Genomic DNA, 90,746 nt, shown 5'->3' on the forward strand with positions numbered 1-90,746 from the left:
GCACCGCCATTTCGTGCAGCAGCGCCACGACCCGGTCTGCGAAATGCGCGCTCGCAAAAGACGATGCGGAGATATTCACCGCCAGATGAAAATCCGCCTCAAGGCCCTGCAGGTCTCGAAGGTCACGCACGACGGCTTCTATCGTCGACCATTCGAATTCCACCAGCAGCCGATGGCGTTCGGCGATCTCCAACACATAATAAGGCGATAGCGCCTGCCCCCGCGCATCGACCGCGCGCAGGAGCGCTTCAGCGCCGATCATGCGGCGATTGCGCAGTTCGAATTTCGGCTGATAACAAATGGGCGGCGTGCCGGATTTGATCCAGTTGACCAGCATCTGCCGCACCGCCTCGTCCCGTGTCGCTTTCTCGGCAAAGGAGAAGGGGAAAATCTGCACCGGATGATCGCTTCCCTTCAGCGCGAGGCTGAGGTGCCTGAGGAACGAGGCCGTGTTCTGCCGGGAAAGCCTGTCCAGATTCGCCGCACCGATTTTGAGATGCGGCACCGGCCCCGCCTCCGCCAAGCGGCAAAACGTGCTCAACCCGTCATGCAGATGCATCATGAGTTTTGTGCTTTCGGACTTCTCCAGCGAAATCCCCCGCATGACGACCGCAAGCGTCGTATCGCCGAACATGAAGCTGCACGGCGTATCGGAGCTGCATAGCAGGCCGTCCTCCCTGTCGCAGATTTCACGCGCCAGCCTCGGCCAGAAAAGATCGCTCCAGTCCTCGCCCGCGCAGGCGGCGACATCGGCAATATTGACGATCTCGATCAGAATGAGGGCATGCGAAACCGCCGGCTCCTGCCGCATCATCGCTTCTATATGGTCCCTTAGGGCGCGCCTGTTGGGCAGGCCGGTCAACGAATCCGTGCGTGCCGCCGATTCGCGTTGCCTTGTCTCTTCCCGCGCTCGCGCCTCGTTGCGCAGAAGGATGAACAGGCAGAAGATCATCGGCAGGCCGACGGCGACGGCGCCCAAGGTTCGGCGGCCTATTGCACTTAAAAACAGCGACTGGTCGACCAGCCCAAGGACGAACGAGACCGAGACGGCAAGCAGCACGGCAATGAACCTGACCGCGAAGACGGTGAGGATATCCCGAATTCCCAGATCGGCGAGGCGGCGCTTGCGCATCCAGCCATACATGATGATGCCGCTGGCCGAAATGACAACCATGTCCTGCAGGGCCGCAAAAAACAGCACGGGACCGCCGAACACGAAACGCCCGGCCGCCACGAGGGACAGGCTGATCAGCCCGCCCTGCCAGGAACCAAGCACCCCCGCCAGAAACAGCAGGTCGGAGCGGATATAGGGTTTGGAGGGCAGCTTGATGAATTCGGACACCAGCAGCGTCAGCAGAAAGCCCGCCATTCCAAAGATGATGCCGTAATAGATTTTATAGCGCGGGTCCTCGAGTGCTATATTTCGCCGCACAAGAATGAGCACAGACACCATGCCAATCACGGCGGCAGCCTGAAGCAGCAGGAATGGAAGCTCGGCAGCCGATGCTGCCGCTTGTGCGGCGATCAATTCCATCATCTGCGTTCCCCGGTTATATTTTGTTCTGGCGCCGGCATTCCGGCACCTGGCCTTCACAAATCCTGCTTCTGGCAGGGCAGACTTTACAACACATCGCCAGACCTTCGCCGCCCTATGCCGAGATCGCGGATTCGACGTCGTAAATCTCCGCTGGCTCGACAATCGTTCCAATATTGCCGGAGGCGAGTACCAGCCGATCGCGGCCTTGACGCTTCGCCTCGTAAAGCGCCACATCGGCCCGGTTCACCATCTCGTATATGATTTCCCTGCCGTCACCGGAAACGGCAATGCCGAGGCTGACCGTTACGATCTCTCGTCCGTCGGGGCGGTTAAGATGGGGTATGGCCTCGTCGATCACGGCCAATCTGAGCCTTTCGCCAATGGCGAGCGCGGCGGAAACAACGCAATTATCGAGCAGAACCACAAATTCCTCGCCACCGTAACGCGCGACAAAACTTCTGTCGCCATCGTCCCTACAAAGGGCGTTGCGCAGTCTGCCGGCGACCCTGCGCAGGCAGTCGTCGCCGGCCACATGCCCCTCTGAGTCATTATACTTCTTGAAATAATCGACATCGAGAAGGATGAGCGCCCGGGGCCGGCCGCTGCCGCCCGAGGCGTGGCTCGCCGCTTCGTCAAAGCTGCGGCGGTTGCGAATGCCGGTGAGCTGGTCGGTATTGGAAAGCTGCTGAAGCTCGTGATTTGCCCTCTGGATCCTCTGCAGCAAAGTCTTTTCACGCAGCGAGGCCAGATAATCCCGCCTTTCCACCTGTTCGATACGATAGGCCGCAAACAGCGAGACGGCGCTGATGCCGACGGAACACATGATCGCCGGCAGCTTGGCCACCTCACTCGTCACGGTGACATATTCCATGCCGACGATGAAAACCGCCATGCAGCCGACCGTTCCCATGACCGCAACCGGAAACGGTTTTCGGTGTATCGTGTTCATATAGAGGACAACGGTGACGATACCCATGTAATATTCGCTCGCCGACGAGGTCCGAGCATTGGCGTAGATGAACATGATCGATGCGACGACCAACATGCAGCCCAGCCCGTGAAGGACCTCATGCGCCACCGCATCCGCCCGCTCCCTGAGCGCATAGTATCGTGCCGGAAAATAAAGAAAAAGAAGCGGCGTGATGATAAGCAGACGGACCGTCAGATCCAGCCAGATGATATCCGGCACCAGACTTAGGTCCACAAACACGTAGAGATTGTAAAGGATGACACCGAAAATCAATCCATATGTATTGAATTTCCGACTGCTTTCGTTGACTTTCCGAAGAAAGCCAGACAAACGATCATCTTCAAACAAAAACACAAAACACCTGCTTCGTAAAATATATTCAAGTGAAATCTAAAATTATTACGGATAACTGCACAATACACCGGAGAAAATTAACACTATAACTATCAAAATTCAAAAACAACACTCAATAATCCAGAAAAATATTTGAAACAATCGAATATTAATTGATCTGCGGATACACACACCGAAACTTGTTGCGATATTACGGCTTGAAAAAAGACGCGCCGCATGGAAACGATCACCTTGCTCCTTGGAGCGTTTCTGCTAGAAACTTGTAAAAATCACACTTTATCCCACGTAGCACTCAGACGGGTTCCACTTCATGTCAGCCACCAAGCTTGCCATCGTCGGCGTCGGCAAAATCGTTCGCGACCAGCATCTTCCCGCCATTGCAGGCAATCCGGATTTTGAGTTGATCTGCACCGCAAGCCGTCACGGCACCGTGGACGGCGTCGCTTCCTATGGCACCATCGAGGCCATGCTGGAGGCTGTGCCTGATATCGATGCGGTGTCGCTGTGCATGCCGCCGCAATATCGCTATGAGGCGGCTTACGCAGCGCTGAATGCCGGCAAGCATGTCTTCCTTGAAAAGCCGCCGGGCGCCACCCTTTCGGAAGTGCAGGATCTCGCTCGGCTGGCGGATTCGAAGGGCCTTTCACTGTTTGCGAGCTGGCATTCGCGTTATGCGCCCGCGGTCGAGGCTGCGAAGGCGTTTTTGGCCTCGACGACAATCGACAGCGTGCATGTCATCTGGAAAGAGGATGTGCGTCACTGGCACCCGAACCAGGCCTGGATCTGGCAGGCGGGCGGTCTCGGCGTGTTTGACCCCGGCATCAATGCGCTTTCGATCATCACCCATATCCTGCCGCGCGCGCTGTTCCTGACCAAGGCGACACTCGAATTCCCGGAAAACCGCGACGCCCCGATCGCCGCCGACCTGCATTTTTCCGATGTGACGAAAATGCCCGTCCATGCCGAATTCGACTGGCGTCAGACCGGCAAGCAAAGCTGGGATATCGTTGCCGAGACGGCCGCGGGACAGATGGTGCTTTCGGAAGGCGGTGCGAAGCTCTCGATCAACGGCGAAGAAAAGCTCTCCCAGCCGGAGCGGGAATATCCGGCTCTTTACGAGCGTTTCTCGGAAATCATCAAGGCAGGCCGTTCCGATGTCGACCTCGCGCCGTTGACCCATGTGGCTGACGCTTTCCTGCTCGGCCGTCACAAATTCGTGGATTCCTTCTACGACTGAGAAGCCGAAACGCTTGCCAAGAACGCTGATTCAAAGGGCGCGACTGACGAAACGGTCGCGCCCTGAATTTTTGGCCTCATACAGCGCTCTTCGATGCTGTGCAGCGGCCCCATGCGGTCTGCGTCCACATGAAGGGGCAAGTGCACCACCAATGCTGAGACGAGCATCAACCGCCTGTCGGCGAGGCACGGTCTCGGGTGGATCAGGCTTTTTTCTGCCAGCGGCCTTCTGGCGATTGCTGCCAATAGGTCAGGGAGTGCCCCTCCGTCTTCAGCCTCTTCCAATGGTTACGTGCCATTTCCAGCTGGTAGGCATCGTATCCGTCGAACATGAAGACGACGCGTTCATAAGCCTCCACCGCCGGCGGCTCGGCGCCATCAACGAGAAAGCGGACACTTGCCGCGTTGGCGTTCTCGCCCGACGCCGTCAGGAGAATCGGCTGATTTTGCGGTGCGGGCGAAATATCGGTGGCGTGCGGCAGGAAGCTGTCGTCACGAAAGGTCCAAAGATGCGTGTCGAGAAAATCACGGCGCTCCTCGCCCACCGTCTGGATCGCGACCTTCCAGCCGCGTTCCAGCGATTTCTCAAGCAAGGGCGGCAGCGCGTCCTCCAGCTTCGATTCCGTCAGGTGGTAGAACAGAATTTCAGTCATTCGCAGACGCGCGGCTCCGCTCGCTTCAATCTTCGTAATGGGCGCGAACGAGTTCGTTCAGAAGACGCACACCATAGCCCGAGCCCCAGGACTGGTTGATCTCGGTCAGCGGCGAGCCCATGGCGGTGCCGGCGATATCGAGGTGCGCCCAGGATGTTTCGCCCACGAAACGCTTGAGGAACTGCGCAGCGGTGACGGAACCCGCAAGGCGGCCCGAGCTGTTCTTCATGTCGGCGAATTTGGAATCGATGATCTTGTCGTAATCCTTGCCGAGCGGCATGCGCCACAGTTTTTCCGCCGTCACATCGCCCGCCTGCGTGAGGCGCGCTGCAAGTTCGTCGTCATTGGAGAAAAGACCGGCCTGAAGATTGCCGAGCGCAACCGTGATCGCGCCCGTCAGCGTGGCGAGGTTCACCATGAATTTCGGGTTGAAGCGATCCTTCGTGTACCAGAGCGCATCGGCCAGAACCAGCCGGCCTTCGGCATCGGTATTGATGATCTCGATGGTCTGGCCGGACATGGAGGTGACGATATCGCCGGGGCGCTGGGCATTGCCATCGGGCATGTTCTCGACCAGGCCAATGACGCCGATCACATTCGCCCTGGCCTTGCGGGCCGCCAGCGTGTGCATCAGGCCGGTAACGGCCGCAGCACCACCCATGTCGCCCTTCATATCTTCCATATTGAGGCCCGGCTTCAGCGAAATACCACCGGTATCGAATACGACGCCCTTGCCGACAAAGGCGATGGGCTCATCCTTCTTTGAACCGCCGTTCCATTGCATGACCGCCAGCCGCGGCGGACGGGCCGACCCCTGCGCCACGCCCAGAAGCGCGTTCATGCCGAGCTTTTTCAGTTCCTTCTCACCGAGGACTTCCACCTCGACGCCAAGCTTGCGCAGCTCTTCGGCCTTCTCGGCAAATTCGACAGGTCCGAGAATATTCGGCGGGAGGTTGACGAGATCACGCGCGAGAATCACACCGTCCGCGACCGCTTGCGACACGGCAAAGGCCTTCTCGGCCTCCTTGTGAGCGGCGGTGACAATGACAACCTCGACCTTCTTCGGCGCCTTCTCGTCGTCCGACTTCTTCTTGGTCTTGTAGGCATCGAAACTATAGGCGCGCAGCAGCAGGCCAAGCGCGAAATCACCTGCCGCCCGTGCGCCAACCTCGACACTCGGTGCGTCGAGATAGATAACGACCTTTTCCGCCTTCTTGAAATGGGCGGCCGCAGTACCGCCAGCACGCAACCAGTCGTGCGCAACCAGTTTGGATGGTTTGCCAAGACCGATGACAAGCAATCGATCGGCGGCGGAACCCTGCGGTGCGATCACATCGAGCGTCGCCATGGATTTTGCGGAAAAACCTGCGATCTTCGCCGCCCTTTCGATCACACCGCCCGGATCGGCCTCGGAGGCGCCGGCGACGGCCTGAGCCTCACCCGAGGCCTGCAGCACAACGGCGAGCGCATTTTCCAGCACGGCGGAATTGGCGAAAGAAATATCGAATTTGGCGGACATGTTTTCCTGCTCTTCTTCTACGACTTGCACGATGCGCATGATCATGGCCTTTTCGGCCCCGGGCGCAACCCTTGCATTCTTTAAAGCCCCACAGTCGTTAAAGGAAAGGCATTTTTGTGGAATGCGAAATCACGTCATGAAACCGACAGCTTGTTTCACAAAAAGACACAGGCAGCGGAAAAATCGTCGCGCAAAACATATTTGTGAGCGCGCCGGAATAGCCAATTGCAAACGATGCGATTAGATAGACGAAAATTCGGCGAGCGATCGCACGTAAAAACAATGTCGAACAGGGCCGTATGAAGCTTCTCGAGAACTATATCCTGCGGCGGACAACGCAGATGTTTCTGGTCGCGCTGCTGCCGGTGCTGGCCATCATCTGGACGATCCAGGTTCTCCAGAGAATCAATCTCGTCACCGATACGGGCCAGTCGATGGGTTCCTTCATGGCGCTCGCGACCATGATCCTGCCGACGCTGATCCCAGTCGTCCTGCCTTTTGCGCTTGTCATCGGCATTACCCAGATTTTCACGACGATGAACAACGATTCCGAGCTTGCCATCATTGATGCGGCCGGATCGCCGCGGTCGGTGATGTATCGCCCGGTTCTCATTCTGGCCGCCGTTCTGAGCGCCTTTTCCTTCACCATCACCAATTTCATCGAGCCGCCCGCACGCAGCTCCGCCCGGCAGATGGTGGCCGCCGCCTATGCCGACCTCCTTTCCTCGGTGATCGAGGAAAAGACTTTCCGCACCATTCAGGATGGTCTTTACGTGCAGATCGCCCAGCGGCAGGGCCGTATTCTCAAAGGCCTGTTCGTCGCCGACCGCCGCGATCCGAATTTCGACCTCATTTATTACGCCAAGGAAGGCATGATCGATGAAAGCGGCACGTCGCTCACCATGCGCGACGGTGAAGTGCAGCAGAAGACGCCGGACGGCAAGGTCTCGATCGTCAAGTTCCTGTCCTATGCCTTCGATCTTTCGACCATGTCGGAGAAGCAGGATTCCGAGCCGTCGCTCTCTCCGGGCGACGCCAGCCTCGGCTTCCTTCTCGCGCCCGACGAGAACAATGCGAGCTACAAGCGCTCACCGGAAAACTTCCGCAGCGAGTTGCACAAGCGTCTCTCGGACTGGATGTTCGCCTTCTCCTTCGCGCTTATTTCGCTGGTCATCGCCGCCGACGCCCGTTCGCACCGCGAGGCGCGCCTGCATCCGATGGTGGCCGCACTGGTGACGGCCTTCATGCTGCGCTGGCTTGGTTTTTACGTCACCAATCAGGTCAAGCAGAGCGCGGCCTTCATTCCCCTGGTTTATGCCGTGCCGGGCCTTAGCGGCGGCGCTGCCGCCTTCATTCTGCTGACCGGCCGAAAGCCGAAAATGCCGACAATCCTCGCCGATGCGATGGGTCGTCTGCGCCGTCTGTTTTCCAGCCGGATGGCCAAAAACTCTGGGAGCGGCAACGCATGATTTTCAACACGCTCTCCCGGTATTTCCTGAAGCGATATCTGATCACCGCCGTCTGGTTCGTGCTCGGCGTATCTTCGATCATTTACCTTGCCGATTTCAGCGAAACGGCACGGCGCATGTCCGGCCTGCCCGGCTATTCCGTTCCGGCCGCCCTTGGCCTGACGGCGCTTCGCCTGCCGCTGATCCTGCAGCAGACCGTGCCCTTCATCGCGCTTTTCGTCGGCATGACGACGCTGATCTCGCTCAACCGGCGTTATGAGCTGGTGGTGACGCGCGCCGCCGGCATTTCCGCCTGGCAGTTCATCCTTCCGTTCGTGCTCGGCGCGGTTTTCATCGGCATCCTGTCGGTCACGATCCTGAACCCCATCGCGGCATGGGGCCAAAACAAGTCGCTGGCAATGGAAGCCGGCCTGCGCAACGAAGCGGGCGGCGGCCGCCAGCAGGAGATCGTTCCGTGGATGCGCCAGTCGAGCGGCGGCAAGGATACGATCATCGGCGCCAAGAGCTTCGAGGACAACGGAACGCTGCTTCTCGACGTGGTTCTGATCGACATCGACAAGGACGGAAACATCGTCTCGCGTAAGGATGCGAAGTCGGCTAAATTGGAAGATGGTTACTGGCTTCTTAACGGCGTTTCGGAAACGCGCGCCGGGCATGTGTCAGTTCGGCAAGAGAGCATGCGGATCAGTACCAATTTGAGACGGGAATTCGTCCAGGAACGCATGACGCAGACGGAAACCGTTGCTTTCTTTGACCTTTCTCACAAGATCGAAGTTGCAAAGTCCTTTGGACTATCTTCAAAGGCGCTTGAGACGCAGTATCATTTTCTGCTATCGACGCCCCTGCTTCTGGTCGCGATGACCTTGATCGCCGCGACCGTTTCATTAAAGTTCAGCCGCTTCGCCCAATCGCGCTCCGTGATTCTGGGTGGAATCGTTTCCGGCTTCGTGCTTTATGTAGTAACCGTGCTCGTAAGGGCATTCGGGAGTGGTGGTGTTGTCCCTCCCACCGTCGCGGTCTGGGTTCCAGTCATCGTGGCGTTGGCTTTGGGGGCAACCATTCTGCTTCATCAGGAGGACGGCTAGTGGCGGTAATTGACCGCGGGAATATCAGGCGGCTTTGGACGGCCCTTCTGACAGGTGCCGCTGTGTGCGCGTATTTGGCATCCAGCCCGGTCGCTTTCGGCCAGGATGGTTTGCTTGCGTCGGCAAGCCAAGACGATTCGAAACTCCTGCTTACAGCAAATGAACTGACCTATAATCGCGATTCCCAGCGCGTGATTGCGAAGGGCGTCGTTCGCATGAAATATTCGGGCTACCGCATGGTGGCCCAACAGGTGGAATACAACCAGCAGACCGGCCGCGTGATCGCCCATGGCAACATCGAGCTGATCGAGCCGGGCGGCAACAAGATTTATGCTGACGAGATGGACGTGACCGATGACTTCGGTCAGGGCTTCGTCAATGCCCTGCGCGTTGAGACAACGGATAACACTCGTATTGCGGGTGAAAGCGCCGAGCGTCTCGAAGGCGACCGGATGGTTCTCTACAACGGCGTCTACACCGCCTGTCTGCCCTGCGCCGAACGGCCCGAAAAGGCGCCGCTGTGGCAGGTCAAGGCCGAGCGCGTCATTCAGGACGGCAAGACCCATACGGTGCGGCTGGAAAAGGCTCGCCTTCAGCTTTTCGGCCACTCGATCGCCTATCTGCCGTTCCTCACGGTTCCGGACAACACAGTGAAGCGTAAATCGGGCTTCCTGTTCCCGCAGATGAGCTTGACCAACAAGCTTGGTTTTGGCCTTGGCGTTCCCTATTTCCAGGTTCTTTCCGACACGTCGGATTTGACCATCACGCCGACCTACTACACCAAGCAGGGTCTGTTGCTGCAGGGCGAATTGCGGAACCGTTTCGAAAGCGGCATGCATACGTTGACGATTGCCGGCATCAGCCAGCAGTCGTCTGACACCTTCAACGCCGGAACGAGTGACGCGTTGAACGATCAGCGCGGCATGGTGGCAACCAAGGGTGATTTCAGCATCAACCCGCGTTGGGCTTTCGGCTGGGACGCCATGGTGCAGTCCGACAACAACTTCTCGCGCACCTATAACCTCAAGGGCTACAAGAACGACGTCCAGACCAACCAGATTTATCTGACGGGCACTGGCGAGCGTAACAGCTTTGAGGCCCGTGGTTATTATTTCAACGTTCAGGACACGGATAATTCGGAGCTCAAGGAACGCAAGCAGGCGATCGTTCATCCGGTCGTAGACTATCGTTACTTCCTGCCGGATCCGATCTATGGCGGTGAACTGTCGCTGACCACGAACTTCACGAGCATCAGCCGTTCGACGCAGGATTCCTACGCGATGGGCGGCTTCCCCCGCTTCAACGGTCTGGAAGGCTCTTATACGCGCTGGACCACGGAAGCGGAATGGAAGCGCACCATCACGATGGATAGCGGTCTTCAGATCACGCCGATCCTTGCTGCGCGCGGCGACGCGCTGTGGACCGACATGAATGCGGCAAGCTTCACCTCCGGCGGTACATCCTATGCCTATGAAGGCATGATCCATGACGATGCTGCCCTGCGTGGCATGGTCACCGGTGGCCTTGAGGTGCGTTATCCCTGGTTGTTCACGGCCCTCAACAGCAGCCACGTGATCGAGCCTATCGCGCAGATTTTCGTTCGGCCCAACGAGCAATATTCCGGTCGTTTCCCGAACGAGGACTCGCAAGCCTTTGTGTTCGACGCTACCAACCTCTTCGAGCGCGACAAGTTCTCCGGCTTCGACCGTATCGAAGGCGGTACGCGTGCCAATCTCGGCTTCCGCTATAACGGCACGTTCGACAATGGTTACGGCATTCGTGCCATTGCCGGCCAATCCTTCCATCTGGCGGGCGACAATTCCTTCGCGTCTTACGATCTAGTCAATGCAGGCGCTAATTCCGGCCTCGAATCCGACCGTTCGGATTATGTCGCCATGGCCGCTTTCGATGCGCCGATCGGACTCTCGCTCTCGTCGAGCCTGCGTCTCGACAAGGACGATTTCGACATCAACCGCTCGGAAACCGGTATCAGCTATTCGGACCGTCGCCTTACCGGCAAGCTCAGCTATACGCAGGTCAAGGCACAACCGAAATATGGCTATAACGAAGACCGCGACATCATTCAGGCGTCCGGCACGCTGCGCATGGACGACAACTGGTCGCTTTTCGGATCGATCAATTACGATCTGAACGGGAAGTTTGCCGCTGAACGCCGTATCGGTATTGCCTATCAGGATGAGTGCACAATCCTGACGGTCAGCTATTCGGACGAAGGCAATATCAATTCCAGCCGTCAGGCCGCCAATGACTGGTCGATCAATGCGCGTCTGGCCTTCCGCACGCTCGGCGATATCAGCATCGGCTCAGCCAATGAGGACTGGAACGACATGGATATCGGCTGGAAGCCAAACAACTACTGAGTTTAGAGGCAGGTTACGCAGCATCGTGACCTGCCTTTTTACCATTTGGCCAGTAAAGCCACGGTTTCGCCGCAACAACACGCCAATGTCGGCCGCACATGGAACCTATCGGGTTTTCTTTCAACAAACCGACACATTGCCGTCTTGCGGATCGCGATGATATATACGTGGCAAATTCGCGGTGCGGACGCACAGGTGCAGGTCTGAAAGCGGGAAAGTTCAATATTCCCCCATCAGGCAGAACAGATTGGCGGGACAGGGCAACAGGACCCTGCCCGACGAAAGGGAGAAGGATATGATGAATTTCGGAAAGACGGCTTTGCGTGGCGCTGCTTTCGCCTTTGCGATATTCGCCGTTCCCATGGCCGTTGTGCCCTATACCGGCCAGGCCTTCGCCGATAGCACCGTCAAGATCGTCGTCAACAAGACACCCATCACCAACGACGATATTGCCAAGCGCGTCGCCTTCCTCAAGCTGCAGCGCCAGTCCGGTAATCTCAATGAAAAGGCGCGTGAGCAGCTTGTCGATGAAGCGCTGAAGCGCGAGGAAATCGCCCGCGTCAAGATGTCGGTCAGCACCGACGATGTCGATGCGGCCTTCGCGCGCTTTGCCGGCAACAACAAGATGAGCCCGCAGCAATTGACGAAGGTGCTTGCGCAGGCGGGCGTCGGCGCCGACCATTTCAAGGCCTTCATCGCCGTTCAGATGAGTTGGCCGCGTCTTGTCAACGCTCGTTACGGCGCACGCGGCAAGATGTCGACGCAGGATCTCGTTACCCGCCTGAAGGAACGTGGCGACAAGCCCGTCACCACGGAATATTTTCTGCAGCAGGTTATCTTCGTGATACCGGAATCAAAGCGCAAGGCCATTACCGGCAAGCGCAAGGCTGAGGCTGAAGCCTCGCGCAAGCGTTATCCCGGCTGCGACCAGGCTATGAGCTTCGCCGCGACCATGCGTGATGTTGCGATCAAGGACCTTGGCCGCATTCTGGCGCCGGAGCTGCCGGAAGACTGGAAGGCGCTGGTGGAGAAGACCAAGGAAGGCGGCACCACCGGCACGCGCGTCACCGAAAAGGGCGTCGAATATCTGGCCATCTGCAAGCAGCGCCAAGTTTCCGACGACTATGCGGCGGAAATGGTGTTCAAGTCCGAAGATCTGATGAAGGCCAAGGACGGTGAAAATCCGAACGAAAAGAAATACATGGATGAGCTGCGCAAGAAGGCGCAGATCGTCAACACCTGATATTGATACGAGAGCCGGGCCTTTCCGTGACACATGCATCCCTGCCGCTTGCCCTGACCCAGGGAGATCCAGCCGGTATCGGCCCCGATATCGCCATCAACGCCTGGGCAAAGCGCCGGGAGAACGGCGTGCTGCCATTTATCTTCATCGGTGACCCCGACGTGGTGGCTAGCCGTGCGGCGCTGATCGGCGTGACGGTCAATATCGAGACCTGCGATCCGGAAGGCGCCGTTAGCCTGTTCGAGCGGGCTTTCCCCATCCTTCCCCTTCCTGTCGGGTTTGACGTGCAAGCGGGTCAGCCGCATGTCGGCGCTGCCCACGCGACGATCAAGGCCATCGAGATGGCCGTTTCCCTGACGGTTGAAGGCAGGGCTGCGGCCGTCGTCACCAATCCGATTGCGAAATCCGTGCTTTACGAAGCCGGTTTCGGCTTTCCCGGTCATACGGAATTTCTGGCCGATCTCGCCCTGCGCCTAACCGGCAAGCAGGTGATGCCGGTAATGATGATTGCCGGTCCCAAGGTTCGGGTCGTGCCGGTAACCATCCATATTCCGATAAAGGACGTGCCGGCTGCCCTCAGTGAAGAATTGATCGTCACGACCTGCCGGATCATTGATACCGATCTGCGGGAAAAATTCGGCATTGAGGCGCCGCGTCTGGCGGTTGCCGGCCTCAACCCGCATGCGGGGGAAGATGGCGCACTCGGCAGCGAGGATCGCGATATCGTTCACCCGGCGACCATGCGGTTGCGGAAGGACGGGATCGATGCCTTTGGCCCCCTGCCCGCCGACACCATGTTCCACGATGCCGCCCGCAAGCGTTATGACGTGGCGGTGTGCATGTATCACGATCAGGCGCTCATTCCGGCCAAGGCGCTCGGCTTTGACGATTCCGTCAATGTCACGCTTGGCCTGCCCTTCATCCGCACCTCGCCCGACCATGGCACCGCCTTCGGCATTGCCGGCCAGGGCATCGCTAATGAGGCGAGCCTTGTGGCGGCGCTGAAGATGGCGGCGGACATTTCGCTCCGCAGCCGGGCCAACACATAATGGCGGCCATCGACGGACTGCCGCCGCTGCGCGATGTCATCCAGCGCCACGGGCTCGACGCGAAGAAATCGCTCGGACAGAACTTCCTGTTCGACCTCAACCTCACCCAGAAGATCGCCCGTACGGCCGGGCCGCTCGAGGGGGTGACGGTGATCGAGGTCGGCCCCGGCCCCGGCGGCCTTACCCGCGCCATTCTGTCACTTGGTGCGAAAAAGGTCATCGCTGTCGAGCGCGACAGCCGCTGTCTGCCCGTTCTTGCGGAAATCGAAGCGCATTATCCCGGACGGCTCGAGGTTATCGAGGGCGACGCGCTGAAGACGGATTTCGAGGCGCTGGTTCCCGCCGGCGAGCCTGTGCGCATCATCGCCAACCTGCCTTACAATGTCGGCACGCAATTGCTGGTCAACTGGCTGCTGCCGAAGGCGTGGCCGCCCTTCTGGCTCTCCATGACGTTGATGTTCCAGAAGGAAGTGGGCCAGCGCATCGTGGCCGAAGAAGGCGATAATCACTACGGCCGCCTCGGCGTTCTCGCTGGCTGGCGCACCGTTTCCGAAATGGCCTTCGACGTTCCGCCCCAGGCCTTCAGCCCGCCGCCGAAGGTGACTTCGACGGTCGTGCACCTGTTGCCGAAGGACAAGCCGCTGCCCTGCGATGTCGCCAAGCTTGAAAAGGTGACAGAAGCCGCCTTCGGCCAGCGCCGCAAGATGCTCCGCCAGAGCGTGAAAAGCCTTGGCGGCGAAACGCTGCTGGAAAAAGCCAGGATCGATCCCACACGGCGAGCGGAAACGCTGTCGGTGGAAGAATTCGTGACGCTGGCGAACTGCCTGTAAATCCGTCGTGTAATGTGCCATTCCGAGCAGCGGGACACGGGTTCGCGGAGACTGCGAATAAAGGAACAAGCGCGTGGAGAGTGCCGGTTTTCATTACAAGCTCGACATTCCCGCTGAAACGCCCGACTGCGCGGTTGTCTTGCTGCATGGATCGGGGCGAACGGAAGACGATCTCATTTCTTTTGGCCGCGCCGTCTTTCCCAAGGGTGTCTTATATGCGCCGAGGGGCGCTGTTCCCTGGGAGAATGGTTTCGCGTTTTTCCGCCGAAAGCCCGACAGACAGCTTGATATTGACGCCCTCAAACATCAAGCAGCCAGACTATGCCGGTTTGTCACCATGGTCTTTCAGCAGACGGGGCAAAGACCCTTTCTCGTCGGATACTCCAACGGCGCGATCATCGCCGCTGAAACGATATGTCAGGACCGTCATCTATCGAAAGGCACCATTCTGCTTCGCCCGCTATCGCCGAGAAAGGACCAGTCTTTTCCGAGCCTGGCAGGATATCCCATACTCCTGCTGGCGGGCGTGCGTGACGACCGGCGGCAGCCTTCCGATGCTCCAGATTTGGCCGAGCAGCTGGCGTCGGCCGGAGCGGAGGTCGTTCTTGAAACGATCGAAACGGGTCATAGCTGGGCGGAAGACGCGGCGGACGAACGATTGTCACGGCAATGGCTGGCGCGCGGACTCATCGCGTAAGTCAGAGCTTTGGCTCTTCCTCCAGCAACGCCCGCACGAAATCGAACATGCCGTGGCGGCGGTCGCGGCGGACGCGTTCGGCCTTCACGATTGCTTCGACAGCCTCGAAGGCGGCCTGCAGGTCGTCATTGAGAATGACATAGTCATAGTCGCGCCAGTGCTCGATCTCGGCACGGGAATTGAGAAGCCGGGTCTTGATCACCTCTTCGGTGTCTTCGGCGCGGCGATGCAGGCGCGATTGAAGTTCGGTCATGGTCGGTGGCAGGATGAAGATCGAAACGACGTCGGCCTTCATCTTGTCCTGAAGCTGCTCGGCGCCCTGCCAGTCGATATCGAACAGCATGTCGCGGCCTGCGGCCATGGCTTCTTCCACCGGCTCGCGCGGGGTGCCGTAGAAATTGCCGTGAACCTCGGCCCATTCCAGCAGCGCGTCGCTGTCGCGCAGGCGCTCGAAATCGCGCTTGGAAATGAAATGGTAGTGGATACCGTCAATCTCGCTCTGGCGGCGCGGACGTGTCGTGACGCTGACGGACAGGCCGATATTCTTGTCCTTGTCGAGCAGGTTGCGCGCAATCGTGGATTTTCCCGCGCCCGATGGCGAAGAAATCACCAGCATCAACCCTCTGCGGGCAATCGTGACGGGAGAATTATTCACCGGGGCCATGGGTCTACTCCAGATTTTGGACCTGCTCGCGGAACTGGTCGATCACCACTTTCAGCTCTATGCCCGCTGCGGTTACCGCACTGGCGTTCGATTTGGAACAGATTGTATTCGACTCGCGGTTAAATTCCTGTGCAAGAAAATCGAGCTTGCGGCCAACCGGCCCACCATTGGCCAAAAGCTCCCGCGACGCCTGAACATGGGCGTGCAGCCGGTCGATCTCTTCACGCAGATCCGCCTTGGTGGCGATCAGCGCCGCCTCTGCATGAAGCCGGTCACGATCGAGCCCGTGCAAGCCGTCGCCGATGAGGGCGATCTGCTGGGCGAGCCGTGCCGCAATTTGCTCGGGCTGGCGGGAAGGATCGTTTTCAATGATGTCTGCGAGCTGCTCGATCCGGTTGATGTGACCGGACAGGATGGCAAACAGCGAAGCCCCTTCGCGCTCGCGCATATCCTTCAGCTTCTCGACCGCGGCGGCGAAGCCGGCAAGCACATCATCGTTGCGCGCGGCCTGAACCTCCGCATCGTCTTCCGCCTCGCGAAAATCGACGAGCCCGCGCAGCGTCAGCAGCGTGTCGAAGCTCAGCGGCTTGTCTTCCACGACATCGCCAAGCTCCTTCTTCAGCGCCAGAACAGCCGCCAGAGCATCGCGGTTGACCACCGCCTCCAGCCGGTTTTCCGCAATCGCCAGCGTCAGACCCGCCTGGATATTACCGCGGGAAAGATGCTCGCCTGCGATTTCGCGCAGGGCCGTTTCCAGCGCTTCGAGACCGGTCGGCAGACGCAGGCGCACATCGAGCCCCTTGCCGTTCACGGACCGCAATTCCCACGCCCAGCGGTAACGGCCGGAGGTTCCTTCGCTGCGCGCAAAGCCGGTCATCGATTGCAATGTCATATCTGAAAGCCCCCCGTCATGCCTTACAAAACCGGGCCCTGTGGATCACAGAGCCCGGTCGAGATTATCAGTTGTTGGCGGGTTTCTCCGCCTCGGTTCCACCTGGCTGGCCATCCACGACAACATCGGGATTGGCGCCGGAAGCAGCCTTCTCAGCCTCGATCTTGCGCCAGCGGCGAACATTGGCGTTGTGCTCTTCAAGCGTCTTGGCAAAGACGTGGCCGCCGGTGCCGTCGGCAACGAAATAAAGGTCATCCGTGCGCCATGGATTGGCGACCGCCTCAAGTGCCGCGCGGCCCGGATTGGCGATGGGAGACGGCGGAAGGCCCTTGATGACATAAGTGTTGAACGGCGTCTGCTTCTGCAGGTCCGACTGGTAGATCGGGCGGTCCGACGGTTTGCCGTCGCCACCGAACAGGCCGTAGATGATCGTCGGGTCGGATTGCAGGCGCATGCCCTTCTTCAGGCGGTTGTAGAACACGGAGGCGACATGGGCGCGTTCGTCGTCCTTGCCGGTTTCTTTCTCGACAATCGAGGCAAGCGTCACGAATTCCTCGACGGTCTTGATCGGCAGATCGGGATCGCGCCGTTCCCAGATCATGTCGATCAGCTTGTCCTGCGCCGCACTCATCTGGTTGATGATCTCTTCGCGCTTGGTGCCGCGGGTGAAGCGATAGGTATCCGGGCGCAGGCTGCCTTCCGGCGGCAGCGTGGCGGGAAGCTCGCCGTCCAGCACTTCATCCGCAGCAAGACGTGCGAACATCTGCTTCACGGTCAGGCCTTCCGGCAGCGACACGGAATAAAGGATCGACTTGCCGGACTCCAGCAGCACCATGATGTCCTTCATCGATGCGCCAGCCTTGATCTCGTATTCACCCGTCTTCAGCGTCTGGTCCTTCTGCAGATAGCTGCCGGTCATCAGGCGGAAAACGCGGGCGTTGGAGATGATGTCATTGCGTTCGAGATTATTGGCGATCTCGATGATGCCTGCGCCGTTGCGCACTGTGAAATGGGTGTTCGTCTGGAGCGGACCGGGCTCCTGGAACGCATTGATCATGTAATAGAAAGCGGCAATGGCCAGCACACAGACGGCGACGGCCAGCGTCATCAGAAAGTTCAGGAAGATCACAAGCTGGCCGTGGGCCTTGCGGGAGCGCTTGGGCGGAGCCGGCACTTTTTCCGGCCGCAGCGCCTCCGTCGGGGATTTCGGAATGATCGGGCCGCGATTGCCTTCGCCCGCGCCGGTTTGTCCGTATGGTCCCTGGCTGTTCTGGTTCGTGTCGCTCACCGTCGGTCCTTTTCAGTTCGGCGTTGTCAGCGCTTTTTGCGCAGGTAATGCGGCAAAAACAGGTTCGGAATGCCGTCCCGCACCACATAGAGGTATCGTGAAGCCTGCTGTTCCGCTTCACGAACATCGTTTCGGACAAAGCCGATTGAGGGAGCAGCCGGCACCCGGCAAACGCTTCCCATAAAACGACTACAATAGCGGCGCGAAAACCGGAATAGCTTTCACAGGCCGCAATGCGTTCTTCAAATGAAAGAACGTCCTTTGTCAGCACCCGGTGGGAGGGCGCCAGCGGCGGCAGAGCCGCCGCGATTATGCTTCGTAACGACGCAGCACGAGGGATGCGTTGGTGCCGCCGAATCCGAAGGAGTTCGAGAGCGCCACGTCGACCTTACGCTTGCGCGCCTTGTGCGGCACGAGATCGATCTTCGTCTCCACATCGGGATTATCGAGGTTCAGCGTCGGCGGAACGATGTTGTCGCGGATCGCAAGCGTCGCGAAGATCGCCTCGATAGCGCCCGCCGCACCGAGAAGATGGCCGGTCGCCGACTTGGTGGAGGACATGGAAATCTTCGAGGCCGATTCGCCGACAAGCCGCTCGACCGCGCCAAGCTCGATCGTATCGGCCATGGTGGAGGTGCCGTGAGCGTTGATGTAGTCGATATCGTCAGGCGTGAGACCTGCGCGCTTCAGCGCCATCGACATGCAGCGATAGGCACCTTCACCGTCCTCGGACGGTGCGGTGATGTGATAGGCATCGCCAGAGAGGCCGTAACCGACGACTTCCGCATAGATCTTCGCGCCGCGCGCCTTGGCGTGTTCCAGCTCTTCCAGAACGACGATGCCCGCACCTTCACCCATGACGAAACCATCGCGGTCACGGTCATAAGGGCGCGAGGCCTTCTGCGGATCGTCATTGTGTTGTGTGGAAAGCGCCTTGCAGGCGGCGAAGCCGGCGAGCGCGATGCGGCAGACCGGCGATTCGGCGCCGCCGGCGACCATGACGTCGGCATCGCCGAGCGCGATCAGACGGGCGGCGTCGCCAATGGCGTGCGCGCCGGTCGAGCAGGCCGTCACCACGGCATGGTTCGGTCCGCGCAGCTTGTGGCGGATGGAAACCTGGCCGGATACGAGGTTGATCAGGCGGCCGGGAATGAAGAATGGGGAAATGCGCCGCGGGCCCTTGTCGCGCAGCGTATAGCCCGCCTCGACAATGCCCTCCAGGCCGCCAATGCCGGAGCCGATCAGAACGCCTGTCGCGATCTGGTCCTCGTCCGTTTCCGGATGCCAGTTTGCGTCGGCAAGCGCCATGTCGGCGGCAGCCATGCCGTACAGGATGAAAGGATCGATCTTGCGCTGTTCCTTGGGTTCCATCCAGTCATCGGCATTGAAAGTGCCGTTGGAACCATCGCCGACGGGAATACGGCAGGCGATCTTTGCCGGCAAGTCTTCGACTTCGAATTCAGTCACGAGACGGGCGCCGTTCTGGCCGACCAAAAGCCGTTCCCAGGTCACTTCCGTTCCGCATCCAAGAGGAGATACCATGCCGGTACCGGTGATAACGACACGCCTCATCGCCAACGCTCCGCCCTTATCCAAATCATCGGTCTTCCTGCAACACCGGGCACCATGAGATGGCACTCTCGGCAGGCTGCAGTACGTCTCAATCTTTGCTTGAAGGTTACAGGCAGCGTTATCGCAGCCCGTGACCTTTAGGACAACGGGAAAGGGTGCCTTTGCGGCACCCACCGTCTGCCTATAAAACATTGGCCCGGACAAGCCGGGCCAAGACGGGAAGATATGTCACCCTCCCGATGAAGGTCGATCAGGCCTGGGCCTTCTCGATGAACTTGACGGCGTCGCCGACCGTCAGGATCGAGTCAGCTGCGTCGTCGGGGATTTCAACGCCGAATTCTTCTTCGAAAGCCATGACCAGTTCAACGGTGTCGAGCGAATCAGCGCCCAGATCGTCAATGAAGCTGGCGCCTTCGACAACCTTGTCGGCGTCAACGCCAAGATGATCAATTACAATTTTCTTTACGCGTTCTGCGATATCGCTCATGTCGGTTTCCTCGACCTTTATTTTGAAGGGAATGCCTTGCGGCACCCTGCCCTGTTAGAAGCCCTCATGCGCCGTTCAAATCCGGCGCTGCTGGCAAACCCGTTCAACCCGTTCCAAGCTAGACATCGTCACGCAAAATCGCAACGGCTTCCTGTCTCTCCGGGACGACTGTTCACAGTCTTGGCCCGCTTAACATGGTTTCAATCGGTCGAAAAGCCTGAAAACGCGCTAAGCACAGCGTATGACAGGCAATTTCGCCGAAAACCAGTCGGCGGAGCCTTGCGGCGCCAGCTACCCAAGAAGGTGCTTAAACAGCGCCGCAATCCTTTTCATGACAGCCTTAGGCGCCGTCAGATCATAGCCATGCCGCCATTGACGTGCAGGGTCTGGCCGGTCATGTAGCCCGCCTCGTTGGAGGCGAGGTAAAGAACGGCCGAGGCGACCTCAGCGCCGGTTCCCATGCGCTTCATGGGAATGGCGCCCATGATGGCGTCTTTCTGCTTGTCGTTCAGCTTGCCGGTCATGGCGCTTTCGATGAAGCCCGGCGCCACGCAGTTGACGGTGACGTTGCGGGTGGCGATTTCCTGGGCCAGCGACTTCGAAAAACCGATCATGCCGGCCTTGGAGGCGCAATAGTTGGCCTGGCCGGGATTGCCGGTGACGCCGACGATGGAGGTGATGTTGATGATGCGGCCGAAACGGCGGCGCATCATCGGATGCGTCAGCTCACGCGTCAGGCGGAACATCGCCGTCAGGTTCACTTCGATGACGTTGTCCCAGTCCTCGTCGCTCATGCGCACGAAGAGGCCGTCCTTGGTGATGCCGGCATTGTTGACGAGGATATCGACACCTTCCAGTTCGGCTTCGGCTTTTTCGCCGAGTGCCTTTACTTCTGAGCGATCGGCGAGGTTTGCCGGGAAAATCTTGACGCGCTCGCCAAGTTCTGCCGCCAGCGCCTCGAGCTTTTCAACGCGGGTGCCGTGCAGGCCGACGGTTGCGCCCTGGCTGTGCAGAAGGCGGGCGATTTCTTCGCCGATGCCACCGGTTGCGCCGGTTACGAGAGCCTTGCGGCCTGTCAGATCAAACATGTCCTATTCCTTCTTTAGAGCTTCGGACTGAAAATGTTCAGCGCTGTTGCGCCCGATGAATGCGGCAGCCGGAGTATCCGTCTCAGCCGATAAGCGTGGCAAGAAGCTGGTCGATATCGGCAGCGCCGTTGACGGCAACGCCGTTCACCGTCTTGTCGATGCGGCGGGCAAGGCCCGTCAGCACCTTGCCGGAGCCGATCTCGTAAAGCTGCGTGACATTGTTGGCGGCGAACCATTCCACCGTCTCGCGCCAGCGCACCTGCCCCGTCACCTGCTCGACCAGCAGGGCGGCGATCTCATTGGCGTCGGAAACGGGAGCGGCGCGCACGTTGGCGATAACAGGCACGACCGGATTGTGCTTCTCGACTTTCGCCAGAGCCTCACGCATCGCTTCCGCCGCCGGCGCCATCAGCGCGGAGTGGAAGGGGGCGGAAACCGGCAGCATAATGGCGCGCTTGGCGCCCTTGTCGGACGCGATCGCCGCAGCCTTCTCGACGGCGGCCTTGCCGCCGGAGATGACGAGCTGGCCACCGCCATTGTCGTTGGCGATCTGGCAGACGCCGAGAATGGCCGCTTCTTCGCAGATTGCCGAAACGGCGTCATGCTCAAGCCCGATAATCGCCGCCATGGCGCCCTCACCCACCGGCACGGCGGCCTGCATGGCGTTGCCGCGGATGCGCAGAAGACGGGCGGTATCGGCAACCGAGAAGGTGCCTGCGGCACAGAGCGCCGAATATTCGCCGAGCGAGTGGCCGGCGACATAAGAAACCGTATCGGACAGTTTGAAACCGCGCGCTTCGAGAACCCGCATGACCGCCATGGACACCGCCATGAGGGCCGGCTGGGCGTTGGCGGTCAGCGTCAGCGTCTCTTCAGGACCGTTCCACATGATATCGGAGAGCTTCTGGTCGAGCGCCTCGTCGACTTCCTGAAACACGGCGCGCGCTTCCGGATAGGTATCCGCCAGCTCCTTGCCCATGCCGACGGCCTGACTTCCCTGTCCGGGAAAAGTGAATGCAATACCCATGGGATGTCGTCCTTCTTGTCTGGCGTTGCCTTTATTCTTGTCGACTTCCATTCACATTCCCGCCAGCGAAGTCAAGGCTTGAAGCCCCATGGCGGGCGCTCGCCAGGGGTTTTGCCGACCTGTTTTCCCCTTTTCTTTTCATCATATTTTTTCTTGCACTGCGGCAAATCCCCATTACTTTCACCCCACCTTCCAAACTATCTGGCCAAGCACCGGGACATTTCCATGAAACAAAGACTATTGGGCCGCACGGGTATTTCCGTGTCTGAAATCTGCCTCGGCACCATGACGTGGGGCACGCAGAACACCGAAGCCGACGCGCACGCGCAGATGGATTACGCCGTCGAAAACGGCGTCAATTTCTTCGATACGGCAGAACTTTATCCTACCACCCCCGTTTCCGCCGAAACGCAGGGGCGGACGGAAGACTATATCGGCACCTGGTTTGAAAAGACCGGAAAGCGCGATCAGGTCGTGCTCGCCACCAAGGTCGCAGGCTCTGGACGTGACTACATTCGTGGCGGTCGCGATATCGACGCCGCAGCCATCCGCGAGGCGGTGGACACCAGCCTCAAGCGCCTGAAGACCGACTATATCGACCTCTACCAAATCCACTGGCCGAATCGCGGCACCTATCATTTCCGTGGCGCATGGAGCTTTGACGCTTCCGGCCAGGACACCAAGCGCACGCTCGCCGAAATCACCGAAAAGCTCGAAACGCTCGGCGAATTGGTGAAGGCCGGCAAGATCCGCGCCATTGGTCTCTCCAACGAAAGCGCCTGGGGCACGCAGAAATATATCGATATCGCGGAGGCTAACGGCCTGCCGCGCGTCGCCACCATTCAGAATGAATACAACCTGCTGTACCGCAGCTTCGATCTCGATATGGCGGAAGTCGCCCACCACGAGGACGTCGGCCTGCTCGCATATTCGCCGCTGGCGGCAGGGCTGCTGACCGGCAAATACCAGAACGGCGCCCGCCCGGCGGGTTCACGCGGCAGCATCAACAAAGACCTCGGCGGTCGCCTGCAACCGCTTCAGGAAGCGCCGGTCAAGGCTTATCTGGAGCTTGCTGCCGCTCATGGCATCGATCCAGCAAAGCTCGCGATTGCCTTCTGCCTGACGCGCCCCTTCATGGCCTCCGTCATCATCGGCGCGACGACGATGGAACAGTTGAAGGTTGATATTGCGGTTGCGGATGTGACGCTGTCGGACGAGGTACTGAAGGGTGTAGCGGCGATCCACCGGCAATATCCAATGCCGATCTGACGATGCAACAGCGCGCTTTTTCGCACTCGCCCTTGCATTCCGGGCAAAAATCCGTATAAGCGCGCTGTTCACAACACCCGGTCCAATTGGCTGGTGGCTGAACGGAGGGCTGGTTCCGGTAACGGAACAGCAGGAACCATAAGGTTTTTCCGGCCTCCCGTGTCTCCGCTCTCGACCGTCTCGAACAACGCTTTTCTTGCTTTAAGGCTCACGCCTTTTCAGGAGCAGTCGTTGAGGCTTAGCGCCGTTGCCGGGTGAAGGACGAAACGCAAGAAAGGCAAAGCTTAAATGGCTCTTTACGAACACATCTTCCTTGCCCGGCAGGATATTTCTGCCCAGCAGGTTGACGCACTTGTCGAGCAGTACAAGGGCGTTATCGAATCGTTCGGCGGTAAAGTCGGACGCGTCGAGAACTGGGGTCTGAAGTCCCTCACCTACCGCATCAAGAAGAACCGCAAGGCTCACTACGCTCTCATGGACATCGACGCTCCGGCGGCCGCCATCCATGAAGTCGAGCGCCAGATGCGCATCAACGAAGACGTTCTTCGCTACATGACCATCGCCGTCGAAGCCCACGAAGAAGGCCCGTCCGCGATGATGCAGAAGCGCGATCGCGACGACCGTCCGCGCCGTGACGGCGACCGTCCGGACCGTGGCCCGCGTGAAGATCGTGGTCCCCGCGCACCGCGCGAAGGTGGCTTCGGCGACCGCGAAGACCGTCCGCGCCGTCCGCGCGAAGACCGTGCATAAGGAGAATTGACCTATGGCTGACGCATCCTCTTCCCAGGCACGCCGCCCGTTCCACCGCCGTCGCAAGACGTGCCCCTTCTCCGGCGCCAACGCTCCGAAGATCGACTACAAGGACGTTCGTCTCCTGCAGCGCTACATTTCCGAGCGCGGCAAGATCGTTCCTTCCCGCATCACGGCCGTTTCCCAGAAGAAGCAGCGCGAACTCGCCCAGGCGATCAAGCGCGCCCGTTTCCTCGGCCTGCTGCCTTACGTCGTAGCATAATGAATTGAAGCGAGGCTGCGTTTTGGCGCGGCCTCGCTTTATCTCAATCCTTCCGCGTTGGGCGCGGATCGATACCAAAAAACCCATGTTGGGGATGAGGCTCCAAGGAGCGATCCTCTAACTGCTTAAGTTTCAGCAGGACAGCGACGTGCAGAAGTTGAATCAGACAGTGCTGATCTCCGGCGTTCTCGCCGGCATATGCGCCGCGTTTTTAACGCTTGGCGCAACGGCACAGTCGTCGCTTTCTTTCCTGCTTTATGCCGGTTCCGCCATGCCGATTTTCATCGCCGGCATGGGCTGGGGCAACCGCGCCGCCATTATCGCAATCATCACCACGGCCATCATCGGTGGTTTGGTCATGTCGCCGCTTTTCGCACTGACGATTGCCATCTTCACGCTGATTCCGGCGGGCTGGCTTTCGCATCTCGCCAATCTGGCGCGCCCGGCCTCCGAACTCGGCGGCCCGGATGATCTGCTTGCCTGGTATCCGCTGTCCGGCATCGTGCTGCATCTGTGCATTCTGGTTTCCGTCGCCGTCGTCATTCTCGGCTGGATGATCGGTTACGGTCCCGATCTCGTCGCGCGCATGGTCGATGTGATGATGACCTCGGTTCAGAGCCGCGAACCCCTGTTCGAGCCCAATGTCGAGGCGCTGGCGCAAACAAAGACCCTGTTGGTGCTGATGCTGCCGATCGTTCAGGGCGGCCTCTGGGTCATCCTTTTGTTTGCCGCCTATTATTTCGCGACGCGAGTGGTCGGCACCTTCGGCAAGGGTCTTCGCCCGCGCGAGGACATCGCTTCGGCACTGCGCATGCACCGCAACGCCATCTTCATTTTCCTCGCTGGCATCGTCGCCATGTTCCTTGGCGGCGTCGCGGCCATGGTCGGAGCGGTCATCTGCGGCACCTTCGGCGCGGGCTTCCTGATGGCGGGTTACGCCTCGCTGCACAAGCGCGCGCGTGGAAAGGACTGGCGTCTGCCGGTTCTCATTCTCGCATATCTCTCGGCGGTCTTTGTCTTTCCGCTGTTCATCATTCTCGTGTTCGGCCTGAGCGACGTGCGCAGCACGATCTCTCTTACTCCGACGCGGAAAACCGACAATACGAACGAAACCAACAACTAGAAAGGATCAAGAAGATGGACGTTATTCTTCTCGAACGCATCAACAAGCTCGGCCAGATGGGCGAAACCGTCAAGGTTCGCGACGGCTATGCCCGTAACTTCCTGCTGCCGCAGGGCAAGGCGCTGCGCGCCAATGCTGCCAACAAGACCCGTTTCGAAACCGAGCGCGCAACGCTCGAAGCCCGTAACCTCGAGCGCAAGTCGGAAGCCCAGAAGGTTGCCGAAGCCCTCGAAGGCAAGTCCTTCATCGTCGTCCGTTCGGCTGGCGAAACCGGCCAGCTCTACGGTTCTGTCGCTGCTCGCGACGTCGTCGAAATCCTCGGCGCCGAAGGCTTCAACATCGGCCGCAACCAGGTTGAGCTGAACACGCCGATCAAGACCATCGGTCTGCACAACGTTACCCTGCACCTGCACGCCGAAGTCGAGCTGCAGGTCGAGCTGAACGTTGCCCGTTCGGCTGAAGAAGCAGAGCGTCAGGCCAAGGGCGAAAGCCTCACCTCCGCTGACGCCATTTACGGCGTTGACGAAGACGCGCTGCGTCCGGAAGATTTCTTCGACCCGGAAGCTGACCGCGACGGCGACGACGAATAAGATCTGGCCTAACGGTCAAAGGAAAACCCCGGATGGCGACATCCGGGGTTTTTTGTTTGTTGTGTTTGTAGAGGGGGGTATCCCTCCGCAAACTCAACGCCCACTACCTCGCCGCCGTCTCCGTGCGCTCAGGCGCCTTGCTCTTGTCCACATGCACCACCACCGACATGCCCGGAGAAAGCTCCGCCGTCAGGGGCTGATCGGCATCGATCGCGATCCGTACGCCGAGGCGCTGGGCGATCTTTACGAAATTACCCGTCGCATTGTCAGGCTTGATAACGGCGAATTCCGAACCCGTCGCGGGCGAGAACCGTTCCACATGGCCGGTAAGCTTGCGGCGATGCAGCGCGTCCACCGAGATCGTCACCGGCTGGCCAACCTGCATGCCGGCGAGCTGGGTTTCCTTGAAATTGGCGATAACCCAGACATCATGCGGCACAACGGCCATCAGCTGCGTGCCGGCGGTGACATATTGGCCAGTGCGCACGCCGATTTCGCCGAGCCTGCCATCCACCGGCGCGTGGATTTCGGTATTGGCAAGATCGATCCGGGCGAGTTCGACGGCGGCTTCGGCATTGGCGACGGCTGCCTGCAGCGAGCTGCGGTTGACGATGATCGTCTGCAAATCCTGTCGCGACACTTCCAGCGCCGCCTTTGCCTGCGACAGCGATGCCCTCGCCTTTTCCAGCGCGGCATGAGCTTCTTCCTGGAGGCTTGAGGTTCCTACCCCGCTTTTGATGAGATTGTCCTGCCGGTCGGAGGCGAGCTGCGCCTGTTTCAGCGAGGCCTGCGCGCTGTCAACCGCCGCCTCGCTGGAGCGAATATTGGCATTGGCCGCATTTTCCTGCTGGCGGGAATTGTCGAGTGCCGCCTTATGGGTATCGAGCGTTGCTTCCGCCTGGGCCTGTTTCTGGCGATAGATGCGGTCGTCGATCTTCGCCAGCAGGGTGCCCTGCTTGACTTCCTGATAGTCCTTCACCGGAACATTCACCACATAGCCACTCACCTGCGGGCTCATCGTCGTGACATAACCCCGCACGAAGGCATTGTCGGTCATTTCGACGGTGGAAAGGAACGGCGGCAGCCGCCAGGCGTAAAGCACCAGCGCCACACCGGCGATGCCGCCGAGCAGCACGAGAATGGAAACGGGGGTAAAAAACTTCTTCAGCATGATGTCACTCTTGGATGTTCAAGACTGTGTCGCTGGCGCAGCACCGGCATTTCCCGAAAGGAGTGGCCAGATGCGTCGCCAGGCAAGATGGATTAAAAGGAAGGCAAGCGCCAGCGCCGAGACAACGGCGATCAGCAGGAACGTATCGTTATAAGCAAGCACATAGGCTTCCCTGCTGACCTGCTGACCGAGCAGCGACAGCCCCTCGGCCTTCAGCAATGCCGGATCGGTGATGACATGACTGTAAGCGCCGGAAAGTTGCGAGACGCGCTGGGCGACTGCGGGATTGGTGAGCAGGATATTTTCCACCAGAATATTGGAGTGGAATTTTTCCCGCAGCGTCACGAAACTGCCGAGCAGGCCCGTCATCAACATCGATCCGGTAATCTGCGTAAACAGGAAGATGGTGATGAAATTCACCAGATAGGGTGTGCCCCTTGCAATCGCTGCGCCAAAACCCTTCGCCATGACAGGCGGCAGGAACATGGCGGCGCCGAACGCAATCATCATCTGGCTGAGATACATTTGCTCCGGGCGGGTCAGATTGGTGGACTGACTGTCCATAAAGGACCCGGCGGCAATCAGCGTCAGCGCAATGACATGGGCCGTATCGACATATTTCGTCAACATCAACCAGGCGCAGGCCGCCCCGCCCAGGAGGGTCGCCAGCAGCACCAGCGCATAAAGCGGAATTGTCTGATCATTGAGCAGGCCGAGCTGCTGGTAAAAGCTGACGGCCGTCGAGGATTGTTCAGACGATACCGCTCTATAGACCAGCAGGACCGCGATGGCGTGCAGGTTGGTTTTGGAGAAAATCCAGCGCAGGTCGAGAAGCGGGTTCTGGCGCGGCAATTCGATGAAAGCCATCAGTGTCAGAAGAGCAATGGATGTCGCCAGCAGCGCACCGAGCCACCAGGTCTCGAACCACCAATAGAACCGGCCCAGCGTCAGCATCACCGCGAGGCAACCGAGACCGCCAGCAAACAGGAGATAGCTTAGAATATCCATGCGCTCGATGACTTTCGCGCGCGGCGGCGGCGTGACCTTGAGGACGTAGATCATGGCAAGCGAGATCAGCGCAAAGCCGACTTCCATTGAATAGAGGGCGTTCCAGCCGTCAATCGCCAGCAGCGAGGGTGAGACCATGCGCGCAATCGGCGCGGACAGCAGGGTTCCCGTCAGCGCAATGCTGAAGCCGAGCGAGAATTTTCGCGCGGGCGGAAAAGCTTCTAGTATATAGAGGAAGCCGAGCGAGGAAATCGGTGCGGCGGCCATGCCGCTGATGAAGCGGATGACGATCGCCGAATGCAAATCGGTGACGAAAAGATTGAGGCAGTTGGCGATGACAAAGGCGACGATCGAAAGCTCGGCGAAGGGTCGCAGGCCATATTGCGCCCTGACCTTGAACAAAGCGATGGAGAAGGTGGCATAGGGCGCCATATAGGCCGCCGAAAGCCAGGCCACCTCAGCCACGGTTGCGGAAAACTCGCCCTGCAGCTGATAGAGATTGGCCATGACGAGGTTCATGCCGAGACCCTGCGTGATGAAAAAACACAGCCCAGCGAAAATGAAGCAGAGCCGCAGCCACAGCGGCCGATCCGGCTGAACGGGCGCGGCAAGCGTTGGTTCCGGTTCCGCAGCTGTCGCAGAAACGACCGCAGGCGTCACATTCGCCTGCTTCTCCGCCGTATCCGGCTCCTGGTTAAGCCTCACATCGTGATCATTCTGCGATACCACGGTGCTCATGCCTGCCCCCTTCCCGAAGCGAGATTTTGCAGGTTGGCCGACAGGCGGCGCATGACATCCAATGCCATCGCCAGATCCTGCGAGGAAATATCGGCGGCAATCTCGGAACGCAGCGACTTTGCCATCGCCTGCACCGTCTCCGACGTTTTCTCGCCTTCCGCCGTCATGTGGATGCGTTTGGCGCGGCGGTCGTTCTCATCGGAACGGCGTTCGATGAGGTTTTGCTTCTCCATGCCGTCGAGCACGCGCACCAGGGTCGGCGTCTCGATTTCCATTTCCTCGGCAAGTTCCGTCTGCGTCAGCGGACCTCGGCGAGAAAGGGCGAAAAGCGCCCGCGCGCGGGCCAGCGTCAGGCCGCTTTCCCCCACCCGCGCATCGAAAAACGCGCGCAGTTTGCGGGTAAAAGCGGAGACTTCATCCAGAAGCTGTTCCTTGTCGGTCTCGCGGGACATGTCAGTAAGCCTTATAATTAGCACACTACTTATTTTCTACCTATTTATTCGTAAGGCTGACGAATTTCAAGGTTCTTTCACGCCGGGTCTGCCATGCGGTAAACTCATGGCAGCGAATCACGTTGCCGCGAATTCCGGGCCGGTAATTTTTCCCGCCCCTTGTCTGCGCCCCCTGTGGATTGCTGGGGACAACTGAAGATGTGATCGAGCGCAACGGGGCAGACGTCACCCTGCCATGGAGTGTTGCAACAATATCATTGACTGCCATGCCCCAGGAAGCCAAAGCCTGAGGTGTAAGAAAAGGCAAAGGGAGATCGCGCAAACCATGAACGACGCTGTGAGAAAGATCACCCCCGCGCAACCGGCGGAACCGCATTACCGCGAAGCGCCGAACAACATCGAAGCGGAACAAGCGCTGCTGGGCGCCATCCTCGTCAATAACGACGCCTATTATCGCGTGTCGGACTTCCTGAAGCCCGTGCATCTTTACGAACCGCTGCACCGTAAGATTTTCGAGGTGGCGGGCGATATCATCCGCATGGGCAAGACCGCCAATCCGGTGACGATCAAGACCTTCCTGCCCGCCGACGACAAGATCGGCGATCTGACGGTGGCGCAGTATCTCGCGCGTCTGGCGGCGGAAGCCGTCTCGATCATCAACGCGGAAGATTACGGCCGGGCGATCTACGATCTGGCGCTGCGCCGCGCACTGATCCAGATCGGCGAGGATGTCGTCAACATCGCCTATGACGCGCCGCTCGACATGCCGCCGCAGGCGCAGATCGAAGACACCGAACGCCGCCTGTTCGAACTGGCGGAAACCGGCCGTTACGACGGCGGTTTCCAGTCGTTTAACGACGCCGTGGCGCTGGCGATCGACATGGCCGGCGCCGCCTTCGAACGCGACGGCAATCTCTCCGGTATTTCCACCGGTATTCATTCGCTCGACGCCCGCATGGGCGGGTTGCAGCGTTCCGACCTTATCGTGCTTGCCGGCCGCCCGGGTATGGGCAAGACCTCGCTTGCGACCAACATCGCCTACAACATCGCCGCATCCTATGAGCAGGAAGTGCAGCCGGACGGGTCGTACAAGGCGAAAAACGGCGGCGTCGTCGGCTTCTACTCGCTCGAAATGTCGTCCGAACAGCTCGCTACCCGTATCATTTCCGAGCAGACGGAAGTGTCTTCCTCGAAAATCCGCCGCGGCGACATCACCGAGGCCGATTTTGAAAAGCTCGTCGCCTGCTCCCAGATGATGCAGAAGGTGCCGCTTTACATCGACCAGACCGGTGGCATCTCGATTGCCCAGCTTTCCGCCCGCGCCCGCCGCCTGAAGCGCCAGCGCGGCCTCGATGTTCTGGTGGTCGACTACGTTCAGCTGATGACCGGCTCCGGCAAGAGCGGCGAAAACCGCGTGCAGGAAATCACCCAGATCACCACGGGTCTGAAAGCGCTCGGCAAGGAACTCAACGTTCCGATCATCGCGCTGTCACAGCTCTCCCGTGCGGTGGAAAGCCGCGAAGACAAGCGTCCGCAGCTTTCCGACCTGCGTGAATCCGGCTCCATCGAGCAGGACGCGGACGTGGTGCTGTTCGTGTTCCGCGAGGAATATTACGTCAAGAACATGGAGCCGCGCGATATATCCGATCCCAAATATGCCGAATGGGAAGCCCTGTTCGACAAGGTGAAAGGCACGGCTGACGTCATCATCGCCAAGCAGCGTCACGGACCGACCGGCACGGTGAAGCTTGCCTTCCAGTCCGAGTTCACCCGCTTTACGGATCTGGCCGATCCGAGTTTCAGCCAGTACGAAGAGCATTGATCCGGCAACAATGGCAAAGAGGGTATGTTTACCGTCTCAGCCATGTCTCACATTGCGTAAACAAGGCTGGAATCTTTTCAGGGTCTTGGCGGAATTTTCTCACAATCCGATTCCGCGCAGCAGCGCCACGGCCGCAACACCGAGCGTTGCGGCCGGCAGAAGGCTGAGGCGCAGCGCCGCAACCGCGGTGATTGCACAGGCGATGGTTTCCGCCAAGCCACTGGCGAGCGCCGTCGGCGTCACCACGGCCATCAAGACGGCGGGCGGCACCACGCCGAGCGCCTTTTTCAGGCGCGGTGTCAGCGAAAAATGAGTGACCAGCAACAGGCCGCCAAGGCGGGTGGCGACGGTTGCCGCCATCATGGCAAGGATTGTCAGCAGCGTATTCGGGTCGAGCGTCATGCCGGCTGCTCCACCTGTTCTTCATGCCCGAAGGCGGCGACGGCAAGCCCCGCCAGCGCGCCGGCGGCGATATACCACGCGCCTGGAACCAGCGTGTGGGTGAGACAGGCGGCGGATGCGCTTGCCAGAAGCACGAAGCCGGTTTCCCTGCCCTTCCAGAACCCCACGAGCAGCACGATGAAGACGGCGGGAAAGGCGAAATCCAGACCGATGACCGACATGTCTCCCACCACCGAACCGAGCAGCGCGCCGGCAAGGGTTGCAAGGTTCCAGACGAGATAGATCGAGAACGCAGCACCGGTGAAGAAGGCCGCCGTCAGCCTGTCGGCGATGACGCGGAATTCGGACAATGCCCAGGATTCGTCGGTCAGCACCAGCATGGCGGCATATTTCCGCCAACCCCTGAAATCCTCCAGCTTGCCCGCGATGGAGGCGCTCATCAACACATGGCGCAGATTGACGAGAAGCGCCGCAAAACCGAGCGCTGTCCAGCTTGCGGGATGCGTCCATAGATCCATGGCAACGAATTGTGAGCCGCCGGCAAAGACCAGCAGCGACATCAGCGAGGCCTCGAGCGGCGACAGGCCTTTGCCGATGGCGACAGCACCGAACACCGCGCCGATCGGCACCATGGCGACAAGCAATGGGGCGGCGGCCCGCAACCCCGCGATAAATTCCGCGCGTTTCTCCGATATGAACATCGCATTCTCCCTTTCGAAGGAAAGGGATTACGCCTGAGAAATACAGTCGTCTTGAACAAAAGTGACGCCGCGTGACGGTAAGGTCTGCGGCAAGTCAACCCGTCCGAAATTGTCCTGGTGTTACGCCAGTACGCGCTTTGAAATGCCGGGTGAAATGCGCCTGATCGGCGAAACCACACAGAACCGCCACCTCGGCCGGCATCTCCCCTGCACGCAGAAGCCGACGCGCCCTGCGGATGCGCACATCCGTCAGATAGGCATGCGGGGTGATGTGAAACTCCTTGCGAAAAGCGCGGATGAGATGCGCCCGGCTGAGACCGGCGATAGAGGCGAGTTCTTCAAGGCCAATATCGCTCTCGTAATTATCGGTGAGATAATCGCGGGCGGTATGAACCGCCCTTTTCTCGCTGGTTTCAACCGGCAGGATGATGGCGCTGCCATGCCTGCCGAACAGCGCCGCCAGAACCGAGAACATGCCCTCATCCGCCTCCAGCGCGCCGGATTTCGTCTCCAGCCGCCGGTGGGCCATCTGAAAGGCGGCCGCCATCTGCGGATCGTGCGGCAGGAATTTGGGAAAGCACGGCGTGCCGTGAAATGCCCTGCCCGTTACGTCCTCGATGATGTCGCGCAGCAGTTCCGTGTCGGGATAGATCATCCGGTAACGATAACCGCCGCCGCCCGGCGCGCCGTCGTGAATCTCGTCTGGATTGATGAGATAAAGATGCCCCGGCCCCGTCTGTTCGGTGGTGCCCTGAATGGTGGAAATCTGCGAGCCGCTTTCGATGGCACCGATGGAAAACGTGTCATGTGCATGCGGTGAGTATTCATGGGTGAGAAACGTCGCGCTGAGGCATTCCATGCCGCCAAAACGTCCGTCCCGCCAGAAACGCGTGGTTTCCGTCGTGGCAACGGGCATAAAATCAAGGGCCTGTTCCTGCGAAACATTGTGCATGAGCGAAGTTTAGAGCATTCCGTCCTTACCGTCTTGAACAAAAGTGCTAGGGTCTGGCCGGTTCCAAAATCAACCGGACGCATGGCATGACAGACGACTTCGAAGACAGCTTTCCCGAAAACGAAAATGATGCTTTCGAGCACGCGCCGCTGCGGCTGACCGTCGATCTCGGCGCGCTCGCCGACAATTGGCGGGACATGAAGAAGCGGTCCGGAAGCGCCCGCACGGCGGCTGTCGTCAAGGCCGATGCCTATGGTCTCGGTATCGAGGATTGCGGCGCGGCGCTTTACCATGCCGGCGCGCGGGACTTCTTCGTGGCGACGGTGGCTGAGGGCGCAACGTTGCGATCCTATGCCCCGGAAGCGCGCATCTTCGTGCTGTCAGGCATCTGGCAGGGGCAGGAACGGCAGGTCTTCGACAACGATCTTGTGCCGGTGCTGGCGTCAGAAGAGCAGCTGTCGTTCTGGATGGCGACGGTTGCCGAGCGCGGAGACCACCCCTGCGCGCTGCATGTGGATACCGGCTTCAATCGCCTCGGCCTTCCGCTCGACGACGCCCTGTTCCTCGCCGACGACGTGACACGACCGGCGAGTTTCGACCCGGTTCTGGTGCTGTCGCATCTCGCCTGCGCCGACACACCGTCCTCCCCCATGAACAGGGCTCAGCTCGAATCATTCCGCAGGGTTAGCGCCGCTTTCGAAGGTATCGAATCAAGCCTTTCGGCATCCGCCGGGATTTTCCTCGGCTCCGACTATCATTTCGACCTCACCCGCCCCGGCATTGCGCTTTATGGCGGCGAGGCGGTCAACGACATGGCCAACCCGATGCGGCCCGTGGCGAAGGCCGAGGCGCGGATCATCCAGATACGCGAGGCAGGCGAAGGCCAGACCGTCAGTTATGGTGGCAGCTTCCTGCTGAAGCGCGCCAGCCGGCTCGCCATCGCCTCCGTGGGTTATGCGGATGGATATCAGCGTTCGCTTTCCGGCTCCGGCATTCCGCTGCGCGAAATGGGCCATGGCGGCGCCTACGGTGCCGTTAACGGCCATAAAGTGCCCGTCGCCGGCCGCGTGACCATGGACCTCACCATTTTCGACGTGACGGATGTACCTGTTAATGCCATCCGCAGCGGCGACTATATCGAGCTTTTCGGCCCCAACGTACCGGTCGATGAGACTGCACGGGCGGCCGGCACCATCGGCTATGAGATGTTCACGGGGCTCGGCCTGCGTTACGAACGGCAATATCTGATGGCCGACGACTGAGGGCTGCCTTTAGCTCTTGGAAAGCCGATGTGACCTGTGCTAAAAGAGAACAAAAGGAGATCGAAATGCCCGAAATCCATTTGAGCGAGCAGGACGAGAAGTTCATTGAGGAGCAGGTGGCGGCTGGTATTTATAGCGACGCGGACGCCGTCATTCATGCGAGCCTGCAATTGCTGAGCAGTGACGAAGGTAAACGAGCCGCGCTTCAGTTGCTGATCCAGGAGGGCATCGACGACGCCGAGGCGGGCCGGGTCCACCGTTATACCTCACAGGACGAGTTTCTGAGCGATATCAAACGAGTTTCCGCGCAGCAAAAAACGGGGTCCGGCCATTAAAATCCGGACTCCAACCTTCACCACGCGCGCAAGGCGCGACCTTGCCGAAGACCACGCCTATATCGAGGCCGAAAATCCCCTTGCTGCTGATCGCTTCGCCCTCGATATCTTCAATAAAATCGAATCGATAGCGGCACTGGGCTTATCCGGTGTCTCAAGAAGCGGATATGGAGCCGGGCTTCGCAGCATCGCTTATCGTGAGCGCGTTATTTTCTTTCGTGTCGACGAGAATGAGCTTACCGTTTTGCGCGTACTGCACGGCCATCAAGACATTTCCGCCAACGATTTCAAACAAGAAGAAAACTGACAAAACATGGCCAAAGCCAAGACCCAATTTGTGTGCCAGAACTGCGGCACGGTTCATACCCGCTGGGCAGGAAAATGCGAAGGCTGCGGCGAGTGGAATACCATCGTCGAAGAAGACCCGATGGGCGGTATCGGCTCCGGGCCGGGCAAGGTGCCGAAGAAGGGCAGACCTGTCACGCTCACCTCGCTTTCCGGCGAGATCGAGGAAGCGCCGCGTATTCCGACCGGCATCAGCGAACTAGACCGGGCGACTGGCGGCGGCTTCGTGCGCGGTTCGGCCGTTCTGATCGGCGGCGACCCGGGTATCGGCAAATCGACGCTGCTGATGCAGGCGGCGGCTGCCCTGTCGCGGCGCGGCCATCGCATCGTCTATGTCTCGGGCGAAGAGGCGGTGGCGCAGGTGCGTCTGCGGGCGCAACGTCTCGGCGCTGCGGATACGGACGTGCTCTTGGCGGCGGAAACCAATGTCGAGGATATTCTGGCAACGATTTCCGAGGGCAAGCGGCCCGATCTCGTCATCATCGATTCCATTCAGACGCTGTGGAGCGACACGGCCGATTCCGCCCCCGGCACGGTGACGCAGGTGCGCACCGGCGTGCAGGCGATGATCCGTTTCGCCAAGCAGACAGGCGCGACCATGGTGCTTGTCGGCCATGTGACAAAGGAAGGCCAGATCGCCGGTCCGCGCGTGGTGGAACACATGGTCGATGCCGTGCTTTATTTTGAAGGGGATCGTGGTCACCATTACCGCATTCTGCGCACGGTCAAGAACCGCTTCGGGCCGACCGATGAAATCGGCGTTTTCGAAATGTCGGATCGTGGCCTCAGGGAAGTGTCCAATCCGTCGGAGCTGTTTCTGGGCGAGCGCAACGAAAAATCGCCGGGTGCAGCGGTTTTCGCCGGCATCGAAGGCACACGTCCCATACTTGTCGAGGTGCAGGCGCTGGTCGCTGCCACGTCGCTCGGCACGCCGCGCCGCGCGGTCGTTGGCTGGGACAGCTCGCGACTCGCCATGATTCTCGCCGTATTGGAGGCCCATTGCGGGGTGAAGCTTGGCCAGCATGATGTTTATCTGAATGTCGCAGGCGGCTACCGCATTTCAGAACCGGCGGCCGATATGGCGATTGCCTCGGCGCTTGTTTCCTCGCTTGCCGGTCTTGCCCTGCCCGCCGATTGCGTCTATTTCGGCGAAATCAGCCTGTCGGGTGCGGTGCGCCCGGTTTCGCATACGGGCCAACGGTTGAAAGAAGCTGAAAAACTCGGCTTTTCCGCCGCACTTCTGCCGTCTGGTTCGGCTGAATTGCCCAAAGCGGGCAAGGGTCGGTGGGCGGAAATTGAAAGCCTTCCGGACCTCGTGGCCCGCATCGCCGGCTCCGGCAACCGGTTCAAACAGGTTGAGGACGACGAATATTGATCCTTTCGCCAAGGGAAACAGTGGTGTAAGAGGATCGCAAAATTGGCAAGGCAGCGTCTGACAAGGCGTCGCACCTCCGGAGTTGGTATATGCCCATTACAATTTTCGACGGCATCGTCATCGCCGTTGTTCTTTTCTCTGCCCTTCTTGCAATGGTGCGCGGTTTCTCACGCGAGATTTTGTCGATTGCGAGCTGGGGCGGCTCTGTCGCCGCCGCCTATTATCTTTATCCGGTCCTCTTGCCCTATGCGCGCAACTATACCGATGACGACAAGATCGCCATCGCCGGTTCCGCCGGTGTGGTCTTCCTCGTCTCGCTGATCGTGATTTCCTTCATCACCTCGCGTATTGCCGATTTCATCATCGACAGCCGCATCGGCGCACTGGACCGTACGCTCGGCTTCCTGTTCGGCGCGGCGCGCGGCATCCTGCTGCTCGTCGTCGCGGTCGCCTTCTGGAACTGGCTGGTGGATGTGAAGACGCAGCCGGAATGGATGACCCAGGCCAAGTCCAAACCTTTCCTCGACGGGCTGGTCGGCAAGCTGGAGGCGGTTCTTCCTGACGATATCGAGCCGCAGATCCGCGCCCGTATCCTTGGAAAACCGCAGGAACCGACAGCAGCGCAGGCACCTGCGGAAGATGTGCCGGCGACAAATCAACCGGCAACGAATAATTGACACAGTGTCGCGCCTTGCAATGCATGCAAGGCGCGCTATTTGTGCTAAATATCAAGCACGACACAGACGGACCGACCGGGAGAGATACTCACCGGAGAGGTCTTTCTTTTTTCTCGGTAGAGAGCAAGGGCAAGCCGGATGATTGAGCCGCTTTCGCATTCCACATTCCATGGGACCACTTTCAAGGAAGAGATCGACGGCGATACGCTGCATGAAGAATGCGGCGTGTTCGGCATTCTCGGCCATGCCGATGCCTCGGCGCTGACCGCGCTCGGTCTGCATGCGCTCCAGCATCGCGGCCAGGAAGCAGCCGGCATCGTCTCCTTCGATGGCAAGCGCTTCCATCAGGAACGCCATATGGGCCTCGTTGGCGATCATTATACAGATCCCGCAACGCTCGCCCGCCTGCCAGGCTCCATCGCCATTGGCCACACCCGTTATTCCACCACTGGCGAAGTGGCGATGCGCAACGTGCAGCCGCTGTTTGCCGAGCTGGAAGAAGGCGGCATTTCCATTGCCCATAACGGCAATTTCACCAACGGCCTGACGCTGCGCCGCCAGATCATCGCGACAGGCGCCATCTGTCAGTCGACGTCGGATACCGAAGTCGTCCTTCACCTCATCGCCCGCTCACGCCACTCTTCCACCGCCGATCGTTTCATTGACGCGATCCGCCAGATGGAAGGCGGTTATTCGATGCTGGCGATGACCCGCACCAAGCTGATTGCCGCCCGCGACCCTATCGGCATCCGCCCGCTCGTCATGGGCGAACTGGACGGCAAGCCGATCTTCTGCTCGGAAACCTGCGCTCTCGACATCATCGGTGCGAAATTCGTGCGCGACGTCGAAAACGGCGAAGTCATCATCTGCGAAATCCAGCCTGACGGTTCGATCACCATCGACGCGCGCAAGCCCTCGAAGCCGCAGCCGGAGCGTCTCTGCCTGTTCGAATATGTCTATTTCGCCCGCCCCGATTCCGTCGTCGGCGGCCGCAACGTCTACACGACGCGCAAGAACATGGGCATGAACCTTGCCAAGGAAGCACCGCTGGAAGCTGACGTCGTGGTACCGGTTCCCGATGGCGGCACGCCGGCAGCGCTCGGTTTTGCGCAGGAAAGCGGCATTCCCTTCGAATATGGCATCATCCGCAACCATTATGTCGGCCGCACCTTCATCGAGCCGACGCAGCAGATCCGTGCTTTCGGCGTCAAGCTCAAGCATTCTGCCAACCGGGCGATGATCGAAGGCAAGCGCGTGGTGCTGGTGGACGATTCCATCGTGCGCGGCACGACCTCGGTCAAGATCGTGCAGATGATCCGAGAAGCCGGCGCCAAGGAAGTGCATATCCGCGTTGCCAGCCCGATGATTTTCCATCCGGATTTCTACGGCATCGATACGCCTGACGCTGATAAGCTGCTCGCCAACCAATATGCCGATGTGGACGCCATGGCGAAATATATCGGCGCCGACTCGCTGGCATTCCTGTCCATCGACGGACTGTACCGCGCCGTTGGCGGCGAAAACCGCAACCATGCGCGCCCGCAGTTTACCGACCATTATTTCACCGGCGATTATCCGACCCGCCTTCTCGACCAGAACGGTGAGGCTATGGGCAGCAAGATTTCCATGTTGGCCAGCAACGGCTGATAGCCTGATACAGCAAGCGGCCACCGGTTTCCGGTGGCCGCTTTTTATTGCCTGCGATTGAAAAGGTGCCCGCTGCGGCATTTGATCGCTTGCGGTGGGCGCCGGTCGTTTCATAAAAGAAACGGAATCAATTTCGGGGGGCTAAATGACCATCAATCTTAAGGGCCGCATCGCTCTCGTTACCGGCGCATCGCGCGGCATCGGCTATTTCACCGCGCTGGAGCTGGCCAAAGCGGGCGCGCATGTCATCGCCTGCGCCCGCACGGTCGGCGGCCTTGAGGAACTGGACGACGCCATCAAGGCCTTCGGCGGCACCGCGACACTGGTCCCCTTCGATCTCGCCGACATGAAAGCCATCGATGCGCTGGGCGCCAATATATACGAGCGCTGGGGCAAGCTCGATATTCTGGTCGCCAATGCCGGTGTTCTCGGCGTGATTTCCCCGGTCGGCCATATCGAGGCGAAGGTCTTCGAAAGGGTCATGAACATCAACGTCACCGCCACCTGGCGGCTGATCCGCTCGGTCGAGCCGCTGCTGTTGAAATCGGATGCCGGCCGCGCGCTCATCCTGTCTTCGGGTGCGGCCCATAGCTGTCGTCCCTTCTGGGGCGTCTACGCCACCTCCAAGGCGGCTGTTGAAGCGCTCGCCCGCACCTGGGCCGCGGAAACGCAGAAGTCCCCGCTACGCATCAACAGCATCAATCCCGGCGCCACGCGCACGGCGATGCGCGCCCAGGCTATGCCCGGCGAGGATCCGGCCACCGTGCCGCATCCGTCCGAAGTTGCCGCCGCCATCCTTCCACTCGCCTCGCCCGATCTTACCGAAACCGGCAAGCTCTTCGTCGTGCGTGAGAGGAAATTCGTGGAATATCGCCAGCCAGAGTGAAATACCGGCGTTTGACACGAAAGCGGCTCTAAAATTCATTGCCGATTTTCGCTTCCTCTGGCACTCTGCTTTAAATGATAATACCTCTCAAGGAAGTACTTCTAAAGGGAAAAAAATGTCGCGCAAAGGTCAACATGTAGTTCCACAATCCGGAAAGTGGACTGTGAAGAAGGCTGGAGCAGCACGTGCTACTAGTGTCCATGAAACACAGGCTGCCGCAGTAAAGGCAGCAACAGAGATCGCACGTAATCAAAAAACGGAACTATACATTCACGGACGTGACGGACGTATTCGTGAGCGAAACTCTTTTAGCAACGACCCTTATCCACCGAAAGGTTGATCGTGGCCGCCCCACCATTTGAGAAATCAGTATTTATTAACTGCCCATTTGACGAAGAATTTTCCCCAATATTGCAGGCGGTAGCCTTTTGTGTAGTATATCTAGGTTTTTCTCCACGCCTCGCTCCCGAAAATTCCGACAACGCCGCGGCCCGACTGGATCGGATAATCGAACTCATCAAAAGCTCGAAATTTGCTATCCACGATCTCAGCCGATGCAAATCGACGAAGATTAATCAATATTCTCGAATGAATATGCCATTCGAACTGGGTATAGATTATGCTTGCCGATACTTTGGCGAAGGAAAACTTCAACAAAAAGTCGTTCTCGTGCTTGAGCAGCAGCGTTTCGATTATCAAAAATCTCTATCGGACATTTCCGGTTGGGACATAGAGTCCCATAGCGGCGACTACGAAAAGGCGGTAAAGCGTGTTCGCAACTGGCTTGTATCTCAGGCAGGCGCAGAGAAGATTGGACCGTCAAAAATACTAGGTGAGTATGCTGCTTTTCAAGAATGGTATTGGGAACGAGAACTCGCCGCAGGGTCATCCGAAAGCGATATTAAGGAGTACCCGACGGTCGAAGTTGTGCAGGCTATGCATGAATGGATGCGAGTTGGAGATGAGTAGACCACAGCGAAAAAAGCTGAGATTCGCTCCCTCTTGACCGGGCCGCACCGCCGCGCCATAAGGCAAGGTATGAAAACAACGATCTGCACCTGCTGCTGAATAAATTTTGCTGGTTCGCCACCGGCCAGATCGTTTTCGTCTTCCCGCAAGGTCCAACAGACAAACGGTCCGGTCAGGACAATTGACTGCCTCTAGGGAACACCCGCATGTCCTTGCGCCTGAAACTCTACAATACCCTGACACGCGAAAAGGCGGAATTTGCGCCGATCGATCCTGACAATGTGCGCATATATGTGTGCGGCCCGACGGTCTATGATTTCGCCCATATCGGCAATGCGCGCCCGGTCATCGTGTTCGATGTTCTCTATCGCCTGCTGCGCCACGTCTACGGCGAAAACCACGTTACCTATGCCCGCAACATCACCGATCTCGACGACAAGATCAACGCGCGGGCATTGCGCGACTATCCGCATCTACCGCTGAACGACGCCATCCACGCGGTGACGAAAAAGACGGCCGACCAGTTCCATGATGACGTCGCCGCCCTCGGCTGCCTTCCGCCGACCGTGGAACCCCGCGCCACCGACTATATTGCCGAGATGATCCGTCTCATCGAGCGGCTCATCGAGCGCGGCCACGCCTATACGGCGGGCGGCGAGGTTCTGTTCGACACGCGGTCGATGGCCGATTACGGCCAGCTCTCCAAACGTCCGCTGGACGAACAGCAGGCCGGCGCGCGCGTGGCGGTGGAAGCCCACAAAAAGAACCCCGGCGATTTTGTGCTGTGGAAACTGTCGTCCCACAACGAACCTGGCTGGGAGAGCCCCTGGGGTCTCGGCCGCCCGGGCTGGCACATCGAGTGCTCGGCCATGGCTGGCCGCTACCTTGGCGAAGTCTTCGACATTCACGGTGGCGGGCTCGACCTCATCTTCCCGCATCATGAGAACGAAATCGCGCAATCGCGCTGCGCCCACGGCACGCATGTCATGGCCAATGTGTGGATGCATAACGGCTTCGTGCAGGTGGAAGGCCGCAAGATGTCGAAGTCCGAAGGCAACTTCGTGACGATCTACGAATTGCTGCACACGGAAAAATTCGGCGGACGGCAATGGCCGGGCGAAGTACTGCGTCTCGCTATGCTGATGACGCATTATCGCGAGCCGATCGATTTTTCGGTGAAGCGTCTGGAAGAGGCCGAACGCCTGCTGGCCAAATGGCCGGCGGCCGAAAACTCCGACGCCGCGCCGGATGACACCGTCCTGGATGCGCTCGCCGACGACCTCAACACGGTTGCCGCCGTGCAGGCGCTGCATGCGCTGGCCCATGCGGCCAATACCGACCCGTCCAGACTACCCGCCTTCGCCGCCAGCGCCGGCCTGCTGGGTGTTCTGCCGAAGAAGACGGAGGTGGATGAGGCCATCGTTTCGGCTGTCGATGCGTTGGTGGAATTGCGTCTTGAAATGCTGAAGGCGAAAAACTTTGCGGAGGCGGATCGTGTTCGCGACGAGCTTTTGGAAAAGGGCATTCAGTTGAAGGATGGCAAGGACAAAGAGACCGGGGAGCGGACGACAACGTGGGAGATTAAGCGGTAATTTACTGCTGCGGTTTGGGGTTTACCCCCCCTCTGCCCTGCCGGGCATCTCCCCCTCAAGGGGGGAGATCGATCTGTGGCGCGGTCTCGCCCATCTCAACGCTTAAGAGTGAAGTTGAGGTAGCGCCTCCTGCTGATCTCCCCCCTTGAGGGGGAGATGCCCGGCAGGGCAGAGGGGGGTAAAGCCACACGACAGGCCCTTGCTTTCGCCCATACCATATTCCAATCTCGCAGTATCCCTTCAAACCGCGAGCCGCTCATGCCCCACGCCAAGGTCAAATCCCAACATCGGGAATATGCGCGGCAGATGCGAAAGGCTATGACCGACACAGAGCTGAAGTTTTGGAACGCCGTTCGCGCTCACCGCCTTGATGGCCTGTCTTTCCGACGCCAGTTGCCGGTTGCCGGATATATCGTTGATTTCGCTTGCCCGTCGCATAAGATCATCATCGAACTGGACGGGTTTCAACACGCGGAAGACTTTGCGGCAGCTTACGACCGGCAGAGAACACAAACGCTTGAGGAACTAGGCTGGACCATCCTCCGTTTCTGGAACGACGATATCCTCAAAGACATCGACAATGTCTGTCTCCACATTATCCGCATGGCAGAGGAGAACCAACCATGACCACCCACACCGGCGGATGCCAATGCGGCGCGGTCCGTTTTCGCGCCACGGGCGACCTGAAAGACAGTTCCATCTGCCATTGCCGTATGTGCCAGAAGGCTTTCGGGGCCTATTACGCGCCGCTGGTCTCGGTGCGCGGCGTGGAATTCGAATGGACGCGCGGCGAACCGAAGCGGTTTCAATCCTCCAGCGTCGTCAAGCGTGGTTTCTGCCCGGAATGCGGAACGCCGCTGACCTATGAAGCGCCGGACGGCGTGGCGGTGGCGGCCGGGGCATTTGACGATCCCGCAGCGCTGCCGCCAACCATTCAGTGGGGCGTGGAGCGCAAGATCGATTTCGTCGACACGCTTCACACGCTGCCTGCCGTTCCGACGGAAGACGACCTGACCTCGGTGGACTATCTCACCAATCTCGTCTCCTATCAGCACCCCGACCATGATACGGCACAATGGCCGCCGGAGAACAGACAATGAGCGAAAGTGGTTTTTCCGGCGGTTGCCAGTGTGGTGCGGTGCGTTTCCATGCGGGCAAGCTTGGCCGGGCCTCCATCTGCCATTGCCGCATGTGCCAGAAACATTTCGGCAATTTCTTCGGCGCCCTCGTCACAGCCGATCAGGCGCATCTGACCTGGACGCGCGGCCAGCCTGCCCTCTTTCGTTCGTCGCAGAAAATCCATCGCGGTTTCTGCAACAAGTGCGGCACGCCGCTGACCTACCATTATCCCGGCGGCGTCGAGATCGCCATCGGCGCTTTCGATGAGCCCGAGCGGATCGAGCCGCAGGTGCAGGTCAATGTCCACAAGCGCATGCCGTGGATAGAGCAGCTCTTCGGCAAGCCGACCGTGGAACAGGGCGTGGACGAGGCGGAGATCACCTCCTATCAGCACCCGGATCACGACACACAGGTCTGGCCGCCGGAAGACGAGCGCGCATGAGCGGAGCCGAGGGTTTCAGCGGTGGATGTCAGTGCGGCGCGGTGCGTTATCGGATAGAGGGCGGTCTTCGTTATCCGCATCTGTGCCATTGCCGCATGTGCCAGAAGGCATCGGGCAGTTATTTCATGCCGCTTGCCGCAAGTACGCTTACGCAGTTTGAAATCACCCGCGGCGAAGCAGCGTGGTTCCAGTCCTCCGATCACGTGCGTCGCGGTTTCTGCGGCCGGTGCGGCACGCCGCTGTTCTACGACATGCCGGGCGCCGATTTCATCAATATCGCCCTCGGTTCGCTGGACGAACCCCAGCGGATCAAACCCGAGGCGCAATCCAATCTCGCTGGCAAAATGCAGTGGTTCGGCGCACTCGACGGCTTGCCGATCGAGCCGGAGCCTGCAACGGATAGCCCTTCCCCTCGGGTGAACAATTGCCAACACCCGGACCATGATACGGCCGAATGGCCAGCGAAGGATGATGACCCATGACCGAAGAATTGCGCGGCTTTTACCCCGAGATCGAACCTTTCGAGACCGGCATGCTCGATGTCGGCGACGGCCACACGATCTATTGGGAACGGGTGGGCACGCGCGGTGGAAAACCGGCGGTTTTTCTGCATGGCGGTCCCGGCGGCGGGGTGAATCCCACGCATCGCCGCGTTTTCGATCCGGCCCTTTACGACGTCATCCTGTTCGACCAGCGCGGCTGCGGCCGCTCCACGCCGCATGCGGAACTGGAAGCTAACACCACATGGCATCTCGTTGCCGATATCGAAAGGCTGCGCGTGCTTTGCGGCTTCGAGAAATGGCTGGTTTTCGGCGGTTCCTGGGGCTCGACGCTGGCGCTCGCCTATGCCGAGACCCATCCCGACCGCGTCAGTGAGCTGGTTCTGCGCGGCATTTACACCGTCACCAGGCCGGAACTGGACTGGTATTACCAGTTCGGCGTTTCCGAAATGTATCCGGATCAGTGGGAAAAATTCATAGCACCCATCCCGCAAGCCGAACGCGGCGAGATGATGCAGGCCTATAACCGCTATCTCACCGGTACCGACGAGGCGAAGAAACTCGAATGCGCCAAGGCATGGAGCCAGTGGGAAGGGGCAACCATCTCGCTCGTCAGCGATCCCGACCGGGTCGCGGATTTCGGCGAGGACAAATACGCCATCGCTTTCGCCCGCATCGAAAACCACTTTTTCGTCAATGGCGGCTGGCTGGAAGAAGGCCAATTGCTGCGCGACGCCGGCAAACTTAACGATATTCCCGGCGTCATCGTGCATGGGCGTTATGACATGCCCTGCCCGCTGAAATATGCCTGGCAGCTGGCCAAGGCCTGGTCGAAGGCGGATTTCCATATCGTCGAGGCGGCCGGACACGCGATGAGCGAGCCGGGCATTCTTGATCAACTGATCCGCGCCAACGACCGTTTTGCCGGGAAATAACCAGTCCTTTCATCACCTTGCAACGGACGGATAAGAGAATGATTCACGCAGGGCTTCCTGCGTGAATCATTTCCTTCCATCGCGGAGCAGCCCATTTCAAGGGCAGCGCGCCTTTTATTCATGCAGTTTTTCTCATGAACCCTTCACGGAAATGAATTGGCCGCCACTGTGACAATCCGTTATAAAACGGCATCCGAACAATTGGCGGTACTCCCCATGGCACTCGACAAATCGCTCCCGGCCCAGGAGGGCGGCGACAGCGCGCGCGGTTTTGCTTTCGCGCTTTCCGCTTATCTGCTCTGGGGGTTTCTTCCATTCTACATGAAAGCGGTTGCGCATATTTCGCCGATCGAGGTCATTGTCCATCGCGTCGTCTGGTCGGTGCCGATTGCGGCGGTCGTGCTGATTGCGCTCGGGCGCACGGCGGAAATCAGAACCGCGCTCAGAACCCCGAAGATGCTGGCTATGGCGAGCCTGACGGCCATCCTCATCAGCATCAACTGGGGCGTCTATATCTGGGCGATCGGCGCAGGCCGCGCGCTCGATGCCGCGCTTGGCTATTTCATCAATCCGCTGTTCAGCATTTTCCTCGGCGCGGTGCTTCTCAAGGAAAAGCTTTATCCGGCGCAGATCGCCGCTATCTGCCTCGTGGCGCTGGCGGTGGCGATCCTCACCTGGCATGCGGGTAGCCTGCCCTGGGTGTCCATCGCGCTCACCGTGTCCTGGGGTTTTTACGCCTTTTTCCGCAAGACTTTGCCGATTGGCGCAACGCAGGGTTTCCTGCTGGAAGTCATGCTTTTATCCATCCCTGCCGTGCTGGTGATGATCTGGCTCGCCTTCAGCGGACAGGCGCATTTCATGGGCGGCAACTCCGCCGATACCTGGCTTCTGGCGGCAAGCGGGCTTATCACCGCCGTTCCGCTCATCCTTTATGGCAATGGCGCAAAACTGCTGCGGCTGTCGACCATCGGCATCATGCAATATATCGCACCGACGATGATCTTCCTCATTGCCATCTTCATCTTCAAGGAGCCGTTCGATATGGTGCGCATGGCCGCCTTTGCGATGATCTGGGTGGCGCTGGCGATCTATACCGGCTCCAGCCTGCTGCGGCTCAAGCGGTAGTCTGTACTATCGTGGTCACCTTTCCGCTGTTTGGGGCAAATGGGTCTCAACAATTCGCCAGCAATCGCGGATACGCATAGTCGTTAAAGGCGGGAAATCACCGAAGGGTCGCCTTCCGGGTTCTGCTGCGCCAGCGCCCGGTCGATGATGGCGGGCACGATATCCTTCACCTCGTCGATGACGAGTGGGTTGAGAAGATGCGCGCGGTGAATGAAGCCCTGGTCGCGCATGTGTTGCACCAACTCCAGCATCGGGTTCCAGAAGCCGTTGATATTGGCAAAGACCATCGGTTTGGAATGGCGGCCAAGCTGCGCCCAGGTCATGATCTCGACGATCTCCTCCAGCGTGCCGACACCGCCCGGCAATGTCACGAAGGCATCGGACCGCTCGAACATCATATGTTTGCGCTCGTGCATGTCCTTGGTTATGACAAGCTCGTTCAATTGTCCGAGAGAATGGCGCGTCGCCTCCATATCGACCAGAAATTCCGGTATGATGCCGGTTACTTCGCCGCCATTGGAAAGAACGCCGCTGGCGACCGCGCCCATGATGCCCTTGGTGCCGCCGCCATAAATGAGGCGAATGCCGCTTTCGGCAAAGCATTTCCCAAGCGCGCGGCCTGCTTCCATATAAGCCGGATCACGTCCGGGCTGGGAGCCGCAATAAACGCAGATGGATCGAATCGATGTATTTTTGTCCGTCATGAAGGGAAGGAACTATGTGCGATGCGGCACGTCAAGAAAATTTGGGAAATCCCTTGCAAATATGGCCTTTTAGCCACTCGCCGCTTGTCTGGCGCAAGGTAAGGCGCTAGCAATCTCAACTTGTGTGAAAAGCTTGAAATACCCGGAGATTCCAGGATGAAAAATAATAAAGCCGGTTTGCTGGCGCTGGTCGTGCTGGGGATTGCGTCCCTGCTCATGATCTTTTTCGTCCTGCCGCGGATTTCAAACGACGGCAAACCGATCGGCGACGCTATCAACGAGGCCGGCGACGCCGTGAAGAACAGCGTTGAAATGGGCGCCGACAAGGCGGGCGACATTCTGTCCGACGCGGCCGAGGAAACCGCCAACATCGCCGACAAGGTCGGACGGCGGGCGGCTTCCGCCACCCAGTCGATCAAGGATCTGACGACGCTTTTCGCCGACAGCAAGGTTCCCTCCGACGCCGATTTCGCAGCGGCGCGCAAGAAAGTCGAAACCTCGCTGAAGGAACTGACGAATATCGAAATTCCCGAGTCGCTGGACGAAACGACGTCGCGGCTCATCACTACGGCGCGCGCGGCCGCCGAGCGCACCACGGCGTTCCTGCGCGGCCTGCCTGACAATGCGGCGGCGGCGGCGGCCCAGGTGCGTCGTCTGGCTGGCGTCTTCGCCGGCACCGACGATGGTGCGCCAGAACCAGAAAAACCGGCCGCAGCACCCGCCGATGCGGCGCAATCATCATCCGCCACGCCGACTTTCGACGTGCTGCGCGTCGAGCCGGATGGTTCGGCCGTGATCGCCGGCAAGGCGCAGCCCGGTGCGAAGCTCGAAATCTTGAGCAACGGCAAGGTGATCGCGCAGACGACCATCGACGGCAGCGGCGATTTCGCCGCCGTTTTCGACAATCCGCTGCCACCCGGCGATCATGAGCTGGTGCTGCGTTCGACCGATGCCAACGGCAAGGCAACGCAATCCGAAGAAGTCGCCACGGTTTCCGTACCTGACGGCAAGACGGGCGAGCTTCTGGCCATGGTTTCCAAGCCCGGCAAGGCAAGCCGCGTGCTGGCCATGCCGGAGGCGGCCCCTCCGGCGCTTCAGCCGCAAGCCGCGCCCTCGCAACAGCCTGCGGCAACATCCGAAACTAGCGCCAACACCGCTTCCGCACCGCTCGCCGGCACTGCGGCTGCGTCCGCCGCGGCCCCGCTGACCTCGAGCGTTCAGGTCACCGCCGTCGAGTTCGAGGGATCGAAGATCTTCGTCGCGGGTTCCGCGCCCGCCGGTTCGACCGTTCGGGCGCTTGTCGACGACAAGGAGATCGGCAAGAGCACGACTGAGGCCTCCGGTCATTTCGTCGTCGAAGGCGATGTCGAGCTTAGCGTCGGCAGCCATATCATCACCGTCGAGGAACTGAACGCCGACGGCGCCGCGAAACTGCGCGTGCGCGTTCCCTTCGAGCGGCCGCAGACCGACCAGGCGACCGTCGCCATGCAAACGCCGTCCGCTCCGTCGTCAGCCACAGCGACTGCGGCGCCGGCTGAAAACCAGAGCACGGCAAGTGATCGCGCAACTTTTGAAAAGCTGCGCGACGATGTCGCCAAGGCCTTCGGCATTCTTTCCAATCTCTACAAGGATCAGGCCACGCCGGCGCTCGATCAGGCCATTGCCGGCCGCTCCGCCGTCGTCATCGGCCTCAAGTCGCTTTCGGAATTCCGTACCGCCGCCGCGACAGATCCGGCCTTCACCGCTTTTGCCGGCGACATCACCGCCAAGGCGCGCCAGCTGCTGACATCGGTCGAAGCATGGCCGAACGATGTGGCGGCAATCGGCAAGGGTATCGCCTCGCTGGCAAGCCGCCTTGCCGAGCTCCACATCACGGCGCCCGCCGCTCCCGCTCCACAGGCGCCCGCCGGTCCGCAGACCTTCGAGCAGGCGCCGCTGGCAGAGAGCCAGAACAGCGTCATCATCCGCCGCGGTGATACGCTGTGGCAGATTTCCCGTCGTGTTTATGGTCAGGGCGTGCGTTATACGACGATCTATCTCGCCAACGAAGACCAGATCAAAAACCCCGACCTGATCGAGCCCGGCCAGATTTTCGGCGTGCCGAAAGAGGCGTTGCCGAATGCCGAGGAACTTCACCGCAAGCGGCTGAAGGGCGGCTCCTGAGCATTTCTAGCGTTGCGGTGAACGCGCAACAACCCTATCTGTGACACGCGCGGCGGCTTGACCAAAGCCGCCGCCCTGCTGTCGGCTTCCGGCAGTCACCGGAGCGAATGATGGCCACGAAGAAAAAAACCATTTCCGCGGATTCCAGCAATCCCATCCAGACGCTGATCAATCTCTGGCCCTATATGTGGCCGGAGGGGCGTTGGGATCTGAAGATGCGGGTGGTCTGGGCCACCGTGTATCTGGTCGTCGCCAAGCTGGTGCTGATCTCGGTTCCCTATTTCTTCAAATGGGCGACCGATGCGCTGAACGGCCGGCTGGATATGGCCGGGCTTGTTCCCGCCTTCCTGCTCGGAGCCGTCGCGCTGGTGATCGCCTATAATCTGACGCGGCTGATACAGGTGGGACTCAACCAGCTGCGCGATTCGCTTTTTGCAAGCGTCGGCCAACATGCCGTGCGTCAGCTCGCCTACAGGACCTTCGTTCACATGCACCAGCTTTCTTTGCGGTTCCATCTGGAGCGCAAGACCGGCGGACTGTCGCGGGTCATCGAGCGTGGCACCAAGGGCATTGAAACCATTGTCCGCTTCACCATTCTCAACACCGCGCCGACCCTCATCGAATTCCTGCTGACAGCGATCATCTTCTGGGCCTCCTACGGTTTTTCCTATGTGCTCGTCACGGTCATCACGGTCTGGGCCTATATCTGGTTCACCGTGCGGGCCAGCAACTGGCGCATCGGCATCCGCCGCGCCATGAATGACAGCGACACCGACGCCAACACCAAGGCAATCGATTCGCTCCTCAATTTCGAGACCGTCAAATATTTCGGCAATGAAGAGATGGAGGCGCGGCGTTTCGATGTCGCCATGGAGCGTTACGAAAAATCGGCGATCTCGATCTGGACCTCGCTCGGCTGGCTGAACTTCGGCCAAGGCGTTATCTTCGGCATCGGCTCCACCGTCATGATGGTGATGTCGGCGCTTGCCGTGCAGCGCGGCGAACAGACAATCGGCGATTTCGTCTTCGTCAATGCGCTGCTGTTGCAGCTTTCCGTGCCGTTGAATTTCATCGGCTTCGTTTATCGCGAAATCCGCCAGGGCCTGACCGACATCGAGCAGATGTTCGATCTTCTGGAAGTAGAGGCGGAAGTCACCGACAGGCCGGATGCGAAGCCGCTTGCAGCCGGACCGGGCGCGATCTCCTTCCGCGACGTGCATTTCGCCTATGACCCCGACAGACCGATCCTGAAGGGCGTTTCCTTCGACGTGCCGGCGGGCAAGACGGTGGCCATTGTCGGCCCTTCGGGCGCGGGGAAATCGACGATCTCGCGGCTGCTTTATCGTTTCTACGATATTCAGGAAGGCTCGGTGACCGTTGACGGGCAGGATATTCGCGATGTGACGCAGAAGAGCCTGCGCTCGGTGATCGGTATGGTGCCGCAGGATACCGTGCTTTTCAACGACACGCTCGCCTATAACATCCGTTATGGCCGCCCCTCCGCCACCGACGAGGAACTGAGGGCTGCGGCGGATGCGGCGCAGATCAGCGCCTTCATCGGCAAGCTGCCGGAGGGTTACGCCACCATGGTCGGTGAACGCGGCCTGAAGCTTTCCGGCGGGGAAAAACAGCGCGTGGCGATTGCCCGCACGATCCTCAAAGGGCCGCCGATCCTCATTCTCGACGAGGCGACCTCTGCGCTCGATACGCATACCGAGCAGGAAATCCAGAGCGCGCTCGACATCGTCTCGAAGAACCGCACCACGCTGGTCATCGCCCATCGCCTTTCCACCGTCATCGGCGCGGATGAGATCATCGTGCTGAAGGACGGGCAGATCGCCGAACGCGGCACGCACAGCTCGCTGATGGGGCAGAACGGCCTCTACGCCTCGATGTGGAGCCGCCAGCGCGAGGCGATCCGTGCGGAAGAGGTGCTGCGCCATGTGCGCGAAACCGACGATCTGGGTGTCATCGACCGCGGTGAACCGGCGCATTGACGCGCATAACCCCGGCCAACCGGGCCTCATGGCCCCCGGCCCATTGCCCGGCGGCGCGTTTGGCTGTAACCAGCTAGGCAAAATTTGTCGCATTGCCGTGTGGCTCATGTCGTATCACGACCACATACAGACGCGACAGACGACAACCGGAGCAAGGAATCTCATGAATCTGTTCGACACCATTCGCAACACCATCGTACCGATCCACAAGGAAGGTTATGTCTTCGTGGCGGCCTTCTTCGTCGCATCGTTGGTGCTCGGCTGGATCGCCGAACCGCTGTTCTGGGTCGGTCTCGTGCTGACGGCCTGGTGCGCCTATTTCTTCCGCGATCCCGAGCGTGTCACGCCGCAGGATGACGACCTCATCATCAGCCCGGCCGATGGCAAGGTTTCCGCCGTGCAGAGCGTCGTTCCGCCGCTGGAGTTGGAACTCGGCAAAGAACCGCTGGTGCGTATCTCGGTGTTCATGAACGTGTTCAACTGCCATGTGAACCGCGCGCCCGTGCGTGGCCGCATCGTCAATGTCGCCTACCGTCCCGGCCTGTTTCTCAATGCCGAAGTGGACAAGGCTTCCGAAGACAATGAGCGCAACGGCCTCGTCATCGAGACGTCGCACGGCAAGGTCGGCGTGGTGCAGATCGCCGGCATGGTTGCCCGCCGCATCGTCTGCTGGGTAAAGCCGAATGAACCAGTCGACGCCGGCGAGCGTTTCGGTCTTATCCGTTTCGGCTCGCGTCTCGATATCTTCCTTCCCGCAGGTTTCGAGCCGCGTGTATCGGTGGGTCAGACGGCGATTGCCGGTGAGACCGTGCTTGCCGAAATTGGCTCCGCCAAGGGTCCGGTCGTCAGCCGCCGCGGCTGACGGAAACAGGAAGGGCATGCGCATGGAAACGCCGATCGCCGAACCGCAACAGAACGGCAAACCCGAAAGCCGCAGCGACAGCGGCCGTGGACCACGGCTGAGGGAAATTCCCTTTCGCCTCGTCGTTCCCAATCTCATCACCGTTCTGGCCATCTGTGCGGGCCTGAGCGGCGTGCGTCTCGCCATAGAGGGCCGCTTCGAGCTGGCCGTCGGCATGGTGCTGCTTGCCGCCTTCCTTGACGGCATAGACGGGCGCATCGCCCGCATGATGAAAGCGACGTCCAAATTCGGCGAGCAGATGGATTCGCTGGCCGATATCGTCAATTTCGGTGTCGCCCCTGCCCTCGTGGTCTATGCCTACCTTCTCGACCAGGCGCGCTCCATCGGCTGGATCGCCGCCCTCATCTATGTCATCGCCGCCGGCCTGCGTCTGGCGCGTTTCAACGTCATGATCGAGCGGCCGGTCAAGGCGCCGTGGCAGAATGAGTTCTTCGTGGGCGTCCCCGCCCCGATGGGCGCCATGCTGGTGCTGCTGCCTGTCTATCTCGGCTTCCTCGGCGTCGAGCCGGACAAGCCCTTCGCCTATGTGGCCGCCGCCTATACCGTGCTGATCGGTTATCTCCTCATCAGCCGCCTGCCGGTCTGGTCGGGAAAATCCGGCACCAGCCGCATCCGTCGCGATCTGGTCCTGCCGATGATCCTCGTCGTCGTGCTCTATGTCGCAATGCTGATGAGCTTCACCTGGGAAGTGCTGGTTCTGACGGTTGCCGCTTATCTCGTCTTCATTCCCATCAGCGCCCGCCTCTGGCACCGCCGCTACGGTACGCTGACCATCGAGGAAGACGCACATGACGACGCCAATGGCGGCAACGGCCTCGACCGCGGCATTTAAAACCGCAGGTTTATTTTTTCTCAAACAAGCCGGCGCAGGATGTGACGCAAAATGTCGCAGTCTGGAAAGCCGGCTTCGTTTTTCTTCGCCTCGAATCCGTCAAGATTAGCCGCGAAAGAAGTGGCTCACACGCATCGCAACGGCGATTGACGTGAATTGTGGAGAGAGAGAAATGACGAACGAGACGAAGGCGCAGCCGCCGGCGAAGCCCGACCTCAACAGCCACTACCGCCCGCTCGGACTGAAGGCCGTAGCGGCCGCAACCCTGATGCTGAAGCGCAAGCCCGCCGCCAAAACCGCCTGAAAATATTAGCTTTTTTGATTTTTTTGGATTTTGCGAATCTTCCAGAAAACGGAACGTTGCCGACGGAAAATCGACAATCACGCGGCGCCTTTTTCGGGCGCCGTTTTTTTGTTTCAGGCACCGTCGCGACACTGCAGAGCGTCAGTCATTCACGCAATCGGCAGCCTTCTGTAACGAAGCTGCAACGAAAGTGTAGTAAAAGGCTCGCCTTCCACAAGAAGGCTATACGAACACCGACGTATAGATTAGTGAATACAAAAGAACTTTTCTATTCCGCATTTTTTTCCACAACAATGCATAAGCCGGCTCTCGAATCCGCAGACACGCGGATGGCGGATGTTCGGCGTTGAGGGAAGATTGTGAAGACAGGCCAGGGGGGCTTGGGACGGCCATGCAGGATAAAATCCTTCTGATTGAAGATTCCGTTGCTCTTTCCATGCTGCTGAAGACGCGGCTTTCGGAAGAAACGGAAGCCGAAGTCGTCCATTGCGACAGCATGGCCGCGGCCGATGCCCTCATGCAGGCCCATGATTTCACGCTGGCGCTGACGGGCCTCAACCTGCCCGATGCGCCGAAGGGCGAGATTCTCGCACTTTTATCCGAGCGCAAGGTGCCAGCCATCGTTTTCACCGCCACGGTGGATGACGAGGCGCGCAAGCGCTACGCCGAAAAGAAGATCATCGACTATATCGTCAAGGACGGCCATCGAACCGTCGATGCGGTCGTCAGAACGGTCCAGCGGATTTTGAGCAACAAGCTCTTCTCCGTTCTGGTCGTCGATGATGTGCGAACAGCCCGTTCCGGCCTGGTGGAAATTCTGGAGCGGCAGAATTTCAGGGTCAGCGAGGCCCATTCGGGCAAGCAGGCGCTGGAGATACTGTCGCAAGACCCGACGATCCAGCTTGTCATCACCGATTATCATATGCCCGACATGGACGGCTACGAGCTAACACGCCGTATCCGCGACAGCCGGTCCTCCGAAGATTTGCGGGTGATCGGCATCTCCTCTTCAACGGATCGTCTCCTTTCGGCAAGTTTTCTCAAGGCCGGCGCGTCGGATTTCGTCTACCGCCCCTTCGTGCCGGAAGAATTGCAATGCCGCATCGACAACAATATCGAGACTTTGAAACAGCTCAAACGCCTGCGCGAACTGGCAGAGCGGGACCACCTCACCGGCCTGCCCAATCGTCGCTCCTTCTTCGAGCGCACGCGGGCGCTGATGGATGTCATCAATGGCAATGACGAGAGCGGCGCCGTCGCCATTCTCGACATCGATCATTTCAAGAAGATCAACGACACGCTGGGGCACGATGCCGGCGACAGGGCGCTGAAAAAGCTGGCCGAACTGCTGCATGACATGTGCGACGAGCAACGCCATATTCCCGCGCGCCTCGGCGGCGAGGAATTTGCCGTGTTCCTGCGCGGACTGGATGCCCGGGCTGCCTATGCCTTTTGCGAGGAACTGCGCGAACAGGTGGAAAGGAACGGTCGCCAGCTGAGCGGCAGCAGCCTGGCGCTGACCATTTCGCTCGGCGTCGTGGAGATCGAGAAGGGCGAGCCCTTCGACAACCAGCTGAATGCGGCGGATCAGTTGCTCTATCTCGCCAAGGCGAATGGCCGCAACCGCGTCTATTCCGACATCATGATCCAGGAAGGCCTGCAAAAGATCGGGCTGAACGGCTGATTGTCTCTGAAGTCTTCTATGGGACCGAGCAAGTGCCACTTGTTTCTTCTCCCCGGCGGGGAGAAGAAAGAGGCGGCTCGCTCAGCCCTCGTCATTGGCCTCGCGAAACACCTCAAAACAACGACATCTGCCCCTCGTCCTTCGGCGGTTTGATCTTTGCCAGCGGCGCGCTTTCCGGCACCGGCTCGATGAGGTCGGCGCCGACATTAGCGACCTTGTTGACTTTGTCCGAAACGGGAATCATCTCGAAAAAATCATCCTGAACCGGCCGCATCAGGTCGGCGACCTCGCGTGGCTCCTGGGTCTTGCAGTCGAGCCAGCGGCTGAAATCTTCCGGCGCAATGACCACGGGCATGCGGTCGTGAATACGGCCAATCGCGGCATTGGCTGCCGTGGTGAGGATTGCGCCGGTATCGACTTCCGAACCATCGGCGGACGACCAGGTTTCCATGAGACCGGCGAAAGCGACGATGCCGCCGCTTTTCGGGCGGATGAAATAGGGTTGCGGTTTGCCGCCCTCCTCCTTTGGCGGGCGCCTCCATTCGTAAAAACCCGTTGCCGGGACGAGCACGCGGCGATGGCGCATGGCCGCGCGGAAGGAGGCCTTGCCGGTGGCGGTTTCGGAACGGGCATTGATGAGCAGCGGAAAGTCCTTCGGATCCTTCACCCAGCCCGGCATGAAACCCCAGCGCACCAGCACGGCGCGGCGGTTGGGCAGGTTGCTGCCGCGCTCCTGCCGTTCGCCCTCCATGACGACCAGAATGGGTTGGGTCGGCGCGATGTTGAAACGGGCGGGAAAGTCCTCAAGGCCGATCAGATCGAGATAATCGGCAATCTCCTCCGGCGTCGCCTTCAGCACGAAACGTCCGCACATCGCCTTCTCCTTATGCCCTTGGTCCGAACAGGATGATGGCGGTGCCGGCAAGGCAGACGATGCCGCCGGCGATATCCCACCTGTCCGGCGTTTGCCCTTCCACGCCCCAGAGCCAGAAAAGCGAGGCAGCAATATAGATCCCGCCATAGGCGGCATAGGCCCTGCCCGCCGCCTCTGTCGGCACCAGCGTCAGAAGCCAGGCAAAAGCCGCCAGCGCCACCATGCCGGGCAACAATATCCAACCGGTCTTACCGAGTTTCAGCCAGGCCCAGAAGGAAAAACAGCCGGCGATTTCGGCAAGAGCCGCCAGAACGTAGATAAGATAGACCTTCATTCCACCGTCTTTAGCATGCACAATCGCGTCCGTTCCGGACTATAACCATCGGCGCGGAAACCGGAATCGATTTTTCCGAGCCACGATACCACGATAGACAGGCCGGAAACGGCCGAAACAAGCGAAACCCTTCATGACCCTTCGTATCAAGCCCCGTGCCGCCTCCTCCGCCATCGTCAGGAATGGAGACCGGCTGCTTCTCGTGCGCCGCATCAACCCACCCTCCAAGGACATGTTCGCCTTTCCGGGCGGTCGGGCCGAAGACGGCGAAACACCTGCCGAAACGGCATTGCGCGAGCTGCAGGAAGAAACCGGCATCGTCGCTCGCCGGCCGCAGCTTTTCGCGACATACGATCTTCCCTCGCGAGATGCGGCAGGCCTGCTGACGAGCCATTATTTCCTGTCGGTTTTCACCGTGGAAACCGATGCCGCCCCCCTCGTGACTGTCGGCGACGATGCGGCGGATGCGGGCTGGTACACATTGGCGGAAATTCGCCTGCTGCCCGCGCCCGAAAGCGTCGTCGAATGCGCCGAACGCCTGCTTGCATGATTGCCAGCCAGCCAGAATCGCTATTATCTAGGATCGATCCGCCCGCCGGATGGTCACGAGCCAACAGTTCACGCGTATGTGTGGGGCAGAATAGAATTTTGATACGACCAACCATCTTCCTGTCTCTTTTTGTGACAATGCTTGCCGTATCAGGGCAAGAGGGTATCGCTTATGCGCAGCCTTCAAAATCCGTTTCTACGGCGCGTCCTGCGGAAGCGACACCGCCCAAACCCGCTCCTTACGACGACAAGCTGGCGCGGCTTTCGGAAATATTGGGCGCGGTGCAGTATCTGAGAACGTTGTGCCCCTCCTCCGGACCGGAGGACTGGCGCAAATCGATGAGCGACCTTCTGGCCGCTGATACGGCCAACGAACCCGAACGCCGCCAGCGCATGACGGCCGCATTCAACCGTGGATACCGCTCCTTTGCGGCTATCCACACCAGTTGCACACGCGCCGCCATCATGGCAGAAGAGAACTACCGTAACGAAGGGGCAACACTCGCGCAGGAAATCGCGTCCCGGTTCGGAAATTAGAGGATTATTAACCTCTTTTCGCCGCAGGCCGTGCCGTTTTGATAAAAGGCTGCTAGTGTTGTTAACAGGGTGGTAAGGACTTGCCCGCCCTGTCGAGGATGAAAAATGCAGACAAGCCGTAACGAAATCGACGATATGATCGTGCATGAAAAAATGCAGGTCGCTCTGGAACACCAGAACGAGGCATGGGCTGACGGCATGGCCGACGGCATCGAGCCTGAGATCATCGCCGATGCCGCGATCGCTCTGGCCATGCGCGAAACCATCCGTATCCATGGCGAGGCCGGCGCTGAAGCAATGCTAGAATCGCTGCGCCAGCGTATGCTTCAGGGCGAGTTTTCGCCGCAGCGGGTAATACAGTAAAGCCGGGGTTTATCATGTCTTGCCTGAGCAAGGGGCTTTTGCGCTCTTCCGCCCTGCTGTCCATCCTGCTTGCGCTCGCCGCCAGCCCGATTGGCATGCCAGGCCGCGCCTTTGCCCTTTCCGAGCTGAAGCCGGCGCAGAACACCGAAAGCGAGCCGAAGGCTGAGAATGGCGGTGAGCCGCAGCAGGCCCAGCCCGCGGAGCCGGACGAAATCGAAGGCGATTCGGAAGGCATTCCCCTGCCCGACCCGCTGGTGGACCGTTCCGCCAATCAGGCCAACCAGCAATCCTCCACGTCCGACAACACGCCTGAAATGTCTGTCGTGATCGAGCACGACATTTCCAAGGCGCCGGAACCCGTGCGCAAGCTGCGCCAGCAGATCATCGATGCCGCCGCCTCCGGCGATATCGAAAAGCTGCGACCCTTCATCGCTGCCGGCCAGAACGAATTCCGCATCGACGGCAATGACGGCGAAGACCCGATTGCGGCGCTGAAAACTTACTCCGGCGATCCTGACGGGCTGGAAGTGCTGGCGATCATCATCGACCTGCTGTCGACCGGTTATGCCCATGTGGACGCCGGCACGCCTGACGAGGCCTATGTTTTCCCCTATTTTTCCGGAAAACCGCTGAATACGCTGACTGCGCCGGAAAAGGTGGAGCTTCTGCGAATCATTACGGCGGGCGATCTGGCTGACATGCAGGAATTTGGCAATTACAGCTTTTATCGCGTCGGCATTTCGCCTGATGGCAAGTGGAAGTTCTTCACCGCCGGCGATTGATCGCATCGCAGCGCTTGCCGTTCTTTTGCAAAAATCCTAACTGTGCGGAATGAGCATTCCGGCAAATGCATCTGCATCTTGCCTGCTATCCGCATAGTCTCGACGAACCGAACGGTGACGCCATGCCTTCCGCCTTTCTTGCCGACCGCCGTCTGATCCGGGTTTCCGGTACCGGCGCCGAGGAATTTTTGAACAACCTCATCACCGCAGATGTTGAAAACCTGCCGCAAGGCGAAGCAAGGGCCGCAGCCCTTCTGACGCCGCAGGGCAAGATTCTGTTCGATTTTCTGATCTGGCGCGATGGCGGGGACTATCTGATTGAGACGGGCGCGGCCGAACAGGACGCGCTGTTGCGCCGCCTGACCATGTACAAGCTGCGTGCACCGGTCGACCTCAAAGCCGAGACGGTGGAAGGCGTGAGCGTTTTCTGGAACGAGACTGCCGCAGCGGCTGGCGTCAGGGATGGCCGTTTCGCCAAAGCCGGCATCGATCTCTACCGTATACCGGGCGCCTCCGCATCCGGCGACATCGCGGCCTATGATGCGCTCCGTATCGAGCAAGGCATTGCCGAATCCGGTCGGGATTATGCGCTTCAGGATGCTTTTCCGCACGATGTGCTAATGGATGTGAATGACGGCGTTTCCTTCAATAAGGGTTGTTTTGTCGGTCAGGAAGTCGTCTCGCGCATGAAACATCGCGGCACGGCAAGACGCCGCGTCGTCAGCGTTTCGGCCGAAGTCGCGCTTCCCGCCAGCGGAACGGAGATTACTGCCGATGGAAAGCCGGTCGGCGCGCTCGGAACCGTTTCCGGTAACAGGGCGCTCGCTATTGTGCGGATCGACCGTATTGCCGATGCGCTTGCTTCAGGTACGCCGCTTCTTGCCGGGAATGTTCCCGTGACGGTGGCGCTGCCGGCGTGGAGCGGCATTTCCTTGCCGACGGCCGATCCGGCAGCGCGGGCGGAGGACTGAGAGTGACGCCTGCAAAAAGCCCGCGCGCCTGGCAGCGCATGCTGTCCGGTCGGCGGCTCGATCTGCTCGACCCTTCGCCGCTCGATGTGGAAATCGTCGATATTGCCCATGGCCTTGCCCGTGTGGCCCGCTGGAACGGCCAGACACGCGGCGACCATGCCTTTTCCGTGGCCCAGCATTGCCTCATCGTCGAGACCATCTTCTGCCGCATGTGCACCGGTGCCACGCCTGACGAGATGCAGATGGCGCTTCTGCACGATGCGCCGGAATATGTCATCGGTGACATGATCTCGCCGTTCAAATCGGTGGTCGGCGGTGGTTACAAGACCGTGGAAAAGCGCCTGGAAGCCGCGGTGCATCTGCGTTTCGGCCTGCCGCCGCATGCATCGCGCGAATTGAAGGACCGGATCAAGAGGGCCGATACGGTCGCCGCCTTTTTCGAAGCGACGGAACTTGCCGGTTTTTCCACCGCCGAGGCGCAGAAGTTCTTCGGCCTGCCGCGCGGCATCACCCGTGACATGTTCGACATGACGCCCCTGCCCTCAACCGAAGCGCAAAAGCAGTTCATCGAACGTTTCGAGGCGATCGAGGCGATGCGTATGGTCAAGACGGGAAGTGCGACATGACCGCCATTGTCGTATCGCCGCTGTCGCGGATCGCGGAGATGGCCGTGAAGCACAAGGCCCGCGAAATGGTGACGCTGATCGCCAAAGAGCAGTCCTTTCACCGCCCTGCCGTCATTGCCGCAGACCGGCACCTGACGCTTGCCATGAACGACATTGCATTCAAGGGCACCGCCGATCTCATCGCGCCGGACGATGCGCATGTGCTGAAGCTAATCGATTTCGCCCGGCAATGGGACCAGTCCGCGCCGCTGCTCATCCATTGCTGGATGGGTGTTTCGCGCTCACCCGCCGCCGCCGTCATCGCAGCCCTCAGCCTCTATCCGGACCAAGACGAGAACGAACTCGCCGGGCGATTGCGGGCGGTTTCCCCTTACGCCACGCCGAATGCCCGTATCATCGCCATTGGCGACCGGCTTCTGAGGCGCGACGGGCGACTTGTCAGGGCGATAAAGGCGATCGGCAGGGGTGCGGATACCGACGGCAACGTGCCTTTCGTGCTGCCGCTTGGCGGCTGAAGCCCGAATTTTGGCGGAACCGCCAAGGCGCCCGTTCGTTACCAACGCTGAACAGCAATAAAGATTACGGGACAATTCATGGAACAGCAGGCAGCGGATATCTTCGTCGCATCGCAGGCAGCCGTTCGGCAGGCCAGCGCCCTGGCAGTGCAATATTCCTTTTCGGTCATTGGCGCGCTTCTTCTTCTGATCATCGGCTGGTTGGCCGCAACATTCCTGCAACGCTGGGCATTTCAGGGCCTATCGCGCGTTCGCGGCTTCGATGCGACGCTAGCCGGTTTTTTTGCCGGGGCGGTCCGCTATGTCGTGCTAATTCTGGTTCTGGTCATGGTGCTTAGCCAGTTCGGTGTACAAACAGCGTCCATTCTTGCAGTTCTCGGCGCCGCCGGCCTTGCCATCGGCCTTGCGTTGCAGGGCACGTTGCAGAACATCGCCGCGGGCATCATGCTCGTGGTGCTGCGTCCCTTCCGCGTCGGCGAATATATCGAGACGACTACCGTCAAAGGAACCATCATCGAGATTGGGCTGTTCGCCACCGAGCTCAAGACGAGCGATGGGCTTTATCGCCTTGCACCTAACTCGACCCTGTGGAACGTGCCGATCACCAATTACAGCCGCTTTCCGTCGCGCCGTCATGAAGTGAGCCTGACGGTCAAGAACGACGAGGACCTCGCCGCCGCACAGGATATGCTGATGCGGGTGGCGCGATCCGAAAGCCGCGTGCTGCTGGATCCAGCCCCCGTGACCTTTGTGGATTCAGTCAGTGCGGACAGCGCCACGGTGAAATTACGCTACTGGGTGCGCAGCGACAGTTACTTTACAACGACCCGCGACGTGACGAAGGCCATGAAACTCGCCTTTGACGAGCGCAAGGCGGACATAAGCGCGCAACCCGCCTGAGGCGTTGCACCTTACCCTCTTTCAAGCGCGACGGCTGCAAAGCCATCGCGCTTTTTCGTTGCACCGAGCCGGGACGCCACTTGCATCCCTCGAACGCGGCCTTTATGGATCATGATGTAATGTTATTACGTAACTTGCCATTATGAAGATAAGAGGGCCGAAACAAATGCAGAAGATACTCACCCGCGTCACCGGCGCCGTCGCACTTGGTTCCATGCTGCTGGCGACGACCGCGGCGATGGCCGCCGGCGGCGACAAATCCGCTGCCCACAGCCACGACCATGGGCACGATCATGGCCACCAGATGACCGAGGCGGAAAAGCAGATTTACAAGGGCTACTTCGAAGATGCCCAGGTGAAACCGCGCGCGCTTTCCGACTGGGAAGGCGACTGGCAATCGGTCTACCCCTATCTGCTGAACGGCTCGCTCGATTCCGTCATGGCCGAAAAGGCGGCGCATGGCGACAAGACCGCGGCGGAGTACCGCGCCTATTACGAGATCGGCTACAAGACCGATGTGAACCGCATCGTCATCAAGGCCGACAGCGTGGCATTCTACAAGGACGGCAAGCCCGCTGAAGGCACCTATGTCAGCGACGGCCATGAAATCCTGACCTACAAGAAGGGCAATCGCGGCGTACGCTATATCTTCAAGAAAACCGCCGGCGACGAGGCCGCGCCGCAATTCATCCAGTTCAGCGACCATTCCATTGCTCCGGTCAAAGCCGGCCACTACCATCTCTATTGGGGCAACGACCGCAAGGCATTGCTGGACGAAGTGACCAATTGGCCGACCTACTACCCGTTCCTGATGGACGGCGGCGATATCGTGGAAGAAATGGCGGCGCATTAACTTCGCATGACATTCCGGCACGGGCATATTCTTCATGCCCGTGCTGCATTCCTTATTGCCCCATGGTGGAGCGATGCGCCCAGCCGGTCATGCGCTTTTCAAGCCACGCCATGACCGCATACATGGCGATGCCTTCCACCGCGAGCATCAGCAGGCCAGCAAAGACCAGAGGCACGTTGAACTGACTCTGCGCCGAACTCATCATGTTGCCGAGGCCGTAATTGGAAGCGACGGTCTCCGACACGACCGAGCCGACGAAGGCGAGCGTGATGGCGATTTTGAGCGAGCCGAAGAAATAGGGCATGGACCGCGGAATACCGACCTTCAGCATGATGTCCATCTTCTTGGCGCCGAGCGCCCGTAGCACATCTTCGGTTTCCGGCTCGATGGTGGCAAGGCCGGTGGCGACATTGACGACGATGGGAAAGAAGGAAATCAGGAAAGCGGTCAGAACGGCGGGAACCGTGCCGATGCCGAACCAGATGACGAGGATAGGCACCAGCGCCACCTTCGGAATGGCGTTGAAGCCGATCATCAGCGGATAAAGCCCGGCATAGATGGTTTTCGACCAGCCGACGAACAGGCCGATAGCGAGACCGGCGGCCACAGCAATGGCGAAGCCCAGCGTCGTGGTATACAGCGTTTGCAGCGAATTCTTCCAGATCGGCGACCAATATTGCACGATGGCCTGCCCGACCCTGACCGGCGACGGCAGGATGGTGGGCGGCATTTTCAGCGCGTAGACAAGCAGTTCCCACAACACGAAAAGCGCCAGCGTATAAAGCCATGGGGCGGCTTTCACCCAGTTGACGCGGGCAATCAGCGGTTTGCGCGGCTCAGTCGTGACGGTGGTTTCCATGATCGCGCTCATGCCGCCACCCTCGCCTGCGCGATTTCGCCATGCAGTGCCTGCACCATGTCGTTGAAACCCTTGTCATACATGATATCGAGCTGGCGCGGGCGGGCAAAAGGCACGCGATGTTCCGCCAGCACCCGGCCCGGCCTTGCACTCATCACAAAAATCTTGTCGGCCAGAAATGTCGCCTCGCGCAGATCATGGGTCACGAGGATGATGGTGACGCGCTGCGCGGCGTGCAGATCGCGGATGACGCACCACAACTCCTCGCGGGTGAAGGCGTCGAGCGCGCCGAATGGCTCGTCGAGCATCAGCAGTTCCGGCTCATGGATCAGCGCCCGGCAGAGATTGGCGCGCTGCTGCATGCCGCCGGAAAGCTGCCACGGATATTTGGAGCCAAAGCCCTTCAGGCCGACGATTTCCAGCAGACGCTCGGCTTTTGCGACATAGTCTGCTTTATGGGCGCGCAGCCGGCGACGGTGTTTCTCGACGATCTCCAGCGGCAGCAGGATGTTCTCAAGCGTCGTGCGCCATGGCAGCATCGTCGGATTCTGAAACGCCATGCCGACGATGGAGACCGGCTCCGTGACCTGCCGCCCGGCAACGATGACATTGCCCCTTTGCGGAATATGCAGCCCCGTCACCAGCTTCATCAGCGTGGACTTGCCGCAGCCGGACGGGCCGACTACAGCCGCGAATTCCCCCTTGTCGACCGTCAGGTTCAAACCGGATACGGCCAGCGTTCCGGCGGAACCGCCGTAACGCATGTCGACATTATCTATTTCCACGAGACGTGACATCGCAGTTCCGTTTTCAGTTGCTGATCGGGCTTTTGAACCCCGCAGCGTTGCCGCTTGTTTCTTCTCCCCGAGGGGGAGAAGGTGGCCCGAAGGGTCGGATGAGGGGGCAAGCGTAGAGATATACGGAGAGCTTGCCCCCTCATCCCGCTGCCGCGGACTTCTCCCCGGCGGAGAGAAGAATCGGGCCGCACCCGCTCATTTCACCCATCAGGGAAGCATGCGTTCTGCCTTGGCCGGCAGGTAGGTCGCGTCGAACACCTGCTCCGCCTTGACGTTGCCCTTCAGGCCCATGGAAACCTTGAGCGTCTCCAGCGAGGCCGCAAGCCGGGCCGGATCGACCCCGCCCATACCGTTTTCCACCACATAGGGCGTCTTGATGTTCATGCTGTTGGCCATGTTCAGGCGCTCCAGCTCGATGACGCTGTCCAGCGTCTCGTTGCGCTTGAGGACGGCCGCCACGCCCTCTTCCGGGTTCTTGACGGAATCAGCGAAACCCTTGGCCAGCGCTTTCAGGAAACCCTTCACCGCTTCAGGGTTTTTCTCAGCGAAATCAGTGTTTACCAGCACCGCATTGCCATAGAGATTCAAGCCATGCTCGGCCATCAGGATGGTCGAGATATCGTCATCGGCGATGCCCTGTTTCTTGAGATTGAGGATCACCGAAAAGGCAAAGCCGAAAACGGCATCGACGTCGCCCTTGGCAAGCATCGGTTCACGCACCGGAAAACCGATCGATTCGATCTTGATCTTGCTGTCATCGAGGCCCGCCACCTGCTTGAAAGCAGGCCATTGCGCAAAAGCACCATCCGGCGGCGGTGCGCCGAGCTTCTTGCCTTCCAGCGACTTCGGATCGCCGGTAACACCGAGCGACTTGCGGCCAACGACGGCGAATGTCGGGCGCTCATAGACCATATAAACGGCCTTGATCTTCTGGCTTGGATCCTCGTCGAGGAACTTCATCACCGAGTTGATGTCGCCGAAACCCATCTGGTAGGCGCCGGTCGCCACGCGCGGAATGGCTTCCACCGAGCCGTTGCCGCTATCGATGGTGACATCGAGCCCTTCAGCCTTGAAGTAGCCCTTGTCGAGCGCCAGCAGGAAACCGGCGGCGGGGCCTTCGAACTTCCAGTCGAGTGTGAATTTCACCGGCGTTTCGGCCCGCACCTCTACCGCCGGCAATGAAAATCCGGCGGTTACACCGATGGCGGCAATGGCCAGTGTTCTGGACAACAACCTGCGCGTTAAAATCATCTGTTCCCCCTGATGGTTTTGTTGGATTGGTTGCATAAGACCCAATTCCAACCCTCAAGGCAAGATAAAATTGCATACAAAATAGCCGTTATTTTGTATGCTTATTTTATATGCACAATCAGTCGCAAGACAGGCAAAAAGCCGGCAATCTGCTCATCGCGCATGCAACGAAGCGAAAGCGGGATCGTTCACGCAGAGAACACAGCGTTCTCATTTGCCGGGGTTGCGGATCAGGGGCAGCGTGCGACAAATAGGGCCACGAACAGCAGGCAAACGCGGGACGGCAAGATGAATTCTGCACTTGGTATACACCACATCACCATGATCACCCGGAAGGTGCAGGCGAATGTGGATTTCTACGCCGGCTTTCTGGGCCTGAGGCTGGCCAAGCGCACGGCCGGTTTCGAAGACGCCATGCAGCTGCATCTGCTTTATGGCGACGATATCGCCTCGCCCGGCTCGCTTCTCACCTTTCTCGTCTGGGAAGATGGCGGCCAGGGCCGTGTCGGGTACGGCCAGACGCTGGAAGTTTCCGTGGCCATCGATCCCGCCGCCATCGGCTTCTGGCTGACGCGGGCGCTGAGATTTGGCATCCGGGCGGAAGGCCCCTCCGATGAGTTCGGTGCCCCGGTCATCCGGCTGAAAGATCCTGACGGCCTGATCGTCAAGCTGGTCGGCACCCACGCCTTTGCCGATGCCACGCCGCATGTGACGGACGATATTTCCGCCGAGGACGCCATTCGCCGAATCTATGGCGCGACGGTGCTGAGCGAAGTGCCGGAAGAAACCGTCGCGTTTCTGGAGAAACATTTCGGTTACCGGCAGGAAAGCCAGGCAGGCGCAATCCGCCGGCTCGTTTCCGACAGCGGCGACATTATCGACGTGCGCGACGCCACCGGCTTCTGGTCCAGCGCGCCGGGCACCGGCACCGTCGATCACATCGCCTTCCGCGCGAAGGATATGGATGAGCTGAACACGGTTCTAACCGGGCTGAAATCGCTGAATTCCAGCACCACCAACGCCCATGACCGGAAATATTTCCACTCGCTTTATGTCCGCGAACCGGGCGGCGTACTGATCGAAATGGCAACCGACGGGCCGGGCATGACGGTGGACGAACCGCTGGAATCGCTCGGGGAAAAACTGTTCATCCCGCCGCTCTTCATGAAGGACGAGGCGGATGTACGCGTTGCCCTGCCGCAATTTTCAATGCCGGGCGAAGAGCGGATCGTTTATCGCGACCTTCCCTTCGTGCACCGGTTCTACACGCCGCAGGAGCCGGATGGCAGCACCATCATCCTGCTGCACGGTTCCGGCGGCAGCGAAACCAGCCTGATGCCGCTGGCGCACCGGGCAGCACCGCGCGCAACGCTTCTCGGCGTGCGCGGCCGCAGCACGGAGGAAGAGATCGCCCGCTGGTTCCGTCGCAATCCCGATTTCAGCTTCGACCAGAAGGATATCGCCTCGGAAGCGGAAGCCTTCGCCGCCTTCGTGGAGGGGGCGATACGGTCCTATGGCCTAGACCGTTCGAAACTGCGGTTTATCGGCCATTCCAATGGCGCGAACTTCTACGCGGCCTTTGCAGCGCTCTATCCCGACCTTGCCGGCGACGCCCTGCTCTATCGCCCGATGCCGGTTCTCGAAACATGGCCGCAGACCGATCTTTCCGGCCGCAATCTCCTGCTTGTGGCGGGAGAACGCGACAAATATCTCGACAAGGCGCACGAACTGCAGGGCCGGCTCGCCGCGAGCGGAGCAAGTGCCGAGCTGGAAACGGTTGAGGACGGGCATGAACTCGGGCTTGCCGATATCGAAGCGGCACGGCACTGGCTGGCGGATGTTTCCTGACACGAGGCCGTGCGCGTGCCACCTATTTCTTCTCCCCGCCGGGGAGAAGGTGGCCCGAAGGGTCGGATGAGGGGGCAAGCTCACCGAATATATCCACCCTCACCCCCCTCATCCCGCTGCCGCGGACGTCTCCCCGGCGGGGAGAAGAAACAAGTGGCACACGCCCGCTCCTTCGCCACCCATATCATCCGTCAACCGGGCCTTGCATAAATTCACCAAAAGGGCTTTAAAAACAGCTTCGTAATTGGAGAATCCGTTTGGAAATCCCGCTGTTTATCCTCGCCCTCGTCGCGGCCTTCATCTACACGCTGGTCGCGAGCATCCGCAATTCAAGTCGAATCAAGTCGCTGGAACGGGAGGTTCTCAGCCTCAAACGGCTGATGGCTGCGGGCGTGACCTCTCCCGTGGCGGCACAGGCGCAGAGCGCGGAATCCACGGCAAAACCGGATTTCGAGGAGGAAGAGGAAAGCAGGACGCCTGCGGAAGACGCAGCCTTCCAGGCTGAATACGCATCCGAGCCGCAGGAAGCCGCCGCCATGGCGCAAGCGGAAGACGCCGTCCGCGAGGAAGCACCCGCAGCTCCCGCCAGCGAGGCGGCATCCGCTCCGGCGACGAAGGAAAGCTTCGAAAGCCTGCTCGGCGCCCGTTGGGCCGTCTGGGCCGGTGGACTGGCGCTCGCGCTCGGCGGTATTTTCCTCGTCAAATATTCGATCGAATCGGGGCTGCTCAGCCCGGCGGTCAGGCTTTCGCTCGCCGCCATTTTCGGCCTCGCTCTCGGCCTTGCCGGCGAGGCTGTCCGCCGCAAGGCGGTGCCGGGCATCGCCGCCACCTATTCCAACGCCATGATACCGGGCGTGCTGACGGCGGCCGGCGCCTTGACGCTGTTCGGCGTCGTCTATGCCGCCTATGGCATTTACGGCTATATCGGCCCCGGCATGGCTTTCAGCCTGCTTGGGCTCGTCGCCTTCGCCACCATCGGGCTTTCGCTGCTGCACGGGCAAGCGCTGGCCGGTTTCGGCCTTCTCGGTTCAATGCTGACGCCAGCACTGATTTCCACCGAAACGCCGAATATCTGGGCGCTCTTCGCGTTCCTCACCATCTCCTGGCTGGCAACGGCAGCCGCGGCGCGCAGGCAGGGCTGGACCGTGGTTCCCTCTCTCGCCAATGCCGGGCTTGGCCTCTGGGCGCTCGGCTATATCGGCTTTTCCGAAACGATCAGTGCCGAACCACCAACGCTTGCCCTGCTCGTCATGCTGGCGGGAACCATATTCCTCTGGCCCGGCAAGACATTCGACACGCCGCCTGCCGAAACCGGTGAACCCGCCGTTCCCGCGCGGCGCGCCGTCCGCGCCATGCGGCTTCTGCTGCGCCCGTCGCTCGCCCTCAATCTCACCGTCTCGATGGCCGTGATCCTGCCGGCCATCGGCTTCCTCTTTGCCGATGGCGGCGTCGATACTCATCCGGCGATCATCGTTTCAGCGCTCATCGCCGCCCTTGCAGCGCTTGGCGCCGCCCGCCATTATGCGGCCTGGCCAGCCATTATCGCAGCGCTCGGTGCGCAGGCTGCCGTGTCGCTGATGTCGCGGCGGGGCATCGATTTTATCGGCCTTATCAACGATACGTCCGTGTCCCTTCCGTCCGTGTCAGTCGGCTACACGGCGGAAATTGCCATGGCGCTCGGCCTCGGGGCTGTCTTCGTGCTCTGCGCCTTCTCCTTCCTGAAACGCAAGGGCGCTGACGATTCGGATTTTGCCCAGCTCTGGGCCGGTATCGCCGCGCTTTTCCCGGTCTGGCTCGCCACCGCAAGCTTCGTCGAATACGGCAATCTCGGCCGTGACTGGCTGCACGCCGCCTATGGCCTCGGCCTTGGACTGGTGTTGCTTGCAGGCGCCGAGTGGCTGCACCGGCAGAACAACGAGGCCTATCGCAAGCCGCTGAACATCCTCGTGCTCGGCTCATTCGCCGCCTTCGCGCTCTGCCTGCACACGCTGACGCAGGGGCTTGCGACAACCGTGCTGCTCTCCGTCATTGGTTTTGTCTATGTGCTGGCGACACGTCATCGCAACTGGGAGGTTCTGCCCTGGGTGATGGCCGTGGCGAGCGTCGCCGTTCTCGGCCGCATCGCCTGGGAACCCACCATTGTCGGGCCGCAAAATCTTGGGCTCACGCCGGTCTTCAACGCGCTTCTTCCGGGTTACGGCATTCCCGCACTGCTGGCCGTTGCCTCGGCCTGGCTGCTGCGCGACTGGCCGGGGGTCAGGGCGAAGAACTTCCTGCAGGCGATTGCCAGTGTCATGGGGCTTCTCGCCGTCGCCATCCTCATCCGCCATGCGATGAATGGCGGCACGCTTGACAACAGCGTACCGACGCTCGGCGAACAGTCGATCTACACGCTGCTGACCATTGGCTTCTCGGGCGTGCTGATGACGCTCGATCTCAAGAGCCCCAGCCCGGTCTTCCGTTACGGCTCGATGATTGCCGGCGTGATTGCCGTCATTAACGTGCTGACGATGCATTTCTTCACGCTCAATCCCTATTTCACCGGCGAGAATACCGGCCGCATCCCGGTCCTCAACCTCCTGCTGATCGGTTACCTTCTGCCGGCGCTCGCTTATGGCGGCCTTGCCTATTATGCGCGGGGAAAACGTCCGCCAGCCTATGTCAGCATGCTGGCGGTGGCGGGTGCAGCACTCGGCTTTGCCTGGGCGACACTTTCGGTGCGCCGTTTCTGGCAGGGCGAGAATATCGCAGACTGGAAGGGTTTTATGCAGGGTGAGACCTACAGCTATTCGGTGGTCTGGCTGCTGATCGGCGTGTTGCTGCTTGTGCTCGGTTCGCGCTTCAATGCCCGCAGCCTGCGTCTGGCATCGGCTGCCTTCGTGCTGATCTCGGTTGCCAAGGCCTTCCTGATCGACATGAGCAATCTCGAAGGTGTGCTGAGAGCACTGTCCTTCATCGGGCTCGGCGCGGTGCTGATCGGTATCGGCCTGTTCTACCAGAAAATCCTGACCCGGAAGCCGCAGGCATGATCGCGGCTGAGGCTTTCGCGCCCTATGCGGCGCTTGCGCAGGATCTGATCCCGCACGCCGCCGATGCGGGCGACGGCTCGCATGATCTTGCCCATATTCACCGCGTCTTTCGCAACGCCATGCGCATCCATGCGGGCGAAGGCGGCGATGGCACCGTGCTGGCCGCCAGCGTGCTGTTGCATGATTGCGTGGCGGTGGAGAAGAACTCGCCGCTCCGCGCGCAGGCCTCACGGTTCGCGGCGGAAAAAGCCTCGGGCATTCTCGAGGCGCTCGGCTGGCAACGGCAGGATATCGACGCCGCCGCCCATGCCATCACCACCCACAGCTTTTCCGCCAATATCGAGCCGCAGACACTGGAGGCGAAAATTCTTCAGGATGCCGACCGGCTGGATGCCATCGGCATGGTGGGCGCGGCGCGCTGCTTTTATATTGCCGGGCGCCTGGGCTCAGCACTTTACGATCCGGTTGACCCGCTGGCGAAAGAACGGCCGCTTGACGACCGCGCCTTTGCCATCGACCATTTCGAAACCAAGCTGTTCAAGCTGGCCGACGGTTTTCGCACCGAAACAGGCCGGCAGATGGCCAAAGCCCGCCATGAGAGGCTGAAACAGGTGCTGGACCTGTTTCTCGACGAAATCTGAGGAGACCCGAGATGCGTGTGACCGAACTGAACATCTATCCGCTGAAAAGCGCGCGCGGCATTCCCCTCTCCGAAAGCGCCGTTTCGGCCGAAGGCCTGCCGGGTGACCGCCGCGCCATGCTTGTCGACCCATCGGGCCACTTCATCACTCAGCGTGAATTGCCTGCTATTGCCACGGTTCTGGCTCGCCATGAGGACGAGGGCATGCTGCTTTCAAGGGGCGAAGACGGCGAGGTAGTCGCACAGCCATCAGGCCAGCGCATGGATGTGGCGGTGTGGAAATCGATCGTCAGCGCCAATATCGCCGATGACGAGACCAATGACACGCTTTCGGCCTGGCTCGGACGCGAGGTGAAGTTGGCGTTCTTCGATGATGCCTCTAAACGCATTGCGAGCCTCGAATGGACGGGCAATGAAACCCCCGTCACCTTTGCCGACGGTTACCAGATTCTCGTCACCACCACCGCCTCGCTTGCCGCGCTGAACGACAATATGCGCGAAAATGGCGAGGAGGCCGTTGGCATGGAGCGTTTCCGGCCCAATATCGTGCTCGACACGGACGAAGCATGGGCGGAGGACCGCTGGGCGGCCATCGAGATCGGCGGCATTCGTTTCGATCTCGTCAAGCCCTGCGCCCGCTGCATCATGACCACACAGGACCAGATGACCGGCTCCCGCGATGTGCCCTCCCCCATGAAGGCGATGGGCCGCATCCGCATGTCCGGCGACCGACGCGTGCCCGGCCCGCTCTTCGGCTGGAACGTCACGCCGCGCGGCGAAGGCCGGCTATCCGTCGGCGATGTTGCCAGGGTGATCGAGGAAAGGCCGGAAGGCTGGGCGATCAAGCGGCGGTAGGCCGGCGGCTTGGTTCTGACCGGGCACACCTTCTCTCCCTCACTCCTGTGCTCGTCGCAGGAATCCAGCTGACGCGCGGCGGCGCAGCGGAGAGACTCTTTTCAGCCCAAGGACTTGGGCTGGCTGGATCCCTGTGACGAGCACAGGGATGAGGAGGAGCGCGCTACGGTCATCGCTCAACAACCGGCTCAGAGCTGGACGCGCCGATCTCCATCATTGTTTCACACTCGCAAATGCGACGCGCAGTCTGAAGTCACGGCTTTTTCGCCCCGACAATCAGAAAGATCGGGCGGCGATCCTCGTGTCTCAATTCCGGGCGCTCAGCCATCAAAGCCGGATCTGGCCTGGGCTCGGCCAGACGCGTCAGGGTAAAACCGGCAGAAAGCAGGCTGTTGAGAATGCCTGACAACGTGCGGTGATATTTAACCACGTCATCCGCCATCCAGTTGGAGTGGCGCACGCCTTCGTTCTGATAATCATCGAGCGGCCAGTGGAGGATTTCGCCCTCCTCGTCATAGAACCAGTCCTGTTTTTCCAGCGCCGTGAAAACAGGATGTTCGATGGAAAAGATGAAATCGCCACCGGATTTCAGCACGGCAAAAATCTTCGCGAATGCCACGTCAAGATCGCGAACGTAATGCAGGGCGAGAGAACTCAGCACCACATCGAAACTTTCCTGCGGAAAATCGATGTCTTCGATGGCGGCGCGGCGATAGTCTATGCCCGGACCGCCATTGATCTCGACGGCGCGGCGCAGCATGTTTTCGGAGAGATCGACGCCAACGATATGGGCAGCACCCTGCTCCGCCGCATAACGGCAATGCCAACCGAAACCGCAACCGAGATCAAGAAGGGTTCCGTCTTTCAGGGGTGGAAGCATGGCGCGCAATTCATGCCACTCGCCGGCCTGACGCAGACCCTCCACGGAGCGCGGCATTGCGCTGTAGCGCTCGAAGAACCCGGGATCGTCGTAGATATTCTGTTTCATCGTCGTCTCTTCTTCCGCATTCCATCAATGGCATGAATAGTGGCCGTCAAGAAAAGTCGCTAGTGGGACCGGCTGACAAAAGATAATATTCGTTCCATCGTAGCGGATTCTGCGGCAAGCCATGCGCCTTCTCCCTGAGGCGAGGCGCCGCGATGGGGGAATATTCATGTCGCAAGCCACACGCCAGACCATGCCCTGGGTGATTATCGTCGCCGGGTCGCTGATTGCGGTCATGACCTTCGGTCCCCGCTCGGCAATGGGTTTCTTCCAGTTGCCGATGCTTGCCGATACCGGCTGGGATCGCTCTACCTTCGGTCTTGCCATGGCTTTGCAGAACCTCTTCTGGGGGCTTGGCCAGCCCTTCTTCGGCGCCATCGCCGATAAATACGGCACGGGTCGCGTGCTCGTTCTTTCCGGCCTGCTTTATGCTGCCGGCCTCATCTGCATGTCTTTCGGGACCTCGACGTTCTGGCTGCATTTCGGCGGCGGCGTTCTCGTCGGGCTCGGCATTGCCGCCGGCTCCTTCAGCGTCATCCTTTCGGCCTTTGCACGCCATGTGACGCCGCAGCAACGTTCGCTCGCCTTCGGCATCGGCACGGCGGCGGGTTCGGCCGGCATGTTCCTGTTTGCGCCGATCAGCCAGGGGCTGATTTCCAACTATGGCTGGTCGGACAGCCTCGTCTGGCTCGCAGCGATGATGATGCTCGTGCCGCTGCTCGCCTTTTTCATGCGCGGCAATTCATCCTCCGGCAGCCAGTCGCAGGCGCAGTTCCAGCAGACGGCGGGCGAAGCCCTGAAGGAGGCGCTCGGCCATAAAAGCTACCTGCTTTTGACCACCGGTTTCTTCGTCTGCGGTTTTCAGGTGGCCTTTATCACCGCGCATTTTCCGGCCTATCTCGGCGATATCGGCATCGAACCACGGTACGCCGTCATCGCCATGGCGCTGATCGGCTTCTTCAACATCATCGGATCGCTTGCCGCCGGCGTCATCGCCCAGCGTTATTCCAAACCCTATCTGCTGGCCTATATCTATATTGCCCGCTCGGTCGTGGTCACGGCCTTCCTGCTGCTGCCGCAATCGCCGCTTTCGGTCATCCTCTTCGCCTCGGTCATGGGCATTCTGTGGCTTTCCACCGTACCACCCACCAATGCGCTGGTGGCGATCATGTTCGGCACACGTCATCTTGGCATGCTGGGCGGTGTGGTTTTCCTGACCCATCAACTCGGCTCGTTCCTCGGCGTCTGGCTGGGCGGCTTTCTTTACGACAGGTTCGGTTCCTATGATCTCGTCTGGTGGCTGGGCGTCGGCATGGGGATTTTTGCGGCCATCGTGCATTGGCCCATTCAGGAACGGCCGGCTCCGAGGCCTGCAATGGCCTGATCTAAGCCTGCACGGCCCTGTTGAGCGCAGGCGCCGCCACTCGGCCTTCCAGCGCCTTCAGCGCCGCCTGCACGAAACCGTCGCGGGCGGCGTTTTCGTTGAGGCCACGCGGATCGTAGACATGCCGGTTGAGGAAATGAGCGGTGAGGCGGAAAGCCGCCGCAAGGCTGTCAGGATCGGCCGCCTTCGACTGGCCTTCGCTCAAGAAAGCCGGAAGCGACAGCATCCGCTCCGCATAGGGCGCACCTGCCGTGCGGCAAACCGCCCTGCCCGTTTTCGGCGATACATAGATGAGATCGGTGCGCAGCCCCGTCGCCGCACATTCGGTAAGATCGAGCCCGAAACCGAGCTCGTTCAGAACCGCCAGTTCGAAGCGCACGAACAATTCCCCGGCATCGACGGGGTCATGCAGATTATCGAGAATGATATCCAGCGCCTGATAGAGATGCGGGTGCGGATCGCGCTCCGGCAGAAGCCTGAGCAACGCGCCCATGGCCTGCACGCCATAAACGGCGGTCGCCGTTTCCATCAGCTGTGCTGCGCGCAATTGCAGCGGCTCGATGCGGAACTCGCCCAGATGATCGTGAAGGCGCGCCCGCCAGATGACATCCACCCGGTTTCCGGCCTGCAACACCGGCTGCATGCTGCGGGAACGGCCGGAACGCACCAGCCCCAGATGGCGGCCACGCGAAGGGGTCATCACCTCGGCGATGACACTCGTCTCGCCATGGCGTTTGACGCCGAGAATGATTGCCTCTTCCTGCCACTGCATGAAACGCGTCCGGATTTCGATTCAGGTCCGAGCATACCCGATCTGGCGGCAAAACGTTATTCTTTTACGGCGTCGCCGACCGTGCCGACGAGATTGAGAACGAAATCGACAATTTCGTTTTCCCCGAAAGGCTTGCCGAGCAACGGCGCGTGCATGAGATCTTCCGGAAAACCCGTCGTGTCGCCATAACCGCTGACGAAACCGAAGGGAATGCCGGCAGCGCGCAGCCCGCGCGCGAAATCGTAGCTCTTGCCATCGGTGAGGCTGACATCCAGAAGAACGCAATCGGCGCCGCCTTCTTCAACGGCCTGCCTCGCCTGCGCAAGCGTGGTGGCGATGACGACGGATTCCACCTCCATGGACTGGAGAACCGCTTCGACATCGAGCGCCACCAGATATTCATCCTCAACGATGATAACCCGTTGCGGCACCATATGTTTTCTTCTTCCTAAAAAGAGGACCGCAAGGCTCGAAGCCGCAGTCTCCGACATGATTTTCCCGTGAGATAACACGACAGGAGTCGCAAATTACGGCTCCACCGTCATTTAAAAAAGACATGTCAAAGGAAGATCAGATGAAGGGTCTTTGCCGCTTTTCATCGCTTTCCCAACCCGCCACGTTGGTCAAGCCGGCATCGTCCAGCACCAGACAGCCCTTGTCCGTCCAGCGGATGAGGCCGCGATCGACGAGCTTTCTCAAGGTCTTGTTGGTGTGAACGATGGACAGGCCGAGCGTATCGGCAACATGCTGCTGGGTGACCGGGATGGGTGTTTCGCCGGGGATGAGATTGACCGCCTTCGCCTTGCGATAAAGAAACGCGATCAGATAAGCGGCTCGTTCCAGCGCGGTGCGGCGGCCGATGCTGAGGAGGTGGTTGTCGAGCATGCGCTCCTCGCTCGCCGCGATCCAGGTCAGGTCATAGGCAAGCGTCGGGTGATCGGTGAAAAGGTTATTAAGGCGGGAGCGCTCGAAGACGCAGAGCGTCACCGGCGAGAGCGCCTCCACCGAATGCTGCATTTCCCCCATCACCGTGCCCTGAAGACCGACGAGATCGCCGGGCATGACATAATTGAGGATTTGTCGCCTGCCGTCTTCCAGTGTCTTGTAACGGAACGCCCAGCCTTGCAAAACGGTATAAAGATGAGCGCTGTGCGAGCCTTCCATCAGGATCAGGGAGCCGCTTTCCACCGCCAGTTCCCCCGTTTTGAAACGCGATACGAAATCCAGTTCGGAAGAGGAAAAATCCCGGAAATGCGGCAGGTCGCGCAGGGGACATTGCTGGCACGGGGTGGTGGAAATTCCGTTCGGTTTTTTTGGCGACATGAATATCCATCATCAAGAAAAGGTTGCGCCCAATTGTTTTGGAACAACCCGCGCGAACGTATTCGGTTCCCGATGGTGGGTGAAGATTTGTGAAGCTTACCTTGCACTCCTCCCTTATTCCTGTGCCTGTCACGGGAATCCAGCCCACGCGCGTCTGCGCGGCGGGAAGAACTCCTTTCAGCCCAAGGACTTGGCTGGCTGGATCCCTGTGACAGGCACAGGGATGAGGGAGGATGCCTGGCAACTAGCCTCGCGGGAATTCCAGACCCATTTCACGGAAGCGCTCGGGGTCATCGCCCCAGTTCTCGCGCACCTTCACGAACAGGAAGAGATGCACCGGCTGCTCGAGAATCTCAGACAGTTCCTTACGCGACGCGGTGGAGATCGCCTTGATAGCATCGCCGTTCTTGCCGAGCGCGATCTTCTTCTGGCTGTCGCGTTCGACATAGATCACCTGCTCGATGCGCACGGAGCCGTCCTTGCGCTCTTCCCACTTTTCCGTCTCGACATGCGAGGCATAGGGAAGTTCCTGATGCAGGCGCAGGAACAGCTTTTCGCGGGTGATTTCGGCGGCGAGCTGGCGCATCGGCAGATCGGAAATCTGGTCTTCCGGGTAATACCACGGGCCTTCCGGCAGGGTCTCCACCAGATAATCCATCAGGTCTTCACAGCCCGAACCGTTAGTGGCGGAAATCATGAAGGTGCGGTCGAACGCGACCGCCTCATTGGCGGCGGCGGCGAGCTTCAACAGGTCTTCGCGCTTCACCTGATCAATCTTGTTGAGGCACAGGATCTTCTTCTGAGGAACATCCTTCAGCCCTTCCAGAATGGCCTCGGCATCACCCTTCAGGCCGCGCTCGCTGTCGATCAGCAGCAGAATGAGATCCGCATCCTTCGCGCCACCCCAGGCGGAGGTGACCATGGCACGGTCGAGCCTGCGGCGCGGCTTGAAGATGCCGGGCGTGTCCATGAAAACGATCTGCGCATTCTTGTGGATGGCGATGCCGCGCATAACGGCGCGCGTCGTCTGCACCTTGTGGCTGACGATCGAAACCTTGGCGCCCACCAGCCGGTTCACCAGCGTCGACTTGCCGGCATTGGTCGGGCCGATGAGGGCCACGAAGCCGGAATGGGTCGGAAGGGCATTGTCTTCGCCTTCAACGGCGGGGTTTTCGTGGTCGGTCATGATATCCATTCAAGGTCAGAGGTATTCAACATGCGGCCAAAGGGCCCACATGCGCTCGATTGCAGCGCCCGTTCAGGGCACTCAGTCTCAGGTGGAGGATTTCTGCCAGACGCCTTCGCGTTCCAGCAATCTCGTTGCCGCCACCTGTTCGGCCGCGCGCTTGGAGCGCTCGACACCGGTTTCCGGCTTCACGCCGGGAATTTCCACCGTCACCGTAAAGCGTGGATCGTGATCCGGTCCGGAGCGATCGTCAATACGGTAGGAGGGCGTGGTTGCAAATCTGGCATGCGCCCATTCCTGCAACTCGGTCTTGGCGTCGCGCCGCCCGGCATCCACGCTTGTCGCGCGGCCCTGCCAGTATTTCAGAATGAATTTGCGCGACGCTTCCAGCCCGCCATCCAGATAGATGGTGGCGATCAGGCTTTCGACAACATCGGCGCGCACGTTGAGCATCGCCTTGCCAGTCAGCTTCTTCACATCCGAACCGGTGCGGATGAAATTGTGCAGGCCCATCTCGTCGCCGATCGCGGCGCAGGATTCGGCGCTGACGAGCTGGTTCAGACGAACCGAAAGCTCGCCTTCACTGGCGTTGCGGAAGGTGGAGAACAGCAGTTCGGCAACGCAGAGACCGAGAACGCGGTCGCCCAGAAATTCCAGCCGCTCGTAATTGCCGGCCGCGGCGGAGCGGGCGCTGGCATGGGTCAAGGCCCGGTCGAGCCGGGCCTTTTCCTTGAACTCATATCCGATCAACGCTTCCAGACGGGAAATCTCGTCCGCCGAAAGCGGCTTGGTCTTGCTCATTCCACAACCTTGAAGAGGCGGTCCCAACGCATGTTGGCGGGCCAATCCCAAATGCGGCTGAACGGCGTGTCATTGCCCAGCGAGAAGAAGATGACGCTGGCGCGGCCGATCAGGTTTTCTTCCGGTACGAAACCGACGTCGAAACGGCTGTCGAGCGAATTGTCTCTGTTGTCGCCCATCATGAAATAATGGCCTTCCGGCACCACGAATTCGCGGGTGTTGTCGCCGCGCGAGTCGGGCGACTGGTCGAGCGTATCGTAGGTGACGCCATTGTCGAGCGTTTCGCGGAAGACAGGCACATTGGCGCCCGGATCGGCGCGGTAATCGGAGGTGAAGGTGCCGTCGGGCTGCTTGGGAACCGGCTGACCGTTGATGAACAGCACGCCGTTCGTCACCTGGATGCGATCACCGGGTAAGCCGACCAGGCGCTTGATGTAATCGACTTCAGGATTGGGCGGCAGGCGGAAGACCACGACATCGCCGCGCTTCGGCTTGCTGAATTCGAGGATACGGCCCGAAAACAGGTTCGGCGAAAAGGGCAGCGAATATTTCGAATAGCCGTAGGAGAACTTGTTGACGAAAAGATAGTCGCCCACCAGCAGCGTCGGCATCATAGAGCCGGACGGGATCGTGAAGGGCTGAAACAGCACGGTGCGGATGACCATGGCCAGCAGCAGCGCCTGAATGATGACCTTGACGTTCTCCCAGAGGGCGTTCTGCTTCTTTTCAGCTTTTTCCGACACTTAAAGACCTGCCTGATTGTTTCCCGGCTTCTTCGATTTCAGAAGCTCCCGGGCCGTTGCCTATCGCGCCTGCGGCGGGTGATGCTGTCTCACGCGGCCGGCAAGGCTTTCATATTTCTGCGACTTCTCTAGAACCTTTCCAGCCCGAAGGGAAGCGCTTCTGTGACACGTCCGCAAATAGGACGCCAATGCGGCTTCACCGGGTCTTACCCGTTCACGGGAAGCGCCTCGATAATCACAAATGCCTGAGCATAGGGAAAATCATCCGTGATCGTCAGGTGAATATTGGCGCGGTGGCCGGCGGGCAGCAGCGCCGTCAGCCTTTCCCCTGCCCCATTGGTCAACACCATGGTCGGCTTGCCGCCCGGCAGATTGACGACGCCCATATCCTTCCAGAAAACGCCGTTCGCAAGGCCGGTGCCCAGCGCCTTGGAACAGGCTTCCTTGGCGGCGAAACGCTTGGCATAGGAAGCGGCGCGGTTCTTGCGGCCATCGGATTTGGCGCGCTCGATATCGGTGAAACAGCGATGGGTGAAGCGCTCGCCGAAACGTTCGATCGATTTTTCAACGCGGCGGATGTCGATCAGGTCGCTGCCCAATCCAATGATCATTTCAACATCTCCAGAGAAGCATTCTTGTTGGCGGCGCGATGCGCGAGATTTTCCATCTTGCGCCGCTGGAAACCGCTGATGAGACCATAAACGGCGATATAGGCGACGACCGCGCTGACAAGGGCGGGAAAAAACGCGCCGATTGTCATTGGTTCCAGCACCGGCGTCCATATCTGACGGAATTCGAGATGGCTGAACAGCGCCACGAAATCCACATCCGCTGCGCTTTCGATCTTCTGCCGACCGAGGATGAAGTGCCCCAGTTCCCAGGTAGATGCCCAGATGAACGGAAATGTCAGTGGATTGGCAAAGGTGGTGCCGAGCGCGGCAGCGACGAGATTGACACGCATCAGAAAACCGAGCGCTATGGCAATGATGATATGGACACCGAGAAAGGGTGTCCAGGCCACGGCTACACCGATGGCGACACCGGCGGCGACGGAATGCGGAGACGCGGAAAGCCGCAGCAGACGCAGCTTCATATAGCGCAGCGAACGGGAAAAACCCGTGCGCGGCCAAAACAGGTCGCGAATCTTGTCTGAAAAACCAACGGGTTCACGGCGGCGAAACGGCATGGGATGCAGTTTATTTCATCGCCCGGGCCGAGCCAAGAGGCACAAGGCCATATTCAGAAGCGCGCCACAAGCAGCAGGGGCATGCGGCGCCGACTATCCATGCGGGAATGGCCACACAGCCCGCGATGCCCGCGCTTCTCGCGCGCACCTTCTTGTCTCTAGAGGTCAGCCTTCACGTCAACCAATATGGCTGCCCGCGCTGATCCAAACGCATGGCGAAGGGCTGCCATGCGCTGAGCGCATTACCGGCGGAACAGGCCGCGGTCGATTTCGCGCTGGCGGAATTCGAGGTCGACATTCGATACCGAACCGCTGAGATATTCGAATTCGCGTTCCTGGGTGGTCTTGCCACGAACGGCGCGGGCGATCTTGCGAAGCGGAGTAAACATGATTTTCGGTCCTTTCGGTTTGGAACTGGCGTTTCTCATCGGTGTTCATCCACCGGCACGCCGCATTTCCTTCTCTTCAATTTCTGAGATGAAAATAGTCGCAAACCGCCTCCGCCACCAGAGACAGGAAAAGGCCGCTGCCATGCGTTCAACGCATAACAACGGCCTTGCAGTGCTTACAGAAGATCAAAAATGCCTCAATCGAAGGCACGCGTTACGGTCGAAACGCAATCGAGATCCTTGAGTTGCGACAGAAGCTGGTTCAGCTGCCTGAGATCCCAGACTTCGACATCCAGCGCCAGCTCGGAGAAATCCGTGCCGATGCGCACCATGTTGAGGCCGCGAATATTGACGTCCAGCGTGGCGATCGACTGCGCCACCGAGGCGAGCGTGCCCGGTTCGTTCAGCGCATTGATCATCACCCGCGCCATGAAGCGCGACTTGTTCGCCTCATCGAGGTCCCAGCGTACATCGATCCAGCGCTCCGGCTCATCGTCGAAGCGTTGAAGCGCCGGAGCCTGAATGGGATAGATGGTGATGCCCTTGCCATTTTCCATGATGCCGACGATGCGATCACCCGGTACGGCGCCGGCGGAACCGAAATGCACGTCGACATTGCCGGAAAGGCCACGGATGGGCAGCGGGTCCGGCCCATCCAGCATCTCGGCGGCACCATCGTCCTCAAGTACGGAGCGCGACTTGCCGGGTATCTTGAAGACCATGCCGGAGGCGCTGCGCATGTTGAACCAGCCATCGTCGCCGGTCATCTTCACCGTCACACGCTCATCCTGATAATCCGGATAGACCGCACGCAGCACATCGAGCGACGAGACCTCACCACGGCCGACGGCAGCGATGGCATCTTCGACATCCTTCTGCGCCAGACGATGCAGCACGGGCTTCAGCGCATCCCGGGAGAAGGCCTTGCCGGCGCGTTCGAAGGTACGTTCCAGAATGCGATAACCGAGGCCGGAATATTGCTTGCGGATGGCCATGCGGGTGGCGCGGCGAATGGCAGAACGCGCCTTGCCGGTCACCACCACCTCTTCCCAGGCGGCGGGCGGCACCTGCACGCCGGAGCGGATGATCTCCACCTCGTCACCATTGTTCAAGCGAGTGACGAGCGGCATGATCCGCCCGTTGATCTTGGCGCCGACCGTGGTGTCGCCGATATTGGTGTGCACCGCATAGGCGAAATCGATGGGGGTGGCGCCGCGCGGCAGGGCGATCAGCTTGCCCTTGGGCGTGAAGCAGAACACCTGATCCTGGAACAGCTCGAGCTTCGTATGCTCGAGGAATTCTTCCGGGCTGTCGCCTTCGGCCAGCGATTCGATGGTGTGGCGCAGCCAGGAATAGGCGTTCGATTCCGGCGAGAGCAGATCGCCCTCCCCGTTTTCGCCATCCTTGTAAAGCGCATGGGCCGCGATGCCGAATTCGGCGATCTCATGCATGCGCTTGGTGCGGATCTGCAGCTCGATACGCTGGCGCGAAGGACCGACGATGGTGGTGTGGATGGAACGGTAGTCGTTCTGCTTCGGTGTGGAGATATAGTCCTTGAACCGGCCCGGCACCACGCGCCAGCGCGTATGCACGATGCCCAACGCCCGGTAGCAAGAGGGAATGTCATCCACCAGAATGCGGAAACCGTAGACATCGGAAAGCTGCTCGAAGGAGAGCGACTTCGACTGCATCTTGCGAAACACCGAATAGGGCTTCTTCTGACGCCCCTTCACGCCTGCCCCGACCAGCCCGTTTGCCACGAGAAGCTCGCGCAACTCGTCCTCGATCTTCTTGATCAGCCCTTCATTGCGCGTTTCCAGCTCCTGAAGACGGTTGGTCACCGTCTCATAGGCTTCAGGGTTAAGGTAACGGAAGGACAGGTCCTCCAGCTCGTCGCGCATATCCTGCATGCCCATGCGGCCGGCGAGCGGCGCATAGATTTCCATGGTTTCTTCGGAAATGCGGCTGCGCTTGTCGGCCGGCATATATTCCATGGTGCGCATATTGTGCAGGCGGTCGGCAAGCTTCACCAGAAGGACACGCACGTCATCGGAAATGGCGAGCAGCAGCTTGCGCAGGTTTTCGGCCTGTTTCGCCTTGCGGGTGACGAGGTCGAGCTTCTTGAGCTTGGTCAGTCCCTCCACCAGCCGGCCGATATCCTCGCCGAAAAGCTCGTCGATTTCTGCGCGGGTGGCGGTGGTGTCCTCGATCGTATCGTGCAGCAACGCCACCGCGATGGTCGATTCGTCGAGATGCATTTCAGTGAGGATTGCGGCAACTTCCAGCGGATGCGAAATATAGGGGTCGCCATTGGCCCGCTTCTGCTGGCCATGTTTCTGCATCGCGTAAACATAGGCCTTGTTGAGCAGGGCCTCATTCGCATCCGGTTTATATTTTTGAACCCGCTCGACGAGTTCGTATTGCCGCATCATGCGATATTCCACAAAAAGAAAGCGCGCCAACCTTGGGGTTGGCGCACAATGCTGCATCAATAGGGATCAGATTATGACGGCAACTATTGACAGACAGTAACCGTCGCCTGCCAAAGGCATCATAAAACCGGATCAATAATCGTCGTTTTTTTCCGGCGGCACAAGGCCTTCGATACCGGCCAGCAGTTCTTCTTCCGACATCTGGTCGAAAGTGACGGTTTCCGGCTGGTCGTCGTCTTCGCCCTCGGCAGCGGAGGCGGCGAGCGTGACCGGATCGGGCTCGGGCTCGTCCACTTCCACGTGCTTCTGCAGCGAGTGGATCAGGTCTTCCTTCAGATCGTCGGGAGACAGTGTCTCGTCAGCAATTTCGCGCAGCGCCACAACCGGGTTCTTGTCGTTGTCGCGGTCAACCGTGATGGAAGACCCTTGAGAAATCTGGCGCGCACGGTGGCTGGCGAGAAGCACCAGCTCGAAACGGTTGTCTACTTTATCAATGCAATCTTCAACTGTGACGCGGGCCATTGCCTGTCCTTTGCGGGTCGTAATGTCGTGGATCAGAGCGCCGTGCGATGTTCGGGGTGCACAAGGGTTACTCTAACCTATTGAATCTGCGCTTCGTGCCTTGCGAAAAACATTCAAGATTTCTCGCGACGACGCTTTCCAGCCTCCGATACAGCCATTGGCCGCGGAATTCAAGTTTTTCCTGTCTTTGGCGTCTTTTGGCACCATATCGCCCATGTTTGGCGTCTGATGAGCAAAATGTCTAGAAGAATTGTCTTGGAATAAGGGGGAAGGTAGCTTACTTAAAACGCAACGGCGACACGCAAAGCGCGTTGATACGACATGTTTTTTTGCGTCATCGACCGGATATAAAAGCCAGATAATGGCCTTTCCAAGAAAAGGAATGGGATGGAATGTTCGATCCACGGGAGAAAATTGCGCTCTTCATAGACGGAGCCAATCTTTATGCAGCATCGAAAAGCCTGGGATTCGATATCGACTACCGCAAGCTCCTGAAGGCGTTTCAAAAGCGCGGATACCTGCTGCGCGCCTATTATTATACGGCGCTCATCGAGGATCAGGAATATTCCTCGATCCGCCCGCTGATCGACTGGCTGGATTATAACGGCTACAAGGTCGTGACAAAGCCGGCGAAGGAATTCACCGACGCACTCGGCCGCCGCAAGATCAAGGGCAACATGGATATCGAACTCGCAGTCGATGCCATGGAACAGTCCGAGACGGTCGATCACCTGGTGCTCTTCTCCGGCGACGGCGATTTCACCACTCTGGTGGATGCGCTGCAGCGCAAGGGCCGCAAGGTTTCGGTGGTTTCCACCATGGCCACGCAGCCTGCGATGATCGCCGACGACTTGCGCCGACAGGCCGATCACTTCATCGATCTGATGACGCTGAAGGCCGAGATCGGGCGCGACCCGAACGAGCGCCCCGCCCGGCACGCAGAGGGTCCGGAGACGGTTTGACCCTGGTTTAGACACCGCAGACTTTTAAAGGCGTCCGTTGAAAAACGGGCGCCTTTTTTGTTTTGCGCTGATCGCCCAAGGTAAAATTCCTTTTAAACTTAACAAACATCAAATCCGGTCAGTCGAAATTATATCTTGGTTAATTTTAGACGTGTCTAAATCACGCAAAGACACCAGTTACGTGATTTGGGGTGTCAAAGCAGGATGACTAGACATGCACGGCCAAGCAAAAACCGACCGACAACTTGATGAACGACTGAATTTTCTGGGGCTTGGCCACGGTGAGCGGCAAAATCTTTCAGACATGAAGGGCGTCATTACCGGCTCCCTCGATGCGTCCCTCGATCGCTTTTACGCCAAGGCGCGCTCGGTGCCGGAGACGGCGAAGTTCTTCTCCAGCGAGGCCCATATCCAGCACGCCAAGGGCATGCAGCTCAAGCACTGGGAGAGGATAGCCTCCGGTACATTCAATGCGGATTATACCGATGCCGTAACCGCCATCGGCCGCACCCATGCAAGACTGGGGCTGGAGCCGAGGTGGTATATCGGCGGTTACGCGCTGATGCTGGATGGCATCGTCAAGGCCGTGATCGAGTCCGAATTGAAGGGCCTTTTCATGGAGAAGAAGGCCAAAAAGGTGAAGGACGCCCTCTCCGCCACCATCAAGGCCGCCCTTCTCGACATGGATTATTCGATCTCCGTCTATCTCGACGTGCTTGCCAGCGAGCGGCAAAAGGTCGAGGCCGAGCAGGCGCAGATGAAGAGGGAGCAGGATCACGTTCTCGAACTGCTCAACAATGCCCTCAACAAGCTGGCAAACGGCGACCTCACTTCCAGCATCGGCGAAAAGACCGCACCGCAGTTCGAGGGGCTGATCGCCAACTTCAACGCCGCGGTCGGCAATCTCTCCGGCGCCTTTGCGCAGATCGTCGAGGAAGCAAACAAGATTTCCAGCAATACCCGTGAACTGACTTCCGCGACCGACGACATGGCCCGCCGCACGGAGCAGCAGGCCGCCGCCCTTGAGGAAACCGCCGCCGCCGTCGAGGAAATCACCACCATTTCCAAATTGTCGGCGCAGCGTTCCGAAGAGGCCAAGGCCATCGTTGAAAGCTCGGCCGTTGAAGCCGCGCGCTCGCGCGATGTGGTGACGGAAGCGGTGAAGGCGATGGGCGCCATCGAGGAATCGTCGCAAAAGATCACCCAGATCATTTCCGTCATCGACGAGATTTCGTTCCAGACCAATCTTCTGGCGCTGAATGCCGGCGTGGAGGCTGCACGCGCCGGTGAGGCCGGCAAGGGCTTCGCCGTTGTCGCCCAGGAGGTGCGTGAACTCGCACAACGCTCCGCCAACGCCGCCAAGGAAATCAAGACGCTGATCGCCAAATCTTCCGACGATGTGATGCAGGGCGTTTCGCTGGTCAACAAGACGGGCGAGTCCCTCAATACCATCGGCAACAAGGTCGATCATATTCAGGAACATATCGTCTCGCTGACAAAGGCGGCGCAGGAGCAGTCCGTCGGCATTCAGGAAATCAACGCCGCCATCAACAGCATGGACAATCTGACCCAGAAGAATGCGGCCATGGTGGAAGAGACGAATGCGGCGACGCATAATCTGAGCGATGTCAGCGCCAATCTGGCGGCGCTTGTCAGCCGGTTCAGCGTTTCGGCAACGCGGGCGCATGTGGAGCGGACGTATCGGGCTGCTTGAGACATGACCGGAGTGATCTTCACTCCGTCACCCCGGAGCTGATCCGGGGGCCAGCGTGATCAAGTCCTTGATCACCAGAGACTCTTTCACGGCACAGACGCGCCGTGGCTGGATGCCGGATCTAGCCCGGCATGACGGAGGTACATGTCGCGAAAGGCGGCAAATCCCCTGCCCGGCCAAACCGGTTCAGGCGTTGCCGCCCTTCAGCAACCGCGACTTCTGCCGGTTCCAGTCGCGTTCCTTTTCGGTCTCGCGCTTGTCATGCAGCTTCTTGCCCTTGGCGAGCGCCAGTTCCAGCTTGGCGCGACCCTTGTCGTTGAAATAGACCTTCAACGGTACCAGCGTCATGCCTTCACGGTTGATGCCGGCGCGCAGGCGGTTGATCTCGCGTTTGTTCAAAAGCAGCTTGCGGCGGCGGCGTGGCTCGTGGTTGAAGCGGTTGGCCTGCAGATATTCCGGCAGGTGGGAATTGATGAGCCAGATTTCATCGCCCTCGTCCGACGCGTAGGATTCGGCGATATTCGCCTTGCCTTCGCGCAGCGACTTGACCTCGGTGCCGGTCAGCACCAGCCCCGCCTCATAGGTATCGATGATTTCATAGTTAAAACGAGCCTTGCGGTTTTCCGCAACGATCTTGTTCACCACGCGCTGGCTGCCTTTGGGGGCCATGATATTTCAATCCCTTGTTTTTCTTATTGCGCCTTCGGCTTACCGCCGAGAGCGGTTTTCGAACCCCTATTTAATGTTGTCGTCGCGAAAAGAAAAGGCGCGCCGAACGGCTTCTGTCGCGAAGCGGTTCATGGCGCGCCTTAAACGCTTTCGGGCCTGCCTCAGTTCATCAGGCCGGCATGCTTCAGCGCCGCATCGATGGCCGCTTCCGTTGCCGGTTCCAGCGTGCTCATCAAGGGCGAGCGGACCCGGCGATTGCCGCCGCGCGTCTTCGACAGCGCATATTTGGTGCCGCAGACGCCGGGCTCCATGAAGATCGCCTTGTGCAGCGGCATCAGGCGATCCTGATATTCCAGCGCCTTGGCATAATCGCCGGCGAGCATTGCCGCCTGGAATTCCGAACAGAGGCGCGGCGCGACATTGGCGGAGACCGAAATGCAACCGACGCCGCCATGGGCGTTGAAGCCGAGCGCCGTGCCATCCTCGCCCGAAAGCTGGATGAAGTCCTTGCCGCAGGAAATGCGCTGCTCGGAAACGCGGTCGATCTTGCCGGTCGCGTCCTTGACGCCAATGATGTTCTTATGCGCCTTGACCAGCGCACCCATGGTTTCCGGCGACATGTCGACCACCGAGCGCGGCGGGATATTGTAGATGACGATCGGCAGTTTCACGGCTTCGGCGACTGCCGAGAAATGGGCGAACAGGCCCTTCTGCGTCGGCTTGTTATAATAGGGTGTGACGACCAGCAGCGCATCCGCACCGGCCTCCTGCGCGTGCAGCGCAAGCTCGATTGCTTCATCGGTATTGTTGGAGCCAGCACCCGCAATGACCGGAACCCGTTTCGCCGCCACCTCGATGCACAGCTCGACGACCCGTTTGTGTTCGTCGTGGGAGAGGGTTGGAGATTCCCCTGTCGTGCCCACGGGCACAAGTCCGCTGCTGCCTTCGGCGATCTGCCATTCCACATGGGCGGCAAATGCCTGTTCGTCCACGGCGCCATTGTCCGTGAACGGGGTAATGAGGGCGGGAATTGATCCCTTGAACATGCAAAGCTCCTGGCGCCGAACCGGTTCATGCTTCGGCCGCATTCGATGGTTAAAACCGGCACACATTAGAGCCAGCCCTTGACGCCGACAAGCGCAAAGGCACCGTATTTTGTCCGAAATTGTCGGAAGTGTGACAGTCTCCGGACCATGACCGGCAAGTGCAGAAAGCCGGCGCCGAAAAGAGACATCGCTCGCGGGCCGGTGAATAAAAGTTGATTGAATCGCGGGGCGGTTATTAAGATTTCATTAAGGCTGAAATCTCAAGATTCCGGTGTGGGACATCAGACCGTTTTCGGCAATCCTGCTGCAATGAAGCGATATTACAGGAAAATCGGCAACTCCTTTACACAATGAAGAACGGCATGAAAAAGACAGTCTGGGGATTGATGGCGGCGGGTCTTGCCGCAACCGTTTGGAACGCACTGGCCGGGCCGCTGCCGGAAGGTGCGGTGCCGCTTCCCTATGTCAAGCCGAACGCGCCTGCTGTTCCGGCCTTCATGCCGGCCTCGCCCGAGATCACCGGCGCCATACCGCGCCTTACCCGCCCCGATGATACCAGCCAGCTGAAGGCCGGCCTCGACGCGCTGTCCAGCCGCGATGCGACCAGGGCAATCGCGCTGCGCAACACCATGCCGAGCGGCAGCCTCGACCGGCATATTCTCTCCTGGGCGATTGCCGTCTCCGGCCAGAAGGACGTGCCATCAGCCGAGATTGCCACTGCCCAGCGCGAACTGGCCGGCTGGCCCGGTGCCGCCACCCTGCGGGCCAATTCCGAAAAGGCGCTTTACCGGGAAGATCCGCCGACCGCGCAGGTGCTTTCAGCCTTCGGCAGCAGCCGGCCGGAAACCGCGGAAGGAACCGTCGTGCTTGCCAAGGCGCTCGCCTCCTCCGGTAGAACAGACGAATCGCAGCGCCTCATTCGCCAGCTCTGGGTCAGCGAAGGCATGGACAAGGACATGGAAGACCGTGTGCTTGCCGAGTTTCCCACCTATCTGACGCCGGCCGATCACAAGGCGCGCATGGATTATCTGATGTATCGCAGCCGCATCAGCCAGGCCAAGCGTTTCGGGGATCTCGGCAAGGCGCAGTCGCTTTATAATGCCTGGGCGGCGGTGCTACAGCGATCCGCCAATGCCACGGCGTTGCTGGGCAAGGTCGACGCCTCCTGGCGCAACGATCCGACCTATCTCTTCGCGCGCATCGAGAACCTGCGCAACCAGCAGAAATATCCGGAAGCCGCCGTGCTTCTGCGGCAGGCGCCGAAGGAAACGGCCAGACTCGTCAACCCCGGCGAATGGTGGAACGAACGCCGTATCGTCGCCCGCGGCCTTGCCGATCTGGGTGATTTTGCCGAAGCCTATCGCATCGTCGCCAATCATTCGGCCACTTCAGCCGTCGATATTGCCGATGCAGAATTCCATGCCGGCTGGTATGCGCTGAGGGCGCTGCGCGATCCGGCGGCAGCCTCTCGCCATTTCAATACGTTGTTGCAGACGTCGAACCGGCCGCTTTCGGCCTCGCGCGCCTATTATTGGCTCGGACGGGCGGCGGAAGCGGGCGGACCGGGGAATGCCCGTGACTATTTCGAAAAAGCCGCCGCGCATCCCGGCACGTTTTACGGCCAGCTCGCCGCCGCGCGGATAGGTACGAAGACACTGAACGTCACCTATCCAAGCCCCAGCAGCGGCGACCGCGAACGTTTCGCCGGCCGCGAAGCCGTGCGCGCCATCGACCGGCTGGAAGCGGCCGGGTATGGCTGGCGGGCCGACAGCCTTTACCGGTCGCTGGCGGAACAGATCGACAGTCCCGGCGAGCTTGCCATTCTGGCGGCGCGGGCCGAGGGCGACGGCAATCATCAGGTCTCGTTGCAAATCGGCAAGACGGCGTTCAGCCGCGGCATCGATGCGGCCGCACTCGCCTATCCGCTCGGCGTCATTCCCGCCAGCGCCAATATTGCCGGCTCCGGCAAGGCGCTTGCCTATGCCATCGCCAGGCAGGAAAGCGCCTTCAACCCGGCCGCCGTCTCCGCCGCCAATGCACGCGGCCTCTTGCAACTGCTGCCCGGAACAGCCAAAGGCGTGGCCGGACGCCATGGCCTGCCCTACATCCAGGCGCGACTGACCACCGACGCGGGTTATAACGCTACGCTCGGCGCGCATTATCTCGGCGAGCAGATCGACAGTTTCGGCGGCTCCTACATCCTCACCTTCATCGCCTATAATGCCGGGCCCAAGCGCGTGCCGGAATGGATCGCCCGCTATGGCGACCCGCGCGGCAAGCCGATCGACGAGGTGATTGACTGGATCGAGCGCATCCCCTTCCCCGAAACCCGCAATTACGTGCAGCGGGTGATGGAGAATTATCAGGTCTACAAGACGAGGCTCGGGCAACAGGCCGATATCGTTGACGACCTGCGCCATGGGCGGGCGGGATAGAAACCCGGCACATCGGTTGATCGCTGTCAAACTATCGAAGCACCGGCAGGCCCGGTGCTTTTTTGTTTAACGGACTGACCGCACTCAAACAAAAAACCCCGGCATTTCTGCCGGGGTTTCCATCACTGACTATGTCAGATCAGATTAGAACGAACGCTGAAGGCGAACGAAACCAGTCCATTCTTCCGGTGCGTTGTCGGTGTCGGTGTAATTGGCAGTAACTTTCGCGGCCAGACCCTGTGTGATCTGGTAATCAACGGTAACACCTGCAGTCCAAGCATCATCGTTCGACCAGTCGTTAACAACGTAGTACGTCGTACCAGCAGCACCGCCAACAATGGGGGCGCCAGCGGCAGCGAATGCAGCAGAAGAGCCCTTCGCAGCAACATTACCAGAATATTGGAATGCAGGCGTAATCGTCAGTTTTTCAGTTGCCTTGATTGCGTATTCAGCAGCAACTGCCCACTCGGATTCAGCGTAGTAAGCGTTTACGCCAGAAGCCCAAACACCAGCAAGAC

The 90,746-nt window shown here is 59.8% G+C and carries 91 protein-coding genes (1 of these 91 cut by a window edge); 53 read left to right on the forward strand and 38 right to left on the reverse strand.

Going from position 1 to position 90,746, the window contains the following annotated elements:
• Together O9X91_RS14760 and O9X91_RS14765 are read right to left on the reverse strand one after the other, a co-directional pair.
• Positions 1 to 1,537, reverse strand: partial view of an EAL domain-containing protein gene (locus O9X91_RS14760; RefSeq protein WP_137410060.1) — the 5' portion only. It extends 404 nt beyond the left edge of the window; the window shows 1,537 of its 1,941 coding nt (coding positions 1–1,537); its start codon is at positions 1,535 to 1,537; its stop codon lies off the left edge, out of view.
• A gap of 112 nt (positions 1,538 to 1,649) precedes the next feature.
• Positions 1,650 to 2,726, reverse strand: coding sequence for a GGDEF domain-containing protein (locus O9X91_RS14765; protein WP_244614239.1), 1,077 nt, complete (start codon positions 2,724 to 2,726; stop codon positions 1,650 to 1,652).
• A 445-nt stretch (positions 2,727 to 3,171) separates the two neighbouring features.
• Here O9X91_RS14765 and O9X91_RS14770 point away from each other — a divergent pair, with 445 nt between their 5' ends.
• Complete coding sequence (locus tag O9X91_RS14770; RefSeq protein ID WP_077982557.1) at positions 3,172 to 4,098, forward strand: Gfo/Idh/MocA family protein; 927 nt, start codon at positions 3,172 to 3,174, stop codon at positions 4,096 to 4,098.
• Positions 4,099 to 4,300: 202 nt separating this feature from the next.
• Here O9X91_RS14770 and O9X91_RS14775 read toward each other — a convergent pair whose 3' ends face one another.
• A complete protein-coding gene (locus tag O9X91_RS14775) occupies positions 4,301 to 4,750 on the reverse strand; it encodes a DNA polymerase III subunit chi (RefSeq protein ID WP_077982558.1) in 450 nt (149 codons plus the stop codon).
• A gap of 25 nt (positions 4,751 to 4,775) precedes the next feature.
• Positions 4,776 to 6,269: a leucyl aminopeptidase gene (locus tag O9X91_RS14780; RefSeq protein WP_191217790.1), complete on the reverse strand. Its 1,494-nt coding sequence runs from the start codon at positions 6,267 to 6,269 to the stop codon at positions 4,776 to 4,778.
• A gap of 299 nt (positions 6,270 to 6,568) precedes the next feature.
• On the opposite strand from O9X91_RS14780, the gene O9X91_RS14785 reads away from it, so the two are divergent.
• The 7 genes from O9X91_RS14785 (at position 6,569) to O9X91_RS14815 (ending at position 15,023) form a co-directional block, all read left to right on the forward strand.
• Positions 6,569 to 7,738, forward strand: a complete 1,170-nt coding sequence (locus O9X91_RS14785; protein ID WP_142912530.1) for an LptF/LptG family permease — start codon at positions 6,569 to 6,571, stop codon at positions 7,736 to 7,738.
• Complete coding sequence (lptG, locus tag O9X91_RS14790) at positions 7,735 to 8,823, forward strand: LPS export ABC transporter permease LptG (RefSeq protein WP_077982560.1); 1,089 nt, start codon at positions 7,735 to 7,737, stop codon at positions 8,821 to 8,823. The genes O9X91_RS14785 and lptG overlap by 4 nt, the downstream gene beginning before the upstream one ends.
• Positions 8,823 to 11,204 (forward strand): LPS-assembly protein LptD, encoded by a 2,382-nt coding sequence (locus O9X91_RS14795; RefSeq protein ID WP_142912529.1) that lies wholly within the window; start codon positions 8,823 to 8,825, stop codon positions 11,202 to 11,204. The genes lptG and O9X91_RS14795 overlap by 1 nt, the downstream gene beginning before the upstream one ends.
• Before the next feature lie 295 nt (positions 11,205 to 11,499).
• Positions 11,500 to 12,447, forward strand: coding sequence for a SurA N-terminal domain-containing protein (locus O9X91_RS14800; protein ID WP_077982977.1), 948 nt, complete (start codon positions 11,500 to 11,502; stop codon positions 12,445 to 12,447).
• Positions 12,448 to 12,473: 26 nt separating this feature from the next.
• A complete protein-coding gene (gene pdxA / locus O9X91_RS14805; protein WP_142912528.1) occupies positions 12,474 to 13,496 on the forward strand; it encodes a 4-hydroxythreonine-4-phosphate dehydrogenase PdxA in 1,023 nt (340 codons plus the stop codon).
• A complete protein-coding gene (rsmA, locus tag O9X91_RS14810) occupies positions 13,496 to 14,326 on the forward strand; it encodes a 16S rRNA (adenine(1518)-N(6)/adenine(1519)-N(6))-dimethyltransferase RsmA (protein WP_142912527.1) in 831 nt (276 codons plus the stop codon). The genes pdxA and rsmA overlap by 1 nt, the downstream gene beginning before the upstream one ends.
• Before the next feature lie 73 nt (positions 14,327 to 14,399).
• A complete protein-coding gene (locus O9X91_RS14815; protein WP_142912526.1) occupies positions 14,400 to 15,023 on the forward strand; it encodes an alpha/beta hydrolase in 624 nt (207 codons plus the stop codon).
• Position 15,024: 1 nt separating this feature from the next.
• On the opposite strand, the gene gmk is transcribed toward O9X91_RS14815, so the two are convergent.
• From gmk to fabD, 7 genes are all read right to left on the reverse strand, one after another.
• Complete coding sequence (gene gmk / locus O9X91_RS14820) at positions 15,025 to 15,687, reverse strand: guanylate kinase (RefSeq protein WP_080790997.1); 663 nt, start codon at positions 15,685 to 15,687, stop codon at positions 15,025 to 15,027.
• A gap of 4 nt (positions 15,688 to 15,691) precedes the next feature.
• Positions 15,692 to 16,579, reverse strand: coding sequence for a YicC/YloC family endoribonuclease (locus O9X91_RS14825; protein ID WP_137410052.1), 888 nt, complete (start codon positions 16,577 to 16,579; stop codon positions 15,692 to 15,694).
• A gap of 67 nt (positions 16,580 to 16,646) precedes the next feature.
• Complete coding sequence (gene mltG / locus O9X91_RS14830; RefSeq protein ID WP_077982566.1) at positions 16,647 to 17,867, reverse strand: endolytic transglycosylase MltG; 1,221 nt, start codon at positions 17,865 to 17,867, stop codon at positions 16,647 to 16,649.
• 309 nt (positions 17,868 to 18,176) lie between these two features.
• Complete coding sequence (gene fabF / locus O9X91_RS14835) at positions 18,177 to 19,439, reverse strand: beta-ketoacyl-ACP synthase II (RefSeq protein WP_142912524.1); 1,263 nt, start codon at positions 19,437 to 19,439, stop codon at positions 18,177 to 18,179.
• Between the two features lie 250 nt (positions 19,440 to 19,689).
• On the reverse strand, positions 19,690 to 19,926 hold the full coding sequence (locus O9X91_RS14840) for an acyl carrier protein (RefSeq protein WP_003502080.1): 237 nt from the start codon (positions 19,924 to 19,926) through the stop codon (positions 19,690 to 19,692).
• A gap of 350 nt (positions 19,927 to 20,276) precedes the next feature.
• Positions 20,277 to 21,014 carry a 3-oxoacyl-[acyl-carrier-protein] reductase gene (gene fabG, locus O9X91_RS14845; RefSeq protein ID WP_080791001.1) on the reverse strand — a complete coding sequence of 246 codons (738 nt, stop codon included), beginning with the start codon at positions 21,012 to 21,014 and terminating at the stop codon, positions 20,277 to 20,279.
• Positions 21,015 to 21,096: 82 nt separating this feature from the next.
• Positions 21,097 to 22,041 carry an ACP S-malonyltransferase gene (gene fabD, locus O9X91_RS14850; RefSeq protein WP_089153231.1) on the reverse strand — a complete coding sequence of 315 codons (945 nt, stop codon included), beginning with the start codon at positions 22,039 to 22,041 and terminating at the stop codon, positions 21,097 to 21,099.
• A gap of 225 nt (positions 22,042 to 22,266) precedes the next feature.
• Between fabD and O9X91_RS14855 the strand changes: the two genes are divergently transcribed.
• The 5 genes from O9X91_RS14855 (at position 22,267) to rplI (ending at position 26,035) form a co-directional block, all read left to right on the forward strand.
• Entirely contained in the window at positions 22,267 to 23,310 is a 1,044-nt protein-coding gene (locus O9X91_RS14855; RefSeq protein ID WP_269833206.1) for an aldo/keto reductase, read from the forward strand.
• Between the two features lie 288 nt (positions 23,311 to 23,598).
• Positions 23,599 to 24,060 (forward strand): 30S ribosomal protein S6, encoded by a 462-nt coding sequence (gene rpsF, locus O9X91_RS14860; protein ID WP_003502065.1) that lies wholly within the window; start codon positions 23,599 to 23,601, stop codon positions 24,058 to 24,060.
• 13 nt (positions 24,061 to 24,073) lie between these two features.
• Positions 24,074 to 24,322 (forward strand): 30S ribosomal protein S18, encoded by a 249-nt coding sequence (gene rpsR / locus O9X91_RS14865; protein ID WP_003502063.1) that lies wholly within the window; start codon positions 24,074 to 24,076, stop codon positions 24,320 to 24,322.
• A 148-nt stretch (positions 24,323 to 24,470) separates the two neighbouring features.
• A complete protein-coding gene (locus O9X91_RS14870) occupies positions 24,471 to 25,445 on the forward strand; it encodes a DUF2232 domain-containing protein (protein ID WP_269833205.1) in 975 nt (324 codons plus the stop codon).
• Between the two features lie 14 nt (positions 25,446 to 25,459).
• Entirely contained in the window at positions 25,460 to 26,035 is a 576-nt protein-coding gene (gene rplI, locus O9X91_RS14875; RefSeq protein WP_077982571.1) for a 50S ribosomal protein L9, read from the forward strand.
• A 103-nt stretch (positions 26,036 to 26,138) separates the two neighbouring features.
• On the opposite strand, the gene O9X91_RS14880 is transcribed toward rplI, so the two are convergent.
• From O9X91_RS14880 to O9X91_RS14890, 3 genes are read right to left on the reverse strand one after another with little or no spacing between them, the layout of a single operon-like run.
• Entirely contained in the window at positions 26,139 to 27,206 is a 1,068-nt protein-coding gene (locus O9X91_RS14880; RefSeq protein ID WP_077982572.1) for an HlyD family secretion protein, read from the reverse strand.
• Positions 27,207 to 27,224: 18 nt separating this feature from the next.
• Positions 27,225 to 28,952 carry an MFS transporter gene (locus tag O9X91_RS14885; protein ID WP_162520428.1) on the reverse strand — a complete coding sequence of 576 codons (1,728 nt, stop codon included), beginning with the start codon at positions 28,950 to 28,952 and terminating at the stop codon, positions 27,225 to 27,227.
• A complete protein-coding gene (locus O9X91_RS14890) occupies positions 28,949 to 29,404 on the reverse strand; it encodes a MarR family winged helix-turn-helix transcriptional regulator (RefSeq protein ID WP_142912521.1) in 456 nt (151 codons plus the stop codon). The genes O9X91_RS14885 and O9X91_RS14890 overlap by 4 nt, the downstream gene beginning before the upstream one ends.
• A gap of 325 nt (positions 29,405 to 29,729) precedes the next feature.
• On the opposite strand from O9X91_RS14890, the gene O9X91_RS14895 reads away from it, so the two are divergent.
• Positions 29,730 to 31,226 carry a replicative DNA helicase gene (locus O9X91_RS14895; protein WP_003520716.1) on the forward strand — a complete coding sequence of 499 codons (1,497 nt, stop codon included), beginning with the start codon at positions 29,730 to 29,732 and terminating at the stop codon, positions 31,224 to 31,226.
• A gap of 99 nt (positions 31,227 to 31,325) precedes the next feature.
• On the opposite strand, the gene O9X91_RS14900 is transcribed toward O9X91_RS14895, so the two are convergent.
• The 3 genes from O9X91_RS14900 to O9X91_RS14910 all read right to left on the reverse strand — a co-directional run bounded on the left by O9X91_RS14900 (position 31,326) and on the right by O9X91_RS14910 (position 33,281).
• Entirely contained in the window at positions 31,326 to 31,628 is a 303-nt protein-coding gene (locus O9X91_RS14900) for an AzlD family protein (RefSeq protein ID WP_077982574.1), read from the reverse strand.
• Positions 31,625 to 32,329 carry an AzlC family ABC transporter permease gene (locus O9X91_RS14905; RefSeq protein WP_269834320.1) on the reverse strand — a complete coding sequence of 235 codons (705 nt, stop codon included), beginning with the start codon at positions 32,327 to 32,329 and terminating at the stop codon, positions 31,625 to 31,627. The genes O9X91_RS14900 and O9X91_RS14905 overlap by 4 nt, the downstream gene beginning before the upstream one ends.
• A 94-nt stretch (positions 32,330 to 32,423) precedes the next feature.
• Positions 32,424 to 33,281: an AraC family transcriptional regulator gene (locus O9X91_RS14910; RefSeq protein WP_162520427.1), complete on the reverse strand. Its 858-nt coding sequence runs from the start codon at positions 33,279 to 33,281 to the stop codon at positions 32,424 to 32,426.
• An 86-nt stretch (positions 33,282 to 33,367) separates the two neighbouring features.
• Between O9X91_RS14910 and alr the strand changes: the two genes are divergently transcribed.
• The 16 genes from alr (at position 33,368) to rarD (ending at position 46,490) form a co-directional block, all read left to right on the forward strand.
• A complete protein-coding gene (alr, locus tag O9X91_RS14915) occupies positions 33,368 to 34,543 on the forward strand; it encodes an alanine racemase (protein WP_142912518.1) in 1,176 nt (391 codons plus the stop codon).
• 65 nt (positions 34,544 to 34,608) lie between these two features.
• On the forward strand, positions 34,609 to 34,878 hold the full coding sequence (locus O9X91_RS14920) for a type II toxin-antitoxin system ParD family antitoxin (RefSeq protein WP_137410043.1): 270 nt from the start codon (positions 34,609 to 34,611) through the stop codon (positions 34,876 to 34,878).
• A gap of 1 nt (position 34,879) precedes the next feature.
• Positions 34,880 to 35,185 (forward strand): type II toxin-antitoxin system RelE/ParE family toxin, encoded by a 306-nt coding sequence (locus O9X91_RS14925; protein WP_137410985.1) that lies wholly within the window; start codon positions 34,880 to 34,882, stop codon positions 35,183 to 35,185.
• Positions 35,186 to 35,191: 6 nt separating this feature from the next.
• Positions 35,192 to 36,598 (forward strand): DNA repair protein RadA, encoded by a 1,407-nt coding sequence (gene radA / locus O9X91_RS14930; protein ID WP_077982578.1) that lies wholly within the window; start codon positions 35,192 to 35,194, stop codon positions 36,596 to 36,598.
• A gap of 89 nt (positions 36,599 to 36,687) precedes the next feature.
• Positions 36,688 to 37,275, forward strand: a complete 588-nt coding sequence (locus tag O9X91_RS14935) for a CvpA family protein (RefSeq protein WP_137410042.1) — start codon at positions 36,688 to 36,690, stop codon at positions 37,273 to 37,275.
• A 138-nt stretch (positions 37,276 to 37,413) separates the two neighbouring features.
• Positions 37,414 to 38,922: an amidophosphoribosyltransferase gene (gene purF, locus O9X91_RS14940; RefSeq protein WP_142912517.1), complete on the forward strand. Its 1,509-nt coding sequence runs from the start codon at positions 37,414 to 37,416 to the stop codon at positions 38,920 to 38,922.
• Positions 38,923 to 39,067: 145 nt separating this feature from the next.
• Positions 39,068 to 39,808: an SDR family NAD(P)-dependent oxidoreductase gene (locus O9X91_RS14945; protein ID WP_142912516.1), complete on the forward strand. Its 741-nt coding sequence runs from the start codon at positions 39,068 to 39,070 to the stop codon at positions 39,806 to 39,808.
• Positions 39,809 to 39,923: 115 nt separating this feature from the next.
• Positions 39,924 to 40,148 (forward strand): DUF2188 domain-containing protein, encoded by a 225-nt coding sequence (locus O9X91_RS14950; RefSeq protein WP_142912634.1) that lies wholly within the window; start codon positions 39,924 to 39,926, stop codon positions 40,146 to 40,148.
• Positions 40,149 to 40,150: 2 nt separating this feature from the next.
• Positions 40,151 to 40,777: a hypothetical protein gene (locus O9X91_RS14955; RefSeq protein ID WP_142912515.1), complete on the forward strand. Its 627-nt coding sequence runs from the start codon at positions 40,151 to 40,153 to the stop codon at positions 40,775 to 40,777.
• A 206-nt stretch (positions 40,778 to 40,983) separates the two neighbouring features.
• A complete protein-coding gene (gene cysS / locus O9X91_RS14960; RefSeq protein ID WP_142912514.1) occupies positions 40,984 to 42,369 on the forward strand; it encodes a cysteine--tRNA ligase in 1,386 nt (461 codons plus the stop codon).
• 258 nt (positions 42,370 to 42,627) lie between these two features.
• Positions 42,628 to 42,996, forward strand: a complete 369-nt coding sequence (locus O9X91_RS14965) for an endonuclease domain-containing protein (protein ID WP_142912513.1) — start codon at positions 42,628 to 42,630, stop codon at positions 42,994 to 42,996.
• Positions 42,993 to 43,469 carry a GFA family protein gene (locus O9X91_RS14970; protein ID WP_142912512.1) on the forward strand — a complete coding sequence of 159 codons (477 nt, stop codon included), beginning with the start codon at positions 42,993 to 42,995 and terminating at the stop codon, positions 43,467 to 43,469. Before O9X91_RS14965 ends, O9X91_RS14970 begins: the two co-directional genes overlap by 4 nt.
• On the forward strand, positions 43,466 to 43,930 hold the full coding sequence (locus O9X91_RS14975) for a GFA family protein (RefSeq protein ID WP_077982584.1): 465 nt from the start codon (positions 43,466 to 43,468) through the stop codon (positions 43,928 to 43,930). The genes O9X91_RS14970 and O9X91_RS14975 overlap by 4 nt, the downstream gene beginning before the upstream one ends.
• Positions 43,927 to 44,412 carry a GFA family protein gene (locus tag O9X91_RS14980; protein WP_142912511.1) on the forward strand — a complete coding sequence of 162 codons (486 nt, stop codon included), beginning with the start codon at positions 43,927 to 43,929 and terminating at the stop codon, positions 44,410 to 44,412. The genes O9X91_RS14975 and O9X91_RS14980 overlap by 4 nt, the downstream gene beginning before the upstream one ends.
• On the forward strand, positions 44,409 to 45,365 hold the full coding sequence (pip, locus tag O9X91_RS14985; protein ID WP_142912510.1) for a prolyl aminopeptidase: 957 nt from the start codon (positions 44,409 to 44,411) through the stop codon (positions 45,363 to 45,365). Before O9X91_RS14980 ends, pip begins: the two co-directional genes overlap by 4 nt.
• 216 nt (positions 45,366 to 45,581) lie before the next feature.
• Positions 45,582 to 46,490 (forward strand): EamA family transporter RarD, encoded by a 909-nt coding sequence (gene rarD, locus O9X91_RS14990; protein ID WP_077982587.1) that lies wholly within the window; start codon positions 45,582 to 45,584, stop codon positions 46,488 to 46,490.
• A gap of 83 nt (positions 46,491 to 46,573) precedes the next feature.
• On the opposite strand, the gene O9X91_RS14995 is transcribed toward rarD, so the two are convergent.
• Positions 46,574 to 47,194: an LOG family protein gene (locus O9X91_RS14995; protein WP_077982588.1), complete on the reverse strand. Its 621-nt coding sequence runs from the start codon at positions 47,192 to 47,194 to the stop codon at positions 46,574 to 46,576.
• Positions 47,195 to 47,350: 156 nt separating this feature from the next.
• Between O9X91_RS14995 and O9X91_RS15000 the strand changes: the two genes are divergently transcribed.
• From O9X91_RS15000 to O9X91_RS15025, 6 genes are all read left to right on the forward strand, one after another.
• Positions 47,351 to 49,357 carry a LysM peptidoglycan-binding domain-containing protein gene (locus O9X91_RS15000; protein ID WP_142912509.1) on the forward strand — a complete coding sequence of 669 codons (2,007 nt, stop codon included), beginning with the start codon at positions 47,351 to 47,353 and terminating at the stop codon, positions 49,355 to 49,357.
• 110 nt (positions 49,358 to 49,467) lie between these two features.
• Entirely contained in the window at positions 49,468 to 51,354 is a 1,887-nt protein-coding gene (locus O9X91_RS15005; RefSeq protein WP_142912508.1) for an ABCB family ABC transporter ATP-binding protein/permease, read from the forward strand.
• Positions 51,355 to 51,460: 106 nt separating this feature from the next.
• Positions 51,461 to 52,216 carry a phosphatidylserine decarboxylase gene (locus O9X91_RS15010; RefSeq protein ID WP_137410032.1) on the forward strand — a complete coding sequence of 252 codons (756 nt, stop codon included), beginning with the start codon at positions 51,461 to 51,463 and terminating at the stop codon, positions 52,214 to 52,216.
• A 22-nt stretch (positions 52,217 to 52,238) separates the two neighbouring features.
• The gene (gene pssA / locus O9X91_RS15015; protein ID WP_077982591.1) at positions 52,239 to 53,108 is read left to right on the forward strand and encodes a CDP-diacylglycerol--serine O-phosphatidyltransferase; all 870 of its coding nucleotides are present in this window, start codon (positions 52,239 to 52,241) and stop codon (positions 53,106 to 53,108) included.
• Between the two features lie 172 nt (positions 53,109 to 53,280).
• Entirely contained in the window at positions 53,281 to 53,412 is a 132-nt protein-coding gene (locus O9X91_RS15020; RefSeq protein ID WP_264673018.1) for a hypothetical protein, read from the forward strand.
• Positions 53,413 to 53,803: 391 nt separating this feature from the next.
• On the forward strand, positions 53,804 to 55,096 hold the full coding sequence (locus tag O9X91_RS15025) for a GGDEF domain-containing response regulator (protein WP_142912507.1): 1,293 nt from the start codon (positions 53,804 to 53,806) through the stop codon (positions 55,094 to 55,096).
• 112 nt (positions 55,097 to 55,208) lie between these two features.
• On the opposite strand, the gene O9X91_RS15030 is transcribed toward O9X91_RS15025, so the two are convergent.
• Both O9X91_RS15030 and O9X91_RS15035 read right to left on the reverse strand, forming a co-directional pair.
• Complete coding sequence (locus tag O9X91_RS15030) at positions 55,209 to 55,970, reverse strand: SOS response-associated peptidase (RefSeq protein ID WP_142912506.1); 762 nt, start codon at positions 55,968 to 55,970, stop codon at positions 55,209 to 55,211.
• A 10-nt stretch (positions 55,971 to 55,980) separates the two neighbouring features.
• The gene (locus O9X91_RS15035) at positions 55,981 to 56,304 is read right to left on the reverse strand and encodes a YnfA family protein (RefSeq protein ID WP_077982594.1); all 324 of its coding nucleotides are present in this window, start codon (positions 56,302 to 56,304) and stop codon (positions 55,981 to 55,983) included.
• Between the two features lie 133 nt (positions 56,305 to 56,437).
• Between O9X91_RS15035 and O9X91_RS15040 the strand changes: the two genes are divergently transcribed.
• From O9X91_RS15040 to O9X91_RS15080, 9 genes are all read left to right on the forward strand, one after another.
• Positions 56,438 to 56,854 carry an NUDIX hydrolase gene (locus O9X91_RS15040; RefSeq protein ID WP_142912505.1) on the forward strand — a complete coding sequence of 139 codons (417 nt, stop codon included), beginning with the start codon at positions 56,438 to 56,440 and terminating at the stop codon, positions 56,852 to 56,854.
• Between the two features lie 98 nt (positions 56,855 to 56,952).
• The gene (locus O9X91_RS15045; protein WP_077982596.1) at positions 56,953 to 57,390 is read left to right on the forward strand and encodes a TIGR02301 family protein; all 438 of its coding nucleotides are present in this window, start codon (positions 56,953 to 56,955) and stop codon (positions 57,388 to 57,390) included.
• 105 nt (positions 57,391 to 57,495) lie between these two features.
• The gene (locus O9X91_RS15050) at positions 57,496 to 57,753 is read left to right on the forward strand and encodes a hypothetical protein (RefSeq protein ID WP_003501987.1); all 258 of its coding nucleotides are present in this window, start codon (positions 57,496 to 57,498) and stop codon (positions 57,751 to 57,753) included.
• A 14-nt stretch (positions 57,754 to 57,767) separates the two neighbouring features.
• Entirely contained in the window at positions 57,768 to 58,535 is a 768-nt protein-coding gene (locus O9X91_RS15055) for a hypothetical protein (RefSeq protein WP_137410028.1), read from the forward strand.
• Positions 58,536 to 58,657: 122 nt separating this feature from the next.
• Positions 58,658 to 59,506 (forward strand): CAF17-like 4Fe-4S cluster assembly/insertion protein YgfZ, encoded by an 849-nt coding sequence (gene ygfZ, locus O9X91_RS15060; protein ID WP_142912633.1) that lies wholly within the window; start codon positions 58,658 to 58,660, stop codon positions 59,504 to 59,506.
• Between the two features lie 2 nt (positions 59,507 to 59,508).
• Entirely contained in the window at positions 59,509 to 60,132 is a 624-nt protein-coding gene (locus O9X91_RS15065; protein WP_162520425.1) for a YfbR-like 5'-deoxynucleotidase, read from the forward strand.
• Positions 60,129 to 60,647 (forward strand): tyrosine phosphatase family protein, encoded by a 519-nt coding sequence (locus tag O9X91_RS15070; protein WP_137410027.1) that lies wholly within the window; start codon positions 60,129 to 60,131, stop codon positions 60,645 to 60,647. The genes O9X91_RS15065 and O9X91_RS15070 overlap by 4 nt, the downstream gene beginning before the upstream one ends.
• 78 nt (positions 60,648 to 60,725) lie before the next feature.
• Positions 60,726 to 61,547, forward strand: a complete 822-nt coding sequence (locus O9X91_RS15075; RefSeq protein ID WP_077982599.1) for a mechanosensitive ion channel family protein — start codon at positions 60,726 to 60,728, stop codon at positions 61,545 to 61,547.
• A gap of 166 nt (positions 61,548 to 61,713) precedes the next feature.
• Positions 61,714 to 62,400 carry a metal-binding protein ZinT gene (locus tag O9X91_RS15080; protein ID WP_142912504.1) on the forward strand — a complete coding sequence of 229 codons (687 nt, stop codon included), beginning with the start codon at positions 61,714 to 61,716 and terminating at the stop codon, positions 62,398 to 62,400.
• A 52-nt stretch (positions 62,401 to 62,452) separates the two neighbouring features.
• On the opposite strand, the gene O9X91_RS15085 is transcribed toward O9X91_RS15080, so the two are convergent.
• From O9X91_RS15085 to O9X91_RS15095, 3 genes are all read right to left on the reverse strand, one after another.
• The gene (locus tag O9X91_RS15085) at positions 62,453 to 63,271 is read right to left on the reverse strand and encodes an ABC transporter permease (protein WP_269833203.1); all 819 of its coding nucleotides are present in this window, start codon (positions 63,269 to 63,271) and stop codon (positions 62,453 to 62,455) included.
• Positions 63,268 to 64,056: an ABC transporter ATP-binding protein gene (locus O9X91_RS15090; protein WP_269833202.1), complete on the reverse strand. Its 789-nt coding sequence runs from the start codon at positions 64,054 to 64,056 to the stop codon at positions 63,268 to 63,270. The genes O9X91_RS15085 and O9X91_RS15090 overlap by 4 nt, the downstream gene beginning before the upstream one ends.
• A gap of 207 nt (positions 64,057 to 64,263) precedes the next feature.
• The gene (locus O9X91_RS15095) at positions 64,264 to 65,307 is read right to left on the reverse strand and encodes an ABC transporter substrate-binding protein (RefSeq protein ID WP_269833201.1); all 1,044 of its coding nucleotides are present in this window, start codon (positions 65,305 to 65,307) and stop codon (positions 64,264 to 64,266) included.
• Positions 65,308 to 65,595: 288 nt separating this feature from the next.
• Here O9X91_RS15095 and O9X91_RS15100 point away from each other — a divergent pair, with 288 nt between their 5' ends.
• The 4 genes from O9X91_RS15100 (at position 65,596) to O9X91_RS15115 (ending at position 71,679) form a co-directional block, all read left to right on the forward strand.
• A complete protein-coding gene (locus O9X91_RS15100; RefSeq protein ID WP_269825800.1) occupies positions 65,596 to 67,155 on the forward strand; it encodes a VOC family protein in 1,560 nt (519 codons plus the stop codon).
• Between the two features lie 257 nt (positions 67,156 to 67,412).
• On the forward strand, positions 67,413 to 70,184 hold the full coding sequence (locus O9X91_RS15105) for a DUF2339 domain-containing protein (RefSeq protein ID WP_269833200.1): 2,772 nt from the start codon (positions 67,413 to 67,415) through the stop codon (positions 70,182 to 70,184).
• Positions 70,181 to 70,825, forward strand: coding sequence for an HD domain-containing protein (locus O9X91_RS15110; RefSeq protein WP_142912501.1), 645 nt, complete (start codon positions 70,181 to 70,183; stop codon positions 70,823 to 70,825). Before O9X91_RS15105 ends, O9X91_RS15110 begins: the two co-directional genes overlap by 4 nt.
• 11 nt (positions 70,826 to 70,836) lie before the next feature.
• The gene (locus O9X91_RS15115) at positions 70,837 to 71,679 is read left to right on the forward strand and encodes an MOSC domain-containing protein (RefSeq protein ID WP_142912500.1); all 843 of its coding nucleotides are present in this window, start codon (positions 70,837 to 70,839) and stop codon (positions 71,677 to 71,679) included.
• Positions 71,680 to 71,932: 253 nt separating this feature from the next.
• Here the strand turns inward: O9X91_RS15115 and O9X91_RS15120 are convergent, their stop codons facing one another.
• Positions 71,933 to 72,667 (reverse strand): class I SAM-dependent methyltransferase, encoded by a 735-nt coding sequence (locus tag O9X91_RS15120; RefSeq protein WP_142912499.1) that lies wholly within the window; start codon positions 72,665 to 72,667, stop codon positions 71,933 to 71,935.
• Positions 72,668 to 72,833: 166 nt separating this feature from the next.
• On the opposite strand from O9X91_RS15120, the gene O9X91_RS15125 reads away from it, so the two are divergent.
• Positions 72,834 to 74,048 (forward strand): MFS transporter, encoded by a 1,215-nt coding sequence (locus tag O9X91_RS15125; RefSeq protein ID WP_162520422.1) that lies wholly within the window; start codon positions 72,834 to 72,836, stop codon positions 74,046 to 74,048.
• A 1-nt stretch (position 74,049) separates the two neighbouring features.
• On the opposite strand, the gene recO is transcribed toward O9X91_RS15125, so the two are convergent.
• The 11 genes from recO to rpoZ form a co-directional block, all read right to left on the reverse strand.
• Positions 74,050 to 74,820, reverse strand: a complete 771-nt coding sequence (gene recO / locus O9X91_RS15130) for a DNA repair protein RecO (protein ID WP_077982606.1) — start codon at positions 74,818 to 74,820, stop codon at positions 74,050 to 74,052.
• Positions 74,821 to 74,876: 56 nt separating this feature from the next.
• The gene (locus tag O9X91_RS15135; protein ID WP_142912498.1) at positions 74,877 to 75,254 is read right to left on the reverse strand and encodes a response regulator; all 378 of its coding nucleotides are present in this window, start codon (positions 75,252 to 75,254) and stop codon (positions 74,877 to 74,879) included.
• Between the two features lie 136 nt (positions 75,255 to 75,390).
• Complete coding sequence (locus O9X91_RS15140) at positions 75,391 to 76,143, reverse strand: Crp/Fnr family transcriptional regulator (RefSeq protein WP_080791040.1); 753 nt, start codon at positions 76,141 to 76,143, stop codon at positions 75,391 to 75,393.
• A gap of 244 nt (positions 76,144 to 76,387) precedes the next feature.
• On the reverse strand, positions 76,388 to 77,338 hold the full coding sequence (era, locus tag O9X91_RS15145) for a GTPase Era (RefSeq protein ID WP_162520421.1): 951 nt from the start codon (positions 77,336 to 77,338) through the stop codon (positions 76,388 to 76,390).
• Between the two features lie 78 nt (positions 77,339 to 77,416).
• Positions 77,417 to 78,130 (reverse strand): ribonuclease III, encoded by a 714-nt coding sequence (gene rnc, locus O9X91_RS15150; protein WP_269833198.1) that lies wholly within the window; start codon positions 78,128 to 78,130, stop codon positions 77,417 to 77,419.
• On the reverse strand, positions 78,127 to 78,873 hold the full coding sequence (gene lepB, locus O9X91_RS15155) for a signal peptidase I (RefSeq protein ID WP_080791042.1): 747 nt from the start codon (positions 78,871 to 78,873) through the stop codon (positions 78,127 to 78,129). The genes rnc and lepB overlap by 4 nt, the downstream gene beginning before the upstream one ends.
• 206 nt (positions 78,874 to 79,079) lie before the next feature.
• Positions 79,080 to 79,484, reverse strand: coding sequence for a holo-ACP synthase (gene acpS, locus O9X91_RS15160; protein WP_077982611.1), 405 nt, complete (start codon positions 79,482 to 79,484; stop codon positions 79,080 to 79,082).
• Positions 79,481 to 80,059, reverse strand: a complete 579-nt coding sequence (locus tag O9X91_RS15165) for a DUF2062 domain-containing protein (RefSeq protein ID WP_269833197.1) — start codon at positions 80,057 to 80,059, stop codon at positions 79,481 to 79,483. Before O9X91_RS15165 ends, acpS begins: the two co-directional genes overlap by 4 nt.
• Positions 80,060 to 80,301: 242 nt before the next feature.
• Positions 80,302 to 80,448, reverse strand: a complete 147-nt coding sequence (locus O9X91_RS15170; protein ID WP_003496944.1) for a hypothetical protein — start codon at positions 80,446 to 80,448, stop codon at positions 80,302 to 80,304.
• A 197-nt stretch (positions 80,449 to 80,645) separates the two neighbouring features.
• Complete coding sequence (locus tag O9X91_RS15175; RefSeq protein WP_173988536.1) at positions 80,646 to 82,880, reverse strand: RelA/SpoT family protein; 2,235 nt, start codon at positions 82,878 to 82,880, stop codon at positions 80,646 to 80,648.
• A gap of 132 nt (positions 82,881 to 83,012) precedes the next feature.
• Entirely contained in the window at positions 83,013 to 83,402 is a 390-nt protein-coding gene (rpoZ, locus tag O9X91_RS15180; protein WP_077982613.1) for a DNA-directed RNA polymerase subunit omega, read from the reverse strand.
• Between the two features lie 392 nt (positions 83,403 to 83,794).
• On the opposite strand from rpoZ, the gene O9X91_RS15185 reads away from it, so the two are divergent.
• Positions 83,795 to 84,364, forward strand: a complete 570-nt coding sequence (locus O9X91_RS15185) for a LabA-like NYN domain-containing protein (RefSeq protein ID WP_004440903.1) — start codon at positions 83,795 to 83,797, stop codon at positions 84,362 to 84,364.
• A 214-nt stretch (positions 84,365 to 84,578) separates the two neighbouring features.
• The gene (locus O9X91_RS15190) at positions 84,579 to 86,078 is read left to right on the forward strand and encodes a methyl-accepting chemotaxis protein (protein WP_269833196.1); all 1,500 of its coding nucleotides are present in this window, start codon (positions 84,579 to 84,581) and stop codon (positions 86,076 to 86,078) included.
• A gap of 186 nt (positions 86,079 to 86,264) precedes the next feature.
• On the opposite strand, the gene smpB is transcribed toward O9X91_RS15190, so the two are convergent.
• Positions 86,265 to 86,747 carry an SsrA-binding protein SmpB gene (gene smpB / locus O9X91_RS15195; RefSeq protein WP_077982615.1) on the reverse strand — a complete coding sequence of 161 codons (483 nt, stop codon included), beginning with the start codon at positions 86,745 to 86,747 and terminating at the stop codon, positions 86,265 to 86,267.
• A 161-nt stretch (positions 86,748 to 86,908) separates the two neighbouring features.
• Positions 86,909 to 87,793 carry a 4-hydroxy-tetrahydrodipicolinate synthase gene (gene dapA, locus O9X91_RS15200; protein ID WP_077982991.1) on the reverse strand — a complete coding sequence of 295 codons (885 nt, stop codon included), beginning with the start codon at positions 87,791 to 87,793 and terminating at the stop codon, positions 86,909 to 86,911.
• Positions 87,794 to 88,155: 362 nt separating this feature from the next.
• Here dapA and O9X91_RS15205 point away from each other — a divergent pair, with 362 nt between their 5' ends.
• Positions 88,156 to 90,228: a lytic transglycosylase domain-containing protein gene (locus O9X91_RS15205; protein ID WP_162520420.1), complete on the forward strand. Its 2,073-nt coding sequence runs from the start codon at positions 88,156 to 88,158 to the stop codon at positions 90,226 to 90,228.
• Positions 90,229 to 90,372: 144 nt separating this feature from the next.
• On the opposite strand, the gene O9X91_RS15210 is transcribed toward O9X91_RS15205, so the two are convergent.
• Positions 90,373 to 90,746, reverse strand: a 374-nt coding sequence (locus O9X91_RS15210; protein WP_269834321.1) for a porin, incomplete at its 5' end; no start/stop codon positions are given.

The sequence above is a fragment of the Agrobacterium salinitolerans genome (assembly GCF_027498475.1).
Lineage (GTDB): Bacteria > Pseudomonadota > Alphaproteobacteria > Rhizobiales > Rhizobiaceae > Agrobacterium > Agrobacterium salinitolerans.

Coding starts and splice junctions, on each gene's coding strand:
- O9X91_RS15005 (WP_142912508.1), top strand. CDS start 49,468: ATGGCCACGAAGAAAAAAACCATTTCCGCGGATTCCAGCAATCCCATC.
- O9X91_RS15030 (WP_142912506.1), bottom strand. CDS start 55,970: ATGTGCGGACGTTTCGTGCTGAAGGCGACGCCGGAGGAGATTGCCGAT.
- alr (WP_142912518.1), top strand. CDS start 33,368: ATGACAGACGACTTCGAAGACAGCTTTCCCGAAAACGAAAATGATGCT.
- O9X91_RS15205 (WP_162520420.1), top strand. CDS start 88,156: ATGAAAAAGACAGTCTGGGGATTGATGGCGGCGGGTCTTGCCGCAACC.
- smpB (WP_077982615.1), bottom strand. CDS start 86,747: ATGGCCCCCAAAGGCAGCCAGCGCGTGGTGAACAAGATCGTTGCGGAA.
- lptG (WP_077982560.1), top strand. CDS start 7,735: ATGATTTTCAACACGCTCTCCCGGTATTTCCTGAAGCGATATCTGATC.
- dapA (WP_077982991.1), bottom strand. CDS start 87,793: ATGTTCAAGGGATCAATTCCCGCCCTCATTACCCCGTTCACGGACAAT.
- fabF (WP_142912524.1), bottom strand. CDS start 19,439: ATGAGGCGTGTCGTTATCACCGGTACCGGCATGGTATCTCCTCTTGGA.
- O9X91_RS14775 (WP_077982558.1), bottom strand. CDS start 4,750: ATGACTGAAATTCTGTTCTACCACCTGACGGAATCGAAGCTGGAGGAC.
- O9X91_RS15075 (WP_077982599.1), top strand. CDS start 60,726: ATGGAACAGCAGGCAGCGGATATCTTCGTCGCATCGCAGGCAGCCGTT.
- O9X91_RS15055 (WP_137410028.1), top strand. CDS start 57,768: ATGTCTTGCCTGAGCAAGGGGCTTTTGCGCTCTTCCGCCCTGCTGTCC.
- O9X91_RS15035 (WP_077982594.1), bottom strand. CDS start 56,304: ATGAAGGTCTATCTTATCTACGTTCTGGCGGCTCTTGCCGAAATCGCC.
- O9X91_RS15165 (WP_269833197.1), bottom strand. CDS start 80,059: ATGCCGTTTCGCCGCCGTGAACCCGTTGGTTTTTCAGACAAGATTCGC.
- O9X91_RS15115 (WP_142912500.1), top strand. CDS start 70,837: ATGCGTGTGACCGAACTGAACATCTATCCGCTGAAAAGCGCGCGCGGC.
- O9X91_RS14885 (WP_162520428.1), bottom strand. CDS start 28,952: ATGAGCACCGTGGTATCGCAGAATGATCACGATGTGAGGCTTAACCAG.
- O9X91_RS14935 (WP_137410042.1), top strand. CDS start 36,688: ATGCCCATTACAATTTTCGACGGCATCGTCATCGCCGTTGTTCTTTTC.
- O9X91_RS14800 (WP_077982977.1), top strand. CDS start 11,500: ATGATGAATTTCGGAAAGACGGCTTTGCGTGGCGCTGCTTTCGCCTTT.
- purF (WP_142912517.1), top strand. CDS start 37,414: ATGATTGAGCCGCTTTCGCATTCCACATTCCATGGGACCACTTTCAAG.
- O9X91_RS15040 (WP_142912505.1), top strand. CDS start 56,438: ATGACCCTTCGTATCAAGCCCCGTGCCGCCTCCTCCGCCATCGTCAGG.
- O9X91_RS15095 (WP_269833201.1), bottom strand. CDS start 65,307: ATGATTTTAACGCGCAGGTTGTTGTCCAGAACACTGGCCATTGCCGCC.
- O9X91_RS14825 (WP_137410052.1), bottom strand. CDS start 16,579: ATGACATTGCAATCGATGACCGGCTTTGCGCGCAGCGAAGGAACCTCC.
- rplI (WP_077982571.1), top strand. CDS start 25,460: ATGGACGTTATTCTTCTCGAACGCATCAACAAGCTCGGCCAGATGGGC.
- O9X91_RS15070 (WP_137410027.1), top strand. CDS start 60,129: ATGACCGCCATTGTCGTATCGCCGCTGTCGCGGATCGCGGAGATGGCC.
- O9X91_RS15080 (WP_142912504.1), top strand. CDS start 61,714: ATGCAGAAGATACTCACCCGCGTCACCGGCGCCGTCGCACTTGGTTCC.
- O9X91_RS14950 (WP_142912634.1), top strand. CDS start 39,924: ATGTCGCGCAAAGGTCAACATGTAGTTCCACAATCCGGAAAGTGGACT.
- O9X91_RS14945 (WP_142912516.1), top strand. CDS start 39,068: ATGACCATCAATCTTAAGGGCCGCATCGCTCTCGTTACCGGCGCATCG.
- O9X91_RS15190 (WP_269833196.1), top strand. CDS start 84,579: ATGCACGGCCAAGCAAAAACCGACCGACAACTTGATGAACGACTGAAT.
- O9X91_RS14770 (WP_077982557.1), top strand. CDS start 3,172: ATGTCAGCCACCAAGCTTGCCATCGTCGGCGTCGGCAAAATCGTTCGC.
- O9X91_RS14905 (WP_269834320.1), bottom strand. CDS start 32,329: ATGTTCATATCGGAGAAACGCGCGGAATTTATCGCGGGGTTGCGGGCC.
- O9X91_RS15010 (WP_137410032.1), top strand. CDS start 51,461: ATGTCGTATCACGACCACATACAGACGCGACAGACGACAACCGGAGCA.
- acpS (WP_077982611.1), bottom strand. CDS start 79,484: ATGATCATTGGATTGGGCAGCGACCTGATCGACATCCGCCGCGTTGAA.
- O9X91_RS14980 (WP_142912511.1), top strand. CDS start 43,927: ATGAGCGGAGCCGAGGGTTTCAGCGGTGGATGTCAGTGCGGCGCGGTG.
- era (WP_162520421.1), bottom strand. CDS start 77,338: ATGGATATCATGACCGACCACGAAAACCCCGCCGTTGAAGGCGAAGAC.
- ygfZ (WP_142912633.1), top strand. CDS start 58,658: ATGCCTTCCGCCTTTCTTGCCGACCGCCGTCTGATCCGGGTTTCCGGT.
- O9X91_RS15110 (WP_142912501.1), top strand. CDS start 70,181: ATGATCGCGGCTGAGGCTTTCGCGCCCTATGCGGCGCTTGCGCAGGAT.
- O9X91_RS15090 (WP_269833202.1), bottom strand. CDS start 64,056: ATGTCACGTCTCGTGGAAATAGATAATGTCGACATGCGTTACGGCGGT.
- fabG (WP_080791001.1), bottom strand. CDS start 21,014: ATGTTTGATCTGACAGGCCGCAAGGCTCTCGTAACCGGCGCAACCGGT.
- O9X91_RS15170 (WP_003496944.1), bottom strand. CDS start 80,448: ATGTTTACTCCGCTTCGCAAGATCGCCCGCGCCGTTCGTGGCAAGACC.
- cysS (WP_142912514.1), top strand. CDS start 40,984: ATGTCCTTGCGCCTGAAACTCTACAATACCCTGACACGCGAAAAGGCG.
- O9X91_RS14780 (WP_191217790.1), bottom strand. CDS start 6,269: ATGTCCGCCAAATTCGATATTTCTTTCGCCAATTCCGCCGTGCTGGAA.
- O9X91_RS14785 (WP_142912530.1), top strand. CDS start 6,569: ATGAAGCTTCTCGAGAACTATATCCTGCGGCGGACAACGCAGATGTTT.
- O9X91_RS14890 (WP_142912521.1), bottom strand. CDS start 29,404: ATGTCCCGCGAGACCGACAAGGAACAGCTTCTGGATGAAGTCTCCGCT.
- O9X91_RS14840 (WP_003502080.1), bottom strand. CDS start 19,926: ATGAGCGATATCGCAGAACGCGTAAAGAAAATTGTAATTGATCATCTT.
- O9X91_RS14855 (WP_269833206.1), top strand. CDS start 22,267: ATGAAACAAAGACTATTGGGCCGCACGGGTATTTCCGTGTCTGAAATC.
- O9X91_RS14880 (WP_077982572.1), bottom strand. CDS start 27,206: ATGCTGAAGAAGTTTTTTACCCCCGTTTCCATTCTCGTGCTGCTCGGC.
- rpoZ (WP_077982613.1), bottom strand. CDS start 83,402: ATGGCCCGCGTCACAGTTGAAGATTGCATTGATAAAGTAGACAACCGT.
- O9X91_RS14895 (WP_003520716.1), top strand. CDS start 29,730: ATGAACGACGCTGTGAGAAAGATCACCCCCGCGCAACCGGCGGAACCG.
- O9X91_RS15020 (WP_264673018.1), top strand. CDS start 53,281: ATGACGAACGAGACGAAGGCGCAGCCGCCGGCGAAGCCCGACCTCAAC.
- O9X91_RS15140 (WP_080791040.1), bottom strand. CDS start 76,143: ATGTCGCCAAAAAAACCGAACGGAATTTCCACCACCCCGTGCCAGCAA.
- rsmA (WP_142912527.1), top strand. CDS start 13,496: ATGGCGGCCATCGACGGACTGCCGCCGCTGCGCGATGTCATCCAGCGC.
- O9X91_RS14975 (WP_077982584.1), top strand. CDS start 43,466: ATGAGCGAAAGTGGTTTTTCCGGCGGTTGCCAGTGTGGTGCGGTGCGT.
- gmk (WP_080790997.1), bottom strand. CDS start 15,687: ATGGCCCCGGTGAATAATTCTCCCGTCACGATTGCCCGCAGAGGGTTG.
- O9X91_RS15000 (WP_142912509.1), top strand. CDS start 47,351: ATGAAAAATAATAAAGCCGGTTTGCTGGCGCTGGTCGTGCTGGGGATT.
- rpsR (WP_003502063.1), top strand. CDS start 24,074: ATGGCTGACGCATCCTCTTCCCAGGCACGCCGCCCGTTCCACCGCCGT.
- O9X91_RS15120 (WP_142912499.1), bottom strand. CDS start 72,667: ATGAAACAGAATATCTACGACGATCCCGGGTTCTTCGAGCGCTACAGC.
- O9X91_RS14920 (WP_137410043.1), top strand. CDS start 34,609: ATGCCCGAAATCCATTTGAGCGAGCAGGACGAGAAGTTCATTGAGGAG.
- pssA (WP_077982591.1), top strand. CDS start 52,239: ATGGAAACGCCGATCGCCGAACCGCAACAGAACGGCAAACCCGAAAGC.
- recO (WP_077982606.1), bottom strand. CDS start 74,820: ATGCAGTGGCAGGAAGAGGCAATCATTCTCGGCGTCAAACGCCATGGC.
- O9X91_RS15025 (WP_142912507.1), top strand. CDS start 53,804: ATGCAGGATAAAATCCTTCTGATTGAAGATTCCGTTGCTCTTTCCATG.
- rnc (WP_269833198.1), bottom strand. CDS start 78,130: ATGAGCAAGACCAAGCCGCTTTCGGCGGACGAGATTTCCCGTCTGGAA.
- O9X91_RS15100 (WP_269825800.1), top strand. CDS start 65,596: ATGAATTCTGCACTTGGTATACACCACATCACCATGATCACCCGGAAG.
- radA (WP_077982578.1), top strand. CDS start 35,192: ATGGCCAAAGCCAAGACCCAATTTGTGTGCCAGAACTGCGGCACGGTT.
- O9X91_RS15125 (WP_162520422.1), top strand. CDS start 72,834: ATGTCGCAAGCCACACGCCAGACCATGCCCTGGGTGATTATCGTCGCC.
- O9X91_RS14900 (WP_077982574.1), bottom strand. CDS start 31,628: ATGACGCTCGACCCGAATACGCTGCTGACAATCCTTGCCATGATGGCG.
- rpsF (WP_003502065.1), top strand. CDS start 23,599: ATGGCTCTTTACGAACACATCTTCCTTGCCCGGCAGGATATTTCTGCC.
- O9X91_RS15185 (WP_004440903.1), top strand. CDS start 83,795: ATGTTCGATCCACGGGAGAAAATTGCGCTCTTCATAGACGGAGCCAAT.
- O9X91_RS14970 (WP_142912512.1), top strand. CDS start 42,993: ATGACCACCCACACCGGCGGATGCCAATGCGGCGCGGTCCGTTTTCGC.
- O9X91_RS14910 (WP_162520427.1), bottom strand. CDS start 33,281: ATGCACAATGTTTCGCAGGAACAGGCCCTTGATTTTATGCCCGTTGCC.
- rarD (WP_077982587.1), top strand. CDS start 45,582: ATGGCACTCGACAAATCGCTCCCGGCCCAGGAGGGCGGCGACAGCGCG.
- pip (WP_142912510.1), top strand. CDS start 44,409: ATGACCGAAGAATTGCGCGGCTTTTACCCCGAGATCGAACCTTTCGAG.
- O9X91_RS14995 (WP_077982588.1), bottom strand. CDS start 47,194: ATGACGGACAAAAATACATCGATTCGATCCATCTGCGTTTATTGCGGC.
- fabD (WP_089153231.1), bottom strand. CDS start 22,041: ATGGGTATTGCATTCACTTTTCCCGGACAGGGAAGTCAGGCCGTCGGC.
- O9X91_RS15050 (WP_003501987.1), top strand. CDS start 57,496: ATGCAGACAAGCCGTAACGAAATCGACGATATGATCGTGCATGAAAAA.
- O9X91_RS15175 (WP_173988536.1), bottom strand. CDS start 82,880: ATGATGCGGCAATACGAACTCGTCGAGCGGGTTCAAAAATATAAACCG.
- O9X91_RS14965 (WP_142912513.1), top strand. CDS start 42,628: ATGCCCCACGCCAAGGTCAAATCCCAACATCGGGAATATGCGCGGCAG.
- O9X91_RS15085 (WP_269833203.1), bottom strand. CDS start 63,271: ATGAGCGCGATCATGGAAACCACCGTCACGACTGAGCCGCGCAAACCG.
- O9X91_RS15135 (WP_142912498.1), bottom strand. CDS start 75,254: ATGGTGCCGCAACGGGTTATCATCGTTGAGGATGAATATCTGGTGGCG.